Source organism: Roseibium sediminis, from assembly GCF_008711325.1.
Taxonomy (GTDB): domain Bacteria; phylum Pseudomonadota; class Alphaproteobacteria; order Rhizobiales; family Stappiaceae; genus Roseibium; species Roseibium sediminis.
The window spans coordinates 57,672-173,014 of record NZ_VXDB01000001.1; the positions used below are offsets into that span (position 1 = coordinate 57,672).

A 115,343-nucleotide genomic window follows, 5' to 3' on the forward strand; every position below is an offset into this window, starting at 1 on the left:
GTATCTGCGCATCGAGTTTGATGAGAGCGGAGAAATTGTCTCCTTCTTCGACAAGGAAAAACAACGCGAAGTCCTGAGGCAAGGCGGAAAGGCAAACCGGCTTGTGGCCTTTGAGGACAAACCGCTCTTCTGGGATGCCTGGGACATAGACTGGTATTTCGATGAAAAGAGCTGGCCGGTAGACCCAGCCACACAGATCGACATCGTGGAACACGGCCCTCATCGTGCAGCCCTTCGCATCGAACGGCGCTACAACGCATCCACCATCGTCCAGATCGTCTCTCTTGGTTGCTCGGATCAACTGGTCGAGTTCGACACCCATGTCGACTGGAAGGAGAGCCAGACTCTGCTCAAGGCGGGTTTTGAACTGGACATCCTGACGACAGACGTGAAGTCGGAAATACAGTTTGGCCATGTCATCCGCCCGACCCATGAAAACACAAGCTGGGATCAGGCGCGGTTCGAAGCAAGCATGCACAAGTGGGTCGCCCTGACCGAAAGCGGGTATGGGGCAGCTGTTTTGAATGACTGCAAGTACGGCTATGACGCTCGCATCGGCGATCTTCGCATCACCCTGATCAAGTCGGGAACCTATCCGTTTGAAACGGCTGATCAGGAAGAACACCGCTTCCGCTACGCCCTGACAATCGCGCATGGCGAAGCCGCCCTGACCACCATTGCCCGCCGCGCTGAATTCTTCAGTCATCCCTTGAAAGCAATCGCCTTGGCACCCAGTACCTCGCAGGGTTCCTCAACAGGGTCAGCAATCAAGATCGATACGCCGAACGTTGCGCTTCATGCGTTCAAGGCGAGTGACTGCGGACAGAAAATTCTGGTTCGTCTTGTTGAGGAAAGCAATCAACGGGTCGCGGCCAATATCCAGTTCGGCTTTCCGGTAGACCACATAGAGCGTGTCGATCTGATGGATCGTCCGCTTGAAAACCTGCCGACTGCGGCAGATGGCAGTCTACCGCTCACCTTTACCCCTTTTGAAATCGTCAGTCTGGCCGTCACCATACGGCGCGAAAACTAACGGGAACCACGATGGCTATTCTTGAAGCAAAACACCTGCGCAAAGACTACCAGGCGGTCAATGTCATCGCTGATCTGAATCTGGAAGTGCGCGAAGGCGATTTCACGGTTCTGGTTGGCCCGTCCGGTTGCGGTAAGTCAACCCTGCTGCGCATGATCGCAGGCCTTGAAGACATCACAGGCGGCGAACTTCTGATCGACGGGCGTCGGGCAAATGACCTGCATCCGCGCGAACGCGGGATCTCGATGGTGTTCCAGTCCTACGCGCTCTATCCGCATATGAGCGTTCACGACAACATCGGCTTTGGATTGAAGCTGGAAGGCAAGTCGAAGCAGGACATCACCAAAGCGGTGCGCGAAGTCGCCGATACGTTGCAGCTGACCGACTATCTGGACCGCAAGCCGTCGCAGCTTTCAGGCGGTCAGCGTCAGCGCGTTGCCATCGGCCGGGCAATTGTGCGCAAGCCTCGGATCATCCTCTTCGATGAGCCCTTGTCAAACCTTGATGCGAAGCTACGTGTCGAGATGCGCATGGAGCTGATGAAGTTTCACCGCAACCACAACATCACGACCATCTATGTCACCCACGATCAGGTGGAAGCGATCACCATGGCCGACAGGATCGCGGTTCTGGAAAAGGGCAATATCCGCCAGTTCGACACGCCGCGCGTTCTCTTCGACACACCGGCCAATCCATTTGTGGCAAGTTTCATCGGCTCTCCGCAAATGAACCTGTTTGATGTCACAGCGCAAAACAATTACGTGGTGAAGACCGCAGAAAACAGCGAGATACGGTTGCCTGATGTCAGCCTGGCCCTGCTGTCGGATGCCAAGGTTATTGGCATTCGCCCCGAACATCTGAAGCTACAGTCCGAAGCCACCGGAGCCGGGCTCTCGGCAAAGGTCGACCTGATCGAAAATCTGGGAGACGAGAGCATCATTCACCTGCTGGCTGGCGAACAGCGGATCACGGCCCGCTCTCATGAACCGGTTGACTGTCAGATCGGTGAAACAGTTTTTCTGGGCTTCGATTCCACCCGCGCCCATTTCTTCGGCGACCAGCAAAACCGCTTGAGCAGATGACCGACCCGCGCCGGTCGCTCCTGTGACCGGTGCCGGACCTGTGTCCGCTCAAAGCTCCCAATCTGCGAAGGGTTCACCGATCAGCTGTAGGTTTTGGGCAGCCTCTCCTTCGATACGCCGGATAAGCAGCCGCGCCATGATTTCTCCGGCCTCGGCCAGATCTTCGGAAATGGTGTCGACCCGAGGCCGGCAAAAATCCAGAATTGAAGACGTTTTTCGCGAGACGATATCAACATCTCGCCCAACCTCGACACCCGCACTCATCAAGGCATCAACCATCGCCAGCGTCCCGATATCGCTGGATGAAATGATCCCGTCCGGCAGTTTACCCGCTTCGACGGCCCGCAGCACCGCTTCATGGATCGCACCTGCATAAGGAGTGATCCCTGGCACCGGCTCAAGGCACCCAAACTGCACTCCGGTCTCCCGAGCAGCCCTGCGCAAACCCGCCATCGCAAATTCAAAATAGGTCAGCCCCACATCACGGGAGGCAATCGCGACATTCTTTCTCCCCTTGCTGGCAAGGCGTTGCGCGGCCAGATAGGTGAAGCGTTCGTTGTCGAAATCATAATAGGCATGCGGCACTGCCAGATTTGTCCGCCCATGTGTGACAAACGGGAACTTCAGCTCCTGCAAAAGGCGAACCCTTGGATCTTCCGGCAGCGTGTCGGCAAAGATGATGCCATCGGCCCGGCGAAATTCGGCGATGGAGCGAAGGGTCTCCACCTCATCGGCGCCCGGAAAGGTCACATTCAAGGAGAGCTCATAGCGAGTGCCACGCAAAGCAGTTGCGACACCGGAGACAATCTGGCGCTCGAAGTCGGAAATGTCCTCCGACTGGTTGAACGCGACCATAATCACATAGGTTCGACCTGTCCGCAGCCCCACCCCGGACCGATCCGGACGATAGCCGATTTCCTCAGCTACCTGGTGAATGCGCTTGACCGTTTCCTCACTGAAATTTCCATCACCGCGCAACGCCTTGGAAACAGTCGTGATCGCCAATCCGGTCCGTTCGGCTATCGACTTCAGCGTCGGTCGTCTGCTGGTTTTTCCGGATCGCGGCTTCTCGGTCATAAGTCTCTGTAATTCATAAACTTCCTAGAAGTGAGCTTAGTATCCTATCGGCAAAAATGCGAGGTATTTTCTGGTTATTTTGGTCCTTATTGGCTGCAAAAAGACAAAGAATCCCGCCCTAAATAATCAGCAGGCCAGATCAGGAACTGAAAATGCGGGCCCCGTCGGTGTCAAACGTGTTGTTGAGCTCGTTGAAGAAGGTCTTTTCGCTACGGAAAACAGACCAGAATCTCAGGCCACGGATGATCCGACCTTCTGTCCGGAGGCGAGGGCGTCAATATAAAACCCTTGCACAAACTCCACCCCGAGTTGACTGACGTAATCAAGCTGGTCCGGCGTCTCGATCCCTTCAACGACCACCTTGCAATCAAAGGTGCGCGCGATGCCGACCGCAGCTTCAAACAGCAATCTGTCCCGCCGGTCCCCCATTGCCGCCCACAACAGTGACTTGTCTATCTTGATGAACTCCAACGGCAAAAGACGCACACAGGCCAACGCAGAATAGGCAGTCCCGAAATCATCGAGAGAAACCCTGAAGCCAAACTGCGCGATCTGGTGCAACAGCTCTATGAGCTCGGGCTTTTCAATGAGCTTGTCCTCGGTAACCTCGATCACGATCTTGCGCACATCCCGCCGCAAATGACCTGCAAGTCGCTGGAACTTCGCGAAGGTCGACGCATCGATCAGCTGTTCTGCGGAGAAATTGATGCAAAGACACTCACCTGACCATTTGGTCGACTGGTGATTGAGCGCCAGATCCAGCGTCAGATCGGTCAGATCGGAAAGATAACCCGACTGGCTGGCAAGATTGATCGCAAGGTCCGGAGGCACAAACTTCCCGTCTTCAAGACTCGGAATTCGGATGAGCGCCTCTTGCCCCCATGTCTCCCTGTCGCAAACACGAAGGATAGGTTGCCGATGGAAAAAGATGCTTCGGCTTGCCAACGCCTTTTTCAGCGACCGCTCGTACATGGCCTCGCGCTGATAGGCTCGCTCGAACTCTGAATTGTAAGGGATGGTCCGACGTCGGCCGGAGCGTTTCGCGTTGTAGACAGCCATGTCCGCCCGGGCCAGCAGCAATCCGGCATCATCACCATCGTCGGGATATGTTACGACGCCGATGGAAAATGTTGTCTCGTGCTGGGTGTTGAGAACCGAAACCGGCCGCTCGAAGAGGCCGTGAATATGCTCGGCCCGAGAGACCGCGTTTTGCTTGTCGTGATCGCGCAGAAGCAGAACAAACTCATCACCACCAAAGCGAAAAACCAGCACATTTTCGGTCTCGAGAGTTCGAAGCCGACGGCTTACGCGCTTGAGAAATTCATCTCCTACGCTGTGCCCGAAAGTGTCGTTGATCAGCTTGAACTTGTCAGCGTCCATAAAAAGAATGGAGAGAAACCGTTTCTCTGAGGTCGCCCGATCAATCTCGCGGGCAAGTGACAAATCAAGCTGCCGACGATTGAGCAGTCCTGTCAAACTGTCCCGCGCCGCCTCGTTCTCCAGCGCAAGGTGCAGTTCGTGAAAGCCATTTGCCAGAACCGAGAATTCCTCGCTCTCAAATTCGGCAGCGACAATTCTCTCCGGTTTATACTTGAGAAAGGTCATGAACTTGTTGATGGGCGCAATAACGATCGCCTCAATGCGGCGTCGACTCCGCACCACCCCAAAGATAAAGATAATATATATGAAACAGATATTTAGATACCAAACACCGGTAATGGAATCCAGATTGAACCGGGCAGGGGCGTACCAGAACCGCAGTTCACCCAAAAGCGTGTTCTCTCCGTGATAGATGCGCGCGGTATGATCTGCGTCCCTTCGAGACTTCGTGGGTGTCTCTTGCTTCGGCTCCGAAATCAGAACAACACCATAGCGATCAGTAAGTTCAATCGCCTCGAACATGCTGGAGTTCACCGCCGATACGATACTCCCGCGCAAGGCGTCGTGGTCGAAGTAATAAAGCTGGGACTTTGCGAATGTACTCAGCGCCTCTACGGCAACCTGCCGGTTGGCCGAAACTTCCTTTTGCGTTGCCCAGGACGCAAAATACACGGTCATCAAGAGAACGATGGTCAGCAACAACGCTGTCTGCATAGCGATGCCGGTGACGATCTGACGGCGTATGGACGGGCGTTTTTTCATATTACGGGATACAGGCTTTCGGATCGACGGGTTCGAGATTTGCGGCTTGCAGGAACACACCGTCACCAAGCCGGAATTCTTCGGCGACAACAAAGGTGCGCGTGACAACGGAAACCGGAATGATGTGGCCGGAGGCGGTCAAACGACGTTCCAGATCAAGAAGGATCTGGTGCCGCTTTTCCATTGTGTCCTGCTCGAGAGAGGCCGCGAACAGCTGATGATAGGATTTGTGGGTTTCCTCGTCGGTAATCCGCTTGTCTATGATGCCGCGCAGGACATGCTGCGGATCAGGAGACAAGGTCCCCCAAAGGAAGAGGCCCACTCCGAAATTCCGCTCATCAAGATTGCGGTAGTATTTCTCCCCCTCTCCTGCAGGTCGTGTTTGGACTTCGAAGTAGCCTTTCGACAACATTCCCGCCACGGCCTGTCCCAAAGAATAGAACTCATGATTTTCCCTGAGCGGGAGATCAATCACCAGCTTGCGATCATTGCTGTAGCCCGCCTCTTCCATCAGGACCCGAGCCTTCGACACCCGCTCTTCGTAAGGGATGGACCTGTTCGCCAATACCGGCCCATCATAGCCTGAGACAGGAAGCGTCAGCCCGGACAGAATGCGCGTTGTCGCCCCCATTAGCGGCTCGCTGGCAATGAACTCATACTCGATCAGGAGCGATATGGCCTCCTTGACACGGGGATCCTGCAGCGCGGGGATTGTCTGGTTCACGAAGAGATATGTGAAGACGCGGTCTGGCGACCCCTTCGGGGCTGTAATCTTGAATTTCCGGATCTGCTCGGAATTGTTCAGCAAGGGAGCCACTATCCGTTTCGAATACCGGTCCAACCCATCAATCTTCCCATTGAGAAAGAGGCCCACGGTTGCCTGGCGGGGGTTATCCAGAAGATAGCGCACGGCCTTGATCGGCACTCGCTGACCGGAACAATAAAACGGATTTCTGTGAAGAAGGATCTCGCTGCGGTCCACCGAAGACACCACATAGGGCCCTGACGTGACACGCCAGATATCCGGAGATGGCCACTTCATCTTGCCGCTGTCGATCCAGTGCGTGGGCAATGGTGTGTAGTTCTGCGAAACCAGTGCCTCAAGAAGCAAGTCCGCCGGACCATCTGTTTCGATAACGAATGTCTGCTCATCCGGCGCGTGAAGACCCAGCGTCTCAAGCGGTTGGCCAAGTTCGCGAACACCCCGCCCACCCTTGATCATTTCGGATAGATGCGCATATCCCGAATTTCCCGTGAAGGATGTCGAGGGATCGAACAGGGACCGGAACCCGGCGACGAATTGCTGCCCCGTGATCGGCGCACCGTCGGACCATCTGCAGCTGGTATCCAGGTGAAATGTGATGGAGCGATTGTCGGGCGCCAAAGTCCAGGATTGCGCAAGCGAGGGCGAAACCTCTGCCGTCCCGTTATAGCGCACCAAAGTGCCGAGATATTCCCTTCCAACCCGCAAGACCGGGGTGAATGACATGTTGACCGGCGTAAAACTGCTTTCCTCCAGTTTCAGACTTGAAGAAAGCGTCACCTCGCAAGTGCGTTCGCTGGCGTGCGTTTGCCGCAACGGAAAACATGCCATTGGCAACAATGCAAATAATAAAATAGCGGATTTAGTCCGCAACGAAAAACTGGTCATCTGAGGATCCTTGGCTGGAAAATCAAAAGATCGACTCTAACAAGCACCACTATTACCCAAAGTCACAAAGATCACAAAATCAAGCAATCAAGACTGATATTCTTTAATACGTCACAAATATTAAATATATAAAAACAAAAATCAAATATTGGCATTGTTATTTTTTACAATATTACGATCACTTGATACGGAAAAGTTCTGAAGCGAAATTATTTCCACCTAAATTATGCATAAAAATCAAAGTGGATTCTGGTGGTGCAATTTGAAAGAAATATAGAGAAAAAACACCTACATCGGGTGTTTACTTTAAATTCAAAGAAACCTTGCGCAAATTTCTATTCTCCACTTAAATCATACTGAACTCTGACAATGGGTATCATTTGTCTGATGACTTGTTGGCGCCGCTTCATCGTCCACCTTCACTGAGCCGATCATTCACGCGATCACTACACAGACATCTGTAAAGGCTAATGGCGACAGTACGGAACATGCGTAAACCCTCTATCGCAGGATCCTGTGGCTTGATGCTGGTTCTTGGGTGCATGATCGCAGCCCTTGGCATGTCATCCGCTTTGAACGGCACATGGCAGCTGCATATTGGCCAAAGGCTGATAGATACCGTCGCAGCAAAAAGCCTTGAATACGATCTGATCTCCCGACCGGAAATGCCGGGTTCAAAGCTGGTTGCAAGTCTGGCAGCAAACGGGAGCGAAGGCGGGCCGGTTTCGGTCTCGGCGCTCAGGTTATCCCGAACCGATGCGACTGCAATGTCAACCGGGATGCAATCTCCTGCGGCCATGCAAAGCGGCATGACCGGGCTCGCCACGCTTTTTGGCGAGATCTGCGAGGTCAATCCCGAAACAATTCTGGCAGGCTTCACAATGGCAGCCGATCTTCTGCAAGCTAAAACAGTTCTGCTTTTCGGACATCTGCTCGGAATGGGCATGGGCCTGACCACAACCACCTATTTGGCGTTCTTCTACCTTGCCGCGATCCGTAGGGGATATCAGGAAGTCGGCTCCAATAGCCGTGCACGTTCTGCAGCCTTCTGGATGCGGGTAGGGCTTTTTCTGGTTTTGGCCACCGGCATAGGTCTGATGATCAACCTGCATCTAACCAGCAACGAGCTGGTCTACGACCCGAAACTCTGGGTGAAATTTGGCGTTACCGGAGCGCTTCTGGCCACCATGGCGCTGTTTGGTTTGTTCGCAAGCCACCCGCAATTCCTGAATGACGGCAGGCCCCTGTTTGAGGCAACCAGTCTGCCGGGACGAACCGTCGCCATCATTCTGTTCGGAGGGATTCTGGCCAGTTGGTGGTATTTGCTGGCTCTCGGAATATCGAGAGAATACAGCTTCACACTCAATGGCCAGACCATGTTGCTGGGCTACGCCTACGGGCTTGCCATCGCCATGGCGCTGGCGATTTTTATGGCGCTCTTTGCAGGCCTTTTCCGCCCCAGCTCGGTGAGCAAGCGCAAATACATGCATCAGGCGTGACGCAAGCAGCTTCGCTCACAGCGAGGCTGACGTCGCCCTGCGCCCGGTCGTCAGGCCATTCACCTTCTCGATGATGGACGCGGCATCAATGCCAAAGTGACTGTAGAGGTCACCGATCGTGCCTGTCTGGCCGAAATGCTCCACGCCCAGCGGAATCGTGCGATGACCGCATACACCGCCAAGCCAGGAAAGCGTTGCAGGATGACCATCGATGACGGTGATCATCTGGCAATGCGACGGCAAATCGCCAAGCAGACGTTCGATATGCGACAGGGCAGTCTTGTTGCCTCTTGAACGTGCCCGCTGGGCCGCCGTCCATCCGGCGTTCAGCCTGTCTGCAGAGGTCACCGCAAGAACTCCAACATCTCGGCGGCTATCGGAAAGCAGGCCCGCCGCGCGAATAACCTCAGGCGCCACCGCGCCCTGATAGGCAAGCACAACATCGCAGTTCGGGCCGGGTTTACGCAGCCAGTAGGCCCCATCAATGGCCCCACGACGGAAATCGTCATCAGCCCGCGTGCCCGGTTGCTCTATCGGATTGGTGGTCAACCGAAGATAGACCGAACCGCCGGTTTCGTCTCGCAGCCAGGTTCGCTCGTCAGGATCGCCCTCGCCATCGCGCTGAAGATAGTCGAAGGCCCATTCCATGATGACGGCCAGCTCATCGGCAAAGGCAGGCTCAAAGGCTGCAAGACCGTCCTGACTCATCCCGATCAACGGCGTTCCGATTGACTGGTGTGCCCCGCCTTCCGGGGACAGCGTTACGCCGGAGGGGGTGCCCACGATCATGAAACGGGCATCCTGGTAGCAGGCATAATTCAGGGCATCGAGGCCACGGCAGACAAAGGGATCATAGACTGTCCCGATCGGGATAAGCCGTTTGCCAAACAGGGAATGAGATAGGCCTGCCGCCCCGAGCAACAGGAACAGGTTCATTTCCGCAATGCCAAGCTCGATATGCTGGCCTTGCGGTGTAAACTCCCATTTAGCCGTCGAAGGAATGCGATTTTCGATGAACGCATCAGACTGCTCGGTCCGCGCGAAAAGCTTCCGCCGGTTGACCCACGGCCCGAGATTGGTCGTCCCGGTCACGTCCGGTGAAGTCGTCACAATCCGCTCAGCCAGAGTGCTTGAGCCCTTGGACAGATCATCGAGGATTTTGCCGAAAGCCATCTGTGTCGACAACTCAGTTCCCTTTGGCGCCTCAATGGCCGGAACATCGACCGCAGCATCGTGATAACGGCGCGCGCCTTTTGAGAAAAACGGCACCTGATCCAGAAACGCCTTCAGCGCAGAAACATCTTCAACCGTCGCAAAAGGCTCCCACTCCGCGCCTTCTGCAACGCCCATATGCTTCTGCCATTCGGACATCTGAGTGCTGTTCATCAGCCCGCCGTGATTGTCCTTGTGTCCGGCAATCGGCGTGCCCCATCCCTTGACCGTATAGGCAAGGAAACAGGTCGGGCGGTCATGGTCGATGGAAGCAAAGGTTTCCGCCATGGTCTCGGTGCAATTGCCGCCAAGATTCTCCATGAGATCCGCCAATTGATCATCGCTGCGCCGGTCGAGAAGCGCGGTGACATCGCCCTGATCACCAAGATCATCCATCAGCCGTTTGCGCCAGACAGCGCCGCCCATGAAAGTCAGGGCGGAGTAGTCCTGGTTGGAACAGGCATCGATCCACTGACGCAGCTTTTCGCCGCCCGGTTCCCTGAAGGCCGCACGCTGCAGGACACCGTGCTTTACCCGAACGACATCCCAGCCAAAGGCGTCAAAGATCTTTTCGACACGATCAAACAGACCCTCGCGGACGATACCGTCAAGAGACTGGCGATTATAGTCGATGATCCACCAGCAGTTCCGCAGATCGTTCTTCCAGCCCTCCTGCAGCGCCTCATAGACATTGCCTTCGTCCAGCTCCGCGTCCCCGACAAGAGCAACCATGCGCCCGAGCGAAATGTCATCGCCCCATGACTTGGCTTTGATGTAATCCTGAATGATCGAGGCAAAGGATGTGATCGCAACACCGAGGCCGACCGATCCGGTCGAAAAATCCACGTCATCGACATCCTTTGTGCGCGACGGGTAGGACTGAACACCTCCGTACCCTCGAAAGTTTTCCATCTTCTCGCGGCTCAGGTTGCCCATCAGATATTGCATGGCGTGGAAGATTGGAGACGCATGCGGCTTCACCGCGACCCTGTCTTCCGGCCGAAGCGCCGAAAAATAGAGCGCTGTCATGATCGACACCATTGAAGCGGAACTTGCCTGATGCCCGCCAATCTTGATCCCGTCCACCTTCGGGCGGATGTGGTTGGCGTTATGGATCATCCAGTGCGACAGCCACAAAAGCCGTTGCTCAATGGTCTTCAGGTGGTGAATGGTTTCAGTCATGGCCAGCGATCCTCAATTTTCATGAGAGTACCGCAGGTTACTTGGTTTTTTCACCCATTTCCGCTAGACATCCATACACTTGGCGCAGATTTCCGGCGTCAAATACAAAATTTATAGCGATATCGATCACAATGACGACGAGCCTTGACACTATCGACCACAAAATCCTGAAAGAGCTGCTGGCTGATGCTCGTTTGACGCATCAGGAACTGAGCGAGCGGATCGGCCTGTCGCCATCACCCTGCGCAAGGCGGATCCGGAAGCTGGAAGCAGACGGTTACATCACCGGTTACAGCGCACGGATCGACGAAGCGGCGATGGGGTTCGGGGTCAGTATCTTCGTTTCGGTGAAGCTCGATCAGCAGGTCGACAACAAGCTTGTGACCTTTGAGCAGGAACTGACGAAATGTCCAGAAGTGGTCGATTGCTGGCTCATGACGGGCAGCTTCGACTATCTCTTGCGCGTTGCTGTGCGCGATCTCAATGAATATGAGAGTTTTCTGACACGCCGCCTCACCAAGATCCGCGGCGTTGCCTCGATCGAATCATCAATTCCGATTCGCCGGGTGAAATATCAGCCGGCGCGTCTTTCCTGATCAAGCAGGAAAGACGCGCCGGTCTTTGTCCTGTCAGACGGTAACCGGCTTGCCGCTGGAATAGGACAGGGTTGCCGCATCCGCGAGCAACTGGGCACGCAAACCATCCTCGATGCTCGGGGACGGCGCGCGACCTGCCTCAAGACACTCCACAAAATGGCGCATCTCGGCGAGATAGGCCGCCTCATACCGCTCAAGGAAGAAGTGCTTGGCAGGAGCCGCCCGAAAGCCGTTCGGCCCGGCCATTTCAACCGTGTTCTCGAGCATGTTGGCTGCGCGGAGCATGCCTTTGGAGCCATGCACCTCAAGGCGCTGGTCATAGCCATAGGTGGCACGGCGTGAATTGGAAATCTGGCAGATCTTGCCACTTGCAGTGGTCAAGGTCACTGCAGCCGTATCAACGTCTCCAGCCTTTCCGATTTCCAGATCAACCAGAGCAGACCCGACCGCATAAACCTGAACCGGCTCTTCGCCGAGGAGGAAGCGCGCCATATCCAGATCATGGATCATCATGTCCCGGAAGATGCCCCCGGAGCTCTTGATATAGCTGACCGGAGGGGGCGACGGATCACGCGAGAGGATTGTCACGATCTCGACATCGCCGATCTCGCCACCGGCAATTCGCCTCTGAACATTGGCAAAGTTTGGATCAAAGCGGCGATTGAACGCGGTTAAAAAAGCAACGCCCGCCTCGGAGACCGCCTTCATGCAATCGCGGATGCGATCAGCCGACATATCGACCGGCTTTTCGCAGAAGATTGCCTTGCCGTTTCGGGCAGCATTGTGAATGAGGTCGTAGTGCGTATCCGTCGGCGTGCCGATGATCACCGCATCGATATCAGCGGCGGACAGGATCGCATCAGCGGAACGAACCTCTGCGCCGCTCTGGGCTGCCAGAGCTTCCGCAGGATCAGGAAAGGCATCTGCAACGGCAACGAGACGCGCAGAGCGCAGGGACGCAATAGACCGGGCATGAACCTGCCCGATGCGCCCGCAGCCAAGCAAACCGATATTGACCATCATTTATCCCTTTTGCGAACCGCCAAAAGCCTGAAGGACTCGGCGTGTTGCCTCCACCAGCGGTTCATGTGTTTCCTTGAGGATCGTCACCCTGTCGAACCGGGCAGGATCACGGTTCACCGCTTCCCGCAGAGCCGATCCGAATGCCTTTCGGAGTTCCGTTCCGATATTGAACTTGCAGATCCGCGAGGTCGCTGCAAGATGTTGTCGCTGCGCAACAGGAACGCCGGACCCGCCATGAATGACGAGTGGCACCTTGGTCACGGCTTCGATTGCGCGAATGCGCGCCTCGTCGAGGCCACCTTCCTTGTTTTCCTGAAGATGGACATTGCCGACGGAAATCGCCATCGCGTCCACTCCGGTCTCCGCGGCAAATTTTGCGGCCTCTTCCGGATCCGTTCCCTCCGAGGCTGCGCCTGTCGCGTAACCGACAAATCCGATTTCACCTTCGCAGGAAATACCAGCCGAATGTGCCATTTCAGAAATCCGTGCCGTTTCTTCGATATTCTGCGAAAGCGGTTTGCGAGAGCCGTCAAACATCAGCGACGTGAACCCGCTGTCGAGCGCCTGCTTGCATTCCTCGAACGTGTAGCCGTGATCAAGGTGAGCAACGACCGGCACGCTTGCGCCTTCGGCGAGATGGCGGAACATCTTGCCGAGGATCGGCAGCGGCGTGTGCTCGCGGCAGCTGGGCCCGGCCTGCAGGATGACCGGCACCCCTTCGGCCTCGGCTGCAGCAACATAAGCCCGCATGTCTTCCCAGCCCAGCGTCACCAGCCCGGCAACGGCATATCCGTTGGCAAGTGCTGGCTGCAGGACTTGCGAGAGCGTCGCAAGGGTCATTTGAACTTCGCCACCATGTCCTTGATGCCCGGGATCGTTTCGATCTGATAGGCGTGGGTCGGCTGGAAATACTGAACAAGCGAACGCTGGCTAAGGCCACCCAGAATGGTGAAATAGTACATTTCATAGCCCGGCATCACGGCACAGGGGTGATAGCCCTTGTCGATCATGATCGTGGACCCATCCATCAGCTGGTAAGCATCGCCCGGCTTGCCTTCTTCCCGCTGCAGGATCTGGACGCCGGACCCATGGTTGGGGCGGAAGCGGAAATTGTAGGTCTCGTCATGCCGGGTTTCATGCGGCAGGCGGTCCGTGTCATGCTTGTGCGCCGGAAAGCCCGACCAGCCACCCTGCCCGACGGTGAACAGCTCGCTGACGAGAAGACGGCCAACTTTGCCATGCTGTTTCTGACCGAGAATGTGTTTGATCTTGCGGTGGGTCTTGGTGTCGTCCGAGCCATACTGGACCAGATCAATTTCCGCCACGCGAACATCAAAGGGATCGAGGACCTTGTCGTACTTGGCCCCGGCAATGAAAGTCTCGGTCTCGTCCGACTGGCAGACAATCGTTACCTTGGCTCCAACCGGCACATAAACGCCTTCCGGCTCACCGTCCCACACGTCCACACCGCGATTGCCAAGCTTGTCGAAGGTAACGCCCTCAACATCTACGGACACGGTTCCCGTTGCCGGAACAACGCAAGTCTCATAGCCAGGCACCTGGTATTCGAACGCTTCGCCCTTCTTCAGCTTCACGATATTGAAGTAATTCAGAGGAACGAGCGGATGCTCGGCGTCCACGATCGGCTTGTTCTGGTTGTCGTGCGGAGCGATATGCATGGGACTGCCTTTCAGGAATGTGTGGGACCGGGATGGGAAGCCAGAAAGGCCTCAAGTTCGGGACGGGTGGGCATGGCTGGCGCACAGCCGACGGAACCAACGACGATGGAGGCGCAGGCAGACCCTCGAAGCACGGCTTCCTTGAGGCTGAACCCGTCGGCAATGGAGGTCAAAAGCCCGCTCATGAAGCTGTCGCCGGCCCCATTGGGCTTGAGCGCCTCGACCGGATAAATGCCGGTACGAATTTCCTCACCACCCATGATCGTGATCGCGCCCTCTTCTCCCATCTTGTAGATGACGAGGGCAGCCGTGGTTGCAGCAAGTTCGCGCGCCTTTTCCAGCCCCTTGTCGTAGTCACCGGCCATGAAACCGAACTCGACGTCGTTGCCAACAATCATGTCGCACTGGCTGGCGGCACGGGAGAGAACTTCGGCGGCAACTTCTGCTGAAGGCCAGGAATAAGGGCGATAGTCGACGTCAAAGATGATCGGAAGGTTGGCGGCCTTTGCAAGCTCAAAGGCCTTGAAGGTCGCGGACCGCGACGGTTCTGCCGCAAAGACAGTCCCTGCCGTGATCATCGCCGAATAGCGGCTGTAGTCGACCCTTGAAACATCCGCCTCATCCATCTGGAAATCGGCTGCGCCGTTCCGGTAGATGACATTGCGGTGCCCCTCGACCACCGATTCATAGAAGGCGAGCGAATTGCGATACTCGCCGCCAACCGGCATGACATGGCTTGCATCAACGCCGTAGCGCTTCAACTGGCCGATGCAGTAGCTGCCAACACTGTCATCGGAGACACGGGTCACAAGCGCAGCCTTGCCGCCAAGCTTGCAGATCCCGGCTCCGATATTGGCGGCAGACCCACCAAGACCGACGCTGACGGTCTCCGCATCTTCGGCGCGCACCCCGGCGTCCGTGTAGAAGTCGATCCCGGCGCGTCCGACGATCACGAAGTTGTTTTTGGCAATAGCATCAAGAAGCATCAGACACCCCGACGCTGTTTTGCGCGGGTCACTTCCCAGGCCTCATGGGCCTCGCGAACCTTCGGATCATTGGTGATATGCGGAGTACCGACTTCCCACCAGGTGTGACCTTCCTTGGTCCAACCTTCATAGGCATCAACCTGCATGCAGATCACATAGGTGCGGTCCGCAGCCTTTGCCCGCTTGAAGGCTTCTCCAAGCTCGGCGGGATTGGCAACGGTCTCTGCGATTGCCCCCATGGACCGGGCATGCGCCTCAAAGTCGACCGCAAAGGCCTCCGGAATCGTCGGGCAATCCGCAATGAGGTTGTTGAAGCTCTCGTTACCGGTGTTGTTCTGCAACTTGTTGATGACCGCAAAGCCGCCGTTGTCCAAAACGAGAATGATCAGCTTCTTGGCGGAAAGAACCGACGAATAGATGTCGGAGTTCATCAACAGATAAGAGCCATCCCCGGTGAACACGATCGTGTCAGACCCCGGTTCACGCTCGGCCTGCGCGATACGCGCGCCCCAGCCACCGGCGATTTCATATCCCATGCAGGAAAAGCCGAATTCAACATCAACAGTGCCGATATCAAGCGTCCGCCAGTTGGCGGTGATTTCCGCCGGAAGACCACCGGCCGCCGCGACAACACGGTCGCGCGGATCGCACAGCTCGTTCACGACACCAATTGCCTGCGCATAGGAGTTGGGGCGGTTGTTGCCGTGGGAAACGTTGTCGGCAACATAGGCATCCCACGCCTTGCGTTCCGCTTGGGCTTTCTCGACCCACTCGGCCGGCGCCTTGTAGTCGGAAATCTTGTCGGCAAGAGCGAGGAGGCCCAGCTTGGCATCCCCAACAATCGGCAAGGACATGTGCTTGCCTGCATCATGCCGGGCGGCATTGAGCGAAATGAACCGGGCATCCTTGGAGAACGCAGTCCATGATCCCGTGGTGAAATCCTGAAGGCGTGTTCCGACAGCAAGAATGACGTCCGCCTCTTCGGCAATCGCATTGGCGCTGTTGGAGCCGGTCACACCAATCGGTCCGATATTGAGCGGGTGTCCGGCCAGCATGTTCGCCCGGCCTGCGATCGTTTCGACGACCGGGATATCGTGCAGTTCGGCAAACTCGTGCAGCTCCTTCACCGCACGGCTGTATTGCACGCCGCCACCTGCAATGATCATCGGGCGCTTGGCAGAGCGCAACAGCTTGACCGCGTCCAGAACCTCATTGGTGTCCGGCGTTACACGGCGGATGCGGTGGACCTTCTTCTCGAAGAAGACTTCCGGGAAATCATAGGTCCAGCCCTGAACATCCTGCGGCAGGCCGAGGAAAGCGGGGCCGCAATCTGCAGGATCAAGCAAGGTTGCAATTGCCGCAGGAAGCGACTGAATCACCTGTGCGGGATGAGTGATGCGATCCCAATAACGGCAAACGGCCTTGAAGGCATCATTCACGCCAAGGGTCGGATTGTTGTAGTGCTCCAGCTGCTGGAGAACCGGATCCGGCAGGCGGGTCAGGAAGGCATCCCCGCACAAAAGCAGCATTGGCAGACGGTTGGCATGTGCAAGAGCTGCCGATGTCAGAAGGTTGGATGTGCCGGGCCCCGCACTTGCCGTGCAGAACATGAAGCGCTGGCGCAGCCATTGCTTGGCATAGGCTGCTGCCGCAAATCCCATGCTTTGTTCGTTCTGGCCACGGTAAAGCGGCAAGGCCTCGCGCACAGTATTCAGCGCTTCGCCGAGGCAGGTCACATTGCCGTGGCCGAAAATGCCAAATCCACCGCCGCATACACGATATTCAGTGCCATCGATTTCGATATACTGATTTTCCAGATAGCGAATGATGGCCTGCGCGGTCGTCAGACGGACCGTCGTGTCGTTCATCCTGAAGCCTCCCGTTCAAGCCTGTCATGCTTGACATTGTCGATTGCCGCTTGCGCGATCTCGGTTCTCAAGATACAAATTTTGCAACCGGTTGCAAACCAAATTTCAAACCAAATCTCGGGAACGCTTGAAAATGGCGGATATTGGAGTGGGAATTCTTGGCGGCGGCTATATGGGCAAGGCCCATGCCGTGGCCATGTCTGCCGTAGGTGCAGTGTTCGAGACCAAACTGCGGCCGCGTCTGGAGATGGTCTGCGCCAGCAGCCCGGCCTCAGCCGAGAAGTACCGTGCAGCCTTTGGTTTCCGCCGCGCCACGGCAAACTGGCAGGACCTCGTCAACGATCCTGCCGTTGAAGCCATCGTGATTGCAACACCGCAGGCTCTCCACAGGGAAATAGCTGAAGCTGCCTTCGCCCTTGGAAAACCGGTCCTTTGCGAAAAGCCGATGGGTGCCACACTGGAAGATTCGATCGCCATGACCGAAGCTGCCGAGCGCACTGGCTGCATCAACATGGTTGCCTATAACTATATCCGCACCCCGGCGAGCCAATATGCCCGCAAGCTGATCGCAGAGGGCGAAATCGGCGACGTGACCTGGTTTCGCGGCGAACACACGGAAGACTTTCTGGCAGATCCGAACGCCCCGGCCACATGGCGAACCGAAGGCGATGCCAACGGCACGGTCGGCGACCTTGCCCCGCATATGGTGAACGCCGCCCTCGCCCTCATCGGCCCTATCGAACGGGTGATTGCCGAAGTCGAGTGCGTTCACGAAACCCGCCCGGGCGGCAAGGTGACGAACGACGATCACGCACAAATGATGGTCCGTTTTGCAAATGGCGTGATGGGGCAGATGTATTTCAGCCGCATCTCCACTGGACGCAAGATGGGATACGCCTATGAAGTTACGGGAACCAAGGGCGCAATCCGGTTCGATCAGGAAGACCAGAACGCAATCTGGCTCTACCGCATGGACGACCCGGAGGCCGAACGCGGCTTCCGCAAGATCCTGACTGGCCCCGCCCACCCGGATTACCTGCCCTTTTGCCAGGGACCGGGCCACGGCACAGGCTATCAGGACCAGATCATCATCGAAGCACGGGATTTCCTGAAAGCAATCGAAACAGGACAACCCGTCTGGCCGACATTCCGCGACGGCCTTGAGGTCAAGCGGATCCTTGAAGCTGCCATGGTTTCGTCGAAGACGAAGTCCTGGCAAACACTATAATCAACTTTGCAGTCTGAAAGGCTCGAACGAATGAGCATCCGCATTGGTAATGCGCCCTGTTCCTGGGGCGTTGAGTTTCCGGATGACCCGAGAAACCCCGCCTGGAAAACCGTCCTGAAGGAATGCGCCGACGCAGGATACAAGGGCATTGAACTGGGGCCGGTTGGCTTCATGCCGGAAGATCCGGCGGTTCTCGGAGAGGCACTGGCCGAACACGACATGGAGCTAATCGGCGGCGTTGTCTTCCGCGCATTCCATGACCCGGAAGCCTGGGAAAATGTTCTGGACGGCACGCACCGCACCTGCAAGGCGTTGGTGGCCCATGGCGCGAAGCATCTTGTCCTGATCGATTCCATCTCCCCTCGCCGCGCCCCGACCGCCGGTCGCGTGAACGAGGCCGAACAGATGGACAAGGCGGAGTGGACAGCCTACCGCGACCGTATTGCGGAAGCTGCCCGCATCGGCACCGAGGAATACGGCCTGACCGTCGGCATTCATGCCCACGCTGCCGGCTTCATGGATTTTGAGCCGGAACTGGAACGCCTGTTGAATGAGGTCGACGAGAAGATCCTGAAGATCTGCTTCGACACAGGCCACCATTCCTATGCCGGCTTCGATCCGGTCGCCTTCATGAAGCGCCATATCGACCGCATCTCCTACATGCACTTCAAGGACATCGATCCGAAAGTGAAGGCAGATGTCATCGAGAACCGCACCGGTTTCTACGACGCCTGCGGCCAGGGGATTTTCTGCAATCTGGGCGACGGCGACGTCGACTTCCCGGCCGTCCGCCAGCTTCTGCTCGACAAGGGCTTTGAGGGCTGGTGCACGGTTGAACAGGACTGCGACCCGACGCTGGATGTTTCGCCGATCACGGACGCGATTGCCAACCGGCAGTATCTGGAATCGATCGGCTTCAAATAGGACACGACTGAGATGGCAAGACTACTTTGGGGAATGATCGGCGGCGGTGAAGGCAGCCAGATCGGCCCTGCTCACCGGCTTGGCTCAGGCCTTGACGGCGAGTTCTCGTTCACGGCAGGCGCACTGGACCATCGCCCGGCGGAAGGCCGCGCCTATGGCCAGAAACTCGGCCTTGCCGCTGATCGCTCTTATGGCGACTGGCGCGAAATGCTGGAAGGCGAAAAGGGTCGCAGCGACCGGGTTGATCTGGTGACCGTTGCGACGCCGAACTCAACCCACTTCGAGATCACCAAGTCGTTTCTGGAAGCCGGTTTCCACGTCCTGTGCGAAAAGCCGATGACCATGACAGTCGAGGAAGGCGAGGAAATCGTCAAACTCGCCAAGTCTGTCGGCAAGATCTGCGCCGTGAACTACGGCTACACCGGCTATTCTCTGGTCCGGCACATGAAGGCCATGGTGGCTCGTGGTGATCTCGGCAACATCCGGCTGGTCAAGGCGGAGTTTGCTCACGGCCACCACGCCGATGCAGCTGATGCCGACAACCCGCGTGTTCGTTGGCGGTATGACCCGAAACAGGCAGGTGTCTCCGCACAGTTTGCCGATTGCGGCATTCATGCCCTGCACATGGCTTCCTTCGTCACCGGTCAGGAAGTTGAAAGCCTGAGCGCGGACACTGTTTCCTGCATTGCCAGCCGCGAGCTTGAAGACGATGCGATGGTCAATTTCCGCATGAATGGCGGCACCGTCGGGCGTCTTTGGACCTCCTCTGTTGCCATTGGTCGCCAACATGGCCTGACGCTGCAGGTCTTCGGTGAAAAAGGCGGCCTGCGCTGGTCCCAGGAACAGCCGAACCAGCTGTTCTGGATGCCGCTCAATGGTCGCCTTCAGACCATCGAACGCGGGGAAGCAAACCTGTCCCCGGAAGCCGACCGCACGACCCGTGTCACCATCGGCCATGCCGAGGGCATGCCGCTGGCCTTTGCCAACATCTACAAGGATCTGGCAGAAGCCATTCGGGCCGAAAAGGAAGGCCGCGCGATGGATCCGGCAGCAGACCTCTACCCGCGTGCAGAAGACGGCCTGCGCTCCATGGCAGCTGTATTTGCCGTGGCAGATTCGGGTAAAAACCAGGGCAAGTGGGTGGACGCAAGACCGCCGATGTTCCGGTAAATCAACTCAGGATGCTGCGCCCTCGATACGGGGGCGCAGCGTTCCCCGCTCGATGATCTGACACGGAAAGAGACGTGTTTCCGGATATCGCTCCGGATCATCCAGCATCGAGACAATCAACTCGACCGAAGAATTGATAATCTGCTGAACCGGCTGACGGATCGTGGTCAGATTGATGTTCTGCCATCCCGCCATTTCCATGTCATTCAGCCCGATAATCCCGACATCTGCGGGAACCTTCATTCCCGCATCGGCGATCGCACTCATCACGCCAATCGACAGAACGTCATCCCCGCAGAAATAGGCTTCGGCAACATCGCCAGAGCCGATGATCCTCTGCATTTCCTCGCGGCCCGCCTCAAAGGAATAGGCCTTTGCAAAGCTGTAGGTCATGGAAATGTCAGAAGCCGCGGAGATAACTTCCTCAAAGCCCCGAAGACGATCCTGGGTCGAAGTAGCCATTTCCGGGCCACCGAGAAACGCGACGCGCCGATAACCCCGTGCAATCAGCTCGCGAGCAGCCATGCGGCCGCATTCGACGTTGTCGATCCCCACAACATGCACTTCGGGCGATGTCGAATACCGGCCGAAACTGTTGACCACGGGCACTCCGGCATCCTTGAACGCCTTCGAGAAACTGGGCGGCAAGGTGGACGAGGCAACCACAACGCCATCGACCGAATATTGCCGCAGCAGTTGAACCGAGTTTTCCGGCTCCATTTCCTGGGAAAGGTTCACCAACAGCGGGCGCAGTCCGCTTTCCTGCAGCTTGCGCGTAAACTGGTCGAACACTTCCAGAAAAATCGGATTGTGGAAGTTGTTGGAGACGAGCCCGATAAGCTTGGTTCTGCGGGTCGTCAGACTACGGGCAAGATAGTTCGGCGTATATCCAAGTTCTTCAGCCGCTTTTTCGACCTTGCGCCGTGTCTTGGCGGAAACGGACGCCCCGTCCGTGAAGGTGCGCGAGACAGCAGAGCGGGAAACGCCTGCCAATTCCGCCACATCCTTCAATGTTGCCGCCATCTGCGACCCCCGTCTTTCCGCCCGTTTATCCGCTCTAAATACCCCAAGGAACCGACCTCGGCATTATTAAATTGAAAAATCATTTTTGCAACCGGTTGCAAAATTTCTTACATCGTGGTTTCCTGTAGGTGAGAGAGGCATGAGAGCCCTCTTTATCCATGCGAATGGAAACTTCTTGGGAGGAATGAATGAAATCCACACTCAAGGCACTTCTGATGGCAGCTGCCGTCGTTGCCGCACCTTTCGTGGCTGCGAACACCGCTTCCGCTGAAGGCGAGAAATACATCCTCGTCAGCCACGCTCCTGACAGCGACACCTGGTGGAACACCATCAAGAACGGCATTGCCCTGGCTGGCAAGCAGGTCGGCGCTGAAGTCGAATACCGCAACCCGCCGACCGGCGACATTGCAGACATGGCCCGCATCATCGAGCAGGCTGCCGCGTCTTCCCCGGATGGCATCATCACCACTCTGGCAGACTTTGACGTTCTGAAGGGCCCGATCCGCAATGCGGTTGATCAGGGCATCGATGTCATCATCATGAACACCGGCACCCCGGATCAGGCTCGTGAAGTCGGCGCCCTGATGTATGTCGGTCAGCCGGAATATGACGCAGGCTTTGCAGCTGGTCTTCGTGCAAAGGGTGAAGGCGTCACCAAGTTCCTCTGCGTGAACCACGCCATCCAGCAGCCGACAGTCGGCGAGCGTTGCCGCGGTTATGCTGACGGCCTCGGTATCGACCTTGGCGATGCAATGATGGATTCCGGCACTGACCCGTCGGAAATCAAGAACAAGGTTCTGGCTTACCTGTCCGCAAATCCGTACGTCAACGGCATCCTGACCCTCGGCCCGGTTTCCGCTGACCCGACCATTGCAGCGCTGAAGGAAAACGGCATGGCCGGTTCCATCCACTTCGGCACGTTCGACCTTGGCGAGGAAATCGTGAAGGGCATCAAGGACGGCACCATCAAGTGGGGCATCGACCAGCAGCCGTTCCTGCAGGCTTACCTGCCGGTCGTCATCCTGGCCAACTGGGACCGCTTTGGCGTTCTGCCGGGCAACAACATCAACTCCGGCCCGGGTTTCGTCACCAAGGACGGCCTGACCATGGTTGAAAAGTTCGCTGGCGAATATCGCTAAGTCGAAAATCTTTGCGGGCGGCCCCAATGGCCGCCCGTGTTGTATCCGGCGCTTAGGCCATGGGGAGGAAAATGGTCGATATTGCACAAACAGACGAGCGAATTAAGGAGATATCTCCTTTACGCCGCGCACTGATCCGCCCAGAGTTGGGTGGGATGGTTGGCACCGTTGCCGTGTTCCTGCTGTTTTTGCTCTTTGCATCCGACAGTGGCATGTTCGCCGCCCAAGGGGCCCTGAACTGGTCTCTCGTATCCGCACAATTCATGATCATCGCCGTCGGCGCCTGCCTTTTGATGATCGCAGGTGAATTCGACCTTTCCGTCGGCTCCATGATCGGCTTTGCCGGCATGATGGTTGCCGTCTTTGGCGTCGTGCTCGGATGGCCGATGTGGCTTACCATCATCACGACATTCGCCATCTGCCTTGCGCTGGGAGCGCTCAACGGCTGGATCGTCGTGAAGACAGGCCTGCCGAGCTTTATCGTGACGCTCGCGTTCCTGTTCATCCTGCGCGGTTTCACCATCTATATTCCGCAAACCATCGAACGCAAGACGATCATCGGCGGCATTCGCGACGCGGCCGAAGGCGACTGGCTTGCTCCGATCTTCGGCGGCAAGATTGGCACCTCATTCTTCCAGTGGCTGGGCGAAGCCGGAGTCATCGAAGTCTTCGAACGCGGCTCACGGGCCGGAGAACCAGTGGTCGACGGCATTCCGATGCTGATCGTCTGGGCGATCGCTCTCGTGATCTTCGGCCACGTTCTCCTGACCAAGACACGCTTCGGAAACTGGGTCTTCGCCTCTGGTGGCGATGCGGAAGCAGCTCGCAACTCGGGTGTGCCGGTGAACCGGGTCAAGATCCTGATGTTCATGTTCACTGCCTTCTGCGCGACCGTTTTCGCAACCTGTCAGGTGATGGAGTTCGGCTCAGCCGGTGCTGACCGTGGTCTCTTGAAAGAATTCGAAGCCATCATCGCCGTGGTTATTGGCGGCGCGTTGTTGACCGGTGGTTACGGGTCGGTTCTGGGGGCTGCACTTGGGGCGCTCATCTTCGGTGTCGTGCAGCAGGGTCTGTTCTTTGCCGGAGTTGAATCGAGCCTTTTCCGGGTGTTCCTCGGTGTCATCCTGCTCGCAGCGGTTATCCTCAACACCTATATCCGCCGCATCATCACGGGGGAGCGCTGACATGAACACGCGTACAACCCACGAACCCATCATCCAGATGAAAAACATCGAAAAGCATTTCGGCAGCGTCATCGCGCTGGCGGGTGTCTCCATCGATGTCTATCCCGGTGAATGCCACTGCCTTCTGGGCGACAACGGCGCAGGCAAGTCGACCTTCATCAAGACCATGTCGGGGGTTCACAAACCGACACGCGGCGAAATCCTGTTCGAAGGTCGCCCGATGAACTTCGAAAGTCCGCGTGATGCGATGGATGCAGGCATTGCGACCGTGCACCAGCACCTGGCTATGATCCCGCTGATGTCCGTCAGCCGCAATTTCTTCATGGGCAACGAACCGGTCAAGAAAGTGGTCGGGATGAACTTCTTCGATCATGAATATGCCAATCAAGTCACGATGGACGAGATGCGCAAGATGGGCATCAACCTGCGTGGCCCTGATCAGGCGGTGGGAACCTTGTCGGGCGGCGAACGTCAGACAGTTGCCATTGCCCGTGCGGTTCATTTCGGAGCAAAGGTGCTCATCCTCGATGAACCGACATCCGCTCTGGGCGTTCGCCAGACGGCCAACGTGCTTGCCACCATCGACAAGGTGCGCAAGCAGGACATTGCCGTGGTGTTCATCACCCACAATGTTCGCCATGCCATGGCAGTGGGCGATCGTTTCACCGTGCTGAACCGTGGCCAGACCCTTGGCACCGCCCAACGCGGGCAGATCTCTGCCGAGGAATTGCAGGACATGATGGCCGGCGGTCAGGAGCTTGTAGCTCTCGAAGGCTCTCTCGGTGGCACTGTCTAGAGCATTTTTTGGCGAAGTGGATACTTAGAGCACGTCGAGTGTTTCAGTAAATGCGAGACGTGCTCTGATCCTCAGGCACACATACAACACATGAGAAGAGGCCGGCAGCAGTCGGCCTCTTTTTTTGATCAGGCGACAAGACGCGCGACGGCAAATTCAAGCTCGCGCTCGAGAACTTCATCGCTGAGACTGACAAATCTGCGCTCATAGGACAGAGCGACAATGCCATGGACCGCAGCAAAACAGGTCTTCACGCGAACGGTGAGTTCCTCACCTTCTAGCTCCGGATGCAGGCCCTGAAGCGCCCGACCGACAAAACTCAGCAAGTCGACATTCGCCTGCACATGTTCTTCCGGTGTTGGATAGTCCTCCGGCAAACGGTGTCCGAAGAGCGTCAACCAGAGCTTCGTGTTCTCGCGTGAGAAACGATAATAGGTGCGTGCCAGTGCCTGAAGGCGATCCAACGGATCGTCCTCGGCCTCAAAGGCTTCGGCCATACGATCCTTCATCTTTGAAAAGGTCAGAGTGTTTACGGCAATGATCAGCTCGTCGACATCCTTGAAATGCTTGTAGACCGAGCCAATCGAGTACCCCGCCTCCTTTGCGATATTCCGGATATTCACCGCCGCAAGGCCGCCGGTTTCTATGGCCTCACAGGCCGCTTCCAGCACCTTTCTGCGGGTCTCTTCGCTCTTGGCCTGCTGCAAACCACTCATCTCGTCTCCATCACAAAAAGTGAACTCAGTTCATTTTTTTCTTGACCCTGACCTATTCTTGTGTTTTTGTCAAATGGTGAACGACGTTCACTTTTGGAGAAAACGATGACTGGAAGTCTGATGTACCAACTCAAGCAGCTTTTCAGCTCCGTTTCAGGGCAGGCAAGGGACGCGCAGGAATTCGCTCTCCTATCTGCTCAGATCCGGGAAGCCGGAACTGCCGTTCTCGCCGCGCGCCAATCCGTCGCGCTGGCCAAGGCCCAAAATGAACAGGACCTTCGTCAGGTTGCTCGGGCCGCACAAAACATCACTGATCTGGAAATCCGGGCGCGAGACGCCCTTGCCAAAGGTCAGGAAAAACTGGCGCGAGAAGCCGCCGAGGCAATTGCCATTCTCGAAGACGAGAAAACGGCCCTTGAGCGAACAACCCGCGCCTTCGAACAGGAGCTTACCCAGCTCTCGGACAACCTGCGCAAGGCGGAGTTCCGGCTCCGCAGTCTCAAGCGGGGCGAGCGCACTGCCCTGGTGCGGCAAAAAGTGATGAAGGCCACCACTGTCGGCGCAACAACCGACACGGCGAGCCTCCTTCAGGCCGAAACCCGCCTGATGGAAATCGAGGCCCGGCAAGAACGGGCTGCCCTGGCTGATCAGGCCTTTCAGGAACTCAGCCCCCAGGACAACCCGCAGACCATGATTGAAAAGCTGGCAGATGCCGGTTGCGGCACCCCGCTGCGCACGTCGGCCGATGCCATACTGGAACGTCTGAAATCCGACATCCAACCCAACCTGATGATTGAAAACAGAGTTTAACAGGAGAAAACCAATGCAGGACGCACCGATCAAACACACCAGCACCTGGACCATGTTCACCGCAGGCAGCTTCGGCGTTGCCGCGATCATGATGGGCCTTGGCATCTACAATCTCGAAGCAAGCTTCTCCGCTAAGGGTTTCTACACCATGGCCGCGATTATGTTGGTCCACACAGCAGTCACGCTGACAAAGACAATGCGTGACCGAGAGGAAGCGGCGAAATTTCATAACCGTCTGGAAGACGCAAAGACCGAAAAGCTTCTGATGGACATCAGCAAGTCGGATCAGGTTTGAAGACAAACTGGATGACAGGGGGCCGCGGAAAACCGGCTCCCCGAATCCCGGAGGAGAATATGACCAAGTCTCTCATGGTAACGCGGCGCTTTGCCCCCCTGTTCTGGACGCAGTTCCTGTCCGCATTCAATGACAACTTTCTCAAGAACGTTCTGGTGTTCCTGATCCTGTTTCAGGTTGGAGCCTCCGGTTCGGATGGATCCTCCGCAAGCAGCCTGATTGCGCTCGCCGGAGCGGTCTTCATTTCCCCATTCCTCTTCCTGTCTGCTCTTGGCGGGGAACTGGCAGACAAGTTCGACAAGTCCATGTTGGCCCAACGCTACAAGCTGGTCGAAGTGGGTGGCGCCGCTCTGGCAATTGTCGGCATGGCCTTGTCGTCCATTCCCGTTCTATTCGCAGCCCTGTTCCTCTTCGGGGCGATGTCGGCGCTGTTTAGCCCTGTCAAATACAGCCTCTTGCCCGATCACCTGCATGTGTCGGAACTGCCGCGCGCCAATGCCTGGGTCGAAGCCGGCACATTTCTGGCCATCCTTGGCGGAACCATTGCAGCAGGCTTTCTCTTTGCCAGCGGATCCGCTGCCCTGAGCTTTGCGCCTGTGATGATCGTCCTTGCCTTTTCCTGCTATGCATTCAGCCGCTGGATCCCCTCAACGACCCCGGCCTCCCCGACCTTCAGCATCAATCGCAACATCTTCACATCGACCATTCAGATGCTGAAAGACCTGAGTGAAGACAGTCGCTTGATGCGAGTTGCTGCGATGAACGCGTGGTTCTGGCTGTCCGGGGCACTGGTCATGTCCCTGCTGCCGGTCATGGTGAAGGATATCCTTGGCGGCGATGAAGCAGCTGTCACCTATTTCCTAACGGTATTTGCCCTGTCCATCGGTGTCGGCTCGGCTCTCGCCGCCTGGTTTTCCGCAGGTCGTGTTGTCCTGCTTCCCGCCCCTGTTGGCACATTATTTATCGCAATCTTCAGCCTCGATACGGCCCTCGTCCTGTCGAATGCAGTTCCCGCTGCCGAAGGCCTTACTCTCTGGGCCTTTCTGAAACATGACGGCGTCCTACGGATCAGCATCGACATGGCAGGCCTCGCCATCTCCGGTGCCATGCTCGTGGTTCCAACCTTCACAGCCCTTCAGACATGGGCCAAGGCAGAAAATCGGGCCCGGGTAATTGCCGGCTCAAACGCACTGGGCGCAGGCGTCATGACCCTTGGCGGCATTGGCCTTGCCATTGCGCAGGCCTACGGCGCCAGTGTTGCCAATGTCCTGATTGTTCTTGCCATCCTCAACACGGTTGCAGGTCTCATCATGCTCAAGTTTCTGCCCACAAATCCGATGCGTGACTTCATCTCCATTCTCTATCGCGCCTTCTTCCGCATGGAAGTGAAGGGACTGGAGAACCTCGAAAAGGCAGGCGACGCACCGATCCTTGCCATGAACCACGTCAGCTATCTGGACGCCGGCCTCGCACTCACCCTGACCGACAAGACTCCGACCTTTGCCATCGATTATGAGGTCGCACAGCGCTGGTGGATCCGTCCGTTCCTGCGCCTTGCCAATGCCTTGCCGATCAACCCGGCCAAACCGATGGCCACCCGGTCTCTCATCAATGTCGTGAAGTCGGGTGAGCCGATGGCAATCTTCCCCGAAGGACGCCTGACCGTCACCGGCGGCCTGATGAAAGTCTATGACGGGGCCGCCATGGTGGCCGACAAGACCGGCGCGCAAATCGTGCCGATCCGCATCGACGGGCTGGAAAAGACACCCTTCTCCTATCTCAATCCGTCCCAGATCACCAAGAAGCTGTTCCCGAAAGTAAAGGTGACCATCATGGAACCGACAAAACTCGAGTTGCCGGAAAACCTGAAAGGCCGCAAGCGCCGCGCCGCTGCCGGAAGTGCCCTTTACGAGCTGATGTCCGGCCTGATGTTCCAGACCAGTTTGTCGGAAGACAAGACCATTCTCGACAAGGTCATCGATGCAGCCAAGGAGCGCGGCATGTCGGAGCTGGCCATCGAGGACCCGGTCACTGGCAAGCTAACCTATGGCAAGCTGCTGACGGGAGCGTCCGTGCTGGCACGCAAGATCACCAAGTACACCGTTGGAGAGGACACGGTTGGCGTCATGCTGCCAAACGCCAACGGATCGGTCGTCACGGTTCTCGCGACCATGTCCGCAGGCAAGGTTCCCGCCATGATAAACTTCACAGCGGGTGCAGAAAACATCCTGTCCGCCTGCAAGGCTGCCAATGTTCGCACAATCCTGTCGTCACGCGCCTTTATCAAGCAGGCAAAACTGGAGCCCTTGGCCGAGGCCATTGCAGAGAAAGTCCGTTTCATCTGGTTGGACGAGGTTCGCGAAACCATCAGTTCGCTCGACAAGCTTGTCGGCTTCCTGACCAAGACCAGTCCGCTGGTGGAGCGCAACGGCGATGACAACGCGGTCGTCCTCTTTACCTCCGGCTCGGAAGGCACGCCCAAAGGTGTCGTTCTCACCCACAAGAACATCCTTGCCAATGCCACTCAGGCAGCGGCCCGGATCGACTTCACCCCCGGCGACAAGGTGTTCAACGTCCTGCCGATGTTCCATTCCTTCGGTCTGACGACCGGCACGATCCTGCCATTGATCTCCGGCGTGAAGACCTATCTCTACCCCTCTCCGCTTCACTACCGGATCATTCCTGAGCTGATCTACGCTTCCAACGCGACAATCCTGTTCGGCACGGACACGTTCCTCAACGGCTATGCCCGCGTCGCTCATGCCTATGACTTCCGTTCGCTGCGCTACTGTTTCGCCGGTGCAGAGCCGGTCAAGCCCTCGACCCGTCAGATCTATATGGAGCGCTTCGGTGTCCGCATTCTGGAAGGCTATGGGGTCACGGAAACAGCACCGGTCATCGCTATCAACACGCCGATGTTCAACAGGCCGGATACCGTTGGCAAGCTGATGCCGGGAATGAAGGCGCGTCTGGAGCCGGTCCCAGGTGTTGAAACCGGCGGACGCCTGTTTGTCTCCGGACCGAACGTGATGGTCGGCTATCTGAAGGCTGACAATCCGGGTGTGATCCAGCCGCTTGTCGACGGATGGCATGACACAGGAGATATCGTCGACATTGACGAGGATGGCTTCATCAAGATCAAGGGCCGCGCGAAGCGCTTCGCAAAGATCGGCGGGGAGATGGTCTCGCTGGCTGCGATCGAGGCACTGGCAGGCCAGATCTGGCCGGAGCACCTGTCCGCCGTCGCATCAGTCAAGGACCCAAGGAAAGGCGAAAAGCTCATTCTGGTCACAGAGAACCCGAAAGCCGAGCGCAGCGCGTTCATCACCGAGGCAAAGCAGCGCGGTGCGCAGGATCTGATGATCCCTTCAGAAGTCCGCATCGTTTCGAAAGTTCCGGTTCTCGGCTCAGGCAAGCTTGATTTTGCCGCCATCAGCAAGATGGTTCAGCCGGTCCTGGAGGTCATTCCTGCCTGATGGCGACGCATGACAAGACCTGGATTGACGAAGGCGGCCTGTGTCAGGCCGCCTTCTCGCCTTTTTGGGCACAACAATCCCGAGGACGAGGAAAACACCGCTCTCCTGAATTTGCGTGTCTCTTGTCTTAAGGCGCTATTTTTTATCCCGGAATGGTTGTTACGGACGTCCTTCGTGTCAGGATTTGTCAGAATTGGCTGAACCCCCGACGTCAAAAACCGGCTTTCATGCTTTCATATTACTGAAAGTTACCCCATTTTTTAAGAGCCATTGTTAGTTTAGCGGGTGTTAACTGATGTTATATCCGCAAGATAACCTAGGCATTTTTTCCGACAACAAATTTCCGAAAATCCTTATTTTACAACCAATAGTGACTTAAATAAAAAGTTAACCAGTAATATATTCAAGATAAGCATTCTATATAGAACGAACTATATTATTCGTTGACCGAAATTATTTTCTGATCATAGTGAATAATAGCAATTGAAGCGGTCATTCTGCTCCTCGTTAATGCAGGGGATACTACATGGGAGGCCTTTCATGGCGAGAAGTGACATATCCCTGACTGGTGTTAGTGAGTTTGCGGCGCAGACGCGGCAGCAACTCAAGGTCCTGATTGTTACAGAAGACCCAGCTGATACAGCGCGGATTTGCGAAAGCCTGGCAAAATCCCCGAAATACAGGTTCGACACCCGGCAGTGTCAGTCCGCTGATGAAGCAAATCTGCTGATTCCGAAAGAAAAACCGGACCTTTGCATCGTATCACTCCTTCCGTCGGACGACGGTGGCCTGACGATGATCAAGAAGATTTTCAGTGAAGGCTACCTGCCGGTCATCCTCACCAGCGATCATGACCTTGGAAAGCTGGAGTCCTTTAGCCGGAAATCTGGCGCCCTGACACTCCTGTCGCGATCCGACATCACAACCGGCAATCTTGACCGCACCATCGACCGGGCACTGGAAGAAGCGCAGCACAGCATGGATGTGCGCGAAAAGATCGGCACGTTCGAGGTACAAAAAAACAACATCCTGAAGCCGTGGCTCGCCACAATGCTGCTTCAACTGGAACAGGTCGAACGCTCCACGACGCTTCTCTTCGAGGCACAAGCCAAACGCACAGAGGGTGAGATCCAGGACGCCGCCACGATTCACGACATCAAGAAGAGCGTCGAGCTGCTGAAACACGAACTGATCCTCCGTCTGGACCGCTTCGACGAACAGCCCAGAGATGGATTGGTCAAGCAAACGCTCTTCAGCTTGCCCGATGTGATCGAGGAAACACTTACGGAGTTCTCCTCCGAAATAGCCTCAAGCAATGTGACCTTTGCCACGGACAAGAACGAGTCCTGCCAGATCTGTCAGGATCAGCCCCTTGTAGAGGAATTGCTGTCGTCTCTCATTCTCTACGAACTCGATCATTCGCCTGCGGGCGGAGCCTATTCGCTTGATATCGAGTATGATGACGACGAAGTCTCTATCATCATCGGAAAGGCGGGAGCTTATGCCCGCATGTCCGGCACAGACGGATCAGAAGGGTATGAAAACCCGGTCCGTAACTTCCGCGAATTGATGAATACACCCAAGGGCTCGAGACTGGACCTGGCTGTCCGGATTGCGACCTGCCTGGGTGGATCCATCGATATCGATGGCCTGGCCAATGGCGACCGGGTCATCATAGCCACGATCCCCCGTGTATATCGCCCGTTCAACATGACAATCCAGTAGGTTGATCGGGTCTTATTTTTTCAAGACAACAAAAAACCGGGCCACAGTCACCTGCGGCCCGGTTCATTTTTTGCAATCAATTAGTCCAGATAGGTCTGGCCGTTTGCCTTGCCGACTTCGCCCTTGAACAGGGTGAGAAGCTCAACGGCTTTCGGATCAAGGTTCTCGATCACATGGTTTTCAAACGCCGGCTGGGTCGCCGATGCCATGGCCTGACGCTGCTCGGCGGATAGAGCCGTAACTTCCATCTTGTCCATCAAGCCAGCAAGACCGCGATCGGAAGCCTCGATGATGCGGGAAAGACCGCGGCTGGCAGCAACACAGTTTTCTGCAGCCGTGTGAACGGCAACCCGCTCGCTGTCCGACAGACCTTCATAGAAATCGCGGTTCAGCATGAAGGTGTAGGGTGAAAACAGATGGTTGGTCAGGGTCATGTACTTCTGAACTTCAGAGAAGTTCGCAAAGGAGATGATCGGAACCGGATTCATCTGACCATCGATCACACCTGTCTGCAGGCCGGAATAAACCTCACCCCAAGACAGCGGATAGGCTTCCGCGCCAAGTGCCTGGATGATCTTCTGGTGGGACGGCAGGGTCATGGTGCGAACACGAATACCATCGAAGTCCTCAAGATTTGCGATCGGACGCTTGGAGTTGGTCACTGCAAAGAAGCCACCTGTGTCCGGGAAACCGAGCACGACAACATCGCCGAGCGTTGCCTCGATGTCTGCAGCCAACGCCTTGCCAAACGGCCCGTCAAAGACCTCATAGGTCGCCGCATTGCCGTTGAAGGCGAAAGGCAGGTTCAGAACGTCAATGCGCGGGTAGTAGCTGGCCAGGGCCCCGGTTGAAGTCAGCGTCGCCTGAATGATGCCGTCACGAACCTGCTGGACATGCTCGGCAGCCGAACCAAGCTGGTTCGATCCGTAAACCTCTACCGAGACACTGCCATTGGTGCCAGACTGCAGAATGTTAGAAAACACAGCAGTACAGGCATGTGCCGGATTTTCGAACGGATCGGTCTTGTTGTCGTGACCAAACTTGATTACGCCGCCAGCCAGCGCGGATGTTGCTATCATGCTCGCTGTCAGCGCGAGTCCGAGTGTCTTGAGCATCTTAGTCTCCTCCAGTGATTACTCAGATTTGTCAGGCGAACCCGAGGGCTCGCGGGATAAGAAGGGCCGCGTCTTCCCAGAACGCGAAGATGAAGAGGATCGCGATTTCCGCGATCAGGAAGGGCATGAGCTTGATCGATATTCGCTCCAGCTTTTCACCCGTGACCGATGACAGCACGAAGAGGCAGGCCCCCACGGGCGGCGTCATCAGGGAAATGTTGAGCGCGAGCACGAAAATGATGCCCGCATGGATCGGCTCCAGACCGACCTGGGCGGTCAGGGGAACCAGTACTGGTGCAAGGATGATCAGGATGGCGGTGATATCCATCACCATGCCAACGACCAACAGCAGGCAGATGATGATGGCAATCACCGCATAGCGATTGTCGCTGAGCCCCAGCACGGTTTCCGCGATCAGCTGCGGAATGCGTTCAAAGCTCATCCACCAGCCGAGAATTCCGGCAAAGGCGATGATCACGAAAATGACCCCAGTGATGCGCGCAGTCCGCACCAGCATCCGGTAAAAGGAACGAACAGTCAGCGTCCGATAGACGAAGACACCGATGAAGAGCGCATAGGCTACCGCAATGGACGCAGCCTCGGTTGGCGTCACCACCCCGCCCAGAATGCCGCCAAGAATGATGATCGGCATGGCAAGCGCAGTCAAAGACCCCACAAAGGTCTGCCAGACCTCTCGAAGGCTGGCACCACGGCTCGCCTTTGGCAGATTTTCGCGATTGCCGCCGAGAACGATGACCACCATACAGACCGCACAGATCACAAGGCCTGGGAGAATGCCTGCTGCAAAAAGACCGGCGATGGAGACACCCATCAGTGAGCCATAGACAACCATCAAACCGGACGGCGGAATGGTCGGGCCGATGATCGAACCTGCAGCTGTCACCGCACAGGCATAATCGCGCCGATATCCCTCCTTGACCATGGCAGGCACGAGCGTGCGCCCGAAGGCGGCAGCATCAGCCGTTGCAGACCCGGTCAGCCCCGCAAAGAACACCGATGCGAGCATGTTTGTATGCGCCAGTCCGCCGCGGAACCGGCCAACAAGAACCTGTGCCAGCTTCACCAGCCGGTCGGTTATGCCGATGTCATTCATGATTTCGCCGGCAAGAATGAAGAACGGCATGGCGAGGAACGGAAAGATGTTGAGGCCGTTGAAAATCTTGCTCGGGCCGATGGCGAGGAACTGGGTTCCTCCCATGTCGATAAGACCGACAACGCCTGCAGCCCCGATGGCAAAACCGATTGGCATTCCGAACAGGATGAGAAGCACAAAAGCGAGAGCTGCAAACATTATGCGGCCTCCGTCACAACGTCAGGCTCAAGGTGAGCCCCGAGATCCCGGATCAAGACGAGCAGTTGCTGGATCGAGCAGATAATCGCCGCGGCGGGAATGGCCGCATAAAATGGCGCGAGGCTCACACCGAAGATCATCGCTTCCCGCTTGATGCCGCCTTGCGCAAAGCCAAGGCCAAACCAGGCGACATAGAGGAAAAGACCCAGCACAAGCACATCCATCGCAATGAGCAGAGTGCGACGCAGGCTTTTCGGCAGGAGCGACACGAAAGCCGTCAGCCCGATATGCTCGCGCCGGGCAATGCCGCAGGAAACAGCCAGCATCGCTGCCCAGATCATCAGATAGCGGGCGAGCACTTCCGGCCATGGCAGCTGCCATCCGAAGTAGTAGCGGTCCAGAACTCCTAGCCAGACATCCAGAACCAACAACAGCATCAGGAACGCCACAACCGCCTCCACTGCGGTGTTCAGGCGATCCGAAACTGTAGCAACCGAGTTCCGCATGCGTCCTCCCAATATGTAATTTTTTTACAAAATTGATCAGAAAGATTCCGAAATCAAGCGGTATTTTTTCATAAAATTACCAATTTAGCGCCTAAGGGTCAGAATTGATGTAATTTTAGTATGGCAATTACGCGCAAAAAATACTTTAGTTACAAATCAAATAAGAGCACCGATGTAGCGAGGAAGAGCGCCGTGACAAAGCAAACGGGTAACGAAGCACGCCTTCCCACGCGCGGGCAGGCAAAGGTTCCCGACGTTATTTCCGCCTTAAACCGGATGGACGGCCAACTTGCAGCCCGCGAGCAGCGGGTTGCCGATTTCGTGCGCCAGCGGATCGACAGCATCAGCTCCATGTCGATCGCAGATGTTGCTGAAGCAGCAAATGTCTCGACGCCAACGGTGATCCGCTTTTGCCGATCGCTCGGGTGCGACGGTTTCAAGGAATTCAAGCTCCGCCTCGCCCAGAACCTTGCCGTCAGCCTCCAGTATCTGCACCCTGTACCGGACCACCAGACGCCCACTGTGGAGCAGGCGCTGGACCGGGTGCTCAGTGCGATCTACGGAACAGCGAATGCCATGCGCCAGCAGATCGACCCAGCTGCTATGGAACGGTCCGCACATGCCATCGTGAACTGTCGGCAACTGCTCACCGCCGGTATCGGTGGAGGCTCCTCCATGCTGGCCGAAGAGGCCGCGAACCGCTTCTTCCGCCTTGGGATACCGTCCACCCCGACAAGCGACAGCTATATGCTTCAAATGAGAGCTGCAACGCTCGGATCTGACGATGCCTTGCTGCTGTTTTCCGCCAGCGGGGAAACGGATGCCATTGTCGGCGCAGCTCAGGTCGCAAGGGGCTATTCCGCCACCACCATCGCGGTGACACGGCCCGGCTCCCGCCTGGCAAATGTTGCCACCCATCCGATCACCATGGATCTTCCGGAAGACCCGAACATCTTCAAACCGACAGCCTCCCGGTATGCCTACCTGGCCATGCTCGATACACTGGCGATGATGGTCGCAACACAAAAGCCGGACGCGACACGGGAGAACCTGCGCAAGATCCGCGCATCCCTCACCGCCTATCATGGACGGACCGGACCTCAGCCTCTGGGAGACTGAGCCCCTGGCACTCTATTTGGCGCAGGCTTCCAGCACGCTTGAAAAGTCTCGCCAGAGATCTTGCGGGTTCTCCAGCCCGAGACTCAGCCGAACGAGCCGGTCAGAGACCCCAAACCGCTGCATGGAATTCTGTTCCCCGGCCTGCGCAAGGCCGACCCGGCTTGGCAGGATCAGGCTTTCAAAACCGCCCCAGCTTACTCCCAGATGAAACAGCTTCAGCGCATCACAAAAAGCTGGAATATCCACGCGATCAGACAGCTCGACGGACAAGAGGCCGGTTCGCCCTGTAAGGCCTGCAACACTTCCTGCAGCGGGAGAGTGGATCCGTGTGACCAGTGGATGACCCGTCAGATGCTCTACAAAGAGGTTCGCGGTTTCCTGATGCTGTCGCATGCGCACTGGCAAAGTGCGTAGCCCGCGAACGAGCAGGAAGGCTTCGAACGGGGCAAGCTTCCCGCCAAACAGGGTCAGAGCCTGCTCTCGAACCTTGTCTGTCAGTTCTTTTCGCGAAACGAGAACCCCGGCAACCGTGTCCGAGTGCCCCCCGAGATACTTGGAGGCCGAGTGAACAACGATGTCGATCCCGAGCTGCAGAGGCCTTTGGAAGATCGGTGTTGCCCAGGAATTGTCGACAACCGTCAAGGTCCCGTGCCTTTTCGCATGCCCTGCTACCTTGGCAAGGTCCATGGCTTCCAGAACAACGGAGTTGGGACTTTCCAGATAGGCCAGCCGCACCCCTTTCAACAGATCCGGCTCCTGCTCGAAGGCCGTGACGGAGTGATAGGACACATCAACGCCAAAGGGCCGGAGAAGCTTTTCAAACAAACGATAGGCATCCGGGTAGACGTGCTCGACGCAGGCGATCCGGTCCCCCGGTCGAACAATCGGAATAACGGCGGACGAGATCGCCGCCATGCCAGATGCGAAGCCAACAGCCGTCTCGCCGCCTTCAAGCAGTGCCATCATCTCTTCAAAGGCGGCAACGGTCGGATTTCCAACCCGCGTGTAAACCGGATCGCCTGTCCGCCCGGACATCCGGTCCTCAAAGGCCTGATAGGTCTCGAAGGTGAAAAGCGATGTCTGGACAATGGCAGGCGGCACAGACCCGCCGAAGCCGGTTTCAGCGGCTGCAAGCAGGGTTTCTATGGAATAGGTAGGCTGGCTAACATCTGCCATTGAGTTCCTCGGCAATTTCCTGCGCTTCGGTGCAAACCTGATCGATGATCTGACCAGTCAATCTTGCTGCCAGATCCTCTTGGCCGCTACAAATGGCATCAGCCAGTTCCCGGTGCATGGGGATGGTGTCCTGACCAAGGTGCGGTCGACCGAAGGGCGCTTCGTAAATATTGTTGAACCCGGCCTGTATCTGCTCAATCAGCTGGCGGAAGAGCGGATTGCCGGAAGCTTCGTGAATGGAATTGTGGAATCTCTGATCTGCTGCCCGCCAGTCTTCGCCAGCCTGATGCACCGCAAGCAATTCAGCACATCTGGCCTTCATCACAAGGCGCTGGTCGCTGGTTGCATTGCGTGTTGCCAGCCGAACTGCCTCGATTTCAAGGGGACGGCGCACCTCCTGCATGCGCAGAAGGCTGTCAGCCTCCTGCCGAATGATGAGCGCGACTCGTATGGTCTTGGCAGAGACTTCCTCGGTCAGCCGTGTACCGGCTCCCTTGTTGCGGGAGACGACACCCATGCTTTCCCACATCTTCAGGGTCTCGCGGATCGTTGAGCGACCAAATCCAAGCCGGTCAACAAGCTCAAGCTCGGGCGGTAGCCGATCCCCGACCTCAAGGCCATCTTGCTCGATCAATCGGATCAAAGCGCTTGGTACATCTCTTGGCGCGGTCACTCTGCCCTTCCCAACCAATGCAAAGGCCGAGCGAAATTCCACCACCCGACAGTGATCAGATACCAAACTATGTCTGACAAAGAAACAATTTTGTCAGACATAGTTTTAGGATGCGTGTAGATCCCCAAAAGGGATCAGATGCAACGCCCGCCATCGACCTCCATGGCAACGCCGGTCACCATGGACGCTTCATCCGAGCACAAGTAACAGGCCGCATTGGCGATATCGGAGGGAAGTGAGAACCGGCCAATCGGGATGGTGGAAAGGAATTTGGCCCGAATGTCCGGAGTGTCCTCGCCCATAAAGCTCTTCAATAGAGGGGTTTCCCCGGCAACCGGATTGACCGCATTGACGCGAATGCCCGCCGGAGCAAGTTCGACAGCCATCGCCTTGGTCGCGGTGATCATCCACCCCTTGGACGCATTGTACCAGGATAGCCGCGGGCGCGGGCTGACACCGGCCGTCGAGGCAATATTGCAGATAGCACCGCTTCCACGCTTTTTCATGCCCGGGACAAAAGCCTGCGCCATCAGGAACACCGATTTGGCATTGACGGCCAGGACACGGTCGAAATCCTCCTCGCTGATTTCGTCCAGCGGAGCGGGAAGATGGGTAACCCCAGCATTGTTGACCAGAATATCGGGCACGCCGCCAAATTCCAAAGCCGCCAGTTCAGCCATGACCGCAACAGATGCGCGATCAGCCACATTGACCTCCACAGCGATGCCGCCGCATTCATCGGCGATTTCTTTAGCCCCGGTCAGATTGAGGTCGGCGACCATCACCCGCGCGCCTTCGGCGGCAAACTTGCGAACGATGCCGGCTCCAAAACCGGATGCCCCGCCTGTGACAATCGCCGTCTTGCCTTCAAGTCTCATGTAACCTCCCGCGCTCTATCCGTGAAACGCTGCAACTGTCTTGAGCGATGAAAATCCGTAAAGTGCCTCAAAGCCCTTTTCCCGCCCATGACCGGACTTGCCACGTCCACCAAAGGGCAGTTCCACGCCGCCACCGGCCCCGTAATTGTTCAAGAATACCTGCCCGGCCCGAAGAGCCTTGGCCAGCCGCATGAGACGGCCGCCATCCCGGCTCCAGACTGAGGCAACAAGGCCATAGTCCGTGCCATTTGCGATCGCGAGGGCCTCATCCTCGCTGTCAAACGGTATGAGCACCTGAACCGGCCCGAAGACTTCTTCCTGCGCCAAGGGGTGATCAGGCGAAACGCCAGTGAGAAGATGCGGGGCAACGTAATGGCCACCATGTGGCAGATCATCGCGAAGGACCGCGGATGCGACGATTTCACCGCCCTGATCGAGATAGCTGCTGACCAGCCCCTTTTGGCGTGCGGATATCAGCGGCCCGACATCCGGGTCGCTCATCGCGGGTCCCACGCTCAAGGCCCGATAAGCAGCTGCCATGCGCCCGGCAACCTGATCAAAGATCGATCGCTCTACCAGAATGCGGGAAGACGCCGAACAGGTTTGACCGGCATTTTGAATTCCCGCATTGACAAGAAACGGCAGGGCCCGATCCAGATTGGCATCAGCAAAGACGATCTGCGGTGACTTGCCTCCAAGTTCCAGCGTCACCGGAATCACATTTTCTGCCGCAGCCGCCTGTACCCGCGTCCCTGTCGCGACCGAGCCGGTGAAGGACAGATGATCCACACCCGGATGCTCGGAAAGGGCTGCGCCTGCCTCCGAACCAATGCCCGGCACCACGTTCAGTACGCCGTCCGGAAACCCGGCCTCGGCAGCCAGCGCCCCAAGGGCCAGTGCCGTGAGACAGGCCTCTTCGGCTGGTTTCAGGACGCAGGCATTGCCCATGGCAAGCGCTGCCCCAACCGACCGCCCGATGATCTGCATGGGATAGTTCCAGGGAACGATATGCCCGGTTACACCATGCGGCTCGCGCAACGTGTAGACCGTGTAGCCTTCCTGATAGGGAATGGTCTCGCCATGGATCTTGTCCGCAGCCCCGCCATAAAATTCCAGATACCGCGCCAGAGCAGTCACATCCGCGCGGGCCTGGCGCAGGGGCTTGCCGACATCCAACGCCTCCAGCCGGGCAAGGTCATTTGCCCGTTCCTGAACCAGGCGTCCAAGGCGCATCAGGAGACGGCCCCGCTCAACGGCGGTCACGCTGCCCCATTCACCATGAAATGCGGAATGCGCCGCTTCCACCGCCTGATCAATCTCCGCCTCGCCGCCTCGCGCGATTTCCGTAAGACGCGAACCGTCAGACGGGTTTTCGAGCAACAACCGCCCTTCGGCCGCAGGAACGGCTTCCCCGCCGATAAGACAGAGACCGGGATCAAACCAGAGTTCAGAGAGATTCAGAGACATTGGCAGTTTCCCGCAATTGAGTGAAATCAGGCAGTTTGGGCGCAGCTTCCAGAAGAGAGCGCGTATAAGGGTGGCTCGGTGTTGCCAGAACCGTTTGTGTGTCCCCCTCCTCCACGATCTCCCCGGACTTCATCACCAGAACCCTGTCGGTGATGCTGCGCACGACGGAAAGATCATGGGAGATGAACAGATAGGCGAGATTGAACCGACCGGAGAGATCGGCCAGAAGATCGAGGATCTTGGCGCGCACCGATACATCCAGCGCTGACACCGCTTCATCGAGAACAATGAGTTCCGGTTTCAGGATGAGGGCTCTCGCGATGGCAAGACGTTGGCGCTGACCGCCGGAAAACTCATGAATGTAGCGATCTGCTGAATCCAGCGGCAGGCCAACGGCTTCAAGCGCCTCGGCGATACGATCCCGTCTTTCTCCTGCCGTTGGCTGCCGATCCAGAATGTGAAACGGCTCGGTGATCAGCCGGGCAACCTTGTGACGAGGATTGAAGGAGCCATAGGGGTCCTGAAAAACCACCTGAACGCGGCCTCGTGCTGTCTCCGGGACCTTGCCGTCAATGGCGATGGTGCCGCCTCGGATTGCTTCAAGCCCGAGGATGGCCCGGGTCAGGGTAGACTTGCCACAGCCGCTTTCGCCAACCAGCCCAATGCGCTCACCGGCCCGAATTGAGAAGCTGACCCCTTTGACCGCATCAAAATAACGGCGCATCGAGAATGGTGTTTTCCGAGGCAGGGCATAGGAACAAAATACGTCCCGAACAGCGAGCAGAGGTTTGCCCGCATGTTCACCGGCCACGGGCGGAAGGTGAGCCTGATGGCCGGATGCTTTAAATAGGGCCCGCGTGTATTCGTGACGTTGCTGGCGAAGAACCTCCTGCGTCGGTCCCGCCTCGACCACTTCGCCCTCACGCATGACGACCAGCCTGTCAGAGAACTCCGACACGACCGCAAGATCATGCGTCACGATCAGCAGACCCATGCCGAATTCCTCGACCAACCCCTTCAGAAGATCAAGAATTTGCGCCTGAGTGGTCACATCCAGAGCTGTTGTCGGCTCGTCAGCAATCAGCAGCGCGGGTCGTTCGGCAATGGCGAGCGCGATCACCACACGCTGCCTTTGACCTCCTGACAACTCGTGCGGATACCGGGAAAGCGGAAAACGCTCTTCGTCAAGCCCGACCCTGTTCAGGACCTGCCGCGCCCGCTCCAGCGCTTCCCTCCTGCTCGCGCCGGAATGAATTCTGACCGCCTCGGCCACCTGATCGCCAATCGTCTGAACCGGATTGAGGGCCGTCATAGGTTCCTGAAAGATCATGCCGATCCGCCCTCCGCGGACGCGGCACATTTCGGCCTCGCTCAGGCTTCCCAGATCTTGTCCTTCAAGCAGAATACGACCGCCCGTCTTGCGCACCGCATTTGGCAGGAGACGCATGACGGCTAGGGCTGTCATGGATTTTCCCGATCCCGATTCCCCCGTGACTGCCAGAATCTCCCCGGCCGCAATCTCAAAGCCGACACCGGACAGGATCTGTTTGCCGGGCACCTCGAGACAGAGATTTTCCACCTGCAGAACACTCATGAGCGCACCGCCCGAAGTTTCGGATCAAGCAGATCACGCAACCCGTCGCCAAGCAGGTTCAGGCCGAGAACAGTGAGGATGATCGCAAGCCCCGGCACCAGGGCCAGATGAGGCGCAAGACCAACGAGGGTCTGGGAATCCGCCAGCATCCGTCCCCAGCTGGGTGTGGGTGGCTGGGCACCAAGGCCAACATAGGAAAGACCGGCCTCGGCGAGAATGCCGAGTGAAAACTGGATGGTGCCCTGAACGATCAAAAGGTTCGCGATGTTAGGCAGGATATGTTCGGCCGAAATCCGCACCTTGCCCTTCCCGGCAACCCGGGCTGCCAGAATGAAGTCACGTGTCCAAAGGCTGAGCGCGGCTCCGCGCGTCAGGCGGGCGAAGACGGGAATGTTGAAGATGCCGATGGCGATGATCGCATTGACCGCGCTCGCACCAAAAACAGCCGTGATCAGGATAGCTATGACCAGCGCCGGGAAAGCGAAAGCCAGATCGTTGCCACGCATGATCAGTTCATCCAGCCATCCCCGGCCAGCCGCAGCTGCAAGCCCGAGAGGCACGCCCAGCGCCATGCCAATGCCAACCGCCAGAATGGCCACCGCAATGGAGGTTTGTGCACCGGCCATGATCATGGACAGCATGTCCCGGCCATAGTGATCCGTGCCGAGCACATAGCCCTGTCCGGGAAGCTTCAGCCGTGACGCAATGTTGATCGCGGTTACATCATGCGGTGTCCAGAACAGGGAAATAAGTGCCCCGATGGCAAAGACCGAGACCAGTGCAAGTCCGATCACCAAAGACCAGTTCCACCTTTGCGACCGGGTCATGCGCGCACCCTCAGTCTTGGGTCGACAAGCGCGTAGGCCAGATCGACCAGAAAGTTGGTCATGATCACCGCAAAGACCAGCAGCATCACAACGCTTTCAACGACAACCAGATCCCGCTGGGAGATGGATTGGAAGACCAGTCTCCCGAGGCCGGGCAAAGCGAAAACCTGCTCGATGATGATGCCGCCAGCCAAAAGGAAGGCGAACTGAAGTCCGATGATGGTAAGGACAGGGATGAGCGCATTGCGCAATCCGTGACGGAAAATGGCCTGCTGCGTGCTGAGCCCCTTGGCCCGCGCCGTGCGCATGAAATCCTCGCCAAGGACATCGATCAGGGAAGACCGCATGACCCGCGTCAGGATCGCGGCCTGCGGCAGTGCCAGTGCTACAGCCGGAAGCGTCAGGGCTTTCAAGCCTTGCAGGAACCCATTTTCCCATCCGGGAAACCCACCTGCCGAGAACCAGCGCATATTGATCGCAAAAACCAGAATGAGGATCATCGCAAACCAGAAATTCGGAATGGCGATACCGATCTGCGTTGCGCCGATGACCCCGTAATCGCCAGCCTGCCCGCGTCGACTGGCAGCGAAGATACCGGCAGGAAAAGCAATGACGACGGTCAGAAAAAGCGCATAAAGTGCAAGGGGAAGGGAAATCCAGAGCCGATCCGCCACCATTGTCGCAACCGGCGTTCGGTAGGTGTAGGAAACACCAAAATCGCCCTGGAGCATGCCCGTGACCCAGCCGACATATCGCTCAAATACACTGCCATCGAGGCCAAGCTCGGTCCTGAGCGCTGCAATCGTGTCGGGCCTTGCATTCATGCCCAGCATGTAGGCTGCCGGGTCACCCGGAATGACCTCGATGACCAGAAAGATCACCGCAGAGGCCACAAACAGGCTGAGAACAAGGGACGCAAGGCGCTTTGTCAGATAACTGATCATGAATTCCCGCCTTGCGCCCCCACCAGCTTATTCGGCCCAGCGAACGTGGGTCAGGTCCACCGCCTGTGTCGGCGCATTCACCCAAAGACCTTCGATTTCCTTCTTGGCCACCGACAGGCGCGGCAACTGGAAGAGGAAGCCGTTGACATAATCTTCGGAGATCATGGTCTGGGCTTTCTTCAGCAGCTCATTGCGCTTGTCCGTATCGGTCGTCGCACGCAGTTCCTTGATCCGGGCCTGAAAGTCCGCGTTATCGTACTGGAAATAGTAGTCCGGGTTTGCATAGATCCCGATATCCATCGGTTCGGTATGGGACACGATGGTCAGGTTGAAGTCCTTGCCGCGAAACACTTCTTCCAGCCACTGAGCCCACTCAAGATTGCTGATTTCGGTGTTGATACCGACAGCACGCAGCTGGGCTGCAATGATTTCGCCGCCACGGCGCGCATAGGAGGGAGGCGGCAGTTTCAGGGAAACGGTAACGCCGCCTTCAAGACCGGCTTCCTTCAGAAGCGACTTGGCCAGCTCCGGATCATATTGCGAATTGCCGGTCAGATCGACATAGGCCGGATGGTGAGGCGCAAAATGAGAGCCGATCGGCGTGCCATAGCCAAACTGTGCGCCGTCAATCAGCTCCTTGCGGTTGATCGCATGGGCAAGCGCCTTGCGCACCTTCACATTGTCGAAGGGCGGCTTCTTGTTGTTGGTGGAAAGGATCGTCTCCCCTTCCGTTGACCCGATGAGGACCCGATAACGGTCATCCGCCTCGAATTGAATGAGGTTTTCCGGGGCGGGAAATGCGGAAAAGGCATCGAGGTCCCCAGCCATCATTGCCGAAAAGGCAGCCGTCGGATCGGATATGAACTTGAAGGTCGCCGCTTTCAGGTCAGCCGGTTGGCCCCAATAGGCATCGTTGCGCACCAGCTCAACACGATCGCCCTGCACCCACTTGGAGAACTTGAACGCCCCCGTTCCAATCGGATTGGTCTTGATGTTCTCGATGCTCTCCGGAGCGACGATTGCCGCATCCCCCCAAGCCATGTTGAAGAGGAAATTACCATCCGTTTCAGACAGCTTCACCTCGACCGTGGTCGGATCAATAACATTGACTTCGGCAATGCCGGAAAAGAGCCCTTTCTGCGCGTTGGTCGAGTCGTCACCGCGTGCCCGATCAAGCGAGAATTTCACATCCTCCGCATCCATCGTCGTGCCGTCATGAAACGTCACGCCGTCATGCAGCTTGAACGTATAGGTCAGTCCGTCATCTGAGATCGTCCAGCTTTCCGCAAGGCTTGGAACGATGGAGCCGTCTTCCTGAAAACGTGTCAGGCCTTCAAAGACATTGGCATAGGTGACGTCATCGATTGCACCCGCTGCCGCACTGGTTGGATCCAGATGCGGTGGCTCCAGCTGGATGCCGATTGTCAGACTGTCCTTCGCCCACGCCGATCCGGTGAACGCCAGGACCAGAACACTGGCCGTCAGAAAAAACCGTTTCATTTCATCCCTCCCTGTCCGGACCGAGCAATTTCAAGAGGCTCAGTGCCATGACCTTCGCACTGTCAATCATATCCTCGACATCGACATATTCATCAGGCTTGTGTGCAAGTTCCAGCAGACCGGGCCCATAAGCAATACAGTTTTTCAACTTGCCGATGCGATCGATGTGCTTCTGGTCGTAGCTTCCGGGCGAAGCGACGAAATCGGCGCCCTTGCCGAGCACCGACTGAATGGCACCGGCGACAGTGGAGACCACAGGGGCATCGCGGTCCGTCATTGACGGGGCGACGTGGTTGAGTTCCCGCATGGAATAATCGAATTTGGGCCGGTTCTGCTTCAATCCGCTCAGCAGGCTCTCAACCTCTGCCTTCACCCCTTCATGGGTTTCCTCGATCAGATAGCGGCGATCAATCACGATCCGGCAGCTGTCCGGCACACAGTGCGAAGGAAGAGCCGTCGAAACCGATGGGATTTCCTCTTGCCCGCCGTGGATGGAGTTGATGTTCATGGTCGACACCCGGGCTCCTTCCGGCACCACGGGCATGGCCGTATGCCGACTGGACAGCGCAGGGTAGAGTTCGCTTTCGAAGGCATCGAGAACTGCACCCATGTGACGGACCGCACAGTCCCCAAGAAACGGCATGGAGCCATGGGCGATCTCGCCCTTCGTCTCGATCTCCGCCCACCAGCCGCCCCGGTGCCCCAGGCAAATCCGGTCCTTGTGCAGCGGTTCGGGGATAATCACATGCTGAACCCGTTCCGGTGAAAAGAAGCCCTTGCCTGCAAGATAGGCAACACCGCCATATCCGCCGGATTCTTCGTCCGCTGTGCCCGAGATTTCGATGGCACCTGAAAAGTCCTGCACCAGTTCGATGAACACTTCAGCAGCAATGATCGAGGCAGCCAGACCGCCCTTCATGTCGCAGGCGCCGCGTCCGTAGATCTTTCCGTCCTTGAGAGCCCCACCAAACGGATCTTCCGTCCAGCCCTCACCGGCCTCGACCACATCGATATGCGAGTTGAAATGGACACATTCACCGGACGTTTTGCCCTCGCGCCGGGCGATGATGTTCCAGCGCGGATAAGCCTCACTGTCGCCCGGCGCCCCTTCGGCGCGGATCAACTGTGTCTGGAATCCCTTTGAGCCCAACCGCGCGTCCAGAAACGCGCAAATGTCGCGATAAAAAGCGCCGGGAGGATTGATGGTCGGTATCCGGATCAGCTCCTGGGTCAACAAGACAAGGTCTTCCCTACGCTGCTCGATCTCCGCCGCCAACTGATCCTGAATATTCAGACAAGCGTCCATAAATCCTCCCGAGCCACTTGCAAGCGCGAGTGTTGTCCAGACAAGATACGGTATCAATACCGTAGGAATACGGCAGGAGGACCGATGACCCCGAATGAAACCGCACTTCTGGCTTTTGAAGCCGCGCCTATCGGCATAGTTCTGGCCGAAAACCGGATGATCAAGGTCTGCAACACCAAGTTTGCCGAGTTGAGCGGCTATGCAAAGGATGACCTGATCGGCCAGTCCTTCCGCATTTTCTATACCTCCGACGAGGAATTCGACCGCATTCGCGACATCGGACTGCAGCTGATGCGCGAGACGGGACAATACACGGACCAGCGCCTGTTGCGCCGCAAGGACGGAAGCCACATCTGGTGTCGGTTCCGTGCCCGCTCCCTCAGCCCGGACACCCCCCTGACCGCTGTCGTCATGAGCTTTGCGCAGGTGTTTGACCGCCCGGGCAGCGTTGCCCTCACCGGTAGACAGAAAGATATTCTGGCGGGTTTACGGCGCGGCCTCACAAGCAAGGCGATTGCCCGCGAGCTGGGTTTGTCCCCGCGTACGGTCGAAGATGTCCGCGCCCGGTTGTTGAAATTACTTTCGGCGACCAACACGGCAGAACTGCTCGCAAAAGTCAGTCTTTTTGACTGAAGAAAGCCTGGACTGACGAAACCAATAGCCCAAACAACCACCCTTGTCGGCGCGCCAAGGGCTTGCTTAATTTTACCAGACGGACAAAATTCTCTCCGTCGGCCATCAATTTGAGGAGAATGGCCACTTGGAAACGTCTTGCCTTGGGAGGGGTAGATGCCAGCCTATTGGATGGCCCGTGCGCGGGTAAACAATCCGGACGAATACAAGAAATATGCTGAACAGGTGCCCGGCATTCTCGCCAATTTCGGCGGCAAGGTGCTGGCACGTGGCGGCGACTTCCAGATCATGGAAGGCACCGATCACTTCCAGCGCTTCGTGATCATCGAGTTCCCCTCGATGGAACAGGGCGTTGCCTGCTTTCAATCCGATGCCTACCAAAGCGCCGCGTCGTTCAGACGTACGGACAACGCAGGTGAGGTCGAAGTCGTCATGCTGGACGGATTGTAAGCCGGCAAACTCAACTTCCACAGGTATGACGCAAAGGCACGCAATCAGCATTCTTGACCGGAGACTGACGCTTTGACAGTCTTCACTTCATAAATTTTGGGAGGACAATCATGAAAGCATTTCAATGGGCGCTCGGCGCAGCGGTCGCGCTTGGTCTGGGAACATCTGCATCCCTGGCGGCCGACACAACCTTGCGCATTTCGCTCCAGCTGCCGCTGACCAGCCACCTTGGCCAGAACCTTGTGCTCTTCAAGGAAGAAGTCGAAAAGACTTCCAATGGAGCCATTGTGGTGGAAATCTACGATTCCGCGCAGCTCTACAAGGACAAGCAGGTTCCCTCTGCGGTCGGCTCCGGCTCCATCGAGATGGGCGTTGCCTCCCTCACCCAGTATGTCGGCGACATTCCGGCAGTGGACATCTTCTATCAGCCGTTCCTGTTTGACACTGAAGAAAAGGTCCGCGCTGCTGTTGCCAAGGGCTCGCCGGTTCGCGGCCCAATTGACGAAGCCATCAAGGACACAGGCTCAACAGTATTGTGGTGGCAGGCCTATGGCGGCGCGGTGATGCTGTCCAATGGCGGGCCGATCAAGACCCCGGCGGACATGCAAGGCAAGAAGGTGCGCGTTTTCGGCAAGACGCTTGGTGACTTCACACAAGCGACGGGCGGCGCGCCGACCCTCATTTCCGGTTCCGAACAGTATCTCGCCTATCAGCGCGGCACTGTCGATGTCGGCATGACCGGCGTTTCCGGCGTAAAATCCCGCAAGCTTTGGGAAGTGATGGACACGATCACCGTCACAAACCATGCCGATATCGAGTTTATCGTCGTGGTGAACACTGATTTCTGGAACGGATTGCCGGAAGACCATCGCGCGCTCATTGAGGCCGCTGCCATGAAGGCGGAAGCCGATGTTCGCAACAAGATGTCCGAGATCGAAGCGGCCGCCTATGACGCTGCCAAGGAAAACGGCATGACGATCTATACGCCAAATGCGGAAGAGATCGCCCAGTGGAAGGCTGCGAGCCAGCCTGTCTACGACACGTTCAGCGAAAAGGCCGGTGCCCTTGGCGCTCAGGTTCTGGAAGCAGCGCGCAAGCTCTGATCCTGCCCAGCTGAGCTCTCCGCCTGCCCGATGGCAGGCGGCATTTCTCCAAAAATGTGTTGAAGCCGGACGCGCCCGAAAGGCGCGTTCGCAAAAGCCATCAATTGAACCGGGTGTAATATGGGCCTTTATGTGAGAACCATCACCGCTCTTGCCTGGGGCGCTGCCTTTCTATTCGTCGCCGCCGGTGTGATGCTGACCTACGAGGTTCTGGCCCGGTACATATTCATCCGCCCCACCATTTGGGCTGCGGAACTGTCCCAGCTGTGCCTGATCTGGGGCGGCATGATGGGCATGGCCTGGATCCTGAATTCCAACCGTCATGTCGCCGTGGACGCCTTCACAGATACGTTGTCTGCGGGCGGCAAACGGATTTCGCAGATGATTGCCATGGGTTTTGTCGCCTTCTTCAGTGCCGTCGTGACCTGGAAAGGCTGGCTTATCTTCTGGGATTCCTTTGAACGCGGCCGCACCACAGGCTCCCTGCTGGACCTGCCCAGCTGGGTAGCAGAACTGGCCATTCCGGTCGGCTTCGCCCTGCTCTTCATTCAGGCCCTCATTGAATTCGGAAAGGCTGCCTCCGGTAACATGGACATGCCGAGCGGAGGCATGCACTCGTGACCACCATTGCCATTCTCGCTGTTCTCTTTGCCCTGTTGCTCTTGCGTGTTCCGGTCGCCTTCACCCTCGGCGGGCTTGGGCTGGTTTTGCTGGTGATTGGCGGCTTTTCGCCTCTCATGGCACCGCAAGCCATCCTCGACACACTGGACGGGTTCATTCTTTTAGCAGTTCCCCTGTTCCTGCTAATGTCGAACATTCTGCTGAAGGCTGGCGTCGGCAAGGACCTCTTTGCCGCCGTTCATGCCTGGGTTGGCCACTGGCCCGGCGGCCTTGCTGTGGCGACCATCCTGTCCTGCGCAATCTTCGCCGCGATATCCGGTTCTTCGGTCGCAACCGCCGCAACAATCGGAACCGTTGCGATCCCCGAGATGATCAATCGGGGGTATGAGCGCAAATTTGTCTATGGTCTGCTCGCAGCCGGCGGAACGCTCGGCATCCTCATTCCGCCGTCGATCCCGATGATCGTCTATGGCTTTGTGACCGAGCAGTCCGTCATCGCGCTGTTTCTGGCAGGCGTTGGCCCCGGCCTGCTTCTGGTCGCGTTTTTCATCGTATTCTCGATGATTTACGCCCGATGGTTTGGTGGATATACGCCCGAACCAGCCGTGTCCGGGGCTGAGCGGATTACTGCAACCATTCGGGCCGCACCCTCCATGTTGCTCGCGCTCATTGTCATCGGCGTGATCTATTCCGGCATTGCGACCCCAACAGAGGCAGCCGCCATCGGCTTTGCTGCAGCTCTTGCAATCACAACATTCTTCCTGAAAACCCTCACCTGGGGCGCCTTCAAGGAAGCCGTATTCGAAACGATGGTCACAACCGTCGCCATCCTGCTCATCGTTGCCGGTGCCAAGGTCTTCGGCAAGGCGATCACGCTCTATCGCATCCCGCAGGATATCTCGATGTTCATCACCCAGAACATCGACACCCCGATCGCCTTCATTCTGGTCGTGTCAATCGTTCTGCTGATCATGGGCCTTGTGTTTGAGGCCTTGTCCATGGTTCTGATCATGACGCCGGTTCTCCTGCCTGCGGCCATGATGCTCGGATTTGATCCCATCTGGTTCGGGGTCTACATGGTAATCATGGTTGAATGCGCGCTGATCACACCTCCGGTCGGATTGAACCTCTATGTCATCCAGTCCGTGGCACGGGCAAGGCTCACGGAAATCTCGCGCGGTGTTTTGCCATTTCTGGTCATCATGCTGTTTTCCGTGGTTATTTTGTACCTGTGGCCAGACCTCGCGCTCTACATACCCTTCAAGCTCTAGGCTGTGTGGGCGAATTGGAGACGCATTTCGTGGATCAAAGGGCAAAATATGATGGAAGGGGGCCTGATGAACGTATTAAACATACGTTCAAGGGACCGTTTCCTTCAGATTGCAGCCGTTTGATCCACCCGAATGGGCCGGGCCTGCAGCGTCCAATACCAGGGCAAATCCGGCTCGACGATGCACCACATCGCCTGCGCCAGCCCTGCCTGGTCGTGAACGCTGAATTTCCCGGCGAAATACATCGCCAATTCGTCCACACAGCCTAGGACCCGTCATGCCCACACCGGCCGAACAACTCCGATCCCTTCTGGCCCAGAACCGCCTGTTGGTCATGCCGTGCTGTTATGATGCGCTTTCGGCTAAATTGATCGAACAGGCGGATTTCCCGCTGACCTTCATGTCCGGATTTGCAACCTCCGCCTCCCGGATCGGTCAGCCGGATCTCGGCCTTATGTCCTATACCGAGGTTCTGGATCAGGCCCGCAACATCACTGAAGCGATCACCATTCCGCTGATTGCCGACGGTGACACCGGCTATGGCAATGCCATGAACGTGCGCCGAACCGTTGCCGGAATGGCAAAGGCGGGAGCCGCCGCCGTCATGATCGAGGATCAGGTTGCGCCCAAGCGCTGCGGACATACGCCGGGCAAAGCAGTGGTCGGGCGTCAGGAAGCCTTCGACCGCATCCGGGCCGCAAGCGATGCCAAGGCCGAAGGAGCCGACATCCTGATCCTTGCACGCACCGATGCGCGGCATGAACATGGACTGGCCGAAGCGATAGAACGGGCTGCAAAATTCAAGGAACTCGGAGCCGATATCCTGTTTGTCGAGGCTCCAAAGACGGTGGACGAGATGGCTACGATCTGCCGGGAACTCCCTGGACCGAAAATGGCCAACATCGTGGAAGGTGGGGAAACACCCGACCTCTCACACAAGGACCTGCAAGACCTTGGCTATTCCATAGCCGCCTATCCGCTCACGCTCATGGCCTCGGCCATGAAGGCCATGGTATCCACCTTGAACGCGCTCAAGACCGACAGCGACCGAACGGGTCAGCTGATGGATTTCAAGGAGTTGCGCGAACGGATCGGGTTCCCGGATTACTACGAGCAATCAGCCCGTTACGACAGTTCCCGGCGCGATTAGAGCACGTTCAGGCGGCGCGGATACCGGTTCGCCGTCAGGAAGCAGGACGTGCTCTAGGAGCCTTTTTCTGCTGATTGCCCGAGACGCATGATCAGCGTTCGAAGCACTTTCTTCAGGAGCGCCACCTCCTCTGCGGAATAACCTTCCAGAACTTTTTGTTCATGGGCAATGGCATCCACCATCAGTTGGTCGACCAGCGCTTCCCCTTTGGCTGTGATAAAGACCAGCGTCTTGCGCTTGTCATCCAGATCACGTTGGCGTTCTGCCAATCCCTCGGCTTCTATCCGGTCGATGATCTTGGTAGCGGTCGGCTGGTTATAAAGACCGATACGGGCGATTTCTCCGACCGTTTTGCCTTGGCCGTCCGAGAGGGTGGCAAGCACGCGCCAGGTTGGAACCGCAACACCATATCGGCGCAGATGAGTATGAAACTCCGTACTCATCAGATGGCTGGCCTGCGCGAGAAGGTAGGACAGATAATTGGAAACAAAAGACGTTTGCGAACGCTCCGTGCCGTTTATCGCGGCTTGCGGATTGTCCAATCCGTCTCCTCGGTCAACGTCTTCGTCTATGTCCGCCATGCTGTATTTATATTCCTATTGATATAATTTTATTTCCATGCTCTGATCATAAGCATAACGATATTACCTGCAAGGTAAAACAAAAGGCAGACAAGAGTGAACTGGCGCTACCTGCCACACCTTGAGCGGCTTGGGAGGAACTATGCTGTCGGATCGCATAGAAGCGAAATGGATTGATGCGTTCGAAAAGGCGCTGGTCCTTTGCAAGGTGCAGGAAGGCGAGACCGTCGCAATCCTCTCGGAGACCCAGTCGCGTCAGCTGAATGTGCATTTGGTCGAACTGGCGCTCTTGCGGCTCGGAGCCAGACCGTTTCACGTTGTCATCCCGACACCGCCGCAACGAGCCCCTGTCCCGGTCCGCTCGACCGGTGCCAGCGATGCCATGCGCGGCCTCAAACCGGCAATAGCCGCACTCAGGGCCAGCTCGCTTGTGGTCGATGTAACCGTGGAAGGCATGCTGCACGCGCCGGAACTGCCGGAAATCCTCTCCGACGGGGCGCGGCTCTTCATGATCAGCAACGAGCATCCCGATGCTCTGGAACGGCTGCTGCCTGATCCGGACCTGACGCCCAAGGTGAAAACCGCCGTCAAGATGCTGCGAGCGTCAACCAAAATGACCGTGACATCACGGGCAGGCACTGATCTTCACGTGGACATGACCGGGGCCCCGACCGCAGGCGTCTGGGGCTATTGTGACCGCCCTGGAACTGTCGCCCATTGGCCCGGCGGCGTGGTCGTTTCCTTCCCCGGTGCCAACACGGTCAACGGACAATTGGTGCTGGACGCGGGCGACATCAACCTCACCTTCAAACGCTATCTGCAGGATCCTGTCACGCTGACAATCGAGAACGACTTCGTGGTGGACATCGCAGGTCGCGGTACGGATGCGGAGCTGTTTCGCAGATACCTTGCCGCCTGGAACGATCCGCTGGCTTATGCCACCTCCCATGTAGGCTGGGGCATGAACCCGGCAGCGCGCTACGAGGCGCTGACCATGTATGACCAGCGCGACACCAACGGAACCGAGCTGCGGGCCTATGCGGGGAACTTCCTGTTCTCCACCGGCGCCAACGAGTTTGCCAAGCGCTATACGCTCGGCCATTTCGATATTCCGGTTGGCCGCTGCACCATAGCGCTCGACGGAAAGAACGTGATCGAGGACGGCAAGCTGCTCGGAGAGCTGGCATGACCAGTGCGCCGGAATTTTCCTGGCTGGAGAACGGGGATGGTCCGCCTGTTGTCTTTCTTCACGGAATTGGCGGCGGAGCGGGAAGCTGGGCCCCGCAACTGGAAACTCTGGCCGAGCGATACAGAGTGATCGCGCTTGACCTACCCGGATACGGACAGTCCGAACCGCTCGGCAACCTGTCCTTCCCGGCATTGGCTAATGCCTTGACCCGGTTTCTGGACCATCTCTCCCTTGAGAAGGTTCATCTGGTTGGTCATTCCATTGGTGGAATGATCGCGCAGGAATTTGCAGCTGGTCAATCCGGGCGGCTTTCAAGCCTTACCCTGTCTGCAACCAGCCCGGCCTTTGGCAATCCGGACGGCGACTTTCAGAAGAAGTTTATCGCCGCGCGGCTGGCCCCCATCGAAGCCGGAAAGACCATGGCAGATATTGCGGAAACAGTTGTTCCGGAGCTTGTGGGTGCGAAAGCCTCCCCGGAAGCCATACAACTTGCCAAGGCCTGTATGAGCAAGGTGCCACCGGCCACCTATAGCGCCATGATGCATTGCCTCATCACCTTTGATCGCAAGGCAGACCTTGCCAACATGGCCGTTCCGACGATGGTTCTTGCCGGTGAAGACGACACACAAGCCCCCGCCCCGATGATGGAGCGCATGGCGACCCGCATTCCCGGAGCCCGTTTCGTCTGCATTTCCGGTGCCGGGCACCTGGCCAATATCGAACAGCCTTCCGCCTTTGACAGCGCCCTGACCACTTTTCTCGACAGCCTCTGAAGGGAGACGAGCATGTCCCTTGCCGAAAGCCACGATCCAGCGCCCGAAACGGGCATCGCGCCGATTTTCGATCCAAAAGCCTTCCGGCTGACTGACAAGCAGGCCGAGCTGACTGCTCTTGCCCGCCGGTTTGGCAGCACGACCTTGGCCGAACGCGCGGACAAGTGGGACCGGGAAGCGATCTTTCCGATGCAAAACTACAAGGACATGCACAAGAACGGCCTTCTGGCCATCTGCGTTCCGGAAGAAAATGGCGGCGCAGGTGCGGATTACATGACCTATATGCTGACGGCAGCAGAGATGGGCCGGTTTTGCGGCACAACATCGCTGACGTGGAATATGCATGTCTGCTCCTGCCTCTGGACCGGACCTCTGGCTGATGACCTCTCCATGGATGCAGCCACGCGGGCCGAGCACGAGAAACGCCGCGCTGTTCACTATGAGCGGATCGTGAGGGATGGCGCAATTTATGCCCAGCCCTTCTCCGAAGGTGGCGCCGCAGCAGCGGGCACCCAGCCCTTTGGCACACTCGCCACCCGTGTTGATGGCGGCTGGCTGATCAACGGAAAGAAGATCTTTGCTTCGCTTTCCGGTTCCGCCGACTATTACGGCGTGCTTTGCACCGAAAAGAAGGAAAACCTAAGCCGTCGCGACACGATGTATGTCGCTGTTCCCGCCAATGCGGAAGGCGTCGAAGTGTTCGGTGACTGGGACCCGCTCGGAATGCGGGGAACCGTCTCCCGTAACCTCCTCTTCAAGGATGTCTTTGTTCCCGATAATGCCGCCCTGATGCCCAAGGGCGTCTATTACGAAGCGGCAACCACATGGCCGCACATGTTCCTGACCCTGTCGCCGACCTATATGGGCATTGCGCAAGCCGCCTATGATTTCACAGTCAAATATCTGCGCGGCGAAGTGCCGGGAACCCCGCCGGTCAAGCGCCGCATGTATCCGACCAAACAGCACGCTGTTGCCGATATGCGGATCATGCTGGAACAGACCAAGGCCCTCTGGTTTCAGGTTATCAGCGAGGCTGGTCCCAACCCGACAAAGGACCAGATGCTTCGCGCCTGGGCAGCCCAACACACTGTCATGGAAAACGCCAACGAGTTGTGCCAGCTGGCCATCAGGACCTGCGGCGGGCAGTCGATGCTGAAGTCCCTGCCCCTTGAACGACTGTATCGCGACAGCCGCTGCGGGTCCCTTATGCTGCCATGGACAGCTGAACTCTGTGTCGACCGGATCGGGCGGGAAGCGCTTTATGAACGCGGTGAAAGCGACGATTGATGCGCCCCGTCTCCCGCTGGATCGACGAGCACGCAGCCACCGCGCCTGATAAGCCTGCGATCATCTTCGAAGGCGAAAGAATCAGCTACGCCGAACTGGCCGAACGGATCGATATCTGCGCTGCCAGTTTGAACGCACATTTTTCAATCAAGCGGGGAGATCGGGTCGCCTATCTGGGGCTGAACAGTCCCCAGTTCCTGATCCTGTTTTTTGCCTGCGCCCGGCTGGGAGCCATTTTTCTGCCGCTGAACTGGCGGCTGGCCGTGCCTGAACACCAGTATATTCTGGAAGATGCCAGCCCGAGACTTTGCGTCTACGAGGAAGACTTTCAGCAGGGCGCCAACGCTCTTGGCGAAGCGCTTGAAACCTGCCGCTTTGTAAGTGCAGACGATGGAACCCTTGCAGATCCGGCAAGACCGGAAGATGGGGATTTTTCGGACGACAGTGAAGACAATTGGGAAAATACACCGCTCCTGCTGGTCTATACATCCGGCACAACGGGGCACCCGAAAGGCGCTGTCCTCTCTCAGGGAGCGATCTACTGGAACGCCCTCAACAGTCTTCACATGCATGACATGTCCGCCGATGACCGTATCCTCACGGTCCTGCCGATGTTTCATGTCGGCGGGTTGAACATCCAGACCACGCCGGCGCTTTTTTGCGGAGCAACAGTTGACCTGCACCGCCGCTTTAGCCCTCCAGCGACCCTTTCAGCATTTCAGGAGACACGACCAACACTGGTCGTTCTGGTGCCAGCCACGATCTCTGCGCTGCTTTCCGATCCGCACTGGACCACAACCGATCTCGCCAGCCTTCGCGCGGTGGCCACAGGCTCATCCGTTGTGCCAATCCCCCTGATAGAAGCCTTTCATGAGCGGGGCGTTCCGGTTCTCCAGGTCTACGGATCAACCGAAACCTGCCCGATCACCATCTATCTCAAAAGCGCTGATGCCATGACCCATGTGGGGTCAACAGGTAAACCTGGACTACACTGCCGGGCGAAGGTGATAAATGATCACGGAGAGGACCTCGGTCCCAACCAGTCCGGGGAGATTCTGGTCAGTGGTCGCAACATCATGATGGGGTACTGGCAAAACCCGGAGGGCTCGGCCCAGTGCCTCAAGGATGGATGGCTTTCTACCGGAGACGTTGGGTATGTTGACGAAAACGGCTTCTTCCATGTCAATGATCGCAAGAAAGATGTGATCATTTCAGGTGGAGAAAACATCTATCCTGCGGAACTGGAACTCGTTCTGTCAGACATGCCCGGCATCCGTCAGGCAGCAGTGGTTGGACGCGATGATCCCATTTGGGGACAGGTTCCGGTTGCCGTGGTCGTTCCGGACATAGAAGCAACCTTCACCAGAGAGGACATCCTGAACCACTTCAATGACCGTCTGGCGCGGTTCAAGCATCCAAAAGATGTTGTCTTTCTCGATCGATTGCCGACAAATGCAATGGGCAAGGTCCAGAAATTCGCGGTGCGGGAGCTCATTCGCAACGGTCCAAAGGACTAAGTGCCGCCCCGTCAAAATATATTGACTGACCAGTCGGTCTATGTATAAATTTTGGGGAATGAAGAAATAGCTTCGTCAGCATTTTCAGGCAGGAGGGGCCTGAAAGCGACGAAGAAGCCGCCTGAAACCGGACAACCCGGGCAGGCAAGACACGATGCATTGCCGCCATGCAGGACTTCCGGCGGCTGGGAGGAGAGACCGTGATCAAGACGTTCCTGAACGCCAGCGTTGGCGCACTTATCGCCGCATCCGCATTCATTGGCGGTGCCGCATCTGCCGAAACCACATTGACCTTGTCGTCCTGGCTGCCGCCGTCGCATCCGATCGTGGCAAACATGATCGTGCCGTGGACCGAGGAAGTCGAAAAGGCGACAGGCGGCAATGTAAAGGTGAAGATCCTTCCGAAGCCGTTGGGCAAGCCGCCTGCACATTTCGACATCGCAAAGGACGGTCTGGCAGACGTGTCTTATGGTGTTCACGGCTATCAGCCGGGCCGCTTTGTCATGACCAAGGCCGTCGAAATGCCGCTTCTCGGCGACAACGCCACCGCGACATCCGTTGCCTATTGGCGCATTCACGAAAAGCACCTTGCCCAGTTCGACGAGCATAAGGGCGTCAAGCTGCTTGGCCTCTTCACCCACGGTCCCGGGCACATCTTCAATTCGGTTCGCCCGATTGAGAAACTGGCCGATCTCGATGGCCTCAAGATCCGCGTTGGTGGCGGGGTCGTCAACGACGTTGCAAAGTCGATCGGTGCCACGGCTCTGCTGAAGCCGGCTCCCGAATCCTATGAGCTGATGTCTGCAGGCGTTGCCGACGGTGTGTTCTTCCCGCAGGAATCCATCAAGTCCTTCAAGCTGACCGGCCTTGTGAAGCACGGAACCCTCGTTCCGGGCGGTCTCTATAACACCAGCTTCTTCCTTGTCATGAACCCGGCCTCCTTCGACAAGCTGTCGGCCGAGGATCAGGCTGCCATCATGAGCGTTTCCGGCGAACACTTTGCCAAAATCGCAGGCAAGGGCTGGGACGATGCGGACGCTGCCGGAAATGCAGCCATGACCGAGAGCGGCATCGCCCTCATCACCGCTTCAGATGACCTTGTCGCGGAGATCAAGGACAAGACCGCAGCCGTGGAAGCAGCCTGGGTTGACGCGGTCAAGGAGCAGGGTCTCGACGGCGCAGCCGTGATGGTTGACCTTCGCGCCGAAATCGCCAAGGCAAGCTCCAACTAATCGGGCCATTTACAGTGTCTAACACCACTCATTGGGGCGTCCGCAGGGCGTCCCAAGTCCTGCAGGTCGGGGCGGCGGTTTTATTGTTCGCAATGATGCTGCTGACATTCGTCGATGTCTGGGGACGATACATCTTCAATTCCCCGCTTCCCGGTGCGTTTGAAATCACCGAGTTGATGATGGCCGCGCTGATCTTCGCCGGACTGCCACTGGTTACGGCAGCTGGTGAACATGTGTCGGTCGATCTTCTGGATTTCTCTTTGCCGAAGATGCTGCGGCAGGTGCGAGACAGTCTGATCCACCTGCTCTGCGCCATCATGCTGGGCTTCCTCAGCTACCGGCTCTGGATCAAGGCCGCGGAACAGGCCGGCTATGGGGACCAGACGGCAGTTCTGCTCATCCCGATTGCGCCTGTGACCTACTTCATGAGCCTCTCGACGGCGGTCAGCGGTGTTGCGCTGATCTACCTCGCGGTCAGCGCGCTCAAGGGCCGCACCACTCACTCATCCGCCCTGTGACCGTTTAAAACAACAAAGGACCTGCCGTGCTGGAATCCCTGGTTGGCTTTGCCGTACTGCTTGCCCTGATCCTGCTGCGCGTGCCGATTGCCTTTGCAATGGGTCTCGTTGGCACCTTCGGTTTTGCCTACATGGTCAACTGGCATGCTGCCATGTCCATGATTGCGACAGTGACCTATGAAACGGGTCTCGCCTACACGTTGTCCGTCGTCCCGCTCTTCATCCTGATGGGCAACTTCGTCACCAAGGCAGGGCTTTCCAACGAGCTCTATTCGGCAGCCAACGCCTTTCTCGGCCATCGGCGCGGTGGGCTCGCCATGGCAACCGTCGTTGCCTGCGGTGGCTTTAGTGCGGTTTGCGGCTCCAGTCTGGCAACAGCTGCCACCATGGCCCGTGTTTCCATGCCCTCCATGCGGAAGTTCGGCTATTCAGACAGCCTTGCCGCTGGCTCCATTGCCGCCGGCGGAACACTCGGCATCCTCATCCCGCCAAGCGTGATCCTCGTGCTCTATGGCATCATGACGGAGCAGAATATCGGCCTCCTGTTCATGGCCGGAGTTCTGCCGGGCATCCTCGGCATCTTGCTCTATCTCGCTGCCGTCAGCGCGACAACATGGCTGAACCCGGAAGCGGGCCCTCCCGGTGAGCGACTGAACTGGAAAGAACGCATGATCGCCCTTCGCGGCGTATGGGGTGTCCTTGTCCTGTTCATCGTTGTCATGGGCGGTATTTATGGCGGCGTTTTCACACCGACCGAAGCGGCAGGCATTGGCGCTGGCGGAGCCTTCCTCTTCACGCTCGCGCGCGGCAAGCTGACATGGGACAGCCTGCTGGAAATCCTCTCGCAGAGCGTTCGCACGACAGCGATGATCTTCTCGGTCCTGATCGGCGCGCTGATGTTCTCAAACTTCATCAACATCGCCGACCTGCCAACCCTGCTGACCGACTGGGTGCGCCACGCAAACCTGTCACCGTTCATGGTGCTGATGTTCGTGATCGCTGTTTATCTGGTGCTGGGCTGTATTCTGGAAAGCCTGTCGATGATCCTGCTCACCGTGCCGGTTTTCTATCCGATGATCTCGGAACTGGTGTTCCCGGGCGTTGCTCCGGAAATGGTCCTGATCTGGTTCGGCATCATCGTAGTTGTCGTCACCGAAATCAGTCTGATAACCCCGCCGGTCGGCCTCAACGTTTTCGTCCTTCGCGGCGTCATGCCGGATGTTTCAACGTCCACGATCTTCAAGGGGGTCACCCCCTTCTGGATCGCAGACATTGTACGGCTGGCCCTGCTCGTCGCCATTCCGTGGATCTCGACCTTGTTGCCAACCCTGATGGGAAGCTGATCAGGCCTCAATAAGGATCGCGCGAAAATCATTCACATTCGTAAGGGTCGGCCCGGGAACCACCTGCGTGCCGATCTTTCCAAAGAATGTATGCGCGTCGTTACAGGCAAGCGCATCTGCAGCATCAACACCTGCGGCTTTCGCCTTCTGCAACGTGTCCGGACCAATGACGGCCCCGGCCACTTCCGCAGCGCCGTCCACTCCGTCGGTATCGCAGGCAATTGCGTGAATGCCGGTTTCACCGCCCAACGCAAGTGCCAGAGCAAGCGCATATTCCGCATTCGGTCCGCCGATCCCGTCGCCGCGCCGTGTCACCGTCAGTTCGCCTCCTGACAGGAGTACCAAGGGCGCATCGCCCGCCATCATTGCCGCCTTTCGCTCCTTGGCAAGTACAGCATGGTCTGCGGCGACCTCACGAGCTTCCCCCTCCAGCGCATCCCCGAGCATTTCAACGCGAACTCCAGATGCACGGGCCAGCTCGGCAGCGGCCTCAAGCGACTGGGAAGGTGCGGCAAAAATCGTGTTTGTCACCCGCGACGCCCTTTCGGCATCGGGCGCGAGAACGCCGCTTCCAGCTTCCAGTGCAGCATGAACCGATTGCGGAACATCCATGTTCCAGCGGGCCAGAATTGCCTTGGCATCTTCCACGGTGGAATGATCTCCAACCGTCGGGCCCGAACCGATCAGCGCAGGATCGTCTCCCGGAATGTCGGAGATCAGGAATGACAACATTTTCGCCGGATAGGCGGCTGCCGCCAGCTGACCGCCTTTCACGCGGCTCAGATGTTTGCGGACGACATTCATCTGGCTGATCGGCGCACCGGACGACAGAAGTGCGGCGTTGACCGCCTGCTTTTCCACCAAGGTAATTTCGCCTGCCGGGGCAAGCAGCAGCGCTGATGCCCCACCGGATATCAGCGCAATGACAGTGTCATCGGGTCCAACCCCCGCCAACAGATCAAGAAGCCTGTTCGTAGCCGCCACACCGGCAGCATCCGGGACGGGGTGAGCCGCTTCAACAATTTCTATGCCTTCGCAGGGGCGACCATAGCCATAGCGCGTGATCACGAACCCTTCGCACGGTCCCCATGCCGCCTCGACCGCTTCTGCCATCCGTGCAGACGCCTTGCCTGCGCCAATGACAACAACACGCCCCTCCGGCTTTTCCGGCAAATAGGCTGCGAGGCTTCGCATCGGATCGGCGACTTCAACCGCACGATCGAACAGGGATGTGAGGAACTTGGAAGGATCGGTGGTCAAGGCAATGGTCCCGCAACTGGCTTACCGGAAAGTCGGTGCAAGCTGTTGCAGGGCGGGCAATCTGTCAAGGCAGGCAGACCCTGCTGCCGTACGCCTGACACGGCATCCTATTGTCCGTCTCCCAGCTTTGATTGCACAAAACCGATGATCCGATCCGCAAAGCTCAGGAACAGATAGACCGCCAGCAAGCCAAGAATGAACCGGATATCCGTCAGGATAGTATTTCCTGCCTTCATTTGAGCAAGACCGTTTGCACCTGTAAAGACAAGATAACTGGCGGCAATGAGAACCGTACTGAGCACCACCGTCACCAGAACCGTGACTGCTTTGTCTGAAGACTTGCCGCTCATCTCAGGATCCTCGCACTCTCCAGATCAACCTTGAAGACCAGCAAATCGTCCAGTCTTTCAACGTCCCCCTCAACCTCGATGAAAAGGGCAAGATACCGATCCAGCTCGTCTCCAAGCAGTCCGCCATCCTTGTTGGTCAGCAGGAAGAAGTTTCGCCCTTCAACCTCGCCGGAGCTGACAAATACCGGAGGAACACCACCTGTCAGACAGAATTCCGCGCACGCCTTGTGCGCAAGGCCCCGGCCCGGTCTCATGGCCCCAAAATAGCATTTGCCATCACAGATTTCCCCGGTCAGCCGCCAACGGCCAAGGGAGACAGGTTCGGACAAGGATGGCAGGTTCACCGCATCGTTTTGGGCTTGCACGCGTCCAACCTGTATCATAGTCAGATCGCCACGTTGAACCGGCACTCCGCGCAAGGTTACAAGCTTCCCACTGTTCGCTTCCGCCTGCGGAAAAACGCCACGCTTGCCCTGCCCGGAAAGCATATACGTTCTACCCGCCTCGCCGTTTTCACCGGCAACACGAAAGACCGGGTAAGGCCGAAGTTCCAGCATCCCTGATTGCTCGAACCTTTGACCCCATCGGATAGCCGCATCACCCGGATCTGGCTGGCCGGAGGAAAGTGCAAAGGCGGCAAGTCCCATTCCCAGGGCAAAGCACACCATGAAGACCAGCAGGAACGTCGCGAGCGGCTTGGGCACCTTGGAGATGTAGCCGACGAAAAACGGCTCGTCCGCAGCTCCGGATTTATCGGTCATGCCGTTTCTCCAATGATGACGGGATCAACATGGGTACCGGGAGGAAACGGCTTTGGATCCAGAAGGATCGTCTGACCGACGAGTTTCAGCCGGTAGGTGGATATACGCTCCGTAAATGGCGCTGGAGACTGACCGTCCTCGGGGCGATACTGATATCCATGCCACGGACAGGTCACCAAACCGCCCTTGATCCGGCCTTCCCCCAGCGGTCCATTTTGATGCTGGCAGGCATTGCTCAGCGCCGATAGCTTGCCCTTGTAGCGCCAGACGGCCACTCGATCATGACCAGGAACGGAAACGACCTTGGCGCGGTTATTGGCTATTTCGTCAACCTCGCCAACGACGATCCAGCCGTCTTCAGCAACTGTCGCTGCAACGTCCACATCCGGCACCAGTGAACACGCATCTGCCGCAGCCTCACGCCTGCCAGCCACAAAATGCAGGCTGCTGACGGCAAGGACGCTGAGAACGACGAGGCCGGTCATCAGTGCATCATCACGACCCTGCAACGCTCCCAACGCGACATGCAGAACGACGCTGGCATAAGCGAGATAGATCATCATGTGCAGCCCTTTCCAGAGCGGCGGACCGAGGAAACTCAGCCAGAAGTCATGACTTGTCGCAGCCAGCACAAAGAGGATGATCAGTGCCAGAATGCCAAGGCTTTCAAACGGAAACCCGAGGATCTGCGTGTAACTGGTATTGCTTTGCAAAAGCGCGACATAGGGATCAATCGAGCTGAAATTGAAGTACCAGCCAAGCACGTAATTTGCATGAACTGCTGCAACTGCCGCCGTCAAAACCCCGAAGTGACGGCGATTATAGAGGACCGGAAGGAACCGCCGGTCCAGCCGTGCCAAGGGCCCGATGCACAAGATCACCGTCAACATCAAGAACGCGCAGCTTCCGAACGCCCGCATGCGCAGGATCGGCCCGTCCAACGGTCTGGTGACATCCTGAAAAGCAGGTGCGAAACGCAGGTAGATGTAAAGATAAAGGCCGACACCGATCAGAAGCGCGGCATCATAGATATATTTGTTTCGGTTCCAGATGACCGGATTGTATTTGACGCTCACTGACTGCTCCCCTGTGCTTCTGGAGCCTTGAGGAGAACCGCTGGCCGGTCATTGGGCGGCGTCTGTTTCAGCGCCAGCAGAGCCAAAAGGGCCAGAGGCAAGGCCCATCCCAGGATCGACCAGATTCGGGCATGCGTACTGCGATGAGGGCGCTTCATTGTGTTCCCCCTCCCTCTTCACGTCGCTGTTTTTCCAGCTGTGACCAGCGGTACAGAACAAGAGGCCACAGGAGGCAGATGCCCGGTATCAGCAAGGGCCGAAACGCGAAGCTTCCATGCGACGACGGGTCAACACGGTCGATCCCGAAAAGGAGGAAGACGGCAGCTACCGCGCCTCCCAAATAGAGATAAAAGGTTATACCGTCGATCAAGACTGTTGCTGCAGACATGCCGCCCCTATCCGTTCATCTGGTCAAGAGATAGGCCAAATCGCCCCTACGTTAGGACGATTGGCAAAAATCAGACAAGCTCCGGGTCCGTGATAATCTCGACAAGGGACGGGCCATCAACAGCCAGTGCCTGGGAAATGGCATCCCGCAACTGATCCGCCTCGGTCACCCGCGTTCCATGTCCCCCGCACAGCCGCGCGAAGGCCGAAAAGGACGGATTGACGAGATCCGTCTCCCATACCGGCCACTCGCCCGCTCGCTGTTCCTTCGAAATCTTGCCAAGCTGGCTGTTGTTGAGAAGGATATGGGTGATGTTCATCCGGTATTTGACCGCAGTGGTGAACTCCATCGCATATTGGCCGAAACCGCCGTCGCCGGAAATCGAGATCACCTTGCGGCCAGCATACTCCGCAAAGTCCTGCGTGGCGCACCAGGCGCCGATGGCTGCTGGAAGACCAAAGCCGATTGAGCCCAGATATCCCGACATCAGGATGCGCTGCCCGTCCGGCTCGAAATATCGCCCGAACGAATAGGTGTTGTTGCCGACATCCACCGGAATGATAGCATCCGACGGTGCGAGCTCCGTCAAGGCCTTGAAGACCGCTGCGGAATGAACGCCCTTGCCGCGCGTTTCGGCAAGCCGGGTTTCCTTTTCAGCCCGCCAGATCCTCCAGCGGTCGACAAGCTCGCCGATCTGGTCTGCGGCACCGGCTGCTTTCGACACAGTGCTCTCGATTGCATCGCAAAAGGCACCGATCTCGCCCCAAATCGGCAAGGCCACGGGATGGAACTTGCCAAGCTGCATCGGGTCGAAATCAACCTGAATGATCGTCTTGGAGCGGTCGATCCCGGTGTGATTGGCAAAGGACGAGCCAAGCGACAGGATCAGATCGCTTTCGTTCATGAACCAGCTGGCAATTGGTGTTCCCGATCGGCCCAGAACACCTGCCGCATTCGGATGGGTATCGGCGATCAGGCCCTTGCCCTTGAAGGTGGTGAGAACCGGCGCGCCCAATTTTTCGGCCAAAGCAATAACCTTGTCGCGCGCTTCAACAGCCCCATAGCCAAGTACGATGATCGGGCGCTTGGCGGCATTGATCATCTCGGCAGCCTTGCCGAGATCGTCTGAGGACGGGGCAACAACCCGCCCGCCCATGCGTCCCTGCGGCCCCTTGGCCGGCGCATCACTTGGCAGCGTTTGCACATCATCGGGGAAAATCAGATGCGCCACATCGCGTTCAATGATCGCGTTTTTCAGGGCCAGCGACATCAGCTCACTGTGGTTCGAAGAGGACAAGACCGGCTGCGAAAACCGCGAAACTGCATCAAAGGCAGATTTCAGGTCGATATCCTGAAAGGCTCCGGGACCAAAAACCTGCGTCTGCACCTGCCCGGTCAATGCCAGAACGGGAGCCCGATCCACCTTTGCATCCCACAGGCCGGTTATCAGGTTTGTGGCGCCCGGTCCGGCAATGGCAAGACAAGCAGCCGGTTTGCCGGTCAACTTGCCATAGGCAGATGCGGCAAAAGCCGCAGCACCTTCATGGCGAATACCGACATATCCAAGCTTGCCCTTCAAGGTCTGCCCGCGCAGGGCTTCGGCCAGTCCGAGATTGGAGTGGCCAACCATGCCGAAGACGCGTTTGACGCCCCAATTGACCATGGTTTCCGCCATGACATCGGTAACGGTCCGCTCTCTTTCCGGCTCCGCGCCCAGTCCCACGAAGATTTCGCCATCTTCGATCTTCAGCGGATAGATTTTCTGACCCGTATCCTCATGTCCGCCCGGAGGTGCGCCGGTCAGCGGATCAAAGTCCCAGCCATGCCACGGGCAGCGGATCCAGCATTTACCGCCTTCTCCCTTTTCAATGGAGCCCTCACCGAGCGGTCCACCCTGATGCGGGCACTTGTTGTCCATGGCAGCCCATTGACCGTCGAAATGCGACAGGCAGATGGAAGTTGTGTTCGCCGTCACGGTCTTGACGCGGCCTTCCGGCAGACCGTCAACATGGCCAACGCGGATCCAGTCGAGGTTTTCAGTCGTCATCTTTCTCTCCCTGTCTCCGGTCCGATTACGCCATGCCGCCGAAGGCGACGCCGGACAACTCGGCCATTTCTTTTTTCCACGTAGTCAGGTCATCGACGCAGAATTCCGACAGGTGCCGATGGCCGCACGCACGCGCCATCACCTGCATCAACTCGACGGATGCCTCGAAGAAGTTGGTCAGCTGGCGTGCAGATTTCTCAATCACCAGCCGGTTGACCAGATGCGGTTTCTGCGACGCAATACCGACCGGGCAATTGTTCGTGTGGCAGGCGCGCATGGCGATACAGCCAATCGCCTGCATGGCAGAGTTTGAAAGCGCGACAGCATCTGCGCCAAGCGCGAGGGCCTTGATGAAGTCCGCCGGTTTGCGCAGGCCGCCCGTAATCACCAGTGTTATGTCCCCACTACCCGATGCATCCAGATGACGGCGCGCCCGAGCGAGGGCCGGGATGGTAGGGACCGAAATGTTGTTACGAAAGAGGATCGGAGCTGCCCCCGTTCCCCCGCCACGGCCATCCAGAATGATATAGTCGATCCCCACTTCCAAAGCCGCGTCGATGTCTTTTTCCACGTGCTGGGCAGACAGTTTGTAGCCAACCGGAATACCGCCGGTTTCCTCGCGGACCTTTGCCGCAAATTCCTTGATCTGCGAAATTTCGGTCCAGTCGGGGAAACGGGAGGGGGAGATAGCTGCCTCACCTTCCTTTAGGCCGCGAACCTCGGCGATCTTGCCTTTCACCTTGTTACCGGGAAGGTGGCCGCCGGTCCCTGTCTTGGCACCCTGACCACCCTTGAAATGAAAAGCCTGAACCTTCTTCAGCTTTTCCATCTCAAAGCCGAAACGCCCGGACGCAAGTTCATAGAAATAGCGGGAATTTGCCGCCTGCTCTTCCGGCAGCATGCCACCCTCGCCGGAGCAGATACCGGTTCCTGCCAGTTCCGCACCGCGCGCAAGCGCGATCTTGGCAGGTTCCGACAGGGCCCCATAGCTCATGTCCGAAACAAAGAGCGGGATCTCCAGCCTAAGCGGCTTCTTGGCTCTTGGTCCGATAACGATATCCGTGCCGACAGCCTCATTATCCAGCAGCGGCATCTTGTGCAGCTGGGCCGTCAGGATCTGGATGTCGTCCCAATCAGGGAGCTGGGCGCGCGGCACCCCCATTGCATCCACGACGCCATGATGCCCGGTCTTGGACAGACCTTCGCGGGCATACCGCTGGATCAGGGCATTATGTGGCTCTTCTTCAGTGCCGTGGCTCGTGTCGGCATAAAGACCAAGATAGGCATCCCGGTTGAAAGGCTGCGGGTGATCGGCGGCCCATGCAGCAATCTCGTCCGCATCGACAAGAATATCATCGCCCTCAACCCATGAGCGGAACTTCGGAAGAACTTCCTCATTGTTGTATTCCGAGACACCGGTGTCCATCCGATAATCCCAGTAATGAACGCCGCAAATCAGATTGTTGCCGCTAACAAAGCCATCCGACATCAAAGCGCCGCGGTGGAGACACCTTCCATAGAAAACCGAGACTTCTTCATCAAAACGCACGACGACGAGATCTACCTCACCCACCAGCGCATATTGCGGCTTTCGGTCAGGCAAGGAGCTCAGTTTAGCTACACTGGTTGGCGTCATTCATATTCTCCCTCTCGCCGGAATTCTCTGGCCCCGGCCCACCAGTTGTCTCTCGGTCAGGACGGGCCGCCCAGTTTTTGTTCTGGCCGCATGGCAGGCATGTCGGCAGCTTCCGCCGGATCGCGTCTTCCGGCGATAACACCCGCATACCAGCGGGCAGCCGGCACAGCGCTGACCCCGTGCAGGATCGCGCTGATCCAGACCGTGTTGATTGCAAAGTTCAGGATTGTCTCGCCAAGGTCCGGATCAATCCGCTCAACGATCAGCAAGGCAAACAGCGCAGTCGCGAGTCCCCGCGGCCCGAACCAGCCGAAAAACAGGCGCGTTTGCGGCAGAGCTTCCGACCCGCTCAGCGATATCCAGATCGCCAGAGGACGAACAACGAAAAGGCTGAGCAGAATGAGACCAAGCGTTTGCAAATCAAGATGTTGAACTGCTTCCGGCACAAGGGCGAGGCCGATGAGGAAAAAGGCTCCCCAGGTCAGCATCTGCCCTTCGTCTTCGGTAAACTCATAGATGAACGGACACTCGCCCTTGACCGTATTGCCGAAGAAAAGCCCGGCCACAAAGGCTGCGATAAATCCGTTTCCACCGACTTCGCCAGCAAGCAGATAGGCGGCGCAGGCCAACGCAATCGCGCCAATCCCTTCGATATGTTGGGATGTCATTTTCCGGCGCTTTGCCGCAAGAAACATCAATCCGCCAACATGGCCGCAAAAGGCGCCGACAAGCGGCCCAAGAAGGATCTGTAGCGCTCCGAAAAGCAACCAGTTCTGACCGTCTTTCTCCATTGCCTCAGCCGCAAGACTGGCAAAGAGGAGAATGGCCGGAAGGGCCAAGCCATCATTCAGACCACTCTCAACCGTAAGGCCACGGCGTACCCTTTCAGGAACAGCGGTGTTGGTGACAACGGCCTGACCCAGTGCGGCATCGGTTGGCGCGAGGATGGCCGCAAGCAAGGCGATGGCAACCAGCGAGAGTTGCCCTGACAAGAACGGCCAGAAAAACAATGTACCGAACAGGATCGAGAGCGGCAGGCCGATCAGCAACATCCGCATGGGCCACGCATAGTGGGTCTTGAGAGCCCTCAGATCGATTTGCGCCGCATCGAGAAAGAGCAGGATTATGAGGGCCAGCTCAGCGACGACATGTAGCAGCTCCTTTGCTTCATGCGCAGGCATCAGTTCCGTCGATGCGATAAGAACGCCAAAGCCCAGAAACAGCATGGGAGCAGTAATAATCGTAGCGGACAGTTTCTTGGCAACCAGCGTGTAGCTGACCGTGAAAATCGCCAGAAATAACAGACCCATCGTCATGTCTGCTGCAACTCCTTTCCCGGATGTTCAGCTGCGTGAAGTGTGGGTGTTCATTCAACCGCGTCATCGAACAATAGGATGAGGCAAACGGAAAATCATCATACCCTAGGTAAAATTCGTAGTAAGACCTACCCCTATTCGATGGACGGAAACCAGCAACCTGTCCGTTCGCCCATGCATTCCCTGCCTCTGTGATTGAAATAGCCCCCTTTTCTCCCCGTGTTCACAAACTTGTGAGAGCCGATCATCGAGACAGGAAGGGCATGGTCTTGCGACGAGTCCAAAAATGAAAAACGCCCGACAAGGTCGGGCGTTTCCAGAACAATAACAATGCAATGGCGAAGTTACGCGACAGCCCGCGCAAGAGCGCACTGGGACCACAAATCACACAGGGCTTCGGCCAGGTTGCGAATATCCTCGTCCGTGTGGAGGGGTGTCGGCGTGAAGCGCAAACGCTCGGTCCCGACGGGAACCGTCGGATAATTGATCGGCTGGACATAGATGCCATAGTTGTCGAGCAGGATGTCGGAGATCCACTTGCACTTCTTGGCGTCGCCCACCATCACCGGCACGATGTGGCTCGGGTTGACCATGTGCGGAATGGACCGCTTGTCGAGCGCAGCCCGAACCTTGGCCACCGCAGCCTGATGGGCTGCACGTTCTGCGCTGCTTTCCTTCAGATGACGAATGGAAGCTGCAGCGCCGGCCGCCAATGCAGGCGGAAGAGCTGTCGTGAAGATGAAACCACTGGCAAAGGAACGCACGAAATCAACGACGTTCTTCGTGCCGGTAATGTAGCCGCCCATGACACCAAAGGCCTTGCCGAGAGTGCCTTCAATGATCGTCACCCGATCCATCAAGCCTTCGCGTTCGGCAACACCACCACCGCGCGGGCCGTACATGCCCACCGCGTGAACCTCATCGAGGTAGGTGATGGCATTATACCTGTCGGCGACGTCGCAGATTTCCTTGATCGGCGCGATGTCACCATCCATGGAATAGACGCTCTCGAAGGCAACCATTTTCGGCGCATTCGGATCATCGGCAGCCATGAGACGCTCAAGATCGGCCACATCATTGTGCTTGAAGATGCGCTTCTGGCAACGAGAATGCCGAATGCCTTCAATCATGGAAGCGTGGTTGAGGGAATCCGAATAGACGATCATCCCCGGAACCTGCGAGGCCAATGTGCCCAGCGCAGCCCAGTTGGAAACATACCCTGACGTGAAGATCAGGGCCGCTTCCTTGGCATGAAGATCAGCCAGTTCGTTTTCCAGAAGCACGTGATAATGGTTGGTGCCGGAAATGTTCCGGGTGCCACCTGCTCCGGCGCCGCACTTGTCGAGAACGGAGCGCATGGCCCCGACGACCTTTTCGTGCTGCCCCATGCCGAGGTAGTCGTTTGAACACCAGACCGTTACGTCTTGCGTTGATCCGTCTTCCCGATAACGGGTCGCCCTTGGGAAACTCCCTGAATGACGTTCCAGATCTGCAAATACCCGATAGTTGCCGTTTTCGTGAAGCTGCGACAAGCGTTCTTCAAAATAGGCATTAAGATCCATCGGATCGTCCTTTTCCTCTCCGCCCCGGAAAACCCCGGACTATGTCATCTGGCCACCGCGTCGAGCCATGCCCCTCAGGCCAACCCGGCAAATTCGCATCCTGCCGAATTAGACGCTTTCTAAGGTAGCCAATACCAGTTTTCAGCGCGCAATTAAAGCAGACGCGACCAAACGTATAGTAAATTCCCTATGTGAGTTTCGATCTAGATCAAACCCGATCGCATTTTTTGCACGGCCGCGCCTTCAATGTAACCTTTGGCAGTCAATTGATTTGATTGGCGTTTTCAATAACAAAGGCCGACCCGCATCCGCGCAAGGCTCAAAAATACACCAAATGCGAGAGCAGGCGCATGATGCGAAATATCGCCGCATTGCGCCCAAAGAATGCGTTTTAAGGTGTTTATTTCAGACGGACTTCTGTCTCGGCATCAAAGAAAAATGCCTTGCCCGGCGTGACACTCACATCAACGAAGGACCCCGATGGCAACACGTCCTCACCTTTGGTTTCAACAATAATGCGCTCACCGGACGGGCAGACGACATAGTCATACGCCACATTGCCAAGCTGTTCCGACAGATCGATCCTCGCTCCCGACGCCGCCGGTTTGAGTTCCAGATACTGAGGCCGCACCCCCACCAGAACACGGGCTCCATCTGCTGGCAAAGACACTTCTGTCTCCAATCTTGCCCCATCAAGGGCAGGAACAGATACCGATCCGCCCTGAACCGTCCCTTCCAGAAAATTCATGCTTGGCGACCCGATGAAACCGGCCACAAACCGGTTGGCAGGATCAGAGTAAAGCTCCATGGGTGACCCGACCTGCTCGATCCGGCCAGCACGCAGGACAACGATCTTGTCTGCGAGTGTCATCGCCTCCACCTGATCATGGGTCACATAGATCATCGTGGCCCCGATTTCCTTGTGCAAACGGGCAATTTCGACACGCATGTCGACGCGCAGTTCTGCATCAAGGTTGGAAAGCGGCTCGTCGAAGAGAAAGACTTCCGGCCCGCGCACGATGGCACGACCTATGGCTACACGCTGCCGCTGACCGCCGGACAGTGCCTTGGGCTTGCGCTTGAGGTAGTCATCCAGCTTCAGAATGCGGCTGGCCTCGGCCACTTTCTGCCTGATTTCCTCCTTCGGATGACCATTCATTTTCAGGCCGAAGCCCATATTCTCTTCCACTGTCATGTGCGGATAAAGGGCATAGGTCTGAAAGACCATGGCAACGCCCCGCTTTGCCGGATCAAGCGACGTCACATCCCGGTCACCGATTTCAATCTTTCCGTCGCTGGTCTCCTCAAGACCCGCGATCATCCTGAGCAAGGTTGACTTGCCACAGCCGGACGGCCCGACAAAAACGCAGAACTCGCCGTCACGAATATTCAGATCAACGCCGTGGATGACCTGGATATCGCCATATTTCTTGATCGCCTTGGACAGGTTTACACCGGACATGCTGTTTCCTCGTTCTTCAAGCTGGGAATTGCCAGGCTTCCGCAGCCTCGGCGATGTTGGCGGCAGCACTCAGAAGGGGCTGACGATAAGCTTCCAGATCCTCCAGGATATGCCGCTGAAGGGATGTCGTGACGGAGAGGGCACCCAGTGGCCTTTTTTGGCGGGACAGGATTGGAGCAGCAATGCAGATGATGCCGGGCTCATGCTCTTCCCTGTCGTAGGAGACACCCTCCGACCGGATCACCTTCAACTCAGCTCGCAAGGCGTTCACGCTCGTGAGCGTGTTGGGCGTATAGCGGAAAAAGGCCTGCTTTCTGAGAGCCCCTTCCAGTCGGCCCTCATCCAGAAAGGCAAGCATCGCCTTTCCAACCCCGGTGCAATAGGCCGGTCCCACCTTGCCTGCCTGCGAGAACATCTCGATTGGCTGAGAAGCGTTACGCTTGTCGACATATAGCACCTGACCGCCGTCAAGCTGGGCAAGATGCACGGTTTCCCCACTCAGAGCCGAAAGCGCGTCCACTGCGGGTCTCGCGATCGGCGCTAGGGAACTTTGCTTCCATGCCGAATGCGCAAGACCAACAAGGCGCAGACCGACGCCATAGGTCTGGCGCTCATCGTCATACGACAGAGCGCCGATGCTCACGAGATTTTGGATAAGTCGATATAGCGTCGCTTTCGGGAACGGGCTTCCATCCAGCAATTCGCCGAAGCGAACCGGCCGCCCGAAAGCAGCTACCCTGTCGAGTACGGCAAACGCCTTGCCGACCGTACCGTCGCCAGCAATCCAGTGTTCCATGCGCGCCTCCCCTCGCCCACTCTTCCCAAGCGGAAGTTCTTGACAACCTAGCGCGCCGAACGCAGAGTATCAATATACAAAACTTAGTTTCACATAATGGAACCTCTGGGAGGATACAATGCGTTCCATACTGAAGACTGCAACTGCCGCAATTGGATTGACGGCACTGCTGGCAGGCACGGCTTTGGCTGGCGGACTCAGCGGCGAACTGAAAATCTCTCTAGACACATCCAACCCTGCGCCGCGGGCAACGATGGAAAAGATGATCGCGGACTTCCAGCAGCTCCACCCGGACCTGAAGATTGAAACGACCATCATCGACCGCGAAGCCTACAAGACCCAGATCCGCAACTTCCTCACCGCAGATGCTCCAGATGTGGCCACATGGTACGCAGCAAACCGCATGCGCCCCTATGTTGAGGCAGGCCTCTTTGAAGATGTCTCCGACCTCTGGCAGGAACCGGCCATTGCCGAAAACCTTGCCTCGACGAAGGGTGCCCTGACCATTGACGGCAAGCAGTGGGGCGTACCCTACACCTACTATCAGTGGGGCGTTTACTACCGCAAAGACATCTTCGACGAACTCGGCTTGTCCGAGCCGAAGACCTTTGACGAGGAAAAGGCGAACTGCCACAAGCTCATTGATGCAGGCAAGAAGTGCTACACGATTGGCACCAAGTATCTATGGACCGCTGGTGGCTGGTTTGACTACCTCAACATGCGCACCAACGGCTTCGACTTCCACATGCAGCTGCTGACCGGCAAGGCATCCTGGGAGAGCGACGAAGTTCGTGCCACGTTCAAGAACTGGCGCGATCTGATCGACATGGGCGGCTTCATCGACAACCACACGGCTTACAGCTGGCAGGAAGCCCTTCCCTTCATGGTCAAGGGTGATGCAGCCGCTTACCTGATGGGTAACTTCGCTGTCGCTCCGCTGCGTGAAGCCGGCCTGTCTGACGATCAGCTCGACTTCTATCAGTTCCCGGCAATCAACCCGAATGTGGCAATGGCAGAAGACGCTCCGACAGACACGTTCCACATTCCGGCGAATGCCAAGAACAAGGAAGCTGCGCGCGAATTCCTGCGCTATGTCGTGTCCGCCGATGTCCAGACCTGGATCAACGACGGCAAGAACCTCGGCCAGCTGCCGGTCAACGCCAAGTCCTCTGTCGACAAGGACAAGTTCCTTGAACAAGGCTTTGCAATGCTCTCGTCCAACTCTCCGGGCGGCGTAGCACAGTTCTTTGACCGCGACGCACCAGCAGAAATGGCCAAGGTCGCCATGGAAGGTCTGCAGGAGTTCATGGTGAAGCCGGACAATCTGGACAACATCCTCCAGCGTCTGGAACGCGCGCGCGGCCGCATCTACCAATAAGCCGGTTTACCCACAAACTTGCAGGGCAGTTCGCTGCCCTGCCCTTCTGTTTCGGGCGATCCGGTTGACGAGAGCGCCCATTGTCAATTCCTTGCGCAGGAGAACGAGATGGCCGATGGGACTTCCCGCGCCGCAGAAAAGGGCGACAGTTGGTGGCACAGGAACCAGCAGGCACTCTCACCCTGGCTGTTTCTGGCACCCGGCGTCCTGTTCTTCCTAGTTTATGTGATCTTTCCGATCTTCCAGTCCTTCAACATCTCATTTTACGATTGGGACGGTCTGGGCGCGAAGAAATTCATCGGGCTCTACAACTACGAAGATCTCTATTGGGATGAGGCCTTTTACACATCCCTGAAGAACAACCTGATCTGGCTTGTCCTTTATCTGGCTGCCATTCCCGCAGGTCTTTTCATCGCTCTGTTCCTGAACCAGACCGTTACGGGAATCCGGCTATACAAATCGCTTTTCTTTTTCCCTTTTGTCATCAGCCAGGTCGTTGTCGGGTTGGTCTTTACCTGGTTCTATGACCCGACATTCGGTCTGTTGAACATCCTCCTCGGCTCGCTCGGCATGGATCCGATCAATGTTCTGGGGGACGAAAACTACGTCACCTTCGGCATCATCTTTGCCGGCCTCTGGCCCCAGACTGCCTATTGCATGATCCTGTATCTCACGGGTCTCAATGCAGTTGATCCGGAGCAGATCGAGGCCGGACGGCTGGACGGGGCAAAGGGATGGAAGATGCTGTGGTACATCATCCTGCCGCAACTGCGTCCCGCCACGTTCATCGCCTTTGTGGTGACGATCATCGGTGCTCTTCGGTCCTTCGACCTGATATCCATCATGACCAACGGTGGCCCCTTCGGCGCCAGCCGCGTGCTCAGCTTTTACATGTTCGAGGTTGCCCTGTCCGAATACGGCTTCCGCATGGGCTACGGCGCGGCCATTGCCGTGGTTCTCTTCCTGATCATGCTGATGTTCATCGCCTACTTCCTGTGGTCGATGTACCGTGAAGAAAAGGGACGCTGATCCATGTTTCCGACACCGATCGAACGCACGTCCCGAGCCTGGCAAGTCTCGTATCAGGCCTTCCTGCCGTTGGCGCTGATCCTCTGGCTTTTGCCACTCATTGGCGTGGCCGTTTTCTCCGTCAAGCCAGCTGCCGACTTCACTAATGCCAACTACTGGGGTCTACCCTCTTCCTTCGAGGGCTTCACCAATTACGCGCTGGTCTTCACCGGGTCCGACATGCCCCGGTATCTGCTGAACTCCGTGTTCATCACGGCGCCCACAGTTCTGGGCGCCGTGGCACTGTCGTCCATGACCGGCTTTGCCCTTGGCATCTATAAGTTTCGCTCGAATATCTGGATCTTCTTCATGTTCGTGGCGGGCAATTTCGTGCCCTTCCAGATCCTTATGGTTCCCGTGCGCGAGCTGACGTTGAGCATGGGGCTCTACAACACAATAACCGGACTGGTTCTGTTCCACATCGCCTTCCAGACAGGCTTTTGCACCCTGTTCATGCGCAATTTCATTCGCGCACTGCCATTTGAACTGGTTGAGGCTGCACGCGTGGAAGGCATCTCGGAATGGCGGATCTTCTGGTATGTGGTCCTGCCGCTGATGAAACCGGCCATAGCCGCGCTCTCGGTCCTGATCTTCACCTTCATCTGGAATGATTATTTCTGGGCCGTGGTGCTGACACAGGGCGTTGAAAGCCAGCCTGTCACGGCAGGCATCACTTCCTTCAATGCGCAATACCGCGCTGCCTATCACCTGATGAGCGCTGGCTCGATCGTGGCGGCCTTGCCGCCGGTTGCCATGTTCTTCCTGATGCAAAAGCACTTCATCGCAGGCCTCACTCTGGGAGCCGTCAAATGATCAAGGCGTGGCATCTTGGTGATGCCAGACAAAGTCTTGTCCTCGCCTCTCAGGACGACCGGCTGCCCGCCGCTGTCTACTGGGGCGCTGCATTGCCTGCAGGAGAAGATATCGAGGCAATCGCGCGGCTTGGCGAGTTCGACGTGACAGGCGGCATGCTGGATCGCAATCCGGAGATTTCCCTCTGCCCGGAAGCCTCCCGGAACTTCCCCGGACAAATCGGACTGGTGGGCCGCACGGCTTCAGGCGCCCCGCTTTGCCCCGAGTTCCGGTTTCAGGAGGCAGACAAGACAGACAGCACGTTGAACCTGGTCTTTGGTGACGACAGCTGCGGGCTCAAGCTGACCATCCTGTTGTCCCTTGACGACCAGACCTCGCTTTACAAGTTGAAAACCGTGCTGGAAAGCCGTGACCCGATCACCGTCGACTGGCTCGCGGCGCCGGTATTGCAGACACCGGCCAGTGCATCCCGATTGCTCGAATTCTCCGGCCGCTGGTGTTCCGAATTCCAGATCCGGGAGAGCGAGTTTCTGCCGGGAGCCCGAGTACGCGACAACCGGACGGGGCGAACGGACCATGCCCATTTCCCGGCGTTTTTGGCTACCGCGAAAGGAACAAGTAACACGGCCGGAGAGGTCTACGCCTTCCACTATGGCTGGTCAGGCGGTCACAAGATGGTTGCCGAGGAATTGGCCGATGGTCGAAGGCAGGTCCAGTTTGGTCACGCCACAGCCGGTTACGCGATAGAAACCCGCTTCGAAACAGCGCCTCTTTATGCAAGTTACTCCGCCGAAGGCCTGAACGGGTCAGCCGTCTCCTTTCAAAGGCACCTGCGCAAATCGGTGACCTTTTCCAGACCGGAGCGACCGGTTCACTACAATTGCTGGGAAGCGGTCTATTTCGATCACAAGCTCGATGAGCTGAAAGACATTGCGACGCGAGCCGCCGATCTTGGCGCAGAACGGTTCGTGCTGGATGACGGCTGGTTTGGACGACGGGACGACGACACGACCAGTCTTGGCGACTGGTGGATTGATGAGCGCAAATATCCGGACGGCCTCGCCCCGCTCATCGACCATGTCAAAGGCCTCGGATTGGAGTTCGGGCTCTGGTTCGAACCGGAAATGATCAACGAGGACAGCGACCTCTACCGCCAGCATCCCGACTGGGTTCTGGGATCGCTGACGCAGATCCGCGGTCGCCAGCAACTGGTCCTCGACATGGCCAATAGCCTGGTTCGAGACCACCTGTTTGAACGGATTTCCGAACTGCTTTCAACCAATGTCATTTCCTATATCAAGTGGGATCACAACCGTGTCCTGCCACAGGTCGCAGCCGAGCAAACCGTTGGAACCTATGAGCTGATCGACCGTTTGCGGGAAGGCTTCCCGCATGTGGAGATCGAGAGCTGCTCCGCCGGCGGCGGCCGGATCGACTTCGGCATTTTGGAGCGAACCCAGCGTGTCTGGCTTTCCGACAGCAATGATGCGCTGGAGCGTCAGCGCATTCAGCACGATGCGGCCCTGTTTCTGCCAGCCAGCATCACCGGAAGTCATGTTGGCCCGCGCAAATGCCACACATCAGGACGCGTCCTGTCCATGAGTTTCCGCGCCTGGACGGCGGCTCAGCGCCACTTGGGGTTCGAAATGGACCCGAGAGAACTGGACACGGACGAAGCCGCTACCCTCAAGGCCGTAACCGACTGGTGGAAGGCCAACCGCGAGTGGCTCATGCAGGCGGATATCTTGAGGCTCGACAGCGACGACCCTTCGGTAATTGCGGAGCTCCACAGGGAAGAGACCGGCGGCCGATTTGTCGCCTTTGCTGCCCTTTTGCAAACATCCGCCCAAATCCTTCCGCGCCCTTTGCGCCTGTCAGGGCTGGAACCTGCTGCACGATACCGGGTAGATTTGGCAAACAGGTCAGAGATTTCGAACCTGTCGCGCGGTTCTCCCGCGCTTAAATCAGGTCCGATAGAAGCGACCGGACAGTATTTCATGAGCCACGGCATCTCCCTGCCCTGGAAATTTCCCGGCACCTTGTGGGTGCTGGAAGGACAAAGGATTTAAAGGACCCCTCCATGCAGGCAGCATTTCCAGACCTCAAGGGTACATCCGTTTTCATCACCGGCGGCGGTTCGGGTATCGGAGCCGCTCTGACCAGCGCCTTTCTGGCGCAAGGGTCAAAAGTTGCCTTTGTCCAACGGTCCGACGCGACTGCATTTTGCGACGACATGGAAAGAGAACATGGTAGCCGCCCGCTGTTCATTCCGTGCGACATTACCGACATTCCGGCGCTGAAAGCCGCGATGGATCAGGCCGCAGAAGCAAACGGCCCGATCATGGTCCTGGTCAACAACGCGGCGAACGACCAGCGACACACCACAGCGGAAGTCACCGAGGACTATTGGGACTGGTGTCAGGCGATCAATCTGAAGCCATACTTCTTTGCCTGCCAGCACGCCATTCCCGGCATGAAAGCCGCAGGCGGTGGCTCAATCATCAACTTCTCGTCGATTTCCTACATGATGGGTCACGCGGGATATCCGGGATACACGGCGGCCAATTCGGCCATTAACGGGCTAACCCGCTCTTTGGCCCGCGAACACGGCCCGGATCGCATCCGCGTCAATGCCCTTGCCCCCGGCTGGGTCCTGACCCAGAAGCAAAAGGATATGTGGGTGACACCTGAATCCCTGTCTGCCCATATTGACCGCCAGTGCCTGAAGGAGGAAATCCAGCCTGAAGACATGGCTGGCCCGGTTCTGTTCCTTGCATCCAATGCAAGCCGCATGATGACCGGCCAGGCGTTGGTGGTAGACGGCGGAGTAGTGGTTACGGGATGACACAAGCGGCGACATGGCTGGCAGTTGACTGGGGAACCTCCAGCCTCAGGGTCTGGGCACTTGCAGCGGACGGGGACGTTCTGGCCTATCGCACCTCCGACAAGGGAATGGGAACTCTTGCCGTTGCCGAATTCGAACCTGCCCTTCTTGAATTGACGCATGACCTGCTGCCAGATCAGGGCAAGACTCCCGTCATCGTTTGCGGCATGGCAGGCGCCAGACAAGGATGGGCAGAAGCTCCCTATGTGGCCACACCCTGCCCGCCACCGGGGATTGCCAATGCGACCAAGGTGGCTGGCACGGACCCGCGTCTCGACGTTCGCATTTTGCCCGGTATCAAGCAGATTACGCCGCCGGATGTCATGCGCGGCGAAGAAACCCAGATTGCGGGCTTTCTGAAAACCGAAGCCGGTTTTACAGGTGTTCTGTGCCTGCCCGGTACACACACCAAATGGGCGGTTCTGGAAAAAGGGAGTGTCCAGTCCTTCCGAACCTTCATGACTGGTGAGCTCTTTTCCCTGATCAGCAAGCAGTCAGTGCTGAAACACTCCGTCAACTCGCAAGACCTTGACCAGACTGCCTTTTCGAGCGCCGTTCAACGGATTTCGGCCCACCCCCAGGATCTGACGGCCGATCTCTTTTCGCTGCGAGCAGCCAGCCTCATTGCCGGACAAACGCCTGCAGAGGCCCGTGGCCGCCTGTCTGGTTTCCTCATTGGCGCGGAAGTCACCGCCATGCTGGAGAGCCTTGGCGCTGGGGAGATCGTCATCTTGGGAGATGACGCAATTTCTGCGGCCTATCAGTCCGCACTCGCGATTCTCGGCCACAAGGCGCGGCTCGCCGATGCCCGGACCATAACCCTTCTCGGCCTGCAAATGGCCTATGAGACCTATTCGGACACTCCATGACCCAGCGCAACATCATTGCCATCCTGCGAGGCATCAAACCCGAGGAAGCACTGCCCATTGCAGACGTTCTGGTGGACGCCGGCATCACCACCATCGAAGTGCCGCTCAATTCGCCAGAACCTCTGAAGAGCATCGAGGCCATGGCAAAGGCCTATGCGGTAAAAGCACAGATCGGCGCTGGAACTGTCCTGACGCCGGGCGATGTGATTGCTGTCAAGAATGCAGGTGGACAGCTGATCGTCTCCCCGGACTGCAATCCGGAGGTCATCAAGGCAACCAAGTCCCATGGCATGGCGTCCTATCCCGGCGTCATGACGCCGACGGAGTGTTTTGCGGCGCTGCGGGCGGGAGCAGACGGCCTGAAATTCTTTCCCGGAAGCCTGATCGGGCCGGAAGGTCTGAAAGCCGTCCGCGCAGTCCTTCCGAAAGAGACGCAAACCTACGCTGTCGGTGGGGCGAGTCCGGACAATTTTGCAACCTGGATCGCAGCTGGTGTCACCGGTTTCGGGATCGGCTCTGCGCTCTACAAGCCGGGCTATTCGGCGAGCGACGTTGCCGAGCGGGCCAAGGCAATTGTTGATGCCTACGATGCGGCAACCAACTGACAGGGCGCGATCATGACCCAGGTAACAATATTCGACGACCGTTCCTGCCTTCTTGGTGAAGGGCCGCTCTGGCATCCCGAACGCGAACAGCTCTTCTGGTTCGACATTCTCGGCAAAAGGCTGCTCACACAGGAAAACGGCGAAGCCAGAGTCTGGCAATTTGAGGAACATGTCTCGGCGGCCGGGTGGGTTGATCAAAACCGGCTATTGATCGCCAGTGAAACACGCCTCTTCGTCTTCAACCTCGACACAGGCACCGAACACCTGATCTGTCCACTGGAGGCAGATGAGACCCGCACGCGCTCAAATGACGGTCGCGCTGATCCGAAGGGTGGTTTCTGGATCGGAACGATGGGCAAGAACGCGGAAGAGGGCCTTGGCTCGATCTACCGATACTATCGCGGTGAACTGCGCCAGCTCGTCTCCAATCTGTCGATCACCAATTCCATCTGCTTTTCGCCAGATGGAAAGACGGCCTATTTTGCAGATACGGCAAAGCAGACCATCCAGTCAGTGCAGCTTGACCCGGATGGATGGCCCGTTGGCGAGCCGACAGTGTTTGTGGACCTGTCCTCTGAAAACGTGAATCCTGACGGTTCCGTCGTGGACGCTGGCGGCAACCTGTGGAATGCCCAGTGGGGTGCGCACCGGATCGCCTGCTATTCACCGGAGGGCACTTTCAAATCTGCTATTTCCTTCCCCGCAGAACAGATTTCCTGCCCTGCCTTTGGCGGTCCTGACTTGAAGACCCTTCACGCGACCAGCGCTGCCATCGGCCTGCACGGGGATGTGGAAGGACAGACCTTCTCCGTGATTACCGCCGCAACCGGACAGGCAGAACATCGCGTCATCCTTCAGGACCAATCATGAAGCGCACTCTCGGCACTTGTTATTATCCCGAGCATTGGCCCGAGGAAATCTGGGAGGCTGACGCCCGGCGTATGGCCAATGCAGGTCTCACCTGGGTCCGAATTGGCGAGTTCGCATGGTCCCGGCTGGAACCTGCCCCCGATGACCTTCGCTTTGACTGGCTGGACCAGGCGATCAATATCCTTGGGAACGCAGGACTGAAGGTCGTGCTTGGCACGCCAACGGCGACGCCTCCGCGATGGATGATCACAAAACACCCGGATATGCTGGCCGTTGATGTTGACGGCAAGCCACGCAAATTCGGATCGCGTCGCCATTACTGCTTCTCGCATGAAGGTTATGCACTCGAATGTGACCGCATTGTCCGGCTTCTGGCCGAACGTTACGGATCAAACCCGCATGTTGCCGCCTGGCAGACTGACAATGAATATGGCTGCCACGATACCACCCTCTCCTATTCGCCAGCCGCGCGAGATGCCTTCCGGGTTTGGCTCAAGGATCGTTATCGCAGCATCGAAGCTCTCAACAACGCCTGGGGCAATGTCTTCTGGTCGATGGAGTATGCATCCTTTGAGGAGATCGACCTCCCCAACCTGACCGTGACCGAGCCCAATCCTGCCCATTCACTGGCCTTCCGCCGTTTTACTTCAGATCAGGTCGCCAGATTCAACGAGCGGCAGGTGGAAATCATCAAGGAGCATTCCAATGCTCCGGTCAGCCACAATTTTATGGGACGGATCACCGATTTCGATCACTTCAAGGTCGCAGACGATCTGGACATCGCCACCTGGGATTCCTACCCCATGGGCTTTCTGGAAGATCGTGTCGGCGCAGATGAGGCCCATCAGCGCGCCTATGCCCGTCAGGGAGACCCGGACTTTCAAGCTTTTCATCATGACCTCTACCGGGCCGTCGGCAAGGGTCGCTGGTGGGTGATGGAACAGCAGCCCGGTCCGGTGAACTGGGCGCCCTACAATCCTGCGCCCCTGCCCGGCATGGTGCGCCTGTGGACGTGGGAGGCCTTCGCGCACGGGGCAGAAGCCGTGTGCTATTTCCGCTGGCGGCAAGCCCCGTTCGCACAGGAACAAATGCATGCAGGGCTGCTGCGCCCAGACAATGCAGATGCCCCGGCTCTCGCTGAAATTGCGCTCATCACGGATGAGCTTCAATCTGCCCCGGACAGCTTCTCTCCCAAGGCTTCTGTCGCGCTCATCTTCGACTACGACGCGGATTTTGCATGGACAGTCCAACCGCACGGGAAAGACCTCAGCTACTTCCAGATCGTTTTCGATACCTACCGGGCTCTTCGCAAACTGGGTCTTTCCATAGACATCCTGCCGCCTTCAGTGCGGGATTTTTCCGGCCGCAAGCTGGTGCTTCTTCCCGGCATGATGCATGTGCCTGAAGACTTGAAACGCGCACTTGCCGAAGCTGAGGCAACGATTGTCCTGGGTCCTCGATCCGCTGCACGCGGTCTGGACTTCGACATACCTGTTCCCCAGCCTCCGGATTTCCCCGGTCTCGACCTTGCCGTTGCAAGGGTGGAAAGCCTGCGTCCCGACATGCCCCTGCCACTGGCAGGCGGTGGCTCTGTCACCCGATATCGGGAAGAACTGGAAGGGGCAGCCGAGATCATTCTTCAGCTGGAAAACGAAGCGCCCGTTGCCGTTCGGCAGGAGAATATCGTCTATGTCGGGGCCCTGCTGGATGAAGCCGGACTGGAGCGCCTCTATCGGGAACTGACGGCAGCGGAAGGCCTTGAAACCAGAACACTGCCGGAAGGCGTCCGCATTCGCGACACGCAAACCGAGCGGTTCTGGTTCAACTATTCTGTAGACGCAGTTCAAACGGAAGCAGGGTCACTCGAAGCTGCGGGCATGATCCGCCAACCGCTGACGGGCTGAATTAGCCCGCCAGCCCACCTTCCAGCTGGCGCAGGATCGCGACGTAATTGTCAACGCCCTGCGCTCCGGTGATCAAATGACGACGGTCAAAGATAATGGCCGGCACACCTTGAATGCCGTTTGACGTCCAGAACGCCTGTTCCTCGCGAACCTTGTCCGCGAACCGGCCATCCTCCAGCACAGCGCGTGCTTCGACCGGATCAAGGCCGACGCTTTCGGCAACCGAAACCAGAACATCCGGATCGTTGACATTTTCGCCTCGTCCGAAATAGGCCTCGAACAAGGCCATCTTGAGCGGGTGTTCCTTGCCAAGCGGCACGGCCCAATGCAGCAACTGATGGGCGCGGAAGGTGTTCACCATCCGGCTGTCTTCCGAATAGTTGAAGGTGAACCCCAGGTCCGCGCCAAGCGCTGTCAGGTTCTCCCGCGCCTTCACCGATTGCTCCGGTGTGGTTCCGTACTTTCCGGCGAGATGCTCGCGCAAGTTCTCGCCGTCTTCCCCCATTTGCGGATTGAGCTCGAACGGATGCCATTTAAGGACTGCAGGAATGCCGGTCTGGTGAAGCGCCTTCTCCAGCTGCTTGAAGCCAATGACGCACCATGGGCAGACAACATCCGAAACGATGTCGATCTCCAGATAATCATTGGTTTCGTCAGTATTTGCGTCGCTCATGCCCGGCTTCCTTCATCGCTCCAATGGTCCGACCTCAGCATGCAAAGAAGATCAGGACAATAGCTTGGGAAGACTTAAACCCGATCAAGCACATCGACAAGCGCACCGCGCGCACCAATTACCCTTGCAGCAAGTTTCGCTCCGGCAGCAACAGCCTTCGGTAGATCGTTCTCGACCAGATAACTCGCCAGAAACGCAGCATTGAAGCTATCACCAGCCGCTGTGGTATCAACCACATCCTTTGCCGGATCAGGGGTGAAGCTGAGGATGCCGTCTGGCCCCGCACACACGACATCCTCCGGTCCGTTTTTCACAACCACCATTTTCGCCCCCGCAGACAGATAACGGTCAACGCTGGCGCGTGGAGTGGCATCGTAGAAATAGGCTTCCTCATCCTCAAAGGACGGCATCAGGAAATCGCACAGGCCCGAGAAATTCATGACCGTCTCGCACATGGTCTTTTGATCAGTCCACAAACGAGGTCTCAGGTTTGGATCAAAGGCAATCTTCACGCCCCTCGACCGCGCGTTCCTGAGTTCCTCAAGCAGGGTCTTGCGATCGGTTTCGGAGAGAATTGCCAGCGTGATCCCGCTCAAATAGGCAAGCTTCACTCCGTCGAGCGCAGCTCCCAGCAGCGCCTTGTCTTCAGCCAGTTTTCTGGCTGCGCTGTCGGACCGCCAGTAGGCAAAGCTCCGTTCGCCATTTTCCAGCTGGATCATGTAAAGCCCGACAGTCTTGTCGCTCCGGCACACAATTCGATCGGTTTCCAGACCGGACTGCTTGAGGAAAGCGACCAACCTGTCGGACACCTTGTCCGTTCCAACGGCGGTGAAATAGGACACATTCCAGTCTCCCGGCAAGCACTTACGAGCGTACCAGGCGGTGTTCAGCGTATCCCCGGCAAATCCCATTTTGAAAGTGCCATCCGGCGTCGGAGCCATTTCCACCATGGCTTCGCCAAGTGCCAGAAATCTAGAGTTCAAAGTCCCGGTCTCCCGAAAAATAATCTTTATGTTCGTCATGAATGCGTGAAAGTTGCAGGCGAATACGGCTGAGATGCAGGCCCATGGCCTCCGCTGCCTTGTCCGACTGCTTGAGCTTGATTGCGGTCAAAATGGAGACATGGTCTTCAAGCGCTTCCTCTGAGGCAAAGGTCAGGGAAAGACACCGCACCCGGTCCATATGCGCCTTGTTCTCCCGGATAACCTCCCAAGCAAATTCAAGGCCGGCCAACCGGCAGATTTCCCAGTGAAAGTCATCATCCAGTTCATAGAATTCGAGGACATTGCTTCTTGAAACGGCATCCCGCTGCCGCTCCACGATATCTTCCAGAAGGGCAATTTCCTCAGAGCCCAGACGCTCGCAGGCCGTGCGGACGGTTTCCATCTCCAATGCCTTGCGGATGAATCGCGCCTGCGCCACGGCCTGAATGGAAATGGGAGAAACGACCGTTGCCCGCTGAGGCCGGATATCCAGAAAGCCGAGACGGGACAGGCGGTGAAATGCATCACGCACCGGCTGGCGGGAAACACCCATGAGCTTGGCGACTTCCGCCTCGGACATCTTGGTGTTCGGTGGCAAGTCCAAAGACAGGATCTGGCGGTAGAGCACATCAAACACCACGTCGGACATGGCCTGTCGTTCTGGCGTTTGCAGGTCGGCCATGCGGCGTAATTCCTCCATCACGATCGCTCCCTTGCGTAACTCTGAATTGACCCGATCATGCAACTGGAATATTAGTATACTAGTAGGCTTGATTGCAAGCCTTGGCTGTTGCGTTGGGAGGACATGCCATGTCGCGACTGGACCCTGACCGGCTATTTCCGGCTCATGACAAAGGCCGAGGGCTGGCCCGCGAGCTCTATGCCTCGATCAAGGACCTCCCCCTGCTCAGCCCGCACGGGCACACGGATCCGCGTTGGTTTGCCGAGAACGAGCCGTTTCCAGACCCCGCCCAGCTCTTCATCGTTCCGGATCACTATGTGTTTCGCATGCTCTATTCGCAGGGCATTCCGCTGGAAGACCTGGGCATTCCGAGGGTGGACGGGAAACCGGTTGAAACAGACAGCCGCGCCATCTGGCGGCGGTTTGCCGAGAACTACCACCTGTTTCTTGGCACGCCGTCGCGCATGTGGCTGGATCAGGCCTTTTCAGACGTCTTTGGCTGGGAAGGTCCGATCAATGGGGAAACAGCGGATGCCTCCTATGACCATATCGCTGCAAAGCTGGAGCAACCCAAATACAGGCCGCGAGCCCTCTTCGAGAGGTTCAACATCGAATGCCTTGCGACCACAGAAGGCGCCCTTGACGATCTGCGCTGGCACAAGGAGCTGAGGCAGAGCGGCTGGCCCGGTCAGGTGATCACCACCTATCGCCCCGATACGGTGATCGACCCCGAAACCCCGGACTTCGCCGCGAATATCGAGAAGCTTGGGGAATTGGCCAGCGAGAATACATTCTCCTTTGACGGCTATCTGAGAGCCCACCGAAACCGCCGCGCCTATTTCCAGACTTTTGGCGCGACAGCGACCGATCACGGACACCTGACCGCGCGCACACAGGACCTGTCGCGTGAGGACGCCGCTCGCCTCTATCAAAAGGCATTGAAAGGCGGATGCTCTGCAGAAGAAGCCGACGCGTTCCGGGGGCATATGCTGACCGAAATGGCCCGCATGAGCCTCGATGACGGCATGACAATGCAGATCCACGCCGGAAGCAATCGCAATCACAATGAAAAGGTCTATCAGGCCTTTGGACGGGACAAGGGGTTCGATATTCCCGGACCCACGAACTATGTCGATGCGTTGAAGCCGCTTTTGTCAGCGGTTGGCAATGAACGCGATCTAACCATCATTTTGTTCACTTTGGATGAAACCGTCTATGGCCGCGAACTCGCTCCCCTTGCAGGCGCCTATCCGGCACTGAAACTCGGGCCGGCATGGTGGTTCTTCGACAGCGCCGATGGCATGCGGCGCTACCGCGAGATGACAACCGAAACCGCTGGCTTCTACAACACGGTCGGCTTCAACGACGACACCCGCGCATTCTGCTCCATTCCCGCCCGCCATGACGTCGCCCGCCGCGTGGATAGTGCCTATCTGGCCGAACTGGTGACCTCCGGTCGACTGGATGAGGAAGACGCCTTCGAGGTTATTCAGGACCTGAGCTACCGGCTTGCCAAGAAGGCCTACAAGCTTTGAGCGCTGCGGAAGGATTCAAACGAGCATGACGTCAACCATTCCCCGCCTGACAAGAACAACACCCGCCCCAAAGGCTGGCATTGTCCATCTGGGATTGGGCGCATTCTTCCGCGCCTTCGGTGTGCCCCAGATTGAGGATGCCATGAAGGCATCGGGCGGTGACTGGGGAATTGTCGGCGTCAGTCTGCAAAGCCCGACCATCCGGGATGCGCTTGCACCACAGGGCTTTTGTTACACTGCTGCCGAGCTAACGCCCGAGGGAGAACGACTTCGAACTCTCCACGCCGTTTCGAATGTTCTTGTTGCCCCCGAAGACCCGGAAGCAGTCCTCGCGGCCATGTCAGATCCGGCAATCCGCATTGTCAGCCTGACAGTGACTGAAAAAGGCTATTGCCATGACCCTGCAACCGGAAAACTGAACCTCGAGCATCCCGGCATCAAGGCCGATCTGGCAAATGCCTTGCCGGTGACAGCACCCGGATTTCTGGTTCGAGCGCTTAAGCGGCGCAAGGCAGCCAACATCCCCCCCTTTACTATTCTGTGCTGCGACAACCTTCCCGCAAATGGCAGGGTTGTCCGCAGCATCGTCACGGACCTCGCCCGCCGGATTGACCCGGAGCTAGCAAACTGGATAACCAGGCGGGCGCGGTTTCCCTCCACGATGGTTGACCGGATCGTCCCGGCGACAACAACCGCGGATATCGAGCGCATCGCGGCTGCGCAGGGCGAGCTGGATGCAGCGCCAGTCGTCCACGAACCATTCCGTCAATGGGTCATTGAAGACGACTTCGTGCCGGACTACGCAGCAGACCGACGCCCCGCGCTTGAGCACGCTGGTGCCTTGCTCGTTTCCGACGTGCACCCCTTTGAAAACATGAAACTGAGGATGCTCAACGGCACCCATTCTGCGCTCGCCTATCTCGGATATCTGGCGGGGCATGAAACCGTTTCCTCGGCCTCTTCCGACCCCGTCTTCGAGAGATTTCTGAAACATCTATGGGCGAACGAAATCGCCCCCTCTTTTTCTGCGCCGGAAGGTGTCGATCTTGGTTCCTATGCGGCGGCGCTTCTAGCCCGATATCAAAACCCGGCCATTCGTCACCGCACCTGGCAGATCGCCATGGACGGCAGCCAGAAACTGCCGCAACGCATCCTCGCGACGCTCGCAGACAATCAACGCAAGGGCGTCCGGTCGAAGGGGCTGACACTCGTGATTGCCGCGTGGATGAAATACGTCTCGGGCAGAGACTTGCAGGGCAATTCGATTGATGTCCGCGATGCCATGGGTGAGCGGTTGGCGGAGGTCGTCTCGGGCTCAAATGATGGAATGGAACGCGTCGATGCCCTTCTGGAGCTGACCGAAATCTTCCCACCGGAGTTGGCAGTGTCCATTCGGGACGATGTTGGAAGGGCCTATATCGGCATGACTGACACCAGCGTTCAGGCGAGCCTTGCAGGTATCACATGAAAAAAGGGCCGCAATCGCGGCCCTTTTTGTCACCGTGCTCTAAACCCACCTGAACACGGCAACCATGTAGATGATTGCGATACCCAAGGGCGCCCAAAGAGGGGTTCCCATCAGCCCCAGCCAGGCGAGGAAAATGAACGCGCTGCCAAGGAGCGATATGAACAGGCGATCACCCCGTGTGGTATCCAGCCCCAGAATTCCGTGACGCGGACCGCCACCGGGAGAAAAATACTCCCAAACTCCCATGGTCATGATCGCAGTCACCACGAAGAGAAAGAAGGCAGCGGTTGCCCGTGTCCAGGCCATCCAAGAACCCAGGGGTTCGGTCCACCACTCCGCACTGAAAAGAACTGCTTCAGGCATGGCGCCCTCCTCAAACCCGGCCAAGGGCAAAGCCCCGGGCGATGTAGTTGCGCACGAAATAGATCACGAAAGCCCCGGGAATGATGGTCAGCGTCCCGGCAGCGGCCAGAAGCCCCAGCTCATAGCCCGATGTGCTTGCCGTCCGGGTCATTGTCGCGGCAATCGGCTTGGCATCCACCGCTGTCAGGGTTTTGGCCAACAGCAACTCCACCCACGAAAACATGAAGCAGAAGAACGCGGCAACACCAATCCCGGCAGCAATGGTCGGTATGAAGATCTTGATGAAGAAGCGCGGGAAGGAATAGCCATCCACATAGGCTGTCTCGTCCAGCTCCTTCGGCACGCCCGACATGAAGCCTTCCAAAATCCACACGGCCAGCGGGATGTTGAACAGCGTGTGCGCCAGAGCAACCGCCCAATAGGTGTCGAACAGGCCGACAGCCGAATAGAGCTGGAAGAATGGCAGGGCGAAAACGGCTGGCGGTGCCATACGGTTGGTCAGCAGCCAGAAGAACAGATGCTTGTCACCCAAAAAGCGGTAACGCGAGAACGCATAGGCAGCAGGCAGCGCAACTGCGACCGACAGAGCCGTATTGATCGATACATAGGTGAGCGAGTTCACATATCCCATGTACCAGGTCGGGTCGGTGAAGATCGTGATGTAGTTTTCAAAGGTGAACTCCTGCGGCCACAGGGTGAAGGATCCCAGGATCTCGTTGGTGGTCTTGAACGACATGTTCACCAGCCAATAGATCGGCAGCAGCAAAAACAGGATGTAGAGGGCCGGCACGAAGCGGTTCACGTTTTTCATCATTGGGCCTCGTTGCGCATCATGACGGTGTAGAACACCCAGCTCATCAAGAGGATGATCAGGAAGTAGATCAGCGACATGGCCGCCGCCGGTCCGAGATCGAACTGGCCAAGGGCAATCTTGACGAGGTCGATGGAGAGAAGCGTCGTGGAGTTGCCCGGCCCGCCACCAGTCAGCACGAACGGTTCGGTGTAGATCATGAAGCTGTCCATGAAGCGCAGCAGCACGGCAATGGTCAGCACGCGCTTCATCTTCGGCAGCTGGATGTAGCGGAAGATCGCAAACGGCTTCGCACCATCGATCTTCGCCGCCTGATAATAGGCATCGGGAATGGAGACCAGACCCGCATAGGCAAGCAGCACGACCAGTGAGGTCCAGTGCCAGACATCCATCAGGATCAGCGTGAACCACGCATCTCCCGGCTGCCGGGTGAAATTATAGTCGAACCCGAGCGCGTTCAACGACCTGCCGAGAAGCCCGATATCAGGCAGCGCGAAGATATTCCACATTGCCCCCACCACATTGTAGGGAATGAGCAATGGCAGAGCCATCAACACAAGGCACACCGGAACCCAGAACCCCTTGCGCGGCATGGTCAGCGCAATAGCAACGCCCAACGGAATTTCGATCGCCAGGATGGAGAAAGTGAAGAGCATCTGACGACCGAGCGCGGCATGAAAGCGCTCGGAGTGCAGGACATCCTCGAACCACATGACTCCGGCCCAGAAAAAGGTGTTGTCACCAAAGGTTTCCTGAACCGAATAATTGACCACTGTCATCAACGGCACGATGGCGTTGAAAGCGACCAGCAGCAGCACGGGCAGGACAAAGAACCAGGCCTTCTGGTTTTCGATCTTGTTCATGCGCCTTGCCCTCCGTGAACCAGCCAGCCTTCGCGATAGACCTGTGTGTGATCTGCCGCGAAGCTCAGATGGGCGTGTTTTTCGGGAATGTCGGTTCCCTCGGGAACCAGCAGCTTGATGCTCTTGTCCGCACGCCGTGCATCAACGATCTGGAAGCGACCGGCATCGGCAACCTTGGCGATTTCAACGGGGATACCACTCTCGGACAGGCTGACAAATTCTGGCCGCACACCAAGTTCCAGCCCGCCTTGATCGGGGCACTCGGCCGCATTCCAGCTCGGCACCTCGATATCCCCGTAGAAGGCTTTGCCCCCCTTCACCTCGCAAGGCAACACATTCATGCCCGGCGAGCCTATGAAGTGACCCACAAACGTATGTTGTGGACGCTCGAACAGCTCCACTGGCGTTCCGATCTGAACAACCTGACCGTCTTTCATGACAACAACCTTGTCGGCGAATGTCAGCGCCTCGGTCTGATCGTGGGTAACGTAGATCATGGTCGTCTTGACCCGCTGGTGCAGCTCTTTCAGCTTGGAGCGCAGCTGCCACTTCAGGTGCGGATCGATCACCGTCAGCGGTTCATCGAACATGATGACGTTGACATCGGTGCGCACCAATCCGCGACCCAGCGATATCTTCTGCTTTCCATCGGCGGTCAGACCGGAGGCGCGTTTGCCAAGCATGTCCGTCAGATCGATCATCTCGGCGATCTCGCGAACGCGCGGGTCGATGTCAGCTTCGGGAACACCGCGATTGCGCAACGGGAATGCGAGATTGTCGTAGACTGTCATCGTGTCGTAGACGACCGGGAACTGGAACACTTGCGCAATATGGCGCTGGTCCGGCGGCAAAGCGGTCACGTCATCAGCGTCGAACAGCACCTGACCGTGGCTCGGCGTCAGCAATCCGGAAATGATGTTGAGCAGCGTTGTCTTGCCGCAACCGGACGGCCCAAGCAGCGCATAGGCGCCGCCGTCTTCCCACTCCACATCCAGCTGCTGGAGTGCATAATCGGAGGGTTTTGCCGGGTCGGGCATATAGGAATGCCGAAGGCCCTTGAGGGTGATTTTTGCCATCTAGCCTTCTCCCCTAGCCCGTGATCCGGGTGCCGGACGCATCGAAGTAAAATGCCTCCGAGACATCGGCATAAAGGACTTCCCGCGCTCCGACCTCAACCGGGTGAATGCCATGCGACTGGGAGACCCAGGTCTTTCCGCCAAGTTTGAAATGAATGACGCTCTCCGATCCGCTCAGCTCTGTGACCAGAACTTCGCCCTGCACTTCAACGGACTGTTGTCCGCTCGGTTTTGGCGTGACGTGGTGCGGGCGAAGACCCAGCTTGTACGCGCCATCGCCCAGGCCAGCCGCAATTCCTGACGCGGTCCAGCTGGTTCCGTCCGAAAGCCGGATCTGATCCCCGGCCTTCATCACGTCCGCATGATTGATCGGCGGCTCTGAGAACACCTCTGCGCTGACAAGGTCACGCGGTTTGCGATAAACCTCGCCAGTCGGCCCGAATTGGGTAACCCTGCCTTCGTGCAGCGTTGCGGTGTGACCACCAAAGAGAAGGGCTTCAACGGGTTCGGTCGTCGCATAAACCACAACACAGTTGCGATCAGCAAAGAGGCGCGGAAGTTCGTCGCGCAACTCTTCACGCAGTTTGAAATCGAGATTGGCCAGCGGCTCGTCCAGGAGGACCAAGTCCGCATCCTTGACCAGCGCGCGCGCCATCGCGGTCCGTTGCTGCTGTCCGCCAGAAAGTTCCGACGGACGCCGGTCGAGCATCGGCGTCAGCTTCATCAGCTCCGCCATTTCGCCAACGCGGCGCTTGATTTCGTCTTCACCAATGCCTGCAACCCGAAGCGGGGAGGCAATGTTCTCGAAGACGGAGAAATTCGGATAGTTGATGAACTGCTGGTAGACCATGGACACGTTGCGCTTTTGCACCGGAGTGCGCGTCACATCCTGCCCGTTGAACCGAAGGGACCCGGTTGTGAGAGGGTCGAGTCCAGCCATCATCTGCATGAGGGTCGTCTTGCCCGACAGGGTGGTTCCCAGAAGGATATTGATCCCGCCCGGTTCCAGTTTCAGATCCGTCGGATAGATATGCTGATCAGCGCCTACCCTTTTGGAAACATTGATCAATTCAAGAGTCATACGGCAGCCGCAGATTGAGCGTCCCGGCACACTGACAGCGTAATACCAGGAGCGAATGAAGTCTCTCCCGGAGCGCGCGAGCGCGCCCCGGAAGGTCTGGGAGTGAATGGATAGACTTAGTTGGAAGACCAGCGTGCGACGAGGTCTTCGTACTTGACCGTCACACCTTGCGGCTTCTCGTTTTCGAGCTTGGCCTTGGCGCCGCCCTTGCCGAGCCATTCGGCTGCATCTTTCGGCTCGTTGAGACGCGGACCACAGCCACCGTAGGTGTTGTTGGCCTTGTCAGCCCGCTCCATGCGTGACATCACCTGATCCATTTCGGAGGCCAGACGATCCATCGCTTCCTGCGGGGTGAAGGCACCCGAGTTCACATCCCCGATCTGCTGCCACCACAGCTGGGCCAGCTTCGGATAATCCGGAACGTTGACGCCAGTCGGTGTCCACATCACCCGGTCCGGTGAGCGGTAGAACTCGACAAGACCACCAAGATCAGCCGAACGATCGGTGAAGCTCTGGTGACGCACGGTGCTGTCGCGGATGAATGTCAGACCCACGTGGCTCTTCTTCACGTCGACCGTCTTGGAGACGACGAACTGCGCGTAGAGCCAGGCAGCCTTGGCACGGTCTTCCGGAGTGGACTTCAGGATCGTCCAGGAACCGGCATCCTGATAGCCGAGCTTTTGACCTTCTTCCCAATACGGACCCTTCGGAGAAGGAGCCATCCGCCACAGCGGCTTGCCTTCTTCATCCACCGTGTTGTTGCCATCGGCCTTGGAAGCAACCATCGATGCGGTGAAGGCTGTGTACCAGAAGATCTGCTGGGCAACGTTGCCCTGGCTCAGAGCCGGAAGGGACTGGTAGAAGTCATAGTCGGCAGCTCCCGGAGGCGCGTACTGACGCAGCCACTCGTCCCACTTGCGGATCGCATAGACCGCAGCCGGACCGTTGGTTGCACCACCACGGGTAACGGACGCGCCAGCCGGATTACAGGAGCCTTCCTCCATCCGGATGCCCCATTCGTCGATCGGGCGACCGTTCGGCAACCCCTTGGAGCCTGCACCGGCCATCGAAAGCCAGGCATCGGTCATACGCCAGCCCAGATCCGGAGCGCGCTTGCCGTAGTCCATGTGGCCATAAACGCGAACACCGTCGATTTCCTTCACATCATTGGTGAAGAACTCGGCGATATCCTCATAAGCCGACCAGTTGACCGGAACGCCGAGGTCGTAGCCGTACTTGGCCTTGAACTGTTCCTGCAGGTCCGGACGATCGAACCAGTCCTTGCGGAACCAGTAGAGGTTGGCGAACTGCTGGTCAGGCAACTGATAGAGATTGCCGTCGGGGCCTGTGGTGAAGGACCGGCCGATGAAGTCTTCAAGATCCAGCGCCGGGTTGGTGACGTCCTTGCCGGCTCCGCCCATGAAGTCGGACAGGTTCACGGCAAGCTGCAAACGCGAATGCGTGCCGATCAGGTCGGAATCGTTCACATATGCATCATAGAGGTTCCGGTTGGTCTGCATCTGCGTTTGAACCGCCTGCACGACTTCGCCTTCACCCAGAAGCTGGTGGTTTACCTTGATCCCGGTGATTTCTTCAAAGGCCTTGGTCAGGACCTTGGACTCGTATTCATGAGTCGGGATGGTTTCGGACAGGACGTTGATCTCCATGCCCTTGAACGGTTCTGCAGCCTTGATGAACCACTCCAACTCCTGAAGCTGCTCATCCTTGGAAAGGGTCGAAGGCTGGAACTCGCTGTCAATCCACTTCTTGGCTGCATCCATGTCGGCAAAAGCGCCGCCGGACGATGCCAGGAGCGCTGCCGCAGCGACGGCGCCCAAAAACCTGTGCTTCATAATATCCTCCCGATATGCCGCGTTTACGCAAGCAAAACGAATATCAGACGAAACAAAATGAAGGTCAATAGAAAATAAAAACTGAAACCACCAACTCATACTCCACAGCGGTTTGGATTTTGATCGCCATATTGCGGGGTCATAAGGCGAAGGCTCTGGCGCTTCTCCCGGTTTCAAAGGACAGAGAAAAGAGCACGAAAAATGTAATAACTATCAGTAATTTCCGATAGATATATTTTGCCAACTAAAAAACTTACGATAGATCCATGGGTGCAGAACCCAAGTCGCACACACCCAAAATTTCACCCAAAGCGCTCTCAAAATTGGAGCACTCTGAACGCTGGATGTTATCCAAATTGAAAACCGAACCAATGCAGGAAACGAAACACGCCTGCGGGAAATTCTGCGCTATGGATGGAATACGCGCGCACCGGAAGAAGCGAGTATTTCCTGAATCGGGCGCGGCACAGGACGATCGCAAAACACATCGGACACGTCAGCGATATGGCCACCCCGGACATGAGCCGGACGCCCGAATTTTGTGTGGTCAAGAACGAGATAAGACCGGCGACAATTGGCCAAAATGGCTTGTCTAGCCGCAACTTCATCCTCGTGGAAATCCAGCAGTGTCCCGTCCTCATCGACACCCGCGACCCCGAAGACACCGATGTCGACCTTGTATCGACTGAAGAAATCCTGGGTGCCCATGCCCAGAACATCCCTGTCGCCGCTGCGCAGCCGCCCCCCGGCGATCGTCACCTGAAAGCCTTGATTCGCCGTTGCAGTGAAGGCGACATTCAGATTGTTGGTGAACACGGACAGACCGTCGTGACCGATAAGGCCCTGCATGACGATTTCCGGGGTTGTTCCGATCGAAAAGGCCAGAGATTGGCCATTGGAAACCTCTTCCGCCACCAAGGCCGATATCACACGCTTTTCGCTCAGATTGAGGATCTGGCGCGTGCTGTAATGGATATTGCTCGCTGGCGCCGGAGGCTCAACGCCCCCATGGGTCCGACGAAGAATACCGAGCTCGCACAGGCCATTCACATCCCGGCGGATGGTCTGGGTGGTAACCTCAAATCGCTCGGCAAGCTCTTCGACGGATGCAAATCCCGCGCTTTGCACCAGGTCAGCAATTTCGGCTTGCCGCTTTGAAATATCTGCCTGACCCAGCATTGCCCCTCACGAATATGCCTGTCGCCATGTCGAGGCCTTCACCTCATCTAGCTCATATGAACATTCTTGAATGCTCATATGAACATAATATGACGGGAAATGAACCACAAAACCAGCGCAACTTGTATTATCCGTAAGGGCACAGATTGGCGCAAACGACGATTTCCCGACCATCCCGTCCCCTCTCCAAAATCCTGTAGAGAAAAATCGAGAAAACTGCAGACCAGATGACGCTGAGTAAGCTATAATGCCGAGGTTCCGGAAAAAGTATTGACCGACATACCACTGAAACAATCTCGTACTACCCCAACTGCAGGAGACGCTTTTCGCGTTTCTATCCAGCCATCTCAGGGAGCCATCCATTATGAAACTCCGCTCGATCTCGATTGCCTTGGCCGCAACCACCTGTCTTTCTTCCGCTGCTCTCTCCGACAGTCTGACGCGCGTCGCCACAGTACCGCTTGGCGCGGAAATCACCGGCTTGTACCTGCAGGGCGGTGACCTGTTCTTCAACATTCAGCATCCGGCGGATGACCTGCCGACCGCCTTTGCGAAGGCAACGATCGGCGTGGTGTCGAATGCGAATTTCGACGGTGGAGAAAGCCCGGTTCCCGCAGGCGACGACAAGCACATCGTCAAAACCTCGCTCGGCGAATACCAGATCCTCGTTCAGGAAGGTGACTTTGAGAGCGTCGGCGTGATCGCTGGTAAGGGCGGTGTGATCCGCACATCGAACGATCCCGACTTCAACGGCTTCATTCCAACCGGTGAAAACGAAGGATATCTCTTCACAAACTGGGAAGACACTCCCGGCGGCATGTCCCGTGTGAAGCTCACCCGTGCAGACGACGGCAAGTGGTCGACAGACAGCCGGAAATCCTCGATGGTAGACTTCTCCGGCGTTGGCGGAACCTGGATCAATTGCTTTGGCACCGTGAGCCCTTGGGTCACTCCGTTGACCTCGGAAGAACTTTATTTCGACAACACGTCCGATTGGAACAATCCGGAATACAAGGAGATTTCCGACGTTCTGGATCTGGCCAAGTACAAGGGGTCTTATCCAAACCCCTATGACTACGGGTTCATTGTGGAAATCAAGGATCCGGCTGGCCGGGCAGCTCCTGTCAAACACAAGGCCATGGGGCGTTACAGCCATGAAAATACTGTGGTGATGCCAGACCAGAAAACAGCCTATCTGTCCGATGACGGCACGGGTGTTGTCTTCTTCAAATTCGTTGCCGATCGTGCCGGAGACCTGAGCTCGGGCACACTTTACGCTGCCAAGGCAAGCCAGATGGGCGAACCCGGCGCGGATCCGGCAACCACTGGATTCCAGATTTCCTGGATCGAACTGGCTCACGGTTCCAATGACGAAATCGCCAGCTGGGTGTCCGACTATGACGGAATTTCCCAAGACAACTTCAAGGCGGGCGAAACCAGCTATATTTCCGACGAGGAAATTGCAGCATGGGCCCGCGGAGAAGCCGCAGACAATCGCGTTGCGTTCCTTGAAACCCGCAAGGCAGCAGCTGCCAAGGGCGCGACGGCAGAATTCCGCAAGATGGAAGGCGTGAACATCAACCTGAAAGGCGCAGCCAATGGCACGGCACCTTTCATGTACATGGCCATGTCCGAAGTCGCCAAGACAATGGCCGATGACAAGGGTGACATCCAGCTGACCGAGAACAAGTGTGGCGTCGTCTACCGGATGAAGCTCGACAGCAACTACAATGTTCACGCCATGGTGCCTGCCATTGCCGGCGGCCCCTACGACAAGAACGATGCTGCAAACTCCTGCGCCACATCCGGTATTTCCAATCCGGACAACATTCTGGTTCTGGAAAACGGCGATGTCATCATTGGCGAAGACACGGGCAATCACGAAAACAATGCCCTTTGGATCCTGAAGGCGTCTGCCAGCTAAGCCGAACACGAGATTTATACAGCGAAAGGGCGGGATACCGCCCTTTCCATTTTTCAATCAAGATTTGCGGGTTCATTCATGAGACATGTCAGCCTCATCCTTGCCGCGATCCTTTTGACATCAGGAAGCGCGATAACGGTTGCTTCAGATCTTGGATCCATGACAACAAAAGAGATCATGGAGCACCGACCAAGCTCAATTGAATTGGATGCCTTGGGCAGGATCTACAATCCCGAAGCACCGGTCCCCCCCCAATGCTATACGCGGATCGAGGGCAAATTTAATCCCTGCTACGTCTGCCACCAGAACAACACGGACGATGCACGACCGAATTTCATGCAGGACGGCACCCTGCAGCAGGCCTACGAGTTCTCCGAAGCCGGGCTTACCAATCATCATCGAAACCTGTTCATCGACAGGACCAGCGAAGTGGCCGCCCAATCCGATGAGGACATCCTGCGGTACATCGATGAGGACAACTATTCTGCCCTGAAAGACTATCTCCTTGAGAAGAACTGGTCAGGCTATCTCCCTGACCTTGCCAACTATCAAGACGGCGCAGATGCCTTTGACGACAACGGTCACGCGCTTGATGGGTCGGGTTGGGTTGCCTTCAACTACAAACCCCAGCCCTCCACATTCTGGCCAACCAATGGCTCGACCGATGATGCTCTCATTCGTCTGCCGCCTGCGTTCAGGCAAACTGCAGACGGCATCATCTCAAGGGATGTCTACATCGCCAATCTCGCCCTTCTGGAAATGGCTTTTCAGGACCTGACCGAAGTCACCCTTCCCGCTATTGACGAAACTGCGCTTGGCCTCGATATCGACGGCGATGGAACCTTGTCCAGCGCGTCCAAAATGAAACGCCGAAGTAGCTATCTCGGCGCAGCATACGAGATGCCGGTTTCCCGAATGATCTATCCGGAAGGTACCGAATTCCTCCACTCCGTTCGCTATATCGGCATTGAGGGTGAGACCATCGAAGTCGCCCGGCGGATGAAAGAACTGCGCTATATGGTCAAGTCCCGCAAGCTGACACTTGCCGAACTGCGCTCCAGATATCGAAATGAACGGCAGGAGAAGATCGACGAGAACCTGCCGCGCTATGTCGACCTTGGAGACCGGGGTATGGACACCGGTTTTGGCTGGACCCTGCTGGGCTTCATCGAGGCGGCGGACGGATCGCTGCGGCCTCAAACAAACGAGGAACAGTTCTTCTGCCGCGGCTGCCACGCAACAACCGGCGCGAACATCGACCAGACCTGGGCGTTCCCGCGAAAGCTGACCGGGGTCGATGGTTGGGGATACCTGGACTACAGGGCCCAGAAGGACGCACCGTCGAAGGGACAAACGGACGGAGAAATTGTCACCTACATGAAGCGCGCTGGAGGCGGTGATGAATTCCGCTCGAACACGGAAATGCTGGCACGCTGGTTCAACGAAGACGGCAGCGTGAACGAGGACGCGGTTCGCGGGAAGAGCGTTTATGAACTGATCACTCCGAGCCGGCAGCGCGCACTGAAATTGAACAAGGCTTATCGGGTAATCGTGAAGGAGCAAACCTTCATTTATGGCCGCGATGCCACGATTTCACCGCCCAAGAACGTCCATGCCGAGATTGATGGGGCAACAGCTCCGACCTTGCCGAGAGAGCTGCGTTTCAAACACGACATCCGGCTGGACTGGACAAGCGCGCAATAACCATTTGGCGCCTGGAAATCAAAGAGCCCGGCAGGAGGTCTCCTGTCGGGCTCTTCATTGCATATGAGAAGATCACCGGTAGAGGAAAGACTTGCCGCTTTCATCGAACAAGTGAAGCTTCTCAGCTGGAGCAGTCAGCTTCAGTTCCGTACCCTTGGCGACTTTGTGGATGCCCGGAAGCTTTGCGATGAACGCATCCGCCCCCTCCCGCGGGTCGAAGTAGAGAACTGTGGTTTCGCCAAGCGCCTCGACGATTGCCAGCTTTGCCGCCACTAGGAAGTCATCGGTCTCTGTGATGGACAGATCTTCCGGTCGAACCCCGAGCTTCACCTTCTTGCCCATATCGCTCTCAAGAGAAGCAATGGGAACCGTTGCATGACCGCCGTCATCCATCCGCAGCGACGTTTCGGCACCCGTGGCCGTCACAGTCGCATCGACCATGTTCATGGCCGGTGACCCGATGAACTGGGCAACAAATGTATTTGCGGGACGCTCGTAGAGCTCCAGAGGCGCTCCGACTTGTTCGATATTGCCTCCATGAAGCACGACAATCCGGCTGGCCAGTGTCATGGCTTCCACCTGATCATGCGTCACGTAGATCATGGTGCTTTGCGGCATGCTTTCCTTCAGCTGCGCAATTTCGATACGTGTGGCAACACGCAGCGCTGCATCAAGGTTCGACAAAGGCTCGTCAAACAGGAAAACCTTCGGGTCCCGAACGATCGAACGACCGATCGCGACGCGCTGGCGTTGCCCCCCGGACAAGGCCTTTGGCAGGCGATCCAGCAGATGATCCAGCTGCAGGGTCTTGGCTGCAGACTTCACGGCACTATCGATCTCGTTACTGGTCTTGCCGGCGAGGCGAAGGGCAAACGCCATGTTGTCATAGACAGTCATATGCGGGTACAGCGCATAGGACTGAAACACCATGGCAATGCCACGCTGTGCTGGCGGAACGTCATTGACCTGAACACCATCAATATCCAGCGTTCCGCCGGTGATGGACTCAAGGCCTGCAATCATCCGCAACAAGGTGGATTTGCCACAGCCCGACGGGCCAACGAAGACAATCAGTTCGCCTTCCTGGATTTCAAGATTAATATCGCGAAGAACTTCTACGGCGCCGTAGGACTTGCTGACGTCTTTCAAGGACAAAGAGGTCATACCGGCTGCTCCCTTAAAAAAAGCGTGTTCATGTTACTTCACTGATCCGGCCAGAAGACCGCGCACCAGGTAGCGTTGAAGGGCAAAGAAGACCACCAGCGGCAAGGCAATGGACACAAAGGCCGCCGTTGCAAGAATCTCCCAGTTTCCGCCGCGTGTACCCAGAAGTTCGACAATCTGGTTCGTCATGACGGTGGTCGATCCGGTCGCGTCGATCAGGAAGACCTTGGCAACAAGCAGGTCGTTCCATGTCCACAGGAACTGGAAGATCGCGAAGGACGCCAGAGCCGGGAAACTCAGTGGCAGGATGATCTTGGTGAAGATCTGGAAGTCCGTGGCTCCATCGACCTTTGCATTTTCGATGATGTCGCGCGGCAGGCCAACCATGTAGTTTCGCAGGAGATAAACGGCGAGCGGCATGCCGAAGGCCGTATGCGCCAGCCAGACCCCGAGATATCCCTTGCCGATCCCGATCCCCAGATGCAGCCGCAGCAGCGGAATGAGGGCCAGCTGAAGCGGAACCACCAGAAGCGCCACCACAAAGGCAATGAGCAGCGGGCGGCCGGGAAACTCCATCCAGGCCAGCGCATAGGCGGCGAAGGCTGCAATCACGATCGGAATGATGGTTGCCGGAACCGTGACCGTGAGCGTGTTGAAAAACGCGCGGGCCATGTTGTCCTGCCCACTGCCGGAGAACAGGATGGTTTCATAATTGCCCATCGTGAAGTCGGGTGGGACTTCAGCCGTGACAAAGATACGCTGTCCGCGTCCCTTCAGCTTGTTTGCCGGACCTCGCCACTCGTAGGACCCATCCGGCTGAAGCAACAAGCTTTCACCGCCGCCCATGTCGGCTGCGTCGCCCGGCGTGTAGGCCGAAACATCCTTGGACGAAACACCCCAGGCACTGATCGGGCGCGGCGCGCCATCAAAGATGCTGCCCTTGACGACAAACACGTCCCCATCTGCGACCTTGTGATCATCGGGATCAAGCGTTCTGAAGACTTCATTCTGCTCGGCGGTGAAGAGCGATGCCCACCACCCGGAAGAGGAAATCTGGTCCGCGGTCCGGAATGACGACACGAAGAGGCCGACAGTCGGAAAGAGCCACATGACCACGAGGATCACGACGGAGAGATGAACGGCCCAGGTCAGGCCGGACTTGTGTCCTGCAATCCGATCCATCAGCGCATCTCCTTGCGGGCATTGTAGACGTTCCAGACAAGAATGGGCGTGACCATGATCATGATGATGATTGCGCTGGCAGAGCCAACGCCCCAGTCATTTGCCCGGAAGAGCTTGTCGTACATGTAGTTGGCGAGAACCTGCGTTTCCCACTGGCCGTTGGTCATCGCAAAAACGATGTCGAAGACCTTCAGAACTGTCAGGGTAATCGTTGTCCAGACCACGACGATGGTCCCCATGATCTGAGGAACCTTGATCTTGAAGAAGATCTGGAACGGGTTCGCTCCGTCAATGATTGCCGCTTCCACGGTTTCCTCGGGAATGCCCCTGAGTGCCGCAGACAAGATGACCATCGCAAATCCGGTCTGGATCCAGATCAGCACCACCATAAGGAAGAAGTTGTTCCAGAACGGCAGGGTCAGCCAGGTTTGCGGTTCGCCGTAGGGAAGCGCGCTTCCCCATACGCCAATCAGGCCACTGATCGATGTCCAGACAAGCCACAGACCACCAACAATGACGACAAGGCGCAAAGCCATGGTGGCCGGAGACTTGTCGCGTCGCTGAGCCGTAATGGCCTGAACACTACCCCAAACCACATAGGCGACGGCTGCCGCGAAGGCGACGAGCAACAGTGTCGGCAACACCTTCAGGAAGAAGAGAGAGCCTGCTCCACCGTCAAAGTGCAGCCATATAGCATTCAAGACGCCGATCTGGCTCTGCTCTACCGGACGCGTGTCGTAGATCAGCTTGAAGATGACCGAGGCACCAACAAAGGAGATGGCCATCGGCATGAAGATCAGCGACTTGGCAAAGTTGCCCCAGCGAATGCGGTCCGTCAGCTGCGCTACCAGCAGACCGAAAGCCGTGGATGCGGCAGGAACGATCACCAGCCAAAGCAGGTTGTTGCGCACCGCTTCCCAAAACTTGTCCTCGCTCAGCATCTGGCGGTAATTGGCCAGCCCGACAAAGGCCCCATCTTGCGAGCGGTCGGTAAGCGAAAGCCGCAAGGTCTCGAAGACCGGGTAGGCCAGATAGAGCGTCAGGGCGAACAGCGCAGGAAACAGAAACAGCCAGGGGCGAACCATGTTCGCGCGGTTTATGTTTTTGCCGGCATCCTTCCCCTTTGCAGGGAAAATCACCGTGTCGAGTATGACGTTCGAAAAATAGAAGTATGCAAGGCAGGCTCCAACGCCGATGACGATGGTGAATAGCCCCATAAGTGCCGGATTGTCCGCGAACACGGCCTGTCCTCCCGTATGATTATGGCCAAGCGGCATCAGCCGCGGGCTCCCGCAGAAATTCAGGAATTGGGATTCAAGGAAAAAGTTTGTCTGGAAGCAGGAAGAGACCGGCCCTTTCAGACAAGGACCGGTCCCAAACTTCTTACTTCAGAGCGTCCCAGCTCTTCTGGATTTCAGCTGCAACAGCTGCTGCATCCTTACCGCCGGTATAGTCGACCATGCCGGTCCAGAACGTGCCGGCACCAACACCGCCCGGCATCAGGTCGGACCCGTCGAAGCGGAACGTCGTGGCGTTGACCAGGATTTCGCCCTGACCGCGAAGCGTGTCGTTCATGTAAGCGTCCAGGTTAACGCTCTTGTGCGGCGTCAGGAACCCGGTCTGGGCCATCATGACTTCATGCGCGATCGGCAGAGTGAAGAATTCCATCAGCTCATTGGTCGCGTCAGATGCTTTGGTAATCGCCATCAGCGTACCGCCGCCAAGGACAGGGTTGCCCAGATCCTTGCCCGCGTAAGACGGGAAGTAGAAGAAGTCCACATCAGCGCCGAACTCGACACCTTCCGGGAAGAATGCCGGAACGAAGGAAGCCTGACGGTGCATGTAGCACTGAGGCGGGGACGAGAAGAGACCCTTCGGGCTGTCACGGAAGTCAGTCGAGGCAACTGCGCTTGCACCGCCTGCAACCTTGGCATCGTCACGGGCAAACCAGCCGAACTCTTCGATCGCGGCAACAACGCGCGGATCGTCGAACTTCATCTCGTTGGTAACCCACTGGTCGTAGACATCAGCAGGCTGCGTGCGCAGCATCAGGTCTTCAACCCAGTCCGTTGCCGGCCAACCGGTTGCAGCACCCGACCCCAGACCGATACACCAGGGGGTACCCCCGTCGGCGACGATCTTTTCCGTCAGCGCCTTCAGGTCTTCCATGGAAGTCGGGACTTCATACCCTGCGTCCTCGAAGTTTTCCGGCGAGTACCAGACGAGGCTCTTGACGTTCACATTGTAGAAGAAGCCGTAAAGCTGATCCTGACCGGCCTTGTCGGCATAGGTTCCCAGATCAACCCAGCTCTGGCCGGCACCGTAATTTTCAGCAACCCACGGCCCCAGATCGGACGGCAGCGGAGTCAGGAGACCACGTGCGGCCATGTCTGCTGCAAGGCCCGGCTGCGGGAATACCGCAATATTCGGGGCAGCACCTGCCTCGGCATCAATCACGATCTGCTGTTCGAAGGAATCGGAGCCGGTGTAAATGACTTCAGCGCCGGTAGCTTCGGTAAAGTAGGCAAGCGCACTCCGGAAGAAACCGTCTTCCGGCTGCAGCCATGGACCTGCAATTGTTACGGCCTGCCCCTTGAGGTCGGGAGCCTTGGCTGCCCACTCCTGATAGCTGTCCCAGCTGAAGTTGCCCTCACCAGGCTTGAACTTCAGTTCAGCCGCTGAAACGGAGACCATTCCGCCCATCACAACCGCAAGCGCAAGGCCTGCAACACCACTCAATTGAAGGTTCTTCATGTCAATCCTCCCAGATTGTACGGAGACTGTTGCACACCCCGGCACAAGGCTTCAAGTCAAAGCCCTCGCAAGGATGAGCACCTCCCGTCGATGCATTATTCAAACCGCTTTGGATCGTTACGTCAAGTGGAAGTTATGCAGCAGCCTTGTCAAACTGAACTATATAGCTTTATTCTGCGCTGGCGCGGTTCCTCACCCCGCAAACGGAGCTTTCAAAGCGTTTTGAAGATGCAGGGAGAACGGGGTGAATCTGAAGCAGCTTTCAAAGCGACTTAACCTTTCCCAGACCACCGTCAGCAGAGCCCTGAACGGTTATCCGGAAGTGAGCGCCAAAACACGGCAACGCGTCATCGAGATGGCCCGGGAACTGGGGTATGCCCCCAATCAGCAAGCCCGCCGACTGGCCACCGGAAAGACAATGGCCATTGGGCATGTGCTGCCGCGTTCACCGAACGAAATGCTCAATCCGATCTTCATGGAGTTTATCGCAGGCGCCGGTCTTGTCTACGCAAAATACGGCTATGACATGATGATCAGCGTTGTCCCCAACGACAACGAGGAAGCCATCTATCAGGAGATCGCAGCGCGAAAAAAAGTGGACGGCATCATTGTCCACGCTCCGCGCAAGGACGAGCAGCGGCACAAGCTCCTGAAGAAACTTGGCATCCCCTTCCTCATGCACGGCCGCATTACCGGCGCCGAGGATGAAACCTCGTGGGTAGACATCAACAATCGGCAGGCCTTTGAACGCGCGACCCGTTTTCTTCTGGATCTTGGCCATCGGCGGATCGGGTTCCTGAACGGCAACGAGGAAATGGACTTTGCGATCCGCCGCCGCGAAGGATACGTCAACGCCCTTCAAAACGCGGGCTGCCCCGTCGATCCCGACCTGATGCACAGCAGCGAAATGACGGAACCGCTGGGAACCCAGTTCGCGATAAATCTCTTGCGCAGCTCAAACCCGCCAACCGCGTTTCTGACGTCCTCGATCACTCTGGCGATCGGCGCCGAGTCTGCAGCAACATCCCATGGGCTGGAAGTTGGCAAGGACATCTCGATCGTCACGCATGACGACGTCATATCCTTCCTGCCGAACAGCGGGGAGTATCCTCACTTTACCTGTATTCGCTCGTCAGTCGGCGAGGCTGGACAACGCGCAGCACAATTGCTCATCAAGGACCTGATTGATCAGGGTGACCCGGATCACCGGGTCACGCATCTGATGGAAGCGGATCTGATTCTGGGCCGCTCGACAGGCCCGGCCCCTCAGGGTTGAACCATCCCACACCTGACGCCCTCAGCATGGAACCTCGCCCAAGGTCTTACCGACCGTCAAACGCTGAGGAGTTTTGCCTGCCGGAACCGCTCAACAAGCACTTTGCGCGCTGAATGGCGATATCCCGCAGCCAGCTTTGCCGCCCGCTGGGCATCACCGGAGTAAACCGCAGCCAGAACCGTCTCCATTTCAGACACGGAGCAATCAGGCTCCCTGGCGAACGTCAGCAACGTCATTCTCCCGCGATGAAGTTGATCGATAAGGGTTTGCGCAACGTGCTCCAACCTGCCGTTGCCCCGCATCTGAAAAAGCTTCATGCGCAGTCGGTTATCCGCCTCAAGCCAGCTTTCGAAGTCCCTCGCCAACTCCGCATCGGAGATCGGCGCCAGAAACGAATTCAGCTCCTCGATTTCGGCAAGCGTAATCCCCCTGGAAGCAAGCTGAAAACAGACTTCAGCCTCCAGACTTGCGAGTATCTCGTGCAGTTCCTCGATGTCATCGACCCCAAGGCTCTTTACCCGAGCCCCACGTCGCGGCACCAGATCCACCAGCCCTTCGGACTGAAGCCGGATCAAGGCCTCCCGAACCGGTGTCCTGCTCATTCCAAGCATGTCTGCGATTTCCGGCTCAGGCGCTTGAAAATCGGGGGACAGTTTACTCGTGAGAATATCTGTCTTTAGCCGATCATAAGCATCGACTACACGTTTTAGTTTTTGTTTTTGAGGCATTTCAATGCCGTTTCTTTCCCGGTTGTGCCTTTCGGCACATTTTCCCCTCGCTTGCCTGACGTCGTTTCTACCCCCGACTTACAGGCACAGCCAACTCCGATACCACCAACGCATTACAAAAAGCGGCGAAAACTTATTTGTGATTTAAATGACTTGGCAGACAACCCGGTGAAGGTCCACAAGAGCGGCTCCGCTCCTCATCTTCTTCACACAGCCCGCTGAAACACTCGTTTCCAGCGGACAAGATTGGCCAGATCCACCATGACTATGGCATAACCAAAAATAGCAAAATAGACCCCTGGGTTGGGGTTTTACTACATATGGTTTAGATAACCTGACCCGGCTGTTCAGCCCCCAAGAATGATCCTGCCAGACCTTCCATTTCGCCCAAGCCTCGTGAAACACAAGCGAATTTTCAGTGTCATAGCTGTAATTACTTATTCAAATGATACAAACCACAAATCGGAGCGGCGGAAAAGAAACCGGCAGGCCCCCTTACTGTATTTCAAAATTAATACGTGTGTTGGTTCAAGCAATTTTCAAACACCGAAAAATGAATAGTTAACCAAGTTAACACATTCATAATCAACTAACATTTCACTAAAGTATGCATTGTTAATATACAAAACTATTTCTATACATTGCGTTTTATATCTAGTTCGATTTATCGGCCTGACTCCGATAATTTCACCGCTCCTGCGAGCCTTTCGAAGCCGGGTTATCAACAACAGGTACAAAGCACCTTGAGAAGCAGAGGGCCGTCACACCTCGCCGATCAAGTGGCCTCCTACAGCAAAACAAAAGGCCCCGGGATTGCTATCTCCCGAGGCCTCTAGCTCATAATGTGACTAGACCAGACTGATTTGACGCCTTTTGATGAGGGCGCACTAGTGCGCGACGGGTGTCACCATTGCTGAAATCGTGTCCTGAATGGTCAACACGCCGACAGGCGTTCCAGATCTATTGATGACACTCGCCTCGTTCACACCTTCCGCAGCGAAAATCTTCGCGGCTTCTTCCAGCATGACATTGGCCGGAATTTGCGTGCCGGTATTCAGCGTCTTGGTCTGATCCATGACCGTCTCGACGCGGATCACCCGTCCCCTGTTCACCTCTTTTACAAAGTCGGCGATATAGGAATCCTCAGGTTTCAGCACGATCTGCTGGCCGGTCCCTTGCTGGATTACGGCACCATCCCTCAAGATCGCAATCCGGTCACCGAGACGAAGTGCCTCATCAAGATCATGCGTAATGAAGACAATGGTCTTGTGGAGCTCTTCCTGCAAATCCAGAAGAACGGTCTGCATATCCATGCGGATAAGAGGATCCAGCGCTGAAAACGCTTCATCCATGAGCAGAATATCAGCGTCGTTCGTAAGCGCGCGAGCGAGCCCCACACGCTGCTGCATGCCACCGGAAAGCTGATTGGGATAGTGATCCTCAAAGCCCTCCAGACCAACACGCGCAATCCAGCGCGCGGCCCTCTCTTCGGCCTCCTTCATCGGAACGCCCTGAATCTCAAGCCCGTAGACGGTATTCTTCATCACGGTGCGATGCGGCAGCAAAGCAAATTTCTGGAACACCATCGCTGTCTTGTGCCGCCGGAATTCGCGAAGCTCGGTTTGGGACATCTTGCAGACATCCTCATTGCCGTAGAGCACTTCGCCATCCGTCGGGTCAATCAAGCGGTTGATGTGCCGGATCAAGGTGGACTTTCCCGAGCCGGACAATCCCATCACAACCTGGATTTTCCCGCCCGGCATGGAGATATTGATGTTGTTCAGGCCGAGCACGTGGTTGTGCTTTTCGTTCAGCTCGGACTTGGACATTCCATCCTTGACGCGCTGGACCATCTCTTTGCCATTCGGACCAAAGATCTTGTAGAGCTCCTTGATCTCGATACCTGTTGCCTCAGCCATGGACCACCTCCGAGTGTTTTTGCAGGCGCTTGCCGTAGGCTTGGGTTGCGCGGTCGAAGATGATCGCGATCGCTACAATGGCCAGACCGTTCATCACACCCATGGTGAAATACTGGTTGGCAATCGCGTTGACGACCGGCTGACCAAGTCCCTTAACACCGATCAGCGCTGCCACAACGACCATCGCAAGTGCCATCATGATTGTCTGGTTGATGCCGGCCATGATGGTGGGAAGCGCGAGCGGAAGCTGCACATTGACCAGCTTTTGCCAGCTGCTCGATCCAAAGGCATCTGCAGCTTCCAGCACATCTGGATCAACAAGGCGGATCCCCAGATTGGTCAGACGGATCATCGGAGGAATGGCATAGACCACAATGGCGATCAGGCCGGGCACCTTGCCGAGGCCGAAAATCATCACCACCGGAATGAGATAAACAAAGCTTGGCATCGTCTGCATCAGATCAAGGATCGGATTGACGAACCCTTGCACACGATCAGAGCGCGCCATGAATATCCCGATTGGAATTCCAAGCACGATTGCCAGGAGGGTACACACGGTCACCATCGCGATGGTGCGCATAGTGTCTTCCCACATCCCGAAGGTTCCGATCAGGCAAAGCGCAATAACAGATCCGATGGTGATCTTGATGTTTCGACTGAGAAGGAAAACGATCCCCACGAGGACCGCCAGCACGATAAACCACGGAGAGTCGATCAAGAGTCCTTCCAGAAAGATCAGGAAATCCTTCACCGGCTCCAGCATCAGCTCAAGCGTTTCGCCATATGTTCGTGTGAAGTCCTTGAACCCGCTGTCGACTGTCAGCCGGATGTCTCTCAAAGTGTCGCGACTAAGCGACGGAAATTCGGATAGATCCATCTTGTCACCTCGATGGTTTTCATGCGCCCCTATCGAGAAGCCCGCGCGTGATAGCGCGGGCTCCACATGCTTGAATTATTTTTTTTGGCCTCAGAGGGCCTTTTTGACCTTCTCGGCAACTTCCGGGGTCACCCACTGGCTCCATACGTCCTCGAAGTTTTCGAGGAAGAAGTAAGCACCATCTTCGTTGGTGGCCTGATTGTCGCTCATCCATGCCAGAACCTTGCCGGCCGTGCGGTTATCCCAAGAACGCCCCTTGACGTAATCCATGGCCACACCCGCCTTCTTGGCAAAGTCGTCGGTGACAACGGTGAAGACTTCAGACTTCACCCATGCATTCGGCTTCGGGCTCGGGCAGTCCTCGATAACGGTGCAAGAGTTCCAATGCTCGGCATCATGCGGTGCGCCCATGTCGAGCAGCGTCATGTCGTACTTGCCGAGAATAGATGTCGGAGCCCAGTAATAGCCGAGCCAGCCCTGGCCACGTTCGAAGGCACGAGCGATCGAACCGTCAAGACCAGCTGCAGAGCCCGGATCAACGAGGGCAAAACCTTTTTCCTCTGCGTTGAACGCACGGAACAGATTGCCAGTGGTGATACGGCAGTTCCAGCCTGTCGGGCAGGTGAACCATGCCCCCTTGCTGTCATCTTCAGCGCCCGGGAACAGCTCAGGATGCTTCAACGCATCTTCAACGGTCTTCAGATTGTGCTTCTCAGCCAGCTCGGTCGGCACCCAGAAGCCTTCCACGCCGCCTTCGTTCAGGATTTCTCCGCCAATGATCAGATCACCGGCTGCGACAGACTTGTCGAGCGGCTCGCGCACCGCGTTGATCCAGAGCTCGGGAGCGATGTCCGGCTGTCCCTTTTCGTTCATGGACGTGAAGGTCGGCATTGTATCGCCGGTAACCAGATCGACCTTGCAGCCATATCCATTCTCGAGAATGATCTTGTCGATATGGGCGATGGCGCCAGCCGAAGCCCAGTTCATTTCGGCCATGGTTACGGTGCCGCACTCTTCTGCCATAGCGGAGGACGCCATCATCGTCATTGCACCAGCCGCTACGCCAAGCATCAGTTTTTTCATGTCTTCACTCCCATGGATCTGATAATTTACCTCAAGCTCCGAAAAGCTCGAGCTTCCGAATACAAAAGTATTCAGGAAATTCTCTTGTTACGGGGAAAGTAAGTTTGGCGCACACCTGAACAGATGTGAAACAGAGCGCTTGCTTGAGATATGTTTTCCATCCCGAAGGAGACTGCATATTCGCTCTTCTTACCCAACACACTTCTTTCCGGCAGAAGCTACCGGACAACGGAAACATGGCCGCATTAGGCAGCGACCAACTTCCGTTAATGCAGCAACAAGCATTGCATTAAGGTTGGAGAGTTACAACAGGGCATTTGAAAATAATCGGGCTGCTATTTCAAATATTTTCAGAACAAGCAAGAAAACGACATTTTCTTTCCAGAATTCGCCCTTCCGCGCATTTTGATTACGTAAGCGCTTTCTTTTCCCAAATTGTTTGGGCGACAATACACTCATCTGGGTTGCAGTTTCGGCAATCCGCTAGTCATCGGACCTCCCCATGATGGCGCTGCGAATGAGAGCCGCCAACGGCCCGGAACCGCCATTTCCGGGCTCCATGTAGACAATCTCCCGACACAGGGGGCTGCCTCCATCCAATAGAACCAAAGTGAGCTCCGGGTGCTGCCTTGAGAGCGAACTCCACACCGGCAGAATTGATTGCCCGATCCCTTGCTCCACCATCATTGCAATCGTTTCGGGAGAGTCCAGTTCGCAAAGTATACGCCCCTCCCCTTGAAGATGGCGCAACAGTTTTGCGACCAGACTGCCGCCCCAGGACGAACGCTCGTAGACAATCCATGGAAGCCGCTTCAGAGCGTCTTCATCACGAGGCGACACACCGGGCGGCAACACTCTTGCAAATGACTGGCGTTCCACACTGTGCTGCCGGATCTTCTTGGGCACATCGAAAGGGGGGGCCACAAGCAACGCCGCATCCAGCTGGCCTTCCTCCAGCCGGCGGTACAAGTCCAACGACGACCCCGGCCGCACAATGAGCTCGGCATTTGGCGCTCGCATTTCCAAACACCTGAGAATGGCCGGGACATGGTCAAACAGCGTGGTCGAAATTGCCCCGAGCCGAAACGGACCACTCAATCCGCTCGGATCTGTGACGGACTTGAGCGCCGCCGCCTTGTCAGCAAGTTCACGGGCCAACGGCAAAAGTCTGCGACATTCGGCAGTTGGCGAGGCTGCGTGCGCCGACCTGCTCAGGAGCGCGCACCCCAACTCCTCTTCAAGTACCCGTATTCTTTGGCTCACAGCAGCGGGTGAAAGGTTCTGCTGACGGGCAGCCGCCGCAATGGATCCGGTCTCGACAACGGCAAGCAGACTGGAGAGAAATCGAATATCCAACACAATTTCCAATGCTGAGAGTGAAATAAAGAAACTAAAGCCTTCGATGGAAAAAGGCTACAAGGGCACAACAGTATGGAGACCCGCATGAAGTCCGCATTTCATCTCGCCTATCACGTCACCGACCTTGATGAAGCTCGCAAGTTCTATGGCGGCTTGCTCGGCTGTCGCGAAGGTCGCAGCACAGAGACCTGGGTCGATTTCGATTTCTTCGGTCACCAGATCTCGCTCCACAAGGGCACCCCATTTGCCACCACGAACACGGGAAAGGTCGGCGACCACATGGTGCCGATGCCCCATCTCGGTGTTGTGCTTGACATGGCAAGCTGGCGCGAACTGGCGGACCGACTTGAGAAGTCCGGTCTTGAGTTCGTCATGCGTCCTACCATACGGTTTGAAGGACAACCCGGTGAACAGAGCACCATGTTCTTTCGAGACCCGTCCGGCAATCCGATCGAGGTCAAGGGCTTCAAGGATGAAAGCGGTATATTTGCAACATGACTTTGATTGAAAAACCTGTCGTCCCGTTTCTGTCAGAATCCGACCCCGGCGAGCGTCAGGCATGGCAAACGGCGCTACCGTCTGCCCTCGCCCCATTCGCGATTGTAAAGCCATTCGAGGATCTGACCGAGAACGAGAAGGCCAGCGCGCGCGTTGCAATCGTTGCCAATCCGGACCCGAAGAAGGTTGCCGAACTTGAAAACCTGGAGTGGGTGCAAAGCCTTTGGGCGGGCGTTGAGCGCCTCGCAGTAGATCTGCCAGCAGACGGGCCTGCCATAGTCCGCCTGACAGATCCGCAAATGGCGGAGACCATGTCCGAAGCCGTCCTGGCCTGGACGCTTTATCTTCACCGCGACATGCCTGCCTACATGGCACAGCAAAGGCAGAAGCTTTGGCTGCCGCATGATCTGAAACTTCCTTCCGAGATGACTATCGGTGTGCTTGGTCTCGGCAAGCTTGGTCAGTCAGCTGCCACACGACTCTCAGCAAACGGGTATGTGGTCAATGGCTGGAGCCGATCAGAAAAAACAGTTCCAAATGTTGACTGCCATCATGGAGATGACGGCCTCAAGACGGTTCTTTCAAGGGCTGACATTCTGGTCGTCCTGATGCCCCTGACCGCTGCAACGAAGGGTCTGATCGGGCGAGACGCACTTGCCTGCTGCAAGCCGGGGGTCAAGCTGATCAACTTTGCAAGAGGCCCGATTCTCCCGGAAACCTCGTTGCTGGAGGCTCTTGGAACCGATCAGGTGGCCCATGCCGTGCTGGACGTATTTGCAACGGAACCTCTGCCGACGGACAACCCCCTTTGGGAGCATCCCAACGTTACAGTCTTGCCGCACATTTCCGCTCCCACCATCACCGCCACTGCCTGTGCAATTGTTGCCAGCAATCTGGAGCGCTATTTCAGCAGCGGAAAAATACCGCAAAGTGTCGACAGAATACGGGGATACTAAAGACACCATCTGCGTCGAACGATTTTCGTCGCAAAACGGTCACGGGTCGGAGATAAATGCGGTCGTGAATCCTGCCAGAGGACACTGCAATGACCGACCTCCCGATACTGGGTGCCGCGCTTGAGCTCAAATCGCTGGAGCAGCACCGCGATCTCATGCTGGAACTGCCGAGGGATCTTGAGCTTCAGGATTTCGTGCATGTCGAGCTATTGACCACAGATCTGGAAGGCGTTGTCGCCAAGGCGAGACGCCTTCTGGATGGTCACGAAGGCAGACGCGGCATTCACGGCCCCTTTATGGGTTTCACGATGGATTCGCCAGATCCGGAAATCCGCGAAGTGGTGAAGAAGCGCCTGATGCAGGGCCTTCTGGCCTGCGAGGGCATTGGTGGCACGCATATGGTGGTGCACAGCCCCTATACGACCTGGGACGCCAACAACCTTGAACATCATGACCAGGCAAGAGAACGGAAGATCGAGTATTGCCACCTCACCATGGCAGACGCGGTGAGGCGTGCCGAAGACATCGGCTGCACCCTGGTTATCGAGAATATCGAGGACAAGGATCCACGTGACCGGCTCATCCTTGCCGACAGTTTCAATTCGGATGCTGTCGCTGTTTCCCTTGATACAGGACACGCCCACTATGCGCATGGGTCGACCGGAGCTCCGCCGGTCGATTATTTCGTGAAATTGGCAGGCAATCGGCTGCAGCACGTCCATCTTCAGGATGCAGACGGACACGCAGATCGGCACTGGACATTGGGCGAAGGCACAATCCGCTGGCATTCGGTTTTTGCCGCCTTGGCTAAGCTGACATCGCGCCCGCGCCTGATCATCGAACTCGACGATCCAGCAGGCATTCCGCAATCAATTGCGAACATGAAAGCGCTCGGGCTGGCCCAGTAAGGGCCAGCCGCGCCAATCCCAAACTTCCGGTTTCAACACGCTGTATGGCGGGACACGGCAGCAGTTCTGCCGAACAGAAGACGCAGGTTCCGCTTGATTATATTCGTCCAGAACAAAAACGGCAGGCCCCGAAAGAAGTCCGATGCCGACCCTTTTCCGGCACTTGATAGGGTCCGAAAAACCGTGGTCGGCACAGCCGGGCGGAAATAGCTCTTCACGCGAACTTCCTGCCCCGCGAGAAGAGCGCTCAACGCCTTGCGTGTCGCAGACGGATTGTTCCACTCGGAGCGGAACACCACGCAACCGTGGCGATTGATGATGAAAACTGCATTCGGCATGCTGCCATAGGCTTGGTGGGCCGCACCATCAAATCCGTCAACAAAGATCCGCCGCGTCTCACCATCCACATCCTTGAGGCGTGACGCACAGGCGAGCTTGTCTTCAAAACTTGCATGACCCTTGATCACCATCCCCGGATGCGCCTCCCGGACATAGAGAACCGCACTGCTGACACCTGAGAAGTCTGCAGAAACAGGCTCCATCAACGTTCTGCGGCTTTGAAACAGCGGGCAGGTGATGCTGCCCATTTCAAGAACGAGAAACTCCCCGTCAAAATCCAGCAAATGCCGGATCTCCCCTTCAACCGTCTGAAGTTCGAAATCCGGCGCCTTTTGGCCAACCACCGGACCGATGACGCTGTCAAAATCATAATCGTCGGTTGAAAAGGTCGAGTAGTTATAGTCGGTCATATCAAATTCTCCTCGCCGTCCGGACGGTTCATCCCTCCGTCAGGTTTGCAGCCATTTTCTTCAGTGTCCGGGTCGTGATGTCGATTTCCTCGGCTGTCAGGCCGGAACAAGCCTCCTTGATGAGGTCCTGCGCGATCGGAACCAGCTCGTGTTGCAAGCCCTGCCCCCGTTCAGTGACCTCGATCACTGATCGACGCCGGTCTTGAGTGTCCTCTCCCCTTCGCACCAGACCCTTACGGACCATCGCATCCAGCAACCGGGTCACCGTGGTGCGGTCCTTAATGGTCGCCTCCGCGATCTCCGAGGATGACCTGTTCCCGTATTTCCAGAGGAACAGCAGGATCGCCCATTCTTCCGGGCTGACAGACTGTCCCGCCGCCTTGAACCGGGCGGCAAGCAGCTTGCGTGTCATAAATCCGAGGCGATTGATCCAGTGCAGGGGAATAGTTTCATGATCCATAATAAGTGCTATTTACAATAGTTGTATTATACACGCAATAGTGAGAGCTGTTTTCGCGGTGCGAGCTTGAGGTCACAAAAAAGGCCGGCGCCCAAAAGGCACCGGCTCATTCAGAACATCTGAAAATCACGCAAGCAGGCTTGGGTCAGTTGCCCAGCGCCCAGGGACCATGGAAGTCTGTGCCGTCCTTGTCCGTGCGCGCAAAGCCATGCGCACCAAAGAAGTCCCGCTGTCCTTGTAGCATGTTCGCGGTGGACCGGGCCGTGCGCATGACATCAAAATAAGAAAGTGCGGCCGAGAGCGCCGGAACAGGCAATCCGTTCAAAACAGCAATGGAAACCAGCTGGCGCAATGCCTGATGGGTCTCTTTCAGCTTTCCGGCAAAGAACGGTGCCAGCATCAGGTTCCGGCTTGGGTCTTCAGCAAGGGCTGTTGCCATGTCGTTGAGCATTTCGGAGCGAATGATGCAGCCATTGCGCCAGATCCGGGCAATTTCTGGAAGCGGCATGGACCAGCCATATTGCTTGGCAGCTTCAAGAATGAGATCGAACCCTTGCGCGTAACAGATGATCTTTCCGGCCACGAGCGC

General features: G+C 57.1%; 105 protein-coding genes (2 of these 105 cut by a window edge). 46 read left to right on the top strand and 59 right to left on the bottom strand.

Translation table 11 applies throughout. The features are described from left to right. On the top strand, positions 1-1,033 hold the end of the coding sequence (locus F0155_RS00235) for an alpha-mannosidase (RefSeq protein WP_150522461.1). The gene continues 2,111 nt to the left of window position 1, outside the view; the window shows 1,033 of its 3,144 coding nt (coding positions 2,112-3,144); its start codon lies beyond the left edge, outside the window; it ends in the stop codon at positions 1,031-1,033. An 11-nt stretch (positions 1,034-1,044) separates the two neighbouring features. Continuing rightward, the gene (locus tag F0155_RS00240) at positions 1,045-2,115 is read left to right on the top strand and encodes an ABC transporter ATP-binding protein (RefSeq protein ID WP_150522462.1); all 1,071 of its coding nucleotides are present in this window, start codon (positions 1,045-1,047) and stop codon (positions 2,113-2,115) included. Positions 2,116-2,163: 48 nt separating this feature from the next. Here the strand turns inward: F0155_RS00240 and F0155_RS00245 are convergent, their stop codons facing one another. The 3 genes from F0155_RS00245 to F0155_RS00255 all read right to left on the bottom strand — a co-directional run bounded on the left by F0155_RS00245 (position 2,164) and on the right by F0155_RS00255 (position 6,823). Next, the gene (locus tag F0155_RS00245) at positions 2,164-3,192 is read right to left on the bottom strand and encodes a LacI family DNA-binding transcriptional regulator (RefSeq protein ID WP_150522463.1); all 1,029 of its coding nucleotides are present in this window, start codon (positions 3,190-3,192) and stop codon (positions 2,164-2,166) included. A gap of 231 nt (positions 3,193-3,423) precedes the next feature. Further along, complete coding sequence (locus F0155_RS00250) at positions 3,424-5,334, bottom strand: putative bifunctional diguanylate cyclase/phosphodiesterase (RefSeq protein ID WP_150522464.1); 1,911 nt, start codon at positions 5,332-5,334, stop codon at positions 3,424-3,426. A 1-nt stretch (position 5,335) separates the two neighbouring features. Continuing rightward, positions 5,336-6,823 (bottom strand): ABC transporter substrate-binding protein, encoded by a 1,488-nt coding sequence (locus F0155_RS00255; protein ID WP_161599734.1) that lies wholly within the window; start codon positions 6,821-6,823, stop codon positions 5,336-5,338. Here F0155_RS00255 and F0155_RS23330 point away from each other — a divergent pair. Beyond that, entirely contained in the window at positions 6,822-6,989 is a 168-nt protein-coding gene (locus tag F0155_RS23330; protein ID WP_161599735.1) for a hypothetical protein, read from the top strand. The two genes, F0155_RS00255 and F0155_RS23330, sit on opposite strands and share 2 nt — an antisense overlap. A 484-nt stretch (positions 6,990-7,473) precedes the next feature. Continuing rightward, complete coding sequence (locus F0155_RS00260; protein ID WP_150522466.1) at positions 7,474-8,484, top strand: hypothetical protein; 1,011 nt, start codon at positions 7,474-7,476, stop codon at positions 8,482-8,484. Positions 8,485-8,499: 15 nt separating this feature from the next. On the opposite strand, the gene F0155_RS00265 is transcribed toward F0155_RS00260, so the two are convergent. After that, positions 8,500-10,878, bottom strand: a complete 2,379-nt coding sequence (locus tag F0155_RS00265) for a 1-deoxy-D-xylulose-5-phosphate synthase N-terminal domain-containing protein (protein ID WP_150522467.1) — start codon at positions 10,876-10,878, stop codon at positions 8,500-8,502. Between the two features lie 131 nt (positions 10,879-11,009). On the opposite strand from F0155_RS00265, the gene F0155_RS00270 reads away from it, so the two are divergent. Then, positions 11,010-11,474: an Lrp/AsnC family transcriptional regulator gene (locus F0155_RS00270; protein ID WP_150522468.1), complete on the top strand. Its 465-nt coding sequence runs from the start codon at positions 11,010-11,012 to the stop codon at positions 11,472-11,474. A 33-nt stretch (positions 11,475-11,507) separates the two neighbouring features. Here F0155_RS00270 and iolG read toward each other — a convergent pair whose 3' ends face one another. Genes iolG through iolD form a run of 5 tightly spaced genes read right to left on the bottom strand, consistent with a single transcriptional unit; the run spans position 11,508 to position 17,030 of the window. Then, positions 11,508-12,497 carry an inositol 2-dehydrogenase gene (gene iolG, locus F0155_RS00275; protein WP_425299907.1) on the bottom strand — a complete coding sequence of 330 codons (990 nt, stop codon included), beginning with the start codon at positions 12,495-12,497 and terminating at the stop codon, positions 11,508-11,510. After that, on the bottom strand, positions 12,498-13,337 hold the full coding sequence (locus F0155_RS00280; protein ID WP_150522469.1) for a class II fructose-bisphosphate aldolase: 840 nt from the start codon (positions 13,335-13,337) through the stop codon (positions 12,498-12,500). Next, a complete protein-coding gene (locus tag F0155_RS00285; protein ID WP_150522470.1) occupies positions 13,334-14,176 on the bottom strand; it encodes a 5-deoxy-glucuronate isomerase in 843 nt (280 codons plus the stop codon). The genes F0155_RS00280 and F0155_RS00285 overlap by 4 nt, the downstream gene beginning before the upstream one ends. 11 nt (positions 14,177-14,187) lie before the next feature. After that, entirely contained in the window at positions 14,188-15,162 is a 975-nt protein-coding gene (gene iolC, locus F0155_RS00290) for a 5-dehydro-2-deoxygluconokinase (protein ID WP_150522471.1), read from the bottom strand. Further along, the gene (gene iolD, locus F0155_RS00295) at positions 15,162-17,030 is read right to left on the bottom strand and encodes a 3D-(3,5/4)-trihydroxycyclohexane-1,2-dione acylhydrolase (decyclizing) (RefSeq protein WP_150522472.1); all 1,869 of its coding nucleotides are present in this window, start codon (positions 17,028-17,030) and stop codon (positions 15,162-15,164) included. Before iolD ends, iolC begins: the two co-directional genes overlap by 1 nt. Before the next feature lie 133 nt (positions 17,031-17,163). Between iolD and F0155_RS00300 the strand changes: the two genes are divergently transcribed. From F0155_RS00300 to F0155_RS00310, 3 genes are read left to right on the top strand one after another with little or no spacing between them, the layout of a single operon-like run. Further along, positions 17,164-18,258: a Gfo/Idh/MocA family protein gene (locus F0155_RS00300; protein ID WP_150522473.1), complete on the top strand. Its 1,095-nt coding sequence runs from the start codon at positions 17,164-17,166 to the stop codon at positions 18,256-18,258. Positions 18,259-18,288: 30 nt separating this feature from the next. Further along, the gene (locus F0155_RS00305; protein WP_150522474.1) at positions 18,289-19,182 is read left to right on the top strand and encodes a TIM barrel protein; all 894 of its coding nucleotides are present in this window, start codon (positions 18,289-18,291) and stop codon (positions 19,180-19,182) included. 12 nt (positions 19,183-19,194) lie between these two features. Next, the gene (locus tag F0155_RS00310; RefSeq protein WP_150522475.1) at positions 19,195-20,352 is read left to right on the top strand and encodes a Gfo/Idh/MocA family protein; all 1,158 of its coding nucleotides are present in this window, start codon (positions 19,195-19,197) and stop codon (positions 20,350-20,352) included. Between the two features lie 6 nt (positions 20,353-20,358). Here F0155_RS00310 and F0155_RS00315 read toward each other — a convergent pair whose 3' ends face one another. Continuing rightward, a complete protein-coding gene (locus F0155_RS00315) occupies positions 20,359-21,375 on the bottom strand; it encodes a LacI family DNA-binding transcriptional regulator (RefSeq protein WP_150522476.1) in 1,017 nt (338 codons plus the stop codon). A 188-nt stretch (positions 21,376-21,563) separates the two neighbouring features. On the opposite strand from F0155_RS00315, the gene F0155_RS00320 reads away from it, so the two are divergent. The 3 genes from F0155_RS00320 (at position 21,564) to F0155_RS00330 (ending at position 24,494) form a co-directional block, all read left to right on the top strand. After that, positions 21,564-22,514: a sugar ABC transporter substrate-binding protein gene (locus F0155_RS00320; RefSeq protein WP_150522477.1), complete on the top strand. Its 951-nt coding sequence runs from the start codon at positions 21,564-21,566 to the stop codon at positions 22,512-22,514. A 71-nt stretch (positions 22,515-22,585) separates the two neighbouring features. Beyond that, positions 22,586-23,698: an ABC transporter permease gene (locus F0155_RS00325; protein WP_150522478.1), complete on the top strand. Its 1,113-nt coding sequence runs from the start codon at positions 22,586-22,588 to the stop codon at positions 23,696-23,698. Position 23,699: 1 nt separating this feature from the next. Then, on the top strand, positions 23,700-24,494 hold the full coding sequence (locus F0155_RS00330; protein ID WP_150522479.1) for an ATP-binding cassette domain-containing protein: 795 nt from the start codon (positions 23,700-23,702) through the stop codon (positions 24,492-24,494). 128 nt (positions 24,495-24,622) lie between these two features. Here the strand turns inward: F0155_RS00330 and F0155_RS00335 are convergent, their stop codons facing one another. Next, complete coding sequence (locus tag F0155_RS00335) at positions 24,623-25,210, bottom strand: TetR/AcrR family transcriptional regulator (RefSeq protein ID WP_150522480.1); 588 nt, start codon at positions 25,208-25,210, stop codon at positions 24,623-24,625. Positions 25,211-25,315: 105 nt separating this feature from the next. Between F0155_RS00335 and F0155_RS00340 the strand changes: the two genes are divergently transcribed. The 4 genes from F0155_RS00340 (at position 25,316) to F0155_RS00355 (ending at position 31,516) form a co-directional block, all read left to right on the top strand. Continuing rightward, positions 25,316-26,020: a PspA/IM30 family protein gene (locus F0155_RS00340; protein ID WP_150522481.1), complete on the top strand. Its 705-nt coding sequence runs from the start codon at positions 25,316-25,318 to the stop codon at positions 26,018-26,020. A 13-nt stretch (positions 26,021-26,033) separates the two neighbouring features. Then, a complete protein-coding gene (locus F0155_RS00345) occupies positions 26,034-26,315 on the top strand; it encodes a YiaA/YiaB family inner membrane protein (RefSeq protein WP_150522482.1) in 282 nt (93 codons plus the stop codon). 59 nt (positions 26,316-26,374) lie between these two features. Further along, positions 26,375-29,791 (top strand): acyl-[ACP]--phospholipid O-acyltransferase, encoded by a 3,417-nt coding sequence (locus F0155_RS00350; RefSeq protein ID WP_150522483.1) that lies wholly within the window; start codon positions 26,375-26,377, stop codon positions 29,789-29,791. Positions 29,792-30,331: 540 nt separating this feature from the next. After that, positions 30,332-31,516 carry a response regulator gene (locus tag F0155_RS00355; protein ID WP_150522484.1) on the top strand — a complete coding sequence of 395 codons (1,185 nt, stop codon included), beginning with the start codon at positions 30,332-30,334 and terminating at the stop codon, positions 31,514-31,516. A gap of 80 nt (positions 31,517-31,596) precedes the next feature. Here F0155_RS00355 and F0155_RS00360 read toward each other — a convergent pair whose 3' ends face one another. From F0155_RS00360 to F0155_RS00370, 3 genes are read right to left on the bottom strand one after another with little or no spacing between them, the layout of a single operon-like run. Next, positions 31,597-32,631 carry a TRAP transporter substrate-binding protein gene (locus tag F0155_RS00360; RefSeq protein WP_150522485.1) on the bottom strand — a complete coding sequence of 345 codons (1,035 nt, stop codon included), beginning with the start codon at positions 32,629-32,631 and terminating at the stop codon, positions 31,597-31,599. 31 nt (positions 32,632-32,662) lie between these two features. Next, entirely contained in the window at positions 32,663-33,943 is a 1,281-nt protein-coding gene (locus tag F0155_RS00365) for a TRAP transporter large permease (protein ID WP_150522486.1), read from the bottom strand. After that, the gene (locus F0155_RS00370) at positions 33,943-34,449 is read right to left on the bottom strand and encodes a TRAP transporter small permease (RefSeq protein ID WP_150522487.1); all 507 of its coding nucleotides are present in this window, start codon (positions 34,447-34,449) and stop codon (positions 33,943-33,945) included. The genes F0155_RS00365 and F0155_RS00370 overlap by 1 nt, the downstream gene beginning before the upstream one ends. 192 nt (positions 34,450-34,641) lie before the next feature. Between F0155_RS00370 and F0155_RS00375 the strand changes: the two genes are divergently transcribed. Beyond that, the gene (locus F0155_RS00375; RefSeq protein WP_208999062.1) at positions 34,642-35,568 is read left to right on the top strand and encodes a MurR/RpiR family transcriptional regulator; all 927 of its coding nucleotides are present in this window, start codon (positions 34,642-34,644) and stop codon (positions 35,566-35,568) included. 12 nt (positions 35,569-35,580) lie between these two features. On the opposite strand, the gene F0155_RS00380 is transcribed toward F0155_RS00375, so the two are convergent. The 9 genes from F0155_RS00380 to F0155_RS00420 form a co-directional block, all read right to left on the bottom strand. Next, complete coding sequence (locus F0155_RS00380) at positions 35,581-36,744, bottom strand: aminotransferase class I/II-fold pyridoxal phosphate-dependent enzyme (protein WP_150522489.1); 1,164 nt, start codon at positions 36,742-36,744, stop codon at positions 35,581-35,583. Then, positions 36,731-37,417: a FadR/GntR family transcriptional regulator gene (locus F0155_RS00385; protein WP_244303442.1), complete on the bottom strand. Its 687-nt coding sequence runs from the start codon at positions 37,415-37,417 to the stop codon at positions 36,731-36,733. Before F0155_RS00385 ends, F0155_RS00380 begins: the two co-directional genes overlap by 14 nt. 134 nt (positions 37,418-37,551) lie before the next feature. Further along, complete coding sequence (locus tag F0155_RS00390; RefSeq protein WP_150522491.1) at positions 37,552-38,295, bottom strand: SDR family oxidoreductase; 744 nt, start codon at positions 38,293-38,295, stop codon at positions 37,552-37,554. 15 nt (positions 38,296-38,310) lie between these two features. Further along, on the bottom strand, positions 38,311-39,762 hold the full coding sequence (locus F0155_RS00395) for an aldehyde dehydrogenase family protein (protein ID WP_150522492.1): 1,452 nt from the start codon (positions 39,760-39,762) through the stop codon (positions 38,311-38,313). After that, positions 39,743-41,356, bottom strand: a complete 1,614-nt coding sequence (locus tag F0155_RS00400; protein WP_150522493.1) for an ABC transporter ATP-binding protein — start codon at positions 41,354-41,356, stop codon at positions 39,743-39,745. The genes F0155_RS00395 and F0155_RS00400 overlap by 20 nt, the downstream gene beginning before the upstream one ends. Beyond that, entirely contained in the window at positions 41,353-42,183 is an 831-nt protein-coding gene (locus F0155_RS00405; protein WP_150522494.1) for an ABC transporter permease, read from the bottom strand. The genes F0155_RS00400 and F0155_RS00405 overlap by 4 nt, the downstream gene beginning before the upstream one ends. Beyond that, positions 42,180-43,127: an ABC transporter permease gene (locus F0155_RS00410; protein ID WP_150522495.1), complete on the bottom strand. Its 948-nt coding sequence runs from the start codon at positions 43,125-43,127 to the stop codon at positions 42,180-42,182. The genes F0155_RS00405 and F0155_RS00410 overlap by 4 nt, the downstream gene beginning before the upstream one ends. Before the next feature lie 27 nt (positions 43,128-43,154). After that, positions 43,155-44,627, bottom strand: a complete 1,473-nt coding sequence (locus F0155_RS00415) for an ABC transporter substrate-binding protein (RefSeq protein WP_150522496.1) — start codon at positions 44,625-44,627, stop codon at positions 43,155-43,157. 1 nt (position 44,628) lies between these two features. Further along, positions 44,629-45,933, bottom strand: coding sequence for an acetylornithine deacetylase/succinyl-diaminopimelate desuccinylase family protein (locus F0155_RS00420; RefSeq protein ID WP_150522497.1), 1,305 nt, complete (start codon positions 45,931-45,933; stop codon positions 44,629-44,631). Positions 45,934-46,017: 84 nt separating this feature from the next. On the opposite strand from F0155_RS00420, the gene F0155_RS00425 reads away from it, so the two are divergent. The 5 genes from F0155_RS00425 (at position 46,018) to F0155_RS00445 (ending at position 50,011) form a co-directional block, all read left to right on the top strand. Continuing rightward, positions 46,018-46,566, top strand: a complete 549-nt coding sequence (locus tag F0155_RS00425) for a PAS domain S-box protein (protein ID WP_150522498.1) — start codon at positions 46,018-46,020, stop codon at positions 46,564-46,566. Positions 46,567-46,722: 156 nt separating this feature from the next. After that, positions 46,723-47,016 (top strand): DUF1330 domain-containing protein, encoded by a 294-nt coding sequence (locus F0155_RS00430; protein WP_150522499.1) that lies wholly within the window; start codon positions 46,723-46,725, stop codon positions 47,014-47,016. Between the two features lie 110 nt (positions 47,017-47,126). Beyond that, positions 47,127-48,119, top strand: a complete 993-nt coding sequence (locus tag F0155_RS00435) for a TRAP transporter substrate-binding protein (protein ID WP_150522500.1) — start codon at positions 47,127-47,129, stop codon at positions 48,117-48,119. Between the two features lie 120 nt (positions 48,120-48,239). Next, positions 48,240-48,740: a TRAP transporter small permease gene (locus tag F0155_RS00440; RefSeq protein ID WP_150522501.1), complete on the top strand. Its 501-nt coding sequence runs from the start codon at positions 48,240-48,242 to the stop codon at positions 48,738-48,740. Continuing rightward, positions 48,737-50,011, top strand: a complete 1,275-nt coding sequence (locus F0155_RS00445) for a TRAP transporter large permease (protein WP_150522502.1) — start codon at positions 48,737-48,739, stop codon at positions 50,009-50,011. The genes F0155_RS00440 and F0155_RS00445 overlap by 4 nt, the downstream gene beginning before the upstream one ends. A 104-nt stretch (positions 50,012-50,115) precedes the next feature. Here the strand turns inward: F0155_RS00445 and F0155_RS23335 are convergent, their stop codons facing one another. Continuing rightward, a complete protein-coding gene (locus F0155_RS23335) occupies positions 50,116-50,271 on the bottom strand; it encodes a hypothetical protein (protein WP_161599736.1) in 156 nt (51 codons plus the stop codon). A gap of 17 nt (positions 50,272-50,288) precedes the next feature. On the opposite strand from F0155_RS23335, the gene F0155_RS00450 reads away from it, so the two are divergent. Further along, positions 50,289-51,161: an isocitrate lyase/PEP mutase family protein gene (locus tag F0155_RS00450; protein ID WP_150522503.1), complete on the top strand. Its 873-nt coding sequence runs from the start codon at positions 50,289-50,291 to the stop codon at positions 51,159-51,161. 53 nt (positions 51,162-51,214) lie between these two features. Here the strand turns inward: F0155_RS00450 and F0155_RS00455 are convergent, their stop codons facing one another. Further along, positions 51,215-51,742: a MarR family winged helix-turn-helix transcriptional regulator gene (locus tag F0155_RS00455; protein ID WP_150522504.1), complete on the bottom strand. Its 528-nt coding sequence runs from the start codon at positions 51,740-51,742 to the stop codon at positions 51,215-51,217. A 142-nt stretch (positions 51,743-51,884) separates the two neighbouring features. Between F0155_RS00455 and F0155_RS00460 the strand changes: the two genes are divergently transcribed. The 7 genes from F0155_RS00460 (at position 51,885) to F0155_RS00490 (ending at position 59,601) form a co-directional block, all read left to right on the top strand. Then, a complete protein-coding gene (locus tag F0155_RS00460) occupies positions 51,885-52,931 on the top strand; it encodes a 2,5-dihydroxypyridine 5,6-dioxygenase NicX family protein (RefSeq protein WP_150522505.1) in 1,047 nt (348 codons plus the stop codon). Continuing rightward, positions 52,928-53,704 carry an alpha/beta fold hydrolase gene (locus F0155_RS00465; RefSeq protein ID WP_150522506.1) on the top strand — a complete coding sequence of 259 codons (777 nt, stop codon included), beginning with the start codon at positions 52,928-52,930 and terminating at the stop codon, positions 53,702-53,704. Before F0155_RS00460 ends, F0155_RS00465 begins: the two co-directional genes overlap by 4 nt. A 12-nt stretch (positions 53,705-53,716) precedes the next feature. Continuing rightward, the gene (locus F0155_RS00470) at positions 53,717-54,991 is read left to right on the top strand and encodes an acyl-CoA dehydrogenase family protein (protein ID WP_150522507.1); all 1,275 of its coding nucleotides are present in this window, start codon (positions 53,717-53,719) and stop codon (positions 54,989-54,991) included. Then, the gene (locus F0155_RS00475; protein WP_150522508.1) at positions 54,991-56,508 is read left to right on the top strand and encodes a class I adenylate-forming enzyme family protein; all 1,518 of its coding nucleotides are present in this window, start codon (positions 54,991-54,993) and stop codon (positions 56,506-56,508) included. Before F0155_RS00470 ends, F0155_RS00475 begins: the two co-directional genes overlap by 1 nt. 200 nt (positions 56,509-56,708) lie before the next feature. Further along, on the top strand, positions 56,709-57,740 hold the full coding sequence (locus F0155_RS00480) for a TRAP transporter substrate-binding protein (RefSeq protein ID WP_150522509.1): 1,032 nt from the start codon (positions 56,709-56,711) through the stop codon (positions 57,738-57,740). 14 nt (positions 57,741-57,754) lie between these two features. Further along, entirely contained in the window at positions 57,755-58,258 is a 504-nt protein-coding gene (locus tag F0155_RS00485) for a TRAP transporter small permease (protein ID WP_150522510.1), read from the top strand. A gap of 26 nt (positions 58,259-58,284) precedes the next feature. Then, complete coding sequence (locus F0155_RS00490) at positions 58,285-59,601, top strand: TRAP transporter large permease (RefSeq protein ID WP_150522511.1); 1,317 nt, start codon at positions 58,285-58,287, stop codon at positions 59,599-59,601. Here the strand turns inward: F0155_RS00490 and F0155_RS00495 are convergent, their stop codons facing one another. From F0155_RS00495 to F0155_RS00545, 12 genes are all read right to left on the bottom strand, one after another. Further along, positions 59,602-60,861: a glycerate kinase type-2 family protein gene (locus F0155_RS00495; RefSeq protein WP_150522512.1), complete on the bottom strand. Its 1,260-nt coding sequence runs from the start codon at positions 60,859-60,861 to the stop codon at positions 59,602-59,604. It lies immediately after the preceding gene. Between the two features lie 107 nt (positions 60,862-60,968). Further along, positions 60,969-61,211: a hypothetical protein gene (locus tag F0155_RS00500; RefSeq protein WP_150522513.1), complete on the bottom strand. Its 243-nt coding sequence runs from the start codon at positions 61,209-61,211 to the stop codon at positions 60,969-60,971. Continuing rightward, on the bottom strand, positions 61,208-61,972 hold the full coding sequence (locus tag F0155_RS00505) for a hypothetical protein (protein WP_150522514.1): 765 nt from the start codon (positions 61,970-61,972) through the stop codon (positions 61,208-61,210). Before F0155_RS00505 ends, F0155_RS00500 begins: the two co-directional genes overlap by 4 nt. Then, positions 61,969-63,048, bottom strand: coding sequence for a Rieske 2Fe-2S domain-containing protein (locus F0155_RS00510; protein WP_150522515.1), 1,080 nt, complete (start codon positions 63,046-63,048; stop codon positions 61,969-61,971). Before F0155_RS00510 ends, F0155_RS00505 begins: the two co-directional genes overlap by 4 nt. Beyond that, positions 63,045-63,206: a hypothetical protein gene (locus F0155_RS23560; RefSeq protein WP_192913723.1), complete on the bottom strand. Its 162-nt coding sequence runs from the start codon at positions 63,204-63,206 to the stop codon at positions 63,045-63,047. Before F0155_RS23560 ends, F0155_RS00510 begins: the two co-directional genes overlap by 4 nt. Continuing rightward, positions 63,203-63,436: a hypothetical protein gene (locus F0155_RS00515; RefSeq protein ID WP_150522516.1), complete on the bottom strand. Its 234-nt coding sequence runs from the start codon at positions 63,434-63,436 to the stop codon at positions 63,203-63,205. The genes F0155_RS23560 and F0155_RS00515 overlap by 4 nt, the downstream gene beginning before the upstream one ends. Before the next feature lie 70 nt (positions 63,437-63,506). Continuing rightward, positions 63,507-65,483 (bottom strand): thiamine pyrophosphate-binding protein, encoded by a 1,977-nt coding sequence (locus F0155_RS00520; protein WP_150522517.1) that lies wholly within the window; start codon positions 65,481-65,483, stop codon positions 63,507-63,509. A gap of 25 nt (positions 65,484-65,508) precedes the next feature. Next, a complete protein-coding gene (locus F0155_RS00525; RefSeq protein ID WP_150522518.1) occupies positions 65,509-67,119 on the bottom strand; it encodes a glutamate synthase-related protein in 1,611 nt (536 codons plus the stop codon). 56 nt (positions 67,120-67,175) lie between these two features. Continuing rightward, positions 67,176-68,435: a cation:proton antiporter gene (locus F0155_RS00530; protein ID WP_150522519.1), complete on the bottom strand. Its 1,260-nt coding sequence runs from the start codon at positions 68,433-68,435 to the stop codon at positions 67,176-67,178. Between the two features lie 344 nt (positions 68,436-68,779). Continuing rightward, a complete protein-coding gene (hemA, locus tag F0155_RS00535; protein WP_150522520.1) occupies positions 68,780-69,997 on the bottom strand; it encodes a 5-aminolevulinate synthase in 1,218 nt (405 codons plus the stop codon). Positions 69,998-70,397: 400 nt separating this feature from the next. Beyond that, complete coding sequence (locus F0155_RS00540) at positions 70,398-71,459, bottom strand: ABC transporter ATP-binding protein (RefSeq protein WP_150522521.1); 1,062 nt, start codon at positions 71,457-71,459, stop codon at positions 70,398-70,400. A gap of 16 nt (positions 71,460-71,475) precedes the next feature. Continuing rightward, positions 71,476-72,255 carry an IclR family transcriptional regulator gene (locus F0155_RS00545; protein WP_192913724.1) on the bottom strand — a complete coding sequence of 260 codons (780 nt, stop codon included), beginning with the start codon at positions 72,253-72,255 and terminating at the stop codon, positions 71,476-71,478. A 118-nt stretch (positions 72,256-72,373) separates the two neighbouring features. Between F0155_RS00545 and F0155_RS00550 the strand changes: the two genes are divergently transcribed. From F0155_RS00550 to F0155_RS00590, 9 genes are all read left to right on the top strand, one after another. Beyond that, positions 72,374-73,633, top strand: a complete 1,260-nt coding sequence (locus F0155_RS00550) for an ABC transporter substrate-binding protein (RefSeq protein WP_150522522.1) — start codon at positions 72,374-72,376, stop codon at positions 73,631-73,633. Between the two features lie 108 nt (positions 73,634-73,741). Further along, a complete protein-coding gene (locus tag F0155_RS00555; RefSeq protein WP_150522523.1) occupies positions 73,742-74,662 on the top strand; it encodes a carbohydrate ABC transporter permease in 921 nt (306 codons plus the stop codon). Between the two features lie 3 nt (positions 74,663-74,665). Beyond that, complete coding sequence (locus tag F0155_RS00560) at positions 74,666-75,514, top strand: carbohydrate ABC transporter permease (protein WP_150522524.1); 849 nt, start codon at positions 74,666-74,668, stop codon at positions 75,512-75,514. Further along, entirely contained in the window at positions 75,511-77,583 is a 2,073-nt protein-coding gene (locus tag F0155_RS00565; protein WP_150522525.1) for an alpha-galactosidase, read from the top strand. Before F0155_RS00560 ends, F0155_RS00565 begins: the two co-directional genes overlap by 4 nt. Before the next feature lie 11 nt (positions 77,584-77,594). Beyond that, positions 77,595-78,359: an SDR family NAD(P)-dependent oxidoreductase gene (locus F0155_RS00570; protein ID WP_150522526.1), complete on the top strand. Its 765-nt coding sequence runs from the start codon at positions 77,595-77,597 to the stop codon at positions 78,357-78,359. Continuing rightward, entirely contained in the window at positions 78,356-79,267 is a 912-nt protein-coding gene (locus F0155_RS00575) for a 2-dehydro-3-deoxygalactonokinase (RefSeq protein ID WP_150522527.1), read from the top strand. Before F0155_RS00570 ends, F0155_RS00575 begins: the two co-directional genes overlap by 4 nt. Continuing rightward, positions 79,264-79,872, top strand: coding sequence for a 2-dehydro-3-deoxy-6-phosphogalactonate aldolase (locus tag F0155_RS00580; RefSeq protein ID WP_150522528.1), 609 nt, complete (start codon positions 79,264-79,266; stop codon positions 79,870-79,872). The genes F0155_RS00575 and F0155_RS00580 overlap by 4 nt, the downstream gene beginning before the upstream one ends. A 12-nt stretch (positions 79,873-79,884) precedes the next feature. After that, a complete protein-coding gene (locus F0155_RS00585) occupies positions 79,885-80,742 on the top strand; it encodes an SMP-30/gluconolactonase/LRE family protein (protein ID WP_150522529.1) in 858 nt (285 codons plus the stop codon). Continuing rightward, complete coding sequence (locus tag F0155_RS00590) at positions 80,739-82,646, top strand: beta-galactosidase (protein ID WP_150522530.1); 1,908 nt, start codon at positions 80,739-80,741, stop codon at positions 82,644-82,646. Before F0155_RS00585 ends, F0155_RS00590 begins: the two co-directional genes overlap by 4 nt. Position 82,647: 1 nt before the next feature. On the opposite strand, the gene F0155_RS00595 is transcribed toward F0155_RS00590, so the two are convergent. The 3 genes from F0155_RS00595 to F0155_RS00605 all read right to left on the bottom strand — a co-directional run bounded on the left by F0155_RS00595 (position 82,648) and on the right by F0155_RS00605 (position 85,002). Next, positions 82,648-83,319 (bottom strand): DsbA family oxidoreductase, encoded by a 672-nt coding sequence (locus tag F0155_RS00595; protein WP_150522531.1) that lies wholly within the window; start codon positions 83,317-83,319, stop codon positions 82,648-82,650. 74 nt (positions 83,320-83,393) lie between these two features. Further along, positions 83,394-84,302: a sugar kinase gene (locus F0155_RS00600; RefSeq protein ID WP_150522532.1), complete on the bottom strand. Its 909-nt coding sequence runs from the start codon at positions 84,300-84,302 to the stop codon at positions 83,394-83,396. After that, positions 84,292-85,002 carry a GntR family transcriptional regulator gene (locus F0155_RS00605; RefSeq protein WP_150522533.1) on the bottom strand — a complete coding sequence of 237 codons (711 nt, stop codon included), beginning with the start codon at positions 85,000-85,002 and terminating at the stop codon, positions 84,292-84,294. The genes F0155_RS00600 and F0155_RS00605 overlap by 11 nt, the downstream gene beginning before the upstream one ends. Before the next feature lie 110 nt (positions 85,003-85,112). Here F0155_RS00605 and uxaC point away from each other — a divergent pair, with 110 nt between their 5' ends. Together uxaC and F0155_RS00615 are read left to right on the top strand one after the other, a co-directional pair. After that, complete coding sequence (gene uxaC, locus F0155_RS00610; protein ID WP_150522534.1) at positions 85,113-86,519, top strand: glucuronate isomerase; 1,407 nt, start codon at positions 85,113-85,115, stop codon at positions 86,517-86,519. Positions 86,520-86,544: 25 nt separating this feature from the next. After that, positions 86,545-87,987, top strand: a complete 1,443-nt coding sequence (locus tag F0155_RS00615; RefSeq protein WP_150522535.1) for a mannitol dehydrogenase family protein — start codon at positions 86,545-86,547, stop codon at positions 87,985-87,987. Positions 87,988-88,026: 39 nt separating this feature from the next. Here F0155_RS00615 and F0155_RS00620 read toward each other — a convergent pair whose 3' ends face one another. The 7 genes from F0155_RS00620 to F0155_RS00650 all read right to left on the bottom strand — a co-directional run bounded on the left by F0155_RS00620 (position 88,027) and on the right by F0155_RS00650 (position 95,213). Next, on the bottom strand, positions 88,027-88,350 hold the full coding sequence (locus tag F0155_RS00620) for a DUF2160 domain-containing protein (RefSeq protein ID WP_150522536.1): 324 nt from the start codon (positions 88,348-88,350) through the stop codon (positions 88,027-88,029). A 10-nt stretch (positions 88,351-88,360) separates the two neighbouring features. After that, the gene (locus F0155_RS00625) at positions 88,361-89,164 is read right to left on the bottom strand and encodes a carbohydrate ABC transporter permease (RefSeq protein ID WP_192913725.1); all 804 of its coding nucleotides are present in this window, start codon (positions 89,162-89,164) and stop codon (positions 88,361-88,363) included. After that, a complete protein-coding gene (locus F0155_RS00630; protein ID WP_150522538.1) occupies positions 89,161-90,024 on the bottom strand; it encodes a carbohydrate ABC transporter permease in 864 nt (287 codons plus the stop codon). Before F0155_RS00630 ends, F0155_RS00625 begins: the two co-directional genes overlap by 4 nt. After that, positions 90,021-91,100, bottom strand: coding sequence for an ABC transporter ATP-binding protein (locus tag F0155_RS00635; RefSeq protein WP_150522539.1), 1,080 nt, complete (start codon positions 91,098-91,100; stop codon positions 90,021-90,023). Before F0155_RS00635 ends, F0155_RS00630 begins: the two co-directional genes overlap by 4 nt. Positions 91,101-91,113: 13 nt before the next feature. Continuing rightward, entirely contained in the window at positions 91,114-92,181 is a 1,068-nt protein-coding gene (locus F0155_RS00640; protein WP_150522540.1) for an ABC transporter ATP-binding protein, read from the bottom strand. 116 nt (positions 92,182-92,297) lie between these two features. Next, complete coding sequence (locus F0155_RS00645) at positions 92,298-94,034, bottom strand: ABC transporter substrate-binding protein (RefSeq protein WP_150522541.1); 1,737 nt, start codon at positions 94,032-94,034, stop codon at positions 92,298-92,300. 408 nt (positions 94,035-94,442) lie between these two features. Then, positions 94,443-95,213: a DeoR/GlpR family DNA-binding transcription regulator gene (locus F0155_RS00650; RefSeq protein ID WP_150522542.1), complete on the bottom strand. Its 771-nt coding sequence runs from the start codon at positions 95,211-95,213 to the stop codon at positions 94,443-94,445. A gap of 364 nt (positions 95,214-95,577) precedes the next feature. Between F0155_RS00650 and F0155_RS00655 the strand changes: the two genes are divergently transcribed. Together F0155_RS00655 and F0155_RS00660 are read left to right on the top strand one after the other, a co-directional pair. After that, complete coding sequence (locus F0155_RS00655; protein WP_150522543.1) at positions 95,578-97,137, top strand: alkaline phosphatase PhoX; 1,560 nt, start codon at positions 95,578-95,580, stop codon at positions 97,135-97,137. A 78-nt stretch (positions 97,138-97,215) separates the two neighbouring features. Beyond that, a complete protein-coding gene (locus F0155_RS00660; RefSeq protein ID WP_150522544.1) occupies positions 97,216-98,841 on the top strand; it encodes a hypothetical protein in 1,626 nt (541 codons plus the stop codon). Between the two features lie 72 nt (positions 98,842-98,913). On the opposite strand, the gene F0155_RS00665 is transcribed toward F0155_RS00660, so the two are convergent. The 4 genes from F0155_RS00665 to F0155_RS00680 form a co-directional block, all read right to left on the bottom strand. Continuing rightward, positions 98,914-100,005: an ABC transporter ATP-binding protein gene (locus F0155_RS00665; RefSeq protein ID WP_150522545.1), complete on the bottom strand. Its 1,092-nt coding sequence runs from the start codon at positions 100,003-100,005 to the stop codon at positions 98,914-98,916. A gap of 33 nt (positions 100,006-100,038) precedes the next feature. Continuing rightward, positions 100,039-101,187 carry a carbohydrate ABC transporter permease gene (locus F0155_RS00670; protein ID WP_150522546.1) on the bottom strand — a complete coding sequence of 383 codons (1,149 nt, stop codon included), beginning with the start codon at positions 101,185-101,187 and terminating at the stop codon, positions 100,039-100,041. Further along, positions 101,187-102,464 carry a carbohydrate ABC transporter permease gene (locus F0155_RS00675; protein ID WP_150522547.1) on the bottom strand — a complete coding sequence of 426 codons (1,278 nt, stop codon included), beginning with the start codon at positions 102,462-102,464 and terminating at the stop codon, positions 101,187-101,189. Before F0155_RS00675 ends, F0155_RS00670 begins: the two co-directional genes overlap by 1 nt. A 106-nt stretch (positions 102,465-102,570) precedes the next feature. After that, positions 102,571-103,941, bottom strand: coding sequence for an ABC transporter substrate-binding protein (locus F0155_RS00680; RefSeq protein WP_150522548.1), 1,371 nt, complete (start codon positions 103,939-103,941; stop codon positions 102,571-102,573). A gap of 244 nt (positions 103,942-104,185) precedes the next feature. Between F0155_RS00680 and F0155_RS00685 the strand changes: the two genes are divergently transcribed. Beyond that, a complete protein-coding gene (locus F0155_RS00685; protein ID WP_150522549.1) occupies positions 104,186-105,217 on the top strand; it encodes a LacI family DNA-binding transcriptional regulator in 1,032 nt (343 codons plus the stop codon). A 56-nt stretch (positions 105,218-105,273) separates the two neighbouring features. On the opposite strand, the gene F0155_RS00690 is transcribed toward F0155_RS00685, so the two are convergent. From F0155_RS00690 to F0155_RS00710, 5 genes are all read right to left on the bottom strand, one after another. Further along, entirely contained in the window at positions 105,274-105,945 is a 672-nt protein-coding gene (locus tag F0155_RS00690) for a GntR family transcriptional regulator (RefSeq protein WP_150522550.1), read from the bottom strand. A gap of 887 nt (positions 105,946-106,832) precedes the next feature. Further along, the gene (locus F0155_RS00695; protein ID WP_150522551.1) at positions 106,833-107,864 is read right to left on the bottom strand and encodes a quaternary amine ABC transporter ATP-binding protein; all 1,032 of its coding nucleotides are present in this window, start codon (positions 107,862-107,864) and stop codon (positions 106,833-106,835) included. After that, on the bottom strand, positions 107,857-108,741 hold the full coding sequence (locus F0155_RS00700) for an ABC transporter permease (protein WP_150522552.1): 885 nt from the start codon (positions 108,739-108,741) through the stop codon (positions 107,857-107,859). The genes F0155_RS00695 and F0155_RS00700 overlap by 8 nt, the downstream gene beginning before the upstream one ends. 90 nt (positions 108,742-108,831) lie before the next feature. After that, positions 108,832-109,824: an ABC transporter substrate-binding protein gene (locus tag F0155_RS00705; protein ID WP_150522553.1), complete on the bottom strand. Its 993-nt coding sequence runs from the start codon at positions 109,822-109,824 to the stop codon at positions 108,832-108,834. Positions 109,825-110,307: 483 nt separating this feature from the next. Further along, complete coding sequence (locus F0155_RS00710) at positions 110,308-111,180, bottom strand: LysR family transcriptional regulator (RefSeq protein ID WP_150522554.1); 873 nt, start codon at positions 111,178-111,180, stop codon at positions 110,308-110,310. Positions 111,181-111,267: 87 nt separating this feature from the next. On the opposite strand from F0155_RS00710, the gene F0155_RS00715 reads away from it, so the two are divergent. From F0155_RS00715 to F0155_RS00725, 3 genes are all read left to right on the top strand, one after another. Further along, positions 111,268-111,681 carry a VOC family protein gene (locus F0155_RS00715; protein ID WP_150522555.1) on the top strand — a complete coding sequence of 138 codons (414 nt, stop codon included), beginning with the start codon at positions 111,268-111,270 and terminating at the stop codon, positions 111,679-111,681. Continuing rightward, positions 111,678-112,637, top strand: a complete 960-nt coding sequence (locus tag F0155_RS00720; protein WP_150522556.1) for a 2-hydroxyacid dehydrogenase — start codon at positions 111,678-111,680, stop codon at positions 112,635-112,637. The genes F0155_RS00715 and F0155_RS00720 overlap by 4 nt, the downstream gene beginning before the upstream one ends. 89 nt (positions 112,638-112,726) lie before the next feature. Further along, positions 112,727-113,545: a sugar phosphate isomerase/epimerase family protein gene (locus F0155_RS00725; RefSeq protein WP_150522557.1), complete on the top strand. Its 819-nt coding sequence runs from the start codon at positions 112,727-112,729 to the stop codon at positions 113,543-113,545. 32 nt (positions 113,546-113,577) lie between these two features. Here the strand turns inward: F0155_RS00725 and F0155_RS00730 are convergent, their stop codons facing one another. From F0155_RS00730 to gndA, 3 genes are all read right to left on the bottom strand, one after another. Next, complete coding sequence (locus tag F0155_RS00730) at positions 113,578-114,294, bottom strand: deiodinase-like protein (RefSeq protein ID WP_150522558.1); 717 nt, start codon at positions 114,292-114,294, stop codon at positions 113,578-113,580. 28 nt (positions 114,295-114,322) lie between these two features. After that, entirely contained in the window at positions 114,323-114,754 is a 432-nt protein-coding gene (locus F0155_RS00735; protein WP_150522559.1) for a MarR family winged helix-turn-helix transcriptional regulator, read from the bottom strand. A 145-nt stretch (positions 114,755-114,899) separates the two neighbouring features. Continuing rightward, positions 114,900-115,343 carry the 3' portion of an NADP-dependent phosphogluconate dehydrogenase gene (gene gndA, locus F0155_RS00740; protein WP_150522560.1) on the bottom strand. Its footprint extends 1,002 nt past the window's final position, so only the last 444 of its 1,446 coding nucleotides appear in the window; its start codon lies off the right edge, out of view — the gene reads right to left on this strand; the stop codon is at positions 114,900-114,902.

Excerpts from the sequence above, each read along its gene's own strand:
- F0155_RS00410 (WP_150522495.1), bottom strand. The coding sequence starts at position 43,127 with ATGATCAGTTATCTGACAAAGCGCCTTGCGTCCCTTGTTCTCAGCCTG.
- uxaC (WP_150522534.1), top strand. The coding sequence starts at position 85,113 with ATGTCGCGACTGGACCCTGACCGGCTATTTCCGGCTCATGACAAAGGC.
- F0155_RS00460 (WP_150522505.1), top strand. The coding sequence starts at position 51,885 with ATGCTGTCGGATCGCATAGAAGCGAAATGGATTGATGCGTTCGAAAAG.
- F0155_RS00640 (WP_150522540.1), bottom strand. The coding sequence starts at position 92,181 with ATGACTCTTGAATTGATCAATGTTTCCAAAAGGGTAGGCGCTGATCAG.
- F0155_RS00515 (WP_150522516.1), bottom strand. The coding sequence starts at position 63,436 with ATGTCTGCAGCAACAGTCTTGATCGACGGTATAACCTTTTATCTCTAT.
- F0155_RS00280 (WP_150522469.1), bottom strand. The coding sequence starts at position 13,337 with ATGACCCTTGCGACGCTCTCGCAAGTCCTGCAGCCAGCACTTGCCAAC.
- F0155_RS00735 (WP_150522559.1), bottom strand. The coding sequence starts at position 114,754 with ATGGATCATGAAACTATTCCCCTGCACTGGATCAATCGCCTCGGATTT.
- F0155_RS00395 (WP_150522492.1), bottom strand. The coding sequence starts at position 39,762 with ATGTCTCTGAATCTCTCTGAACTCTGGTTTGATCCCGGTCTCTGTCTT.
- F0155_RS00315 (WP_150522476.1), bottom strand. The coding sequence starts at position 21,375 with ATGGCGGCAACATTGAAGGATGTGGCGGAATTGGCAGGCGTTTCCCGC.
- F0155_RS00335 (WP_150522480.1), bottom strand. The coding sequence starts at position 25,210 with ATGAGTGGTTTGCAGCAGGCCAAGAGCGAAGAGACCCGCAGAAAGGTG.
- F0155_RS00330 (WP_150522479.1), top strand. The coding sequence starts at position 23,700 with ATGAACACGCGTACAACCCACGAACCCATCATCCAGATGAAAAACATC.
- F0155_RS00465 (WP_150522506.1), top strand. The coding sequence starts at position 52,928 with ATGACCAGTGCGCCGGAATTTTCCTGGCTGGAGAACGGGGATGGTCCG.
- F0155_RS00500 (WP_150522513.1), bottom strand. The coding sequence starts at position 61,211 with ATGAGCGGCAAGTCTTCAGACAAAGCAGTCACGGTTCTGGTGACGGTG.
- F0155_RS00545 (WP_192913724.1), bottom strand. The coding sequence starts at position 72,255 with ATGGAACACTGGATTGCTGGCGACGGTACGGTCGGCAAGGCGTTTGCC.
- F0155_RS00705 (WP_150522553.1), bottom strand. The coding sequence starts at position 109,824 with ATGAAAAAACTGATGCTTGGCGTAGCGGCTGGTGCAATGACGATGATG.
- F0155_RS00645 (WP_150522541.1), bottom strand. The coding sequence starts at position 94,034 with ATGAAGCACAGGTTTTTGGGCGCCGTCGCTGCGGCAGCGCTCCTGGCA.
- F0155_RS00340 (WP_150522481.1), top strand. The coding sequence starts at position 25,316 with ATGACTGGAAGTCTGATGTACCAACTCAAGCAGCTTTTCAGCTCCGTT.
- F0155_RS00365 (WP_150522486.1), bottom strand. The coding sequence starts at position 33,943 with ATGTTTGCAGCTCTCGCTTTTGTGCTTCTCATCCTGTTCGGAATGCCA.
- F0155_RS00300 (WP_150522473.1), top strand. The coding sequence starts at position 17,164 with ATGGCGGATATTGGAGTGGGAATTCTTGGCGGCGGCTATATGGGCAAG.
- F0155_RS00660 (WP_150522544.1), top strand. The coding sequence starts at position 97,216 with ATGAGACATGTCAGCCTCATCCTTGCCGCGATCCTTTTGACATCAGGA.
- F0155_RS00250 (WP_150522464.1), bottom strand. The coding sequence starts at position 5,334 with ATGAAAAAACGCCCGTCCATACGCCGTCAGATCGTCACCGGCATCGCT.
- F0155_RS00260 (WP_150522466.1), top strand. The coding sequence starts at position 7,474 with ATGCGTAAACCCTCTATCGCAGGATCCTGTGGCTTGATGCTGGTTCTT.
- F0155_RS00370 (WP_150522487.1), bottom strand. The coding sequence starts at position 34,449 with ATGCGGAACTCGGTTGCTACAGTTTCGGATCGCCTGAACACCGCAGTG.
- F0155_RS00635 (WP_150522539.1), bottom strand. The coding sequence starts at position 91,100 with ATGGCAAAAATCACCCTCAAGGGCCTTCGGCATTCCTATATGCCCGAC.
- F0155_RS00360 (WP_150522485.1), bottom strand. The coding sequence starts at position 32,631 with ATGCTCAAGACACTCGGACTCGCGCTGACAGCGAGCATGATAGCAACA.
- F0155_RS00435 (WP_150522500.1), top strand. The coding sequence starts at position 47,127 with ATGAAAGCATTTCAATGGGCGCTCGGCGCAGCGGTCGCGCTTGGTCTG.
- F0155_RS00570 (WP_150522526.1), top strand. The coding sequence starts at position 77,595 with ATGCAGGCAGCATTTCCAGACCTCAAGGGTACATCCGTTTTCATCACC.
- F0155_RS00550 (WP_150522522.1), top strand. The coding sequence starts at position 72,374 with ATGCGTTCCATACTGAAGACTGCAACTGCCGCAATTGGATTGACGGCA.
- F0155_RS00355 (WP_150522484.1), top strand. The coding sequence starts at position 30,332 with ATGGCGAGAAGTGACATATCCCTGACTGGTGTTAGTGAGTTTGCGGCG.
- F0155_RS00730 (WP_150522558.1), bottom strand. The coding sequence starts at position 114,294 with ATGACCGACTATAACTACTCGACCTTTTCAACCGACGATTATGATTTT.
- iolC (WP_150522471.1), bottom strand. The coding sequence starts at position 15,162 with ATGCTTCTTGATGCTATTGCCAAAAACAACTTCGTGATCGTCGGACGC.
- F0155_RS00455 (WP_150522504.1), bottom strand. The coding sequence starts at position 51,742 with ATGGCGGACATAGACGAAGACGTTGACCGAGGAGACGGATTGGACAAT.
- F0155_RS00525 (WP_150522518.1), bottom strand. The coding sequence starts at position 67,119 with ATGACGCCAACCAGTGTAGCTAAACTGAGCTCCTTGCCTGACCGAAAG.
- F0155_RS00505 (WP_150522514.1), bottom strand. The coding sequence starts at position 61,972 with ATGACCGATAAATCCGGAGCTGCGGACGAGCCGTTTTTCGTCGGCTAC.
- F0155_RS00670 (WP_150522546.1), bottom strand. The coding sequence starts at position 101,187 with ATGGATCGGATTGCAGGACACAAGTCCGGCCTGACCTGGGCCGTTCAT.
- F0155_RS00255 (WP_161599734.1), bottom strand. The coding sequence starts at position 6,823 with ATGTCATTCACCCCGGTCTTGCGGGTTGGAAGGGAATATCTCGGCACT.
- F0155_RS00560 (WP_150522524.1), top strand. The coding sequence starts at position 74,666 with ATGTTTCCGACACCGATCGAACGCACGTCCCGAGCCTGGCAAGTCTCG.
- F0155_RS00665 (WP_150522545.1), bottom strand. The coding sequence starts at position 100,005 with ATGACCTCTTTGTCCTTGAAAGACGTCAGCAAGTCCTACGGCGCCGTA.
- F0155_RS00285 (WP_150522470.1), bottom strand. The coding sequence starts at position 14,176 with ATGCATATCGCTCCGCACGACAACCAGAACAAGCCGATCGTGGACGCC.
- iolD (WP_150522472.1), bottom strand. The coding sequence starts at position 17,030 with ATGAACGACACGACGGTCCGTCTGACGACCGCGCAGGCCATCATTCGC.
- F0155_RS00405 (WP_150522494.1), bottom strand. The coding sequence starts at position 42,183 with ATGACCCGGTCGCAAAGGTGGAACTGGTCTTTGGTGATCGGACTTGCA.
- F0155_RS00450 (WP_150522503.1), top strand. The coding sequence starts at position 50,289 with ATGCCCACACCGGCCGAACAACTCCGATCCCTTCTGGCCCAGAACCGC.
- F0155_RS00345 (WP_150522482.1), top strand. The coding sequence starts at position 26,034 with ATGCAGGACGCACCGATCAAACACACCAGCACCTGGACCATGTTCACC.
- F0155_RS00625 (WP_192913725.1), bottom strand. The coding sequence starts at position 89,164 with ATGATGAAAAACGTGAACCGCTTCGTGCCGGCCCTCTACATCCTGTTT.
- F0155_RS00415 (WP_150522496.1), bottom strand. The coding sequence starts at position 44,627 with ATGAAACGGTTTTTTCTGACGGCCAGTGTTCTGGTCCTGGCGTTCACC.
- F0155_RS00720 (WP_150522556.1), top strand. The coding sequence starts at position 111,678 with ATGACTTTGATTGAAAAACCTGTCGTCCCGTTTCTGTCAGAATCCGAC.
- F0155_RS00675 (WP_150522547.1), bottom strand. The coding sequence starts at position 102,464 with ATGCCGCTTGGCCATAATCATACGGGAGGACAGGCCGTGTTCGCGGAC.
- F0155_RS00380 (WP_150522489.1), bottom strand. The coding sequence starts at position 36,744 with ATGGCAGATGTTAGCCAGCCTACCTATTCCATAGAAACCCTGCTTGCA.
- F0155_RS00690 (WP_150522550.1), bottom strand. The coding sequence starts at position 105,945 with ATGCCTCAAAAACAAAAACTAAAACGTGTAGTCGATGCTTATGATCGG.
- F0155_RS00440 (WP_150522501.1), top strand. The coding sequence starts at position 48,240 with ATGGGCCTTTATGTGAGAACCATCACCGCTCTTGCCTGGGGCGCTGCC.
- F0155_RS00590 (WP_150522530.1), top strand. The coding sequence starts at position 80,739 with ATGAAGCGCACTCTCGGCACTTGTTATTATCCCGAGCATTGGCCCGAG.
- F0155_RS00475 (WP_150522508.1), top strand. The coding sequence starts at position 54,991 with ATGCGCCCCGTCTCCCGCTGGATCGACGAGCACGCAGCCACCGCGCCT.
- F0155_RS00350 (WP_150522483.1), top strand. The coding sequence starts at position 26,375 with ATGACCAAGTCTCTCATGGTAACGCGGCGCTTTGCCCCCCTGTTCTGG.
- F0155_RS00400 (WP_150522493.1), bottom strand. The coding sequence starts at position 41,356 with ATGAGTGTTCTGCAGGTGGAAAATCTCTGTCTCGAGGTGCCCGGCAAA.
- F0155_RS00680 (WP_150522548.1), bottom strand. The coding sequence starts at position 103,941 with ATGAAGAACCTTCAATTGAGTGGTGTTGCAGGCCTTGCGCTTGCGGTT.
- F0155_RS00630 (WP_150522538.1), bottom strand. The coding sequence starts at position 90,024 with ATGAACAAGATCGAAAACCAGAAGGCCTGGTTCTTTGTCCTGCCCGTG.
- F0155_RS00430 (WP_150522499.1), top strand. The coding sequence starts at position 46,723 with ATGCCAGCCTATTGGATGGCCCGTGCGCGGGTAAACAATCCGGACGAA.
- F0155_RS00325 (WP_150522478.1), top strand. The coding sequence starts at position 22,586 with ATGGTCGATATTGCACAAACAGACGAGCGAATTAAGGAGATATCTCCT.
- F0155_RS00265 (WP_150522467.1), bottom strand. The coding sequence starts at position 10,878 with ATGACTGAAACCATTCACCACCTGAAGACCATTGAGCAACGGCTTTTG.
- F0155_RS00595 (WP_150522531.1), bottom strand. The coding sequence starts at position 83,319 with ATGAGCGACGCAAATACTGACGAAACCAATGATTATCTGGAGATCGAC.
- F0155_RS00520 (WP_150522517.1), bottom strand. The coding sequence starts at position 65,483 with ATGACGACTGAAAACCTCGACTGGATCCGCGTTGGCCATGTTGACGGT.
- F0155_RS00310 (WP_150522475.1), top strand. The coding sequence starts at position 19,195 with ATGGCAAGACTACTTTGGGGAATGATCGGCGGCGGTGAAGGCAGCCAG.
- F0155_RS00725 (WP_150522557.1), top strand. The coding sequence starts at position 112,727 with ATGACCGACCTCCCGATACTGGGTGCCGCGCTTGAGCTCAAATCGCTG.
- F0155_RS00240 (WP_150522462.1), top strand. The coding sequence starts at position 1,045 with ATGGCTATTCTTGAAGCAAAACACCTGCGCAAAGACTACCAGGCGGTC.
- F0155_RS23560 (WP_192913723.1), bottom strand. The coding sequence starts at position 63,206 with ATGAAGCGCCCTCATCGCAGTACGCATGCCCGAATCTGGTCGATCCTG.
- F0155_RS00320 (WP_150522477.1), top strand. The coding sequence starts at position 21,564 with ATGAAATCCACACTCAAGGCACTTCTGATGGCAGCTGCCGTCGTTGCC.
- iolG (WP_425299907.1), bottom strand. The coding sequence starts at position 12,497 with ATGATGGTCAATATCGGTTTGCTTGGCTGCGGGCGCATCGGGCAGGTT.
- F0155_RS00245 (WP_150522463.1), bottom strand. The coding sequence starts at position 3,192 with ATGACCGAGAAGCCGCGATCCGGAAAAACCAGCAGACGACCGACGCTG.
- F0155_RS00650 (WP_150522542.1), bottom strand. The coding sequence starts at position 95,213 with ATGCTGGGTCAGGCAGATATTTCAAAGCGGCAAGCCGAAATTGCTGAC.
- F0155_RS00305 (WP_150522474.1), top strand. The coding sequence starts at position 18,289 with ATGAGCATCCGCATTGGTAATGCGCCCTGTTCCTGGGGCGTTGAGTTT.
- F0155_RS00605 (WP_150522533.1), bottom strand. The coding sequence starts at position 85,002 with ATGGAGGAATTACGCCGCATGGCCGACCTGCAAACGCCAGAACGACAG.
- F0155_RS00270 (WP_150522468.1), top strand. The coding sequence starts at position 11,010 with ATGACGACGAGCCTTGACACTATCGACCACAAAATCCTGAAAGAGCTG.
- F0155_RS00580 (WP_150522528.1), top strand. The coding sequence starts at position 79,264 with ATGACCCAGCGCAACATCATTGCCATCCTGCGAGGCATCAAACCCGAG.
- F0155_RS00575 (WP_150522527.1), top strand. The coding sequence starts at position 78,356 with ATGACACAAGCGGCGACATGGCTGGCAGTTGACTGGGGAACCTCCAGC.
- F0155_RS00700 (WP_150522552.1), bottom strand. The coding sequence starts at position 108,741 with ATGGATCTATCCGAATTTCCGTCGCTTAGTCGCGACACTTTGAGAGAC.
- F0155_RS00420 (WP_150522497.1), bottom strand. The coding sequence starts at position 45,933 with ATGGACGCTTGTCTGAATATTCAGGATCAGTTGGCGGCGGAGATCGAG.
- F0155_RS00540 (WP_150522521.1), bottom strand. The coding sequence starts at position 71,459 with ATGTCCGGTGTAAACCTGTCCAAGGCGATCAAGAAATATGGCGATATC.
- F0155_RS00425 (WP_150522498.1), top strand. The coding sequence starts at position 46,018 with ATGACCCCGAATGAAACCGCACTTCTGGCTTTTGAAGCCGCGCCTATC.
- F0155_RS23330 (WP_161599735.1), top strand. The coding sequence starts at position 6,822 with ATGTTGACCGGCGTAAAACTGCTTTCCTCCAGTTTCAGACTTGAAGAA.
- hemA (WP_150522520.1), bottom strand. The coding sequence starts at position 69,997 with ATGGATCTTAATGCCTATTTTGAAGAACGCTTGTCGCAGCTTCACGAA.
- F0155_RS00715 (WP_150522555.1), top strand. The coding sequence starts at position 111,268 with ATGAAGTCCGCATTTCATCTCGCCTATCACGTCACCGACCTTGATGAA.
- F0155_RS00655 (WP_150522543.1), top strand. The coding sequence starts at position 95,578 with ATGAAACTCCGCTCGATCTCGATTGCCTTGGCCGCAACCACCTGTCTT.
- F0155_RS00390 (WP_150522491.1), bottom strand. The coding sequence starts at position 38,295 with ATGAGACTTGAAGGCAAGACGGCGATTGTCACAGGCGGGGCATCCGGT.
- F0155_RS00615 (WP_150522535.1), top strand. The coding sequence starts at position 86,545 with ATGACGTCAACCATTCCCCGCCTGACAAGAACAACACCCGCCCCAAAG.
- F0155_RS00555 (WP_150522523.1), top strand. The coding sequence starts at position 73,742 with ATGGCCGATGGGACTTCCCGCGCCGCAGAAAAGGGCGACAGTTGGTGG.
- F0155_RS00585 (WP_150522529.1), top strand. The coding sequence starts at position 79,885 with ATGACCCAGGTAACAATATTCGACGACCGTTCCTGCCTTCTTGGTGAA.
- F0155_RS00470 (WP_150522507.1), top strand. The coding sequence starts at position 53,717 with ATGTCCCTTGCCGAAAGCCACGATCCAGCGCCCGAAACGGGCATCGCG.
- F0155_RS00620 (WP_150522536.1), bottom strand. The coding sequence starts at position 88,350 with ATGCCTGAAGCAGTTCTTTTCAGTGCGGAGTGGTGGACCGAACCCCTG.
- F0155_RS00695 (WP_150522551.1), bottom strand. The coding sequence starts at position 107,864 with ATGGCTGAGGCAACAGGTATCGAGATCAAGGAGCTCTACAAGATCTTT.
- F0155_RS00565 (WP_150522525.1), top strand. The coding sequence starts at position 75,511 with ATGATCAAGGCGTGGCATCTTGGTGATGCCAGACAAAGTCTTGTCCTC.
- F0155_RS00530 (WP_150522519.1), bottom strand. The coding sequence starts at position 68,435 with ATGACGATGGGTCTGTTATTTCTGGCGATTTTCACGGTCAGCTACACG.